We start from the raw sequence: 89582 nt of genomic DNA on the forward strand, positions 1-89582 counted from the left end.
AGAACTTCAGCGGTTGAATCTTGCGGTTGAGCACATATTGCAGCACCAGGATATCCACCCAGCTCTGGTGGTTGCTGGTGATCAGGTACGAGTGCTGATAGTCGAGACCTTGCAGGCCGCTGACGTGCCAGCGGGTGCGTCGAACCAGGTTCATCCAGCCTTTGTTGTTGCTGATCCACGCCTCGTGGGTGTGGCTCATCAGCCAACCGGCAATACGCTGGGTCACGGCAAACGGCAGGGCCTTGACCAGCGCCACGCAGAACAGGAACGAGCACAGCAGAATCGTGTTGAGCGCCAACAGCAGCGAGGCGATCACGCCGCGCACGGGTGCGGGTAGAAAATCCAGCATTTACACATCCATAGGTCGGTTGGCGGCTTGAATCGCGGTGAGCGCGATGGTGTAGACGATGTCATCGACTTGCGCGCCGCGCGGCAGGTCGTTCACCGGTTTGCGCAGGCCTTGCAGCATCGGCCCGAGGCTGACGCAATCGGCGCTGCGTTGTACGGCTTTGTGCGTGGTGTTGCCGGTGTTCAGATCGGGGAACACGAACACTGTGGCGCGCCCGGCGACCTGACTGTTCGGCGCCAGTTGCCGGGCGACGTCAGCGTTGGCGGCGGCGTCGTACTGCAACGGGCCGTCGATCAACAGCGAATTTTGTTGCTCGTGAGCCAGCAGAGTCGCCTCGCGGACTTTCTCGACTTCTTCACCGCGCGCCGATTCGCCGCTGGAGTAGCTGATCATCGCCACCCGTGGGGTGATGCCGAATGCGGCCGCCGAGTCAGCGCTTTGCAGGGCGATCTCTGCCAGTTCGGCAGCGCTCGGGTGCGGGTTCATCACGCAGTCGCCGTAGACCAGCACTTCTTCCGGAAAGAGCATGAAGAACACCGACGATACCAGCGTGCAGCCCGGTGCGGTTTTGATCAGTTGCAGGGCGGGGCGGATGGTATTGGCGGTGGTGTTGATCACACCCGAAACCAAACCGTCGACCTCATCCAGCGCCAGCATCATGGTACCGATCACCACCGTGTCTTCCAGTTGCTGCTCGGCCATCGGTGCGTTGAGGCTTTTGCTCTTGCGCAGAGCCACCATCGGTTCGACGTAGCGTTCGCGGATGTGGTCCGGGTCGAGAATCTCCAGCCCCGGCGGCAACACGATGCCTTGGGCGCGGGCGACCGCTTCGACGTCTTCCGGTTTGGCCAACAGCACGCAGCGGGCGATCCCGCGTTCCTGACAGATCGCCGCCGCTTGCACGGTGAACGGCTCGCTGCCTTCGGGCAGCACGATGCGCTTGTTCGCCGCTTGCGCGCGCTGGATCAATTGATAACGGAATACCGCCGGTGACAGGCGCATCTCCCGTGGCGTGCCGCAGCGCTGGTGCAGCCAGTTGGCGTCGAGGTGGCTGGCGACGAAATCGGTGATGATCTCCGCGCGCTCGCGGTCATCGATGGGGATTTCCTTGTTCAGGCCATTGAGCAGGTTGGCGGTGTCGTACGAGCCGGTGCTCACCGACAACACCGGCAAACCGGCCTGCAACGCGCCTCGGCACAGGTCCATGATGCGCGGGTCGGGCAGCGTGTCGCTGGTCAGCAGCAGGCCGGCCAGCGGCACGCCGTTGATCGCCGCAAGGCTGACGGCGAGGATGATGTCGTCGCGATCACCGGGCGTCACCACCAGCACGCCGGGTTTGAGCAGCTCGACGGTGTTGCGCATGGTCCGCGCGCAAATGATGATTTTGCTCATGCGCCGGGTTTCGTAGTCGCCCGCGTTGAGCACTTGTGCGCCCATCAGGTCGGCGACGTCGCGGGTGCGCGGCGCGTTGAGTTCCGGCTGAAACGGGATGCAGCCGAGCAGGCGGAAATCACCGCTGCGCAGCAACGGCGAATGCTCCTTCAGACGCGTGGCGAAGGCGTCCATGCTCTCGTCGGTCTTGACCTTGTTGAGGATCACCCCGAGGACCTTCGGATCCTTCGGGCCGCCGAACAATTGTGCCTGCAGCTCAACCCGCCCAGAGAGTTCGGCGAGCACTTCGTTTTCCGGCGCCGAGACCAGAATCACCTCGGCATCCAGACTCTTGGCCAAGTGCAGATTGACCCGTGCGGCGTAACTGGCGCTGCGGGTCGGCACCATGCCCTCGACCACCAGCACATCCTTGCCGACGGCCGCTTGCTGATACAGGGCGATGATTTCTTCGAGCAGTTCGTCGAGCTGACCGTCGCCGAGCATGCGTTCGACGTGCGCCAGGCCCAGCGGTTGCGGTGGTTTCAGGCCGTGGGTGCGGGCCACCAGTTCGGTGGAACGCTCAGGGCCAGTGTCGCCCGGATGTGGCTGGGCGATCGGTTTGAAGAAGCCGACTTTCAGCCCGGCGCGTTCAAGCGTGCGCACCAGCCCGAGGCTGATGGAGGTCAGACCCACGCCAAAATCGGTGGGGGCGATAAAAAAAGTTTGCATGGGAATTCTCTATGCAAGGGTGTCAGCCTATGTCTGGCCGACTACCGAAATTCAGTCGCCAAGGTTAGCGCTAACCGAGCCTTGTGCACACCAACCGCAGGCAAAGGGTTGACCTGTTTTTTCAATACGTTGCGCCGGATCCAGAACCCACGCGCGGGTTTGCCACGGCGGCTGATGGCGCAGGTGCTGGGTGTGGCCACAGGAAAGCTCGACCACCCAATGGCCATCTTCGTCCTGATGAAAGCCGGTGATGGTCGAAACCCGTTTGTCCGGGTTGTGGTCGCTTTCACGCGATTGCTTCGCTAAACTTGGCCTTTCTATATTCTTATGCAAAAGGTCTCGCCCCATGCTGATCGCCGCCAATAAGGCTGTCTCCATCGACTATACCCTGACCAACGACGCTGGTGAGGTCATCGACAGCTCCGCCGGCGGCGCTCCGCTGGTTTACCTGCAAGGCGCAGGCAACATCATCCCGGGCCTGGAAAAAGCCCTCGAAGGCAAAGCCGTTGGCGACGAGCTCCAGGTCGCCGTTGAGCCGGAAGACGCTTACGGCGAATACGCCGCCGAGCTGGTCAGCACCCTGAGCCGCAGCATGTTCGAAGGTGTAGACGAGCTGGAAGTCGGCATGCAGTTCCACGCTTCGGCGCCGGACGGCCAGATGCAGATCGTCACCATCCGTGACCTGGACGGCGACGACGTCACCGTTGATGGCAACCACCCATTGGCCGGTCAGCGCCTGAACTTCCAAGTGAAGATCGTTGATATCCGTGACGCCAGCCAGGAAGAAATCGCTCATGGTCACGTCCACGGCGAAGGTGGCCATCACCACTGATTTTCTGCGCTAAGCTTCGAGTACTGGAGAGGCGCCTGTGGGCGCCTTTTTAGTCCGCGGCTGTCCTTGGTGGCCTCGCCAAGTGGCTGTTTCGAGTAGAACACGAGAATCCTGGAGTTCGGCATGAGTGCTTTTCACGACCTTAAGTTGACCGCCCTGGATGGTCAGGAGCTACCGCTGGCGCCGTTCAAGGGCCAAGTCGTGCTGGTGGTCAACGTGGCCTCCAAATGCGGCTTGACCCCCCAGTATGCGGCACTGGAAAACCTCTACCAGCAATACAAGGCCAAAGGCTTCACTGTGCTGGGCCTGCCGTGCAACCAGTTTGCCGGTCAGGAGCCAGGCTCGGAGAAAGAAATCCAGGAGTTCTGCAGCCTCAATTATGGCGTGACGTTTCCGTTGGCGAGCAAGCTCGAAGTCAACGGCCACGAACGGCATCAGTTGTATCGCCTGCTGGCGGGCGAGGGCGCCGAGTTTCCCGGCGACATCACCTGGAATTTCGAGAAGTTTCTGCTCGGCAAGGACGGCCGCGTGCTGGCACGGTTCTCGCCGCGTACGGCGCCGGATGATCCGACCATCGTGCATGCGATTGAAAAAGCGCTGAGCTGAAAAGCAACATCAAAAGATCGCAGCCTTCGGCAGCTCCTACAGGGGGACCACAAATTCCGTGTAGGAGCTGCCGAAGGCTGCGATCTTTTGCTTTTCATTCTTTTAATCCTTAATCACCAAAATCAATAATGCTGTTCAAAGGCTCCGGCTCTCCATATTATCGCCGTCATAAAGCAATCGCCGTGGAGCCTCTCGATGCCTGTTCAAGCCCTGTTCAAACCGTTTCACCTCGGTGCCCTCGAACTGCCGACTCGAGTGGTCATGGCACCAATGACCCGCTCGTTCTCGCCGGGCGGCGTGCCGAATTCCAAAGTCATTGAGTACTATCGCCGTCGGGCGGCCGCTGGCGTTGGTCTGATCATCACCGAAGGCACCACGGTCGACCACATCGCGTCCAATGGCTATCCAAACGTGCCGCAGTTTTTCGGTGAAGCGCCACTCGCCGGCTGGAAAAAAGTTGTCGACGCCGTGCACGCCGAAGGCGGCAAGATCGTCCCGCAACTGTGGCATGTCGGCAGCGTACGTCGCCTCGGCACCGAGCCGGACGCCAGCGTGCCGGGCTACGGTCCGTCGGAAAAACTCAAGGACGGTCAGGTCGTGGTTCACGGCATGACCAAACAGGACATCCAGGACGTGATTGCTGCGTTTTCCCAGGCTGCCAAAGATGCGCAAAGCATCGGCATGGACGGCGTAGAAATCCATGGCGCCCACGGTTATCTGGTCGACCAGTTCTTCTGGGAAGGCAGCAACCAGCGCACTGACGAATATGGTGGCAGCCTGGCCAACCGTTCGCGTTTCGCCATCGAATTGATTCAAGCGGTGCGCGCGGCGGTCGGTGAAGGCTTCCCGATCATTTTCCGCTTCTCGCAATGGAAACAGCAGGATTACACCGCGCGTCTGGTGCAAACCCCCGAAGCGCTGGGCGAATTTCTCAAGCCGCTGTCCGACGCTGGCGTGGACATTTTCCACTGCTCGACGCGCCGTTTCTGGGAGCCGGAGTTCGACGGCTCGGATCTGAACCTTGCTGGCTGGACCCGCAAGCTGACCGGCAAACCGACCATCACCGTTGGCAGCGTCGGCCTGGACGGCGAGTTCCTGCAGTTCATGGTCAACACCGACAAGGTCGCGCAACCGGCCAGCCTGGAAAACTTGCTGGAGCGTCTGAACAAAGAGGAATTCGATCTGGTGGCGGTGGGCCGCGCGCTGCTGGTCGATCCGGACTGGGCGCAGAAAGTCCGTGAAGGGCGTGAGCAGGATATTTTGCCGTTCAGTCGTGAGGCGTTGATGACGCTGGTTTAAGCGGCGCCAGTTCGACCTTTTCGCGAGCAGGCTCGCTCCTACACTTGGAATGCGATACCCATGTGAGAGCGAGCCTGCTCGCGAAAGCTGTTTCTATGTAGACGAAAATCTAAGGTTGTGTCTGCGCCCCAGGCACCACCAGCTCCCCCACACAAGCCCCACGCAAATACCCCTCGAACTGCTCGATAATCGCTGCCCAGCCCTGGCGACTGCCATGCTGCCGCGCATTCAGCCTGACGCAGCGCAACCGTTCTTCCTCCTCCAGCAACCACGCCGCCGCTTCACAAAATGCCTGCTCATCGCCGGGCATGGCCGACACGCCGTTGTAGCCATGGCGAATATGCTGCGCCGCCGCTGCCTGATCATATGCCACCACGCCAAGTCCCGAAGCCAGGGCTTCCAGCACCACATTACCGAAAGTTTCGGTGAGGCTGGGAAAGACAAAAAGATCCCCGGAGGCATAGTGTGCTGCCAGCGTTTCCCCGCGCTGCGCGCCGCAGAAAATCGCCTCCGGCAGTTCTTTTTCCAGCGCCGAACGCTGCGGGCCTTCACCGACCACGATCAGCTTCAGATGGCGCTGTGGATAAGTTTCCCGCAGGGTTTCAAAGCAGCGTTTGAGCAAGCCAAGATTCTTCTCCGGGGCGAGCCTTCCTACGTGGATGACCGCGATATCCGTATCAGAGAGTCCCCATTGCTCACGCAACTGGCTCTGACGTTTGCTTGGATGAAACAACTGGCTGTCCACACCCCGCGACAACAGCGCCAGGCGCTCGAAGTGCCGCCGCTCCAGCTCCAGCCGCTGACTGATACTCGGCACCAAGGTCATTGCCGAACGATTGTGAAACCAGCGCAGGTAATGGGTCAGCATCCGCGTCAGCAGGCCGAGGCCGTACTGGCTGGTGTATTGCTGGAAGTTGGTGTGAAAACCGCTCACCACCGCAATCCCCAGGCGCCGTGCCGCACGTAATGCCGATAACCCGAGCGGGCCTTCCGTGGCGATGTACAGCACATCCGGGCGCTGCCGTTTCCAACGGCGCAGCAGCTTATGCATTGACGATTGGCCCCATTGCAGTCCCGAATAGCCGGGTAATGGCCATCCGCGACACAACAGCAGCGCTTCGTCTTCGCTGCGTAGCGGATCGCCCGCCTGGCGCGGGCGCACCAGCTCCACTTGATGCCCTCGCGCGCGCAAACCCTCGCACAAGCGGCCAAGGGTATTGGCCACGCCGTTGATTTCCGGTGGGAAGGTTTCGCTGATGAGGGTGATGTGTAGAGCTGTCGTCATGACCTCAGTGTCGGCTGAAGCCATGTCGACGTTGTGACATCCGGATGATGGATTTGTGACGCGATCAGTGTTGTATCACCAGATTTTCGGCGCCACGTTCGCGCACCCAAAACAATGTCGCCCCGGCTACCGCCGCCGGCATCATCAGGATGTTGACCACCGGAATCAGCAACACCAGATAGACGATTCCGCCGAAACTCATGCTCTGCCAGCGCTTCTGCCGCAGCCAGGCGAGCATTTCGTTCCAGCCCAGTTTGTGGTTGTCCGCCGGGTAGTCGATGTACTGGATCGCCATCATCCATACGCCAAACAGCAGCCACAGCGGCGCGGCGACGATGTTTACTACCGGGATAAACGAAAGAATAAACAGACCTATCGCACGCGGCAGGAAGTAGCCGAGCTTGCGCATTTCCCGGGAAAGGGTGCGTGGGATCATCGCGATCAGTTCGCCCCAGCTGAACGCCGGGAAATCATCGGTACCGCGCACCACCACTTCGACTTTTTCCGCGAGGAAGCCGTTGAACGGTGCGGCAATGATGTTGGCGAGCATGGTGAAGGTGAAAAACACCATCAGCGCTACCAGCACTACAAACAGTGGCCACAGGATATAGCTGAGGAAACTCAGCCATTCAGGCAACGACGGCATCAGTGTGTTGACCCACAGGCTGAACTGGTGGCCGGCCAGATAGATCAATCCGACGAACAGCACCAGGTTGATTGCCAGCGGCAACAACACGAACAGGCGCAGGCCTGGGCTCAAGACCAGTTTCAGGCCTTCGCGCAGGTATTGCGGGCCAGACAGAACAGGGGCGGGCATAAGGTGCTCCGAAGCAAGGGAAAACGCGCCGACGTTACCGGCTTTGCCACAGTGGCGAAAGCGCGGCAGAGCAATCGACATTCACTGTAACAAAGCGGTCTATGTCGTCAGCGTCTCGGCATAGAGACCACCTATGAGCTGGATTGTTAAACCGTATTTCCTTAATCTTGCCCCCCTCGATACGCTGCACCCAACTTTTTACAGGACTGTCGAGTTCAAGCCTTCCCCAAGGTATCCACGGTCCTTTTTTATTCCGCCGGCCGTCCGGCGTCCGCGCCAGATTTTTCATGGCCGGCCAACAGGAGCAGATTCATGTCTGAAGTCCGTCATTCGCGAGTGATCATTCTCGGTTCCGGCCCCGCCGGCTACAGCGCTGCGGTCTACGCGGCCCGCGCCAACCTCAAGCCTCTGCTGATCACCGGTATGCAGGCTGGCGGTCAACTGACTACCACCACCGAAGTCGACAACTGGCCGGGCGATGTCCACGGCCTGACCGGTCCGGTGCTGATGGAGCGCATGCGTGAGCACGCCGAGCGTTTCGAGACCGAGATCGTCTTCGATCACATCAACGCCGTGGACTTCGCTGCCAAGCCGTACACCCTGACCGGCGACAGCGCCGTTTACACCTGCGATGCGCTGATCATTGCTACCGGCGCCAGTGCGCGTTACCTGGGCCTGCCTTCTGAAGAAGCGTTCATGGGCAAAGGCGTGTCGGCCTGCGCGACCTGCGACGGTTTCTTCTACCGCAACAAGCCGGTCGCCGTGGTTGGCGGCGGCAACACCGCTGTCGAAGAAGCGCTGTACCTGGCCAACATCGCCAGCACCGTGACTTTGATCCACCGTCGCGAAACCTTCCGCGCCGAGAAGATCCTGATCGACAAGCTCAACGCCCGTGTGGCTGAAGGCAAGATCATCCTGAAGTTGAACGCCAACCTGGACGAAGTCCTCGGCGACAACATGGGCGTGACCGGTGCGCGTCTGCGCAACAACGATGGCAGCTTCGACGAAATCAAAGTCGACGGCGTGTTCATCGCCATCGGCCACACTCCGAACACTTCGCTGTTCGAAGGCCAGTTGACCCTGAAAGACGGTTACCTGGTTGTGCAAGGCGGCCGTGAAGGCAACGCGACGGCCACCAGCGTAGAAGGCATCTTCGCTGCCGGTGACGTGGCTGACCACGTTTACCGTCAGGCCATCACCTCGGCCGGCGCCGGTTGCATGGCGGCACTCGACACCGAGCGTTACCTCGACGGCCTGCAGAACGCCACGTTCTAAGACCGTAGGGCATAAAAAAACCGGCCAGATTGGCCGGTTTTTTTGTGCCCGAGATTCGCGGCCGCCACGCATCCAGTGTGGGAGCGAGCCTGATCGCGAAAGCGGTGTATCAATCGACATCAACGTTGAATGTCAGTCCGTCTTCGCGAGCAGGTCCGCTCCCATAGGGGTTATGTGGGGCTGTCGGGATCAGCGGCGGGTCAGGGGTTGTGCGTCGAACTTTACGCCGGCCAGGCCGTGCTTGATCAACGCGCGAATATTGCCGTGATCGCTGCCTTCGGGGGTCGCCAGCACCGAGCGGTAATGCTCGCCGAACGCCAGCAGCGCTTCTTCATCGCTCAAGCCTTCCAGCAGGGCCAGACCCAGCGTCTTGCACGAACCTTCGTTCTGCCCGGCAGCATTTTCCACGCCGCCGTTGTTGAACGCTTGAGGCTCGTAGTCGTAACCGGAGGCGATGAACGCCAGGGTATCGGCGAAAGCGTGTTCGCCGCTTTTGAGGCTGGCGCGCAGGGTGTTCAGATCAGTCATTGGGTTTTCCTTTGGCAAACGCTGCTTGCTGCTCGGCGCTGGCTTCTTGCTGGTATTGGGCTTTCCACTCGGCGTAGGGCATGCCGTACACCACTTCGCGGGCGTCATCGAGGCTGACCTCGATCTGGCGTTGGTCGGCTTCGGCCTTGTACCACTTCGACAGGCAGTTGCGGCAGAACCCGGCGAGGTTCATCAGGTCGATGTTCTGCACGTCCTTGCGGCTGTCGAGGTGAGCAACCAGTCGGCGGAAGGCGGCCGCTTCGAGTTCCAGGCGTTGTTGATCAGTCATGAGGGTCTCTGCGAGACAGCTTCAAGCGGCAAGCTTCAAGCTGCAAGATGGATCGGGGTCGGCTGTTAGCTTACCGTTTGAAGCTTGAAGCTTGAAGCTTGAAGCTTGAAGCTTGAAGCTCAGCGGCTTGCCGCGAGCGTGATCGATACCGACTCGGCGAAGCGCAGCGCGTGGGGCTTGTCGACTTCGACTTCGGCATACAGCACCGATGCATTGGTCATCACCAGATCGAGCAATTCCTGCGTCAGGCGTTCGAGCAGCGCGAAGCGGTTGCCCTCGACATGAGCGATGATCGCTTTGGTGATAGTGCGGTAATTCAGCGCGTGGTCGATATCGTTATCGCGCACCGCTTCTTGAGCCGCGTACAGGATGGTCAGGTTGATCAGGACGTCCTGCTTGTTGAGGATTTCATCCTCGTTGATGCCGATAAAGGTGCGCAGGCGCAGATCCTTGACCCGGATGCGCGCCATTCCCGGTTGAAGTTGTGGCATTGATTTGCTCCGTCCAGTCTATTGCAGGCGTTCTGGTGGATCTTACTCGACTCGCGGCCGAAGCGGGACGACCTATTTGACGTGCCGCCCGCCGTTGACGGTCAGGGTCGTGCCGGTGACATAGGGATTGTCGAGCAGATAGCGCAGGCTCTGGTAGATCACTTCACTGCCGGGTTCGATGCCCAGCGCGGATTTGGCCAGCGCCTTGGTGCGGTAAGCCGCGTCATCGTCGGGGTTGAACAACAGCAGCGCCGGAGCGATGCCGTTGACCTTGATGGCGGGGGCCAAGCGCGCGGCAAACGACTGGGTCAGGCTGTCGAGCCCGGCCTTGCTGGCGCAATAGCCGATGTGCTTGCTGCTGCCTTTGCGGGTGACGTCGTCGCTGATATGGATGATGTCGGCTGGCGCCGAGCGCTGCAGCAACTCGGCGCAGTGCAGGTTGATCAGGTAAGGCGCGAGCATGTGAATGTTGAACATGCGATTGAAGGCTTGTGCTTCGCTGCCCTGGGTTTCCGCCAGCCATTCGGAGGCGTTGTGCACGATGGCGCGCAAACTGTCGGTGTGCGCTTTCAGCGAATCAATGAAGGCCAGTATTCCTGTCTCGCTGGAAAAGTCGGCGAACAGCGCTGTCGCGCCAAGATCGCGAAGGGCCTGCACGCCCGGTCGCTCGGTGCGGTAAGTGAAAATCAGCGGGTGGCCGTCCTCGATCAAGCGCTGCGCGCAGTGCAAACCGACACGCTGGCCGGCGCCGGTGATGAGGATCGGGGCTGCGGAATCTGGCATGGGCGGCTCGCATCGCGGTTGAAGCGAAAACTATAACAGGCTCGCCGCCCGCTGCAGATCAGCGATTGTGCGCCGACGGTGTGGTCGCCAGTGGCCGCGTCGGCGTGCTGTTCAACCAGTTCGCCAGCAGACGCGTCGACAACGGTATAAAGAAATACACCATCAGCGGTGTCAGGCACGCCGTGCCGATCAATATTCGTGGCAACAGGCTCAACTCAGCGAGCAGCGGGCCGAGGACAAAGTTGAAAATCAGCGACACCGGAAAAAACGCCAGCCAGATCGCCACGGCCTGTTTCCAGCGCGGCGGGCGTTGGCCGGCAGCACCGAACCAGCCTTCAATGCCGCTGACCCGGTGTTCTTTCGGATGTTCGAACAGGTCGCTGCCACGGTTCAGCCAGGCGGTACGCGACGCCGAGTACTCCCACGCATGCAGCGTCTGCTCATCGACGAAGCGGAAGATAATCTGGAATTCGTTGTCACCGGGCGGTGGCGCGAGGACGCCGGAGCCGAGGTAGCCGGGAAAATCGGTGGCCAATTGTTCGCCTTCGCGCAGCCAGGCGATCAGATCGTGATAGCGGCCATCGGCGACGCGACGCGCTACCATGAGCGTGACGGGGGAAGTAGACATTTTGTATCTCCGTATTTCGAGTGCGTCGTTCCGGGTAAGAGCTTCGCCTGACGCAGGCCGGGGTAGAGGCCTGCGCTTTACAACAAGCAAGGATTATTCCTGATTTTGATGATTAAACCGACCACTTTCCTCGTAGATCACCACTTGTAGGTTTCCAGTCCATCATGTTTAAAATGGGATCCAATGAACCGACATGGAAGTTGACCGCCAGATGCCTGTAAACACGGACGCTCGCCCGGCTTCAACAGTACTCGGCACGATCGAGCGCGAAGAGCTGTTCCCCATTCGCGAGGTGGCGCGGTTGACCGGTGTCAACCCGGTGACTCTGCGTGCCTGGGAACGCCGCTACGGATTGATCGAGCCGACCCGCACTGAAAGCGGGCATCGTCTGTACTCGATGAACGATATCGAGCGCGTTCGCAGCATTGTCGACTGGATCGATCGCGGCGTGGCTGTAAGTAAAGTCGGCAAGATCCTGGCGAAGACAGAACCTTTGAAGGTGCTGGCCAATTTTATTCCCGATGACCATGTGCAGGCCGATTACAAGCAATGGCAGGAGCAGATTCAGCAGGCAGTGAGTTCGTTCGACGATCAGCAACTGGATCGCGTTTACGGGCAGATTTTCTCGTCGTACACGCTGCCGGTCGTGTTCGAAGCCATCATCATGCCGTTGTGGCGGCAACTGCTCCAGCGTCAGGATGCCTTCGGGCAAACCAGCGAATGGTTGTTTTTCGATGGTTTTCTGAGAGCGCGCGTATTGCAGCGCATTGTCATGCTGCGTGGCGCGCAACCGCGTCGAATAATCGTCAGTGCACTCGCCGGCCAGTGTCGTGAGCTTGAATTACTGGTGGCGGCGCTGTTTCTCAGCGGCAACGATTCCGGTGTACGGGTGCTGACCACCGGCCAACCCTTCGACGAGCTGACGCTGGTCTGCGAAAAAGTCAAACCTGAGGCGCTTGTGCTGTTTTCCAACCATACCCCAGGGCCGGAACTGCCCCGGCGCCTTAATCGCCTGGCAATGAGCCTGGATTGTCAGTTGATGCTGGCCGGGGATGCAGCAGATTTGGCTGAGGACAGCCTGGCCGGCTCATCGGTGGCCTGTCTCGGTAACGAGGGCGCGACCATGCGTCAACGCATGAAGCAATTCATGGCAGGCAAACTGGATACCTGAAACTCAGGCGTGCAGGGCGGGGTGGGTGAGGCGATGCTGCTGCAGGATGAACTGGCGCAGGCGCTCGGTTTCGTCGGCATCGGTCTGGCTCAGTTCGTAAGCGAAGAAACCTTGCTCGGTTTCCCGTTCGAAATGGCCGCGCAGGGAAATCCGCTCATAACCGGAAGGGCTGAACCACAGGGCGAAATGTTTTGGTGGCTTGGTCTTGTTGCGCACTTCCAGCAATACGCCTTTGTGCGACACCTCGTGCACCCACAAGGTGCCGGGCTGGCCTTTGGCATTTTCCAGTGCCACTGGCTCGTCCAGCACCAGACGCCACGGGCGCACCATCGGGCCGTCTTCGTAAATGCTCGGTACACCGAGCCGCAGATGCAGCGCGTGGAACTCGTCTTCCACCAGATGCAGCGGAAAGGTCATCTGCTGATTTTCGAAATTGGCCTGGATCGTCACTTGTTCATGAGCAGCCAGACGTGTCAGCAGATCACGGATCTGCGAACCGCCATTAACCAGCAGACTCGACGTCGCATCCCGCACGTTCAGTTGCGGGTTGTGCTGCATGGTCTGGATGAAATCCAGCTCGTCCTGGGTGAGGAGGGCGTCGCGCTGCATGGCTAACTCGAAGTGAATAGTTACAAAGTCATTGGTGATTGTAGTTAATGACCATCAGTTCGCGGTTTTGTTTGCGCCGTTCGTCGCTTTCAACGCCGCAAGCTCGCTTTGCAGCGCCGCCACTTGCGCTTCCAGCTGTGCAACCCGCTGCTGCGCCTTGACCTGAACCGTCACATCTTTTTGCACACCGATGAAATAAGTCTGCCCGTCATCGGCATTTTTTACCGTCGACAGTGACAATTCGTTCCAGAACGGCGTGCCATCCTTGCGATAGTTGCGCAGGATTTCCCGGCAGGAACCGCCTTCACGCAATGTCTCGCGAATCCGCTGCAGACTTTGCTGATCGCGGTCTCCCGCCTGCAGGAAGCGACAGTCCTGGTAGAGAATTTCCTCACTGCTGTAGCCGGTCAGCCGTTCAAAAGCGGGGTTGGCGTAAATAAGGATGTTGTCCTGCTCACCTTCCTTTTCAGCGACCACGATCCCGTCGTTTGATGCGTTGATCACCATTTGCAGCAGACTGGCGTTGATCATCCGAGAATCCCTTCCATTGTGTCAGTGGCAGGCATTCTAGAAGAAAGCCGCGGACTGTCTACAGGCCAGCAGCTTCCATTGAGAGCCAATCGCAACTTCGTCGCGTGGGCTGTTACTATCGCGGCTCTTTTTTTCCAGTTTCAGGATCAGATTGATGAAAGTCGCCATCCTCTCAGGTTCAGTCTACGGCACCGCCGAAGAAGTCGCCCGCCACGCCCAGAACCTGTTGAAAGCCGCCGGCTTTGAAACCTTCTATAACTCGCGTGCGGCGCTGGCCGATATTCAGGCGTTCGGTCCCGAGGCCCTTCTCGCTGTGACTTCGACCACTGGCATGGGCGAGCTGCCGGACAACCTGCAACCGTTGTATTCCAGCCTGCGCGATCAATTGCCCGCTACCTTGCGCGGCTTGCCGGGAGCTGTGATTGCCCTCGGCGATGCCAGCTACGGCGACACCTTTTGTGGCGGCGGCGAGCAGATGCGGGAATTGTTTGCCGAATTGGGTGTAAAGGAGGTGCAGGAAATGTTGCGCATCGACGCCAGCGAAAGCGTCACGCCGGAAACCGATGCCGAGCCGTGGCTGGCGCAACTGATCGAAGCGCTCAAGGGCTGATCAACCAACGATATCGCTGCACCTGGGCAAGCGCCGTTGCGTTGGGAGCGACTCAGGCTGTTTGCCTGACTGACTCGTTCAGTCATCAAGCTGGCTGCCAATGCAACTACGCGATGCCCTGCGCCTGACTAGACTGCTGACACGAGCAGAACAAGAAGAACGCAGAGGTGCATACAGTGAGCGTAGCCCCCGTCCAATCGTCGCCGAATGTCAAAGACCAGGTCAGCGCTGCCGAGTGGCAGACTCGTGTCGATCTTGCCGCCTGTTATCGCCTGGTCGCGCTGCACGGTTGGGACGATCTGATCTTCACGCATATCTCGGCCAAGGTGCCCGGCACCGAAGATTTCCTGATCAATCCGTTTGGCCTGATGTTCCATGAGATCACCGCCTCAAGCCTGGTGAAGGTCGATCAGGCCGGCAACAAACTCATGGACAGCCCGTACGAAATCAACCCCGCCGGCTACACCATCCACAGCGCCGTTCACGAGGTTCGCCACGATGTGGTTTGCGTGCTGCACACGCATACCGCGTCGGGTGTTGCGGTGTCGGCGCAAAAGCAGGGGGTGTTGCCGATCAGTCAGCAATCACTGTTCGTGTTGTCGAGCCTGGCCTATCACGCCTATGAAGGTGTGGCACTGAACCATGAAGAAAAGGCGCGCCTGCAAGCCGATCTCGGTGACAACAGTTTCCTCATGCTGCACAACCACGGTCTGCTGACCTGTGGTGGCACCATTGCCGATACCTTTCTGATGATGTTCACCTTCCAGCGAGCCTGCGATATCCAGGTCATGGCGCAGACTGGAGGGGCGGAACTGATCGCCATCGAACCGCAAATTCTCGCCGGCGCCAAGGCAATGATTGCCGGCGTCACCAAGAGCGCGCAGGGCATGGGCGGCGCGCTGGCGTGGCCGGCGCTGCTGCGCAAACTCGATCTCCAGGATCCGGGGTATAAATTCTAATGCCACTCGCCGAGATTCCCCTGTGCATCTGGCGCAAGCGCAGCCGGAGCTTTGTTTTTCGTGGCCAGACGATCCATTACTGGGTGGCGGGACAGGGTGAGCCGCTGTTGCTGATTCACGGTTTCCCCACTGCCAGTTGGGATTGGCACTACCTGTGGCAGCCGTTGGCGCAGCGTTATCAGGTGATCGCCTGCGACATGCTTGGCTTCGGCGATTCGGCAAAACCGCGCAACCACACCTACAGCCTGTTGGAACAGGCCGATCTGCAACAGGCGCTGCTCGCCCATCTGCAGATCGAACAAGCGGTGCACATTCTTGCCCACGACTATGGCGACAGCGTCGCTCAGGAACTGCTCGCGCGGCACTACGAACAGCGCATCGAGGTCGACAGTTGCGTGTTCCTCAACGGCGGTCTGTTTCCGGAAACCCACCGGCCGTTATTGATGCAGAAATTGCTGCTCAGCCCGATTGGCTGGCTGCTTGGCCGCGCCTTCAGCCGAGAGGCGTTGGTCAAAGGTTTCCGGGAGATCTTCGGCCCGCAGACCCAGCCGAGCGAAAGCGAACTGGATGATTACTGGAGTCTGGTCGACAGCAACCATGGCCCGCGCATCCTGCACAAACTGATCACCTACATCCCCGAACGCCGGGTGCAGCGCGACCGTTGGGTGGCGGCCATGCAGCGTGGCGACATTCCTCTGCGGGTCATCGACGGCGCGGTCGATCCGATTTCCGGGGTACACATGGTCGAGCGTTATCGCGAACTCATCCCTGATGCGGACACCGTTTTGTTGCCGGGTATTGGCCACTACCCGCAAACCGAAGCGCCGGTGCAGGTGCTCAAGCACTATCTGGCGTTTCGTGATCGTCTGGTATTGCCTCCGCGCAAAGTGGCGTACTCCTGATTTCGCCGGAAACACTCACTCTCGGCGCTTTACAGTCTCGACCATCCCCCTACCTTATCGCACACCATTCAGCCCCAGCCGTGTTCGTTGTGACCCAAAGCGTCGTGCCTGACACTCGGGAGCATTAACCCTTGGCCTGCTGGAGTTGCTGCGATGAATGAACCCGTGCGTTTCGAAGATAAAGTCGTGATTGTCACCGGCGCCGGTGGCGGCCTCGGGCGTGCCCATGCGCTGTTGTTCGCCAGACAGGGCGCGAAGGTGCTGGTCAACGATCTCGGCGGCTCGACGCAGGGCGAGGGCGCCAACGCCTCGGCTGCCGACCGCGTGGTGGCGGAAATTCGCGAGGCCGGCGGTATTGCCCAAGCCAACCATGACTCGGTCACCGATGGCGACAAACTGGTGCAGAACGCTCTCGATGCTTTCGGCCGCGTGGATGTGGTGGTCAACAACGCCGGGATCCTGCGCGACAAATCTTTTCACAAGATGGACGATGCCGACTGGGATCTGGTCTACCGCGTCCACGTTGAAGGCGCCTACAAGGTTACCCGTGCCGCCTGGCCGCATCTGCGCGAGCAAAACTACGGTCGCGTGATTTTCACTGCATCGACATCAGGCATTTATGGCAATTTCGGCCAGTCCAACTACGGCATGGCCAAACTCGGGCTGTACGGGTTGACCCGAACGCTGGCGATCGAGGGCCGCAAGAACAACATTCTGGTCAACGCCATCGCCCCAACTGGCGGCACGCGCATGACCGAAGGTCTGATCCCGCCGCAGGTATTCGAGCAACTGAAGCCGGAACTGGTCAGTCCGTTGGTAGTGTATCTGGGCAGCGAGCAATGCCAGGAAACGTCCGGTCTGTTCGAGGTTGGTGGCGGCTGGATGGGCAAGGTGCGCTGGGAACGCAGCCTCGGTGCCGGCTTCGATCCGCGCGAGGGATTCTCGCCAGAGGATGTGGCGGCGCACTGGCAGCAGATTTGTGATTTCGAAGGGGCGGCGCATCCGAAGGACAATATTGAAGCATTGAAGGAAATGATGGCGAATTTGCAGAAGTATTCGATTTGAAGTTAACGGAGCCACCAGCCCTCGCGGCGGGTGGCTCCAGTTTTCAAATGTATTTTTTTTCTGTCATGAACTTGGGCGGCTTCCAGTTAGGTCCTTTGATAGCAAGGCCCTTTTCTCCCTCCAGCAAAACTCCTGCAGCGAAGAGCCGAGAGTACGATGCTTCCAGGGTCCCATACTCGTCGATCAGGTCTCGATTGTGGCGTCTGATCATCATGTCCAGATGTGGCGTTGCCTGAAGTAACGCGAACACCGTGACTATGTCATCCAGAGGTTCATTTTTAACGATCATCTCAACGGTGCTCACTGCCACATCTCCTTCAGCAATTTCTGGTAATCACGTTCTTCCTGCTCCGTTGCAGCAGCCAGTGCTTCGGGCGTGTAGAGAAGTGCGGGATCGTCTTTCAACTGGAAATCTTCCAACGTTGCCGTATGCACGTTATTCCAGATCGGTGACCCGATCTCTGGCATCTCGGTATCACCAAAGCCTAAAGCTCTGAATCTTTCGAACTCCCTTATCTCGTGAGTGTAGAAACGTTTGTCAGTGTCGGAAGCTTCGAGTTCTCCACGAGCGATTCGCTCCAGGCGATCAAGCATTACGTCATTGGCAGCTGATTGCGGAAACTTTGAAATGTGTAACTTCACGATGTCCGTTCCTTCCGATGAAACAGCGGCTGTTGCCCACTGCAAATCTGATATTTCATCTCCAATCTCGTCAGGGTTGAAACTACGCCCGCTGTGCTTCCCCTCTTCGGTCGCCCCTTCATAAGGACTACTGAACACCACATAAAGCGGCTCAATCTCCGAATCAGCCGGAAACACGATGATGAATCGATCCCAGCCTTCAATCAGAATCGGGTTCAGATCCAGCCGCCCTTCAACCGGAACAACGGAGGCGCCGGAATAGGCGGGCGAACCGGTATCCACTATTGGCAAAGCGGTCGATTGGTCGCCCTGCGAGATTGCCGGCGTCCATGTCAGCAAGTCGGTAGGCGAGTCCGATAGTGCGACCTTGTATACGTCGTTGAGCAAATCGTATGCGGCATTGAGGACCAGCACACTTGAGCGAATATGGAAGTCATCACTCGTAGCGACGAACACTTGCGTGCCAGCCCCGAGTCGCCTGACGCCTAGCCCGACCTGCATCTCCAAACTACCCTGCCGGTCCGCGATTTCACGTAGCGTCTCGGCCGGCTCGGACGACAACTCGGCCAGTGGAACGCTCATGGCGAAGCGTTCGCTGTTGCCCAGAGGTGACGGCATCAATAGCGCTGCGAACCCCATCAGTACTGGACTGCCGAACAGCGCCGTGCCCGTCGCTGTCAGGGTCGCTTTTGCGGTGCGTAGCGCATTGAGTATTCCCGCCGAGATAGCCGGGCTGAGCGGGACGGCTGTCGAAACGAAAGAAACGGCCGGGCCGTTGCTGGCCATTGCTCCAGAGGACGGAAAGACATGCTTCCTGTCCTGCTGTAACCGACGCTGTTCTGCCGCATGGGCCAGCGCCGTTGCTTCAGCTTTGGCTCGTGCCTCGGCCTGGGCGATTTTCAACTTAGCCAGCCGCTCTTTCTCCCGAGCTTCAGCCTCGGCATTAAGGCGCGCGGTCTCAGCCGCCAATCGAGCCTGTTCGGCATCCCGACGCTGTTTCTCTACCAACGCGGCCAGAAGCGCCTGTTCGCGTGCGCGGATTTCTTCCTGCTCCCGGCGCACCGCTTCGGCAATGTCACGCTGGCGCTGTTGCTCCGCGGCAATGCGGGCACGTTCTGCAGCTTGGCGTTGCGCCTCTGCCGCTGCCGCCTGTGCCTGATCCTGATCCTGAGCTTGTACGGTGGCCAGCCAATTGAGTACGCCAGCCTGTTGCTGGTTGAGCAGCGCCAATGTCTGGCCCAGCAGCCGCGCTTCGTGGGCGGCCCGAAAGGACTCGCTCCACAACGCTCTGCTGCGGACCGCTGCGCCCTGCGCGCGCCGATTGGCCGATGCCTGATTCAGGTAATCCTTGAAGGTTTTTCCCAGTGGATCGCTGCCATAAAAGCGGTTGGCGATGGCAGTCTGCCGTTGAAACTCGGCGCTCTTGCGTTGAATCAAGGTGTTCCTGACGCCAACTTCGCGGGCCAGTGCTGCGGCAGGTGGCAGAGGATTGGTCGGTCCTTCCAGCCTGGTCGCCGCCAGTTCGACCTCAATGGTTTGTGGAATAGAGGCGGTTCTTGCGTTGAATTCCTGTTCCACGGCGACTTGCGTTTCATGCATCAATTCACGCGTCTGCGGATTGGCGCCGGCAGGGCCGAACATGCCGCTGTAGGAGTAATTCATGTCGCGTTCTTTGAATGGTTCGAAGCCATCAGGACCGAACTCCCTGATATGTACTGGATCCAGTTCCAACGGTGGAGGCTTTGGCATATTCATGTCCTTTTGAATGTGCGTTTTCACTCGCTCGAAAAGTGCGCACGGGTGGCGATGACATCCGTGTCACCAGCGAATGGTTGAGGTGTTTCAAGTTACCTCAGAGTGGCGGTTATCAAATCCGAGAAGCCCGTCAGTAACAGGGCGTTATATCGAAAGGGTTTTCGCTGGTTTTTATCGATGCAGAGGGAATTCGTCCGAGCGTCGAAGAAATGTCTGACGCGCTGATCGCAAGCGTTGCCGAACCGCTATCCAGCCTTTTTGAACGCCCATAAAAAAGGCCGCTGCAAACGCAGCGGCCAAGGTAAGACGTTGGATCAAGGAGCTACAAATCAACGTCAGTGAACAGCGGTGCGATAAACCGAAAACACCGATTTATCTGAAATCTTTAACCAATCGCCTGCGCATTCAGCGTAGCGGGCTTGGCGCTTTCCGGCGTGTGCCGGGAGAGCGCGCTCAGAATACGGGCTTGCGCCTGTAGGAAAAATACCGATTCCAGACATGCACTGTTACGGGGCGCGCAACAGTGGCGTGCACATGCATGGCGCTGATGATGCGCCATCCAGCCAGTCCATGGGCCGCTCCAGGTCCCGTCGTACAAGGCCATTCATCCTTTCGAGCGACATCGCAAATACCTCCTTGGTGCGCTTATCGCTCGCACCGCCCGGCAGTAGGGTGGGGCCTTCTGTCACTCACCGGGGAAGACGCATGACAAAAACAACAATGCGCGCCATCTTCACACCGCAGGCGCTGGCCGCTGCGGTGGCTATGGGTTGCTGCGCCCAGGCGCACGCGGTCGCCTTCAACATCGGCGAAATCGAAGGCACCTTCGACTCGTCACTTTCGGTCGGCGCGAGCTGGGGGCTGCGCGATGCCGACAGTTCGCTGGTGGGCACGGTCAATGGCGGCAGCGGACAATCGTCCACCGGTGATGACGGGCGCCTGAATTTCAAGAAGGGCGAGACCTTCTCGAAGATCTTCAAGGGCATTCACGACCTTGAACTGAAGTACGGCGATACCGGTGTGTTCGTTCGGGGCAAATACTGGTACGACTTCGAACTCAAGGACGAAGACCGCGAGTTCAAGCAGATCAGCGACAGCGGCCGCAAGGAGGGCGCCAAGTCTTCCGGCGCGCAGATCCTCGATGCCTTCGTCTATCACAACTACGCCATCGCCGATTTGCCCGGCACGGTGCGGGCCGGCAAGCAGGTGGTGAGCTGGGGTGAGAGTACTTTCATCGGCAACTCGATCAACAGCATCAACCCGGTCGACGTCTCGGCATTTCGCCGTCCCGGTGCGGAGATCAAGGAAGGCCTGATTCCGGTGAACATGCTGTTTGGTTCGCAGAGCCTGACTGACAAACTCTCGGTCGAAGGCTTTTACCAACTGGAGTGGGACCAGACCGTCCTCGACAACTGCGGCACCTTCTTTGGCGTCGACGTCGCGGCGGACGGCTGCAACAACGGCTACACCGTCGGCAGTCCGGCGGTGGCGCCATTGGTGCCGCTGACCACCGCGTTCGGCCAAGGCATTCAGGTCACACGCGAAGGCGTGGTGATTCCCCGTGGCGGCGATCGCGATGCGCGCGATTCCGGGCAGTGGGGCACGGCGTTGCGCTGGCTCGGCGAAGACACCGAATACGGCCTCTACTTCATGAACTACCACAGCCGTACGCCGACGGTCGGCACCACGACGGCGGGGCTGTCGACACTGGCGGCGTTGCCAGGCATGGTCGGCATTGCCAACGGCCTCGCGCCTGGCAGCGGCGCAGGTCTGGCGCAAAGCGTGATGCTCGGGCGCGGTCAGTACTACCTCGAATACCCGGAAGACATTCGTCTGTACGGCGCGAGTTTCTCCACCACTCTGCCCACCGGCACCGCGTGGACCGGCGAGATCAGCTATCGGCCGAACGCACCGGTACAGGTCAACACCAACGACCTGACCCTGGCGCTGGTCAATCCGATCGCCGGTGGCACCGCATCGCCACTTGCGACCTCGCCGGGTGCTGATAACAAAGGCTACCGGCGCAAGGAAGTCACGCAGGTCCAGAGCACGCTCACGCACTTCTTTGATCAGGTGCTGGGCGCCGAACGCCTGACCGTGGTCGGCGAAGCGGCGGTGGTGCATGTCGGTGGTCTGGAGTCACGCAGTGAGCTGCGTTACGGCCGTGATTCGGTCTATGGCCAATATGGTTTCGGCGGCGATACCGACGGCTTCGTCACCTCGACTTCGTGGGGCTATCGCGCCCGGGCGATTCTCGATTACGCCAACGTTATCGGCGGGATCAACCTCAAGCCCAACCTGTCGTGGTCGCATGACGTCGCCGGTTACGGCCCCAACGGTCTGTTCAACGAAGGTGCGAAAGCCATCAGCTTCGGCGTCGATGCCGACTACCGCAACACCTACACCGCGAGCCTGAGTTACACCGACTTTTTCGGTGGCGATTACAACGTCCTCGAAGACCGTGACTTCGTGGCCCTGAGCTTCGGCGTGAACTTCTGATCTGCCCGAGAAGGATGACTGCAATGCGCAAAACGATTCTGCAATGTGGCGTGCTGGCCTTGAGTCTGCTGGCGGCCAACGTGATGGCGGCGGTGTCGCCGGATGAAGCGAACAAACTTGGCACCAGTCTGACTCCGCTCGGCGCCGAGAAGGCCGGTAATGCGGACGGTTCGATTCCGGCCTGGACCGGCGGTATCCCGAAAAACGCCGGTGCGGTGGACAGCAAGGGCTTCCTCGCCGACCCGTTTGCCAACGAAAAACCGTTGTTCACCATCACTGCTGCCAACGTCGAGCAGTACAAGAGCAAGCTGTCCGATGGCCAGGTGGCGATGTTCAAACGCTACCCGGAAACCTACAAGATCCCGGTCTACCCGACCCACCGCACTGTGGGCGCGCCGGCGGAAATCTACGAGTCGGCCAAGCGCAGCGCGCTGAACGTCAACGCGATCAACGACGGCAACGGCCTGGCCAATTTCACCGGCAATCGCTACTACGCGTTCCCGATTCCGAAGAACGGCGTCGAGGTGCTGTGGAACCACATCACCCGCTATCACGGTGGCAACCTGCGGCGGATCATCACCCAGGTGACACCGCAGACCAACGGCAGCTACACGCCGATCCGCTTCGAAGAAGAGATCGCCGTGCCGCAACTGATGAAGGACATCGACCCGGAAAAAGCCGCCAACGTGCTGACCTTCTTCAAGCAATCGGTGACCGCTCCGGCGCGCCTGGCCGGTAACGTGCTGCTGGTGCACGAGACCCTCGATCAGGTGAAGGAACCGCGTCTGGCGTGGATCTACAACGCCGGTCAGCGCCGCGTTCGGCGTGCGCCGCAAGTGGCCTATGACGGTCCAGGTACCGCGGCTGACGGGCTGCGTACTTCCGACAACTTCGACATGTTCTCCGGCGCGCCGGATCGCTACGACTGGAAACTGGTCGGCAAGAAGGAAATGTACATTCCCTACAACAGCTACAAGCTCGACTCGCCGAAGCTCAAGTACGACGACATCGTCAAGGCCGGGCACATCAATCAGGACCTGACCCGTTACGAACTGCACCGCGTCTGGGAAGTGATCGGCACGGTGAAGCCGAATGAGCGGCATATCTACGCCAAGCGCCACATGTACATCGACGAGGACAGCTGGCAAGTGGCGCTGGCCGATCACTACGATGGTCGCGGGCAACTGTGGCGCGTCGCTGAAGGTCACGCGCAGTACTACTACGATCATCAGGCTCAGGCTTACACCCTGGAAGCGCTCTACGACATCATCGCCGGCCGTTACATTGCGTTGGGCATGAAGAACGAAGAGAAGCACAGCTTCGAATTCGGCTTTGAAGCCAAGGCCGCCGATTACACACCATCGGCCCTGCGCGCCGAGGGCGTAAGGTAACGGGTCTGCAACACCGCTGGACAAAAGGCGCCCGCACGGTCGCCTTTTTTATGGTCATCAATCAGCGTGCTGAATACTCGTCAACAAGCGCGCGGGAGAGGGCTAGGGTGAGCGCACAACGATAAGAAGGCTCACCCGATGACCGCCATGTCCCCGTGCCTGGATCGACCCGGATTTCTGCCCAGGCTTTCTTCGCATCATCAGTCTCGCAATCGCTTGAGCGAACCGTTGCTGGCATCAAGCGCGCGGGTGAAGCTGTTGTGTGCGCCCGCTGGCAGCGGCAAAACCGCACTGCTGACCGAATGTCTGCTTCAGGTGCGTGCGGAGTGTGAGGCAATCTGGCTGCCGCTGGCGGGAGCAGCGCTCAGCGCCGAAGAGTTTTGCCTGCGTGTGACTCGGGCGCTCGGGCTGGTCGAAGGTCTCGACATAACGCAACTGATGACGGAGCTGGCTCATTGGTCCAGGCCGACTTCGCTGTTTATCGACGACTACTGTCGTCAGCCAAATCCGCCTGTTGATGCTCTGCTGGATCGGTTGCTGGCGGTCAGCAGCCCGGCGCTCACATGGTGGATCAGTACTCGCCGCCGGCCGCAGTGCAACTGGCCGCGGCTGTTGCTCGATGACGAACTTTACGAGTCCGAGCCCGCCAGTCTGGCGCTGACTCACGATGAGGTTGTATCGGTGTTGCGCCATTTGCCGCCAGATCAGGCGGATCGAGTCGCCGCTCGGATCATCCAGCGTACCGGCGGCTGGTGCGCAGGTGCGCGCATGGCGATTTTGCAAAAGTGCGACTGGGCGCAAAACCCGCAGCCGCAGCAGCGTGTCGACACGTTGCTCGACTATCTGCAGCACGAACTCTTCAGCAACCTGACGCCGGAGCAGGACGAGGCGTGGCGTGTCCTGGCTCACCTGCCACGGTTCAACGCGCCGTTATGCGAGCATTTGTTCGGCCCCGGCGAAGGCGCGCAATTGCTGCACGATCTGCAAGTGCAGGGCTGTTTTATTGAGCCATGGCAGGACTCCGCTGACTGGCTACAGGTCTTCCGCCCGCTGTCGCGAATCATCCAGGAGTCGCATTGGCCGTGTGCGCGTTCCTGGCACCGGCGCGCCTGTCAGTGGTTCAGCGCGACACAGGATTGGCGAGCAGCGTTCGAGCAAGCGTTGTTGGCCGAGGAATACGAAACCGCCGTCAGCCTGCTGCAGTATTTGAGTTTCGAGGATTTGTTCGAAGACCAGACCGTCGTCCTGCTGTTGCGCTTGCACGAGCAACAAAGCCAGGAACTGACCCTGATGACACCGCAGCTGATCGGGCTGGTCACCGGGGCTTTGTTATTCGCCGGCCGATTCGAACAGGCCGGGGAATGCCTGGCCCATCTTGCCCGCTTCATACCGCAGCCGACAGCGCATCTGCAACAGCAGTTGCTGGCGCGTTGGCAAGCGCAACAGGGTTGGCTCAGTCATCTGCAAGGGCAGATGGAGCCGGCGCGCGCCTGCTTTCAGGAGGCGCTAGCGGCGCTGGCGGATGATGCCTGGCAGGCGCGTCTGATGTGCCTGTCGGGCCTGACCCAGCAGGCGTTACTGTGCGGTGCACTCGATCAGGCCCATGCCCTCAACCGCGAGGCGCTGTGCCTGGCGCGTGCTCACGGCTCACTGCTTTTCGAAGGGTTGCTTGAGCTTGACCACGCACAATGGCTCGAGCAGCGCGGGGCGCCCCTGCGTGCAGAGACTCTGCTGGTGGACATCGAGCACTTGCTGCGCCAGCGCGCCACGGTGCCCGTGCCGCTGCTCGGCCGGATTGCCCTGCGCCGCGGACGGCTGGCGCTGTGCATGGGTCTTGAAGCGCAGGCTGCGGAGCTGTTCAGCCGCGGCCTTGAAGATTGCTCGCGCAGTGCTGACAAACGGGTCTTGTATGGCTACCTGGGACAGGCGCAACTGGCCGGTAATCGCGGCGATTATGCCTGCGCTTTCGAGCGCCTGCGCGAGGCCGAAAGGGTCATGCAGCAGCGGCAGATTCCCGATACGGTCTATCGCGGTGTCGTGCTGCAGGTCAGCAGTCAGTTCTGGTTACAGCAGGGTCGACCGCAGTTGGTGCAAGAAGCGTTGGGCCGGCTATTACGGCATTATCGTGGGCCCTTTGCGCTGCAGGCGCCGCCCGCGACGTTCGAACTGATTATTCGGATTGAATACCTGCTGGCCTGCGCCCATGCGCAATTGAATCGGCATGAAAACTCTCTGCCAACCATTGAGCGACTGTTGAACAAGACCGAGGCCGGAGGCATGTTGACGGCGCAAACGGAGTTGCTGCTGGCCTTCGCCGAGCTGGCTGAATCGAACGGCGACAAAGCGGCGGCGCAGCGAGCTCTCCAGCGAGCCGGGACGCTTGTGGAACGCTGCCGGTTGCAACAAGCCATGCGGGAGTGGGAGTTACGCCAAGGCAATCTTGGCACGGCAGCTGACCAGCCGCTTCCCGGCTTGCCATGCGAGAACGCTGATCCTGCGCAGGGCCTCAGTCGCCGTGAGCGAGAAGTGCTGATGTTGATCGCTCAAGGTGCTTCAAATCAGCAAGTTGCCGAACAACTTTATATTTCGTTGCATACGGTAAAAACTCATGCGAGAAGAATAAATGGAAAGTTGGGCGTAGAGCGTAGAACTCAGGCTGTGGCGAAAGCAAAGTTGATGGGCATACTGGTTTAATGTTTTGGTTTATTTTTCAGCATAAATACTTTTCGTTGTCGTACGCATGTTTTGTAAATTGTTGGCGCTTCAAGTCGATTGCAAAAGAAACTACCTTGCAACTATCTGCAGTGGCTGCATCCGCGCCTCTGGATAGTCAAGTAAGGAATGGTTGTGAGGAAGTTATATCAAAGTTTGATGCGTGGTTCCTTTGGTGAGCAGCTCACTTGGCCTGAAGAATGGGAAAAGGCGAGTCAGGCGAAATCAGATCTTTTCAAGATAGTCGGTGCCATGCCGAGCGTGCTGGATATTCTTCGTAACATGCTGCAGCGTGAATTAATCCGTTTGGGCAAAACAATCGATATCGACAAGGTCTATGTCAACACGGATCCGGCTTTTTCTGCCAGTGAAAATCGTCCTTCCGGCACTCTGTGGGATGTGACAGTTCATTGTTTGAATAACAATATCAGCCCTGCTTACATAGCGGGCGGTGATGGTGTTTTCTCTCTGCCGGATACGTTCAGTGCACAATTCAGGGTCAATACCCTGAATACTTTCATTGTCGAAGACCTGATCGCTGCAATTACTGCCGGTCTGGAACAAACGTTGCGAACCGAAATCGCAGGATTCTGGTCGGCGCCGGCCAAATCCATGCGCACGCAAAGTGCACCTTTGTCCAATAAGCAGGCTTTTATCCAAGCGTACGCCGCGGTCACCAGTGCAGAGCTGTCCCTGTCGGTCATGGCGAACAATTTCGACGCCCGTCTGGGTGAGCGATTTGCTCATCTGCTCGACGCAGACACCGGTCGCGCAGCGTTCGAAGTCTGTCTGCAACCGTCGCAGGATTACCTGCTCTCGCGCCAGCCTTGTTTCGTTCTGGACAACGCCGAGCGTTCGGATGCAGAAATGAAGCTGGTCAACGAGTCGACCTCCTACCTCATGCACACGCCGGAAAACGGCTTTGAGTACTTCGAAAAAAATACCGATTTGCACAGCAAGTTGCAGCAGCGGCTGTCCCTGCGCAGCCATCAGATCAGCTACATGAAAGCCATGCAAAGTCCTCACGCCTTCTGCGTAGAGGCTCATCTCAAGGGCCAGCTTGAAAATGTGAAGTCGCTGATCAGTGGCCAGCAACAACTTGAAACCCCGCTTATCTCCGCGCTTCAGGAAAATCAGGGCCTGCACGTGCTGCGCTACGGTATCGACACGCGTTTCTATCTCCTGTGGGCTGCCTTGAAACGTACCGATTGGCCGCTGTGGCTGGTGGATGCCGGCAGCCAAGTTCAAGAACGGTATACCGAGCTTGAGGCCTCCAAAGATCAATACCTGGCTGATTACTCTCGTGTGTTCGATACGTGCTTTTCGTTTAAGGATTATGTGTTGCGCACCTTCGCCGGCTGGGCAGCGAGGGTTCTCGGCGAACAACTGGATCCAGAAACAATCAGCGTGCATAGCTCGTATACCCTGGTGGTTGCCGGTCGCACTATTGAGCAGGAAGAAACCCGAACGCTGACAGAATTTATCGTTGTCGGTGTCCATGACTCTGGCTATGACGCGCGCCTTACTGTCATCGGCGCGCCCAGCGGAAGTCGTCTGACAGCCGAGGCGCTTGAACGGTGGCTGGCGCATCGCAACCTTCGATTGGAATTTACAGACGATCTCGCACCGATGCCTTCTGCTGATTACCAAGAGGCTTACCGTAATTATCTGTTCAGCCAAATGGAGTTTGCAGTTTTCTGTGCTCGCCACTCCGGGAAGTTGAATTCCACCGATGCGAATATCGTCGCCCGCGCCATGGCCAACGACCCAGCGGTAAGGATTCAAGGGATAAAGATCGAACACCACGGGCCGGCGTTGAAAGATGTCCTGAACATTTCGGCTGAAGGATATCTGCCGTCGCTGATGTTTATCAAAATGCCGGAAGGCGAGTATGAGCTGCGAAAGTTTGCCGATAAGCACGCGGCGAACCGCTGGTTGGAGTCGGCGCTGTCCGCAGATCGCGAGTACGCGGCACTGTTAATCCATCCGGACTACCTGCACAAGGCCGGTCAGTTGCTCGGCAACGCTCGCACACAGCTCAGTTACCGCTACGCGCTGGATAGTCGCCCTGTGGATCTGGAGCTGAATCCAAAGGTGGCGTTGGCGGACTACGTCAATGTTGCTTACCGAGCTGAAGTGGCCTTGCATAAGGCTATTGCACCGACGGGTTATCGGGCGCTTGGTTTCGAGGGCCGCAAGCGCTTCGCTCGTCTGACCACCGAACTCAAAGCGCTGTCCACGGTTGACGCGCGAGACAACGGCTTCCCGACGTTCGAGCAATTCACTTATGACGCAGTGAAAGCACAAATAGAAGATATCTTGCGTGCGCGTGGCAGTATCGTTTCAGTCAATCCGGACCAGATCATTGTTCAGACCGAAGAGTTTCGCAAGAGCGTTACTGACGTCCTGCTTGAGGGCGCTACTTTTGAAGCAGTGCATCCGGCCTATGAAACGAAATTCAGCCCCAAGTACTATTTGCTGAATGGACATCCCAATGTTGACAAACTGGATATCCGAGACCTTTCTTCGCTGTCGAAAACCTTCCGTCCCGGTGATCGGTATAGCGCGATGTTGAAGGAGCAGTATCTGGACAAGGCTCATTCGGATTACGCATTCAAACGCGCTGTGCATGCCCGGAAAATTCGTTGTGAAATGAGCTGCAATGCGTTTTCCGACTTTGTCAATGGCAGGTTGTCTCCGGAAGCGTTATCAGCGGTGCAGCACATCATTGATAGCCTGAAAGAAAGCGGCGGTCATCAGTCGATCGACAATGACACTTTTGAAGGCGGCGAGGGATTATATAAATTCAACATCCATTCGCTGGGATTGACCGCTGCTGGGGACCGCACTGTTGGGGGTGTTTATATATTCCGCCTGAAACTGCTGTCGGGGTTCCACGATCTGCTCTACACGCCTGACGCACCAGATCTTGTCAGCTTCCGGCCGATGGCGGAGTTCATTCCTTCGATTCGTTTTCGCTATGGCCCGTTTCGAGACTACTACAGCGCGCGGATACTGCTGGTTGATCAAAAAGTGGTTGAAGATTATTTCGATGACCTGGTCGCCACTGTCGATATCAAACCGGTAATCCGCACGCAAAATCGCGCGAGGCTCTCTGATCTGTTCACTTTTCACGATGAGCGTATACACCGTGTGCTCAGCGATATCGATGAACGCACTATCAGTTTGAATGAAATAATTGCCGGTCTGGTTTATGAAAATTTGTTGAAAGCTGCAAGTATCGTGAGCCTGGTGGTTCCTCCCGTGGGTACAGTTGTGGTGGCTGTGCAAATGATGAAAAGCATCTACGACGCATCACAATCGCACCGACGTGGCGACTACCGCGCCGCGCTGGGCCATGTAAAAGATGCGCTGACCGGGCTGCTGACATTGGGCAAAGCCGCAGCGGCGGGGGCACCTGTCAAGGAAATCACCCAGGCGCAACGATCGTTCCTCAGTCTGTTCGACGATGCGCGGACGGTCGCGGAACTGGTCACGCACTACACTGGCCAGAAAGAGTCGAAAGAGATGTTGGTAGAATTCTTCCAGACATTGATGGAAGCCACGGATACCGGAGTAAGTAAAACAACCGTTCATTGATCATCTTCGAGCATCCCGACTCGATCAACGAACAACACTCAGCTTTCGTAGCCCATCCGCCAACTCACGGCCCGCGTCGCAGCCAACAACCGCTGCGCCGCCGGGCCGTTTTCATCGGCGTGGAACAGCGAGGTCGGGCCAACGATGGTCAGCACCGCAGCGATCTGCCCGACTGCGTTGAACACCGGCGCAGAAAGCGCATCCACACCCGGCATCAACAAACCATGCACGTGATGCAGACCCCGTTCGCGGATCTGTTCGCACAGCGCTGCATAGGCTTTTTCGTCCTTGAGCGGATGCTCCGCGACAGCGATTTCCTGCTCGCGTAATTCATCGGTTTCGCGGTGCGGCAGGTAGGCGCTGAACACCAGCCCGGTGGACGAGCTGAGCAGTGGCAGCACCGAACCCAATTGCGTCACCACCGTTACCGCGCGCACCGCCGGTTCGATGTGCACGACGGTTGCGCCCTGATTGCCCCAGACCGCGAGGAAGCAGGTTTCGTTGAGTTCATCGCGCAACTCGGACAGCGGCAGGGCGGCGACTTTCAATACGTCCATGCTGTTGAGTGCAGCCAGCCCTACGCGCAGCGCTTCACGGCCGAGGCCGTAATGGTTGGTGGCGGCGTTCTGTTCGGCAAAGCCCGAGGCAATCAACGCCTGCAAATAGCGATGCACCTTGCTTGCCGGCATCTGCACGTGCTCGGCCAGACGCGACAGTGACGTCGACGGCGACAACTCGGCCAGTGCCTTGAGGATGTCGGTGCCGACCTCGGCGGAGCGGACTTTCTGTTTGCCGTTGCTGTCGCTGGTTTTTTCCATGGGGCTGGCGGTTCCGGTTCGAATGGGCGTCTTTATAGCTTGACGCTGGATAGCGAGCAAATTACGTTATGCGTAATCAGATTACGATAATAACAACCCCGGCGTGCCGAGAACTCTGAGCCAGAGCGATGGGCCACTGCCGACTCCCTGTTCAGGAGGCTCCATGAACTCCGATTCAACCGCTCAGGATTTGACGTATCAGTCCGGGTTCGGCAACGAATTCAGCTCTGAAGCGTTGCCCGGCGCGCTGCCCGCTGGGCAGAACTCCCCGCAAAAAGCCCCGTACGGCCTCTACACCGAATTGTTCTCCGGCACCGCGTTCACCATGCCGCGCAGCGAAGCGCGGCGGACCTGGATGTACCGGATTCAGCCATCGGCCAATCACCCGGCGTTCGTCAAACTGGAGCGGCAACTGGCGGGCGGGCCATTGGGTGAAGTAACCCCTAATCGCCTGCGCTGGAATCCGCTGGATCTGCCGACCGAACCGACGGATTTCATCGATGGCCTGGTCAGCATGGCGGCCAACGCTGGCGCTGAAAAACCGTCCGGCATCAGCATTTACAGCTACACCGCCAACCGCTCAATGGAGCGCGTGTTCTTCAACGCCGATGGAGAAATGCTGCTGGTGCCGCAACTCGGCCGCCTGCGCATTGCCACCGAACTGGGCGTGCTCGAAGTCGCGCCGCTGGAGATTGCGGTGCTGCCGCGTGGCCTGAAGTTTCGCGTCGAACTGCTCGATCCACAGGCACGCGGTTATCTCGCCGAGAACCATGGCGCGCCGCTGCGCCTGCCGGATCTGGGGCCGATCGGCAGCAACGGTCTGGCCAATCCGCGCGATTTCCTCACCCCGGTCGCTGCCTACGAAAACCTGCCGCAACCGACGACCCTGGTGCAGAAATTCCTTGGCCAGTTGTGGGCCACCGAACTCAATCATTCACCGCTGAACGTGGTCGCCTGGCACGGCAACAACGTGCCGTACAAATACGACCTGCGCCGTTTCAACACCATCGGCACGGTGAGTTTCGATCACCCCGATCCGTCGATTTTTACCGTACTGACCTCGCCGACCAGCGTGCACGGTCTGGCCAACCTCGATTTCGTGATCTTCCCGCCGCGCTGGATGGTCGCCGAAAACACCTTCCGGCCACCTTGGTTCCACCGCAACCTGATGAACGAATTCATGGGTCTGATCCAGGGCGAATACGACGCCAAGGCCGAAGGCTTCGTGCCCGGTGGCGCTTCGCTGCACAGCTGCATGAGCGCCCACGGCCCGGACGGCGATACCTGCACCAGGGCGATCAATGCCGAGCTTGCGCCGACAAAAATCGACAACACCATGGCCTTCATGTTCGAGACCAGCCAGGTGCTGCGGCCAAGCCGCTTTGCCCTCGACTGCCCACAATTGCAATCCAGTTACGACGCCTGTTGGGCGACGCTGCCCGCCACGTTCGACCCGACCCGGAGATAACTCATGACACAGAATTCCTTCCCCCGCAGCTGGGTCGCTTCGGCCAACGGTCACAGCGATTTTCCCTTGCAGAATCTGCCGCTGGGCGTGTTCAGCCTGAACGGTTCGATGCCGCGCGCAGGCGTAGCGATCGGTGAGCACATCTTCGATTTGCAAGTGGCGCTTGAGGCCGGTCTGTTCGACGGCGTTGCACGCAGCGCAGTGGAATCCATGCAGGGCGGGCAATTGAACGCGTTCTTCGAACTCGGCCGTGAGGCTCGGGTGGCCCTGCGCGCACGGCTGATCGAACTGTTCAGTGAAGGCAGCACCCTGCGCGGCAACATCGAAGCGCAAGGTGCGACAGTGCTGCCACTGGCTGCCGATTGCCAGATGCACCTGCCGGCGCGAATCAGCGATTACACCGACTTCTACGTCGGCATCGAGCATGCGCAGAATGTCGGCAAGCTGTTCCGTCCGGATAATCCGTTGCTGCCGAATTACAAGCACGTGCCGATCGGTTACCACGGTCGCGCGTCCACGGTGCGAGCCTCCGGTACCGACGTGCGCCGGCCGAAAGGCCAGACGCTGCCAGCCGGCCAGACCGACCCGGTCTTCGGCCCGTGTGCGCGTCTGGATTACGAACTGGAACTGGGCATCTGGATCGGCCCGGGCAACGAGATGGGCGAGCCCATTGCCATCGCTGACGCCGCCGAGCACATCGCCGGTTTCTGCCTGCTCAACGACTGGTCGGCGCGGGATATCCAGGCTTGGGAATACCAGCCGCTCGGGCCATTTCTGTCGAAAAGTTTCATCACCAGCGTCTCGCCCTGGGTAGTGACGGCTGAAGCACTGGAGCCTTTCCGTATTGCACAACCGGCGCGTCCGGAAGGTGATCCGCAGCCGTTACCGTATCTGCTCGACAAACGTGATCAGGACGGTGGTGCCTTCGATATCGAGCTGGAAGTGCTGCTGCGCACCGAAGCCATGCGCGAGCAGAATCTGCCGGCCCATCGTCTGGCCCTGAGCAACACTCGCCACATGTACTGGACCGTCGCGCAAATGGTCGCGCACCACAGCGTCAACGGTTGTCAGTTGCAGGCCGGCGACCTGTTCGGTTCGGGCACTTTGTCCGGCCCGGAAAACGGTCAGTTCGGCAGCCTGCTGGAAATCACTGAGGGCGGCAAGAAACCGATCGAACTGCCCTGCGGCGAAGTGCGCAAATTCCTTGAGGACGGTGACGAAATCATCCTGCGCGCCCGCTGCGCCCGCGAAGGTTTTGCCTCGATCGGCTTCGGCGAATGTCGCGGCACCGTGATCGCTGCACGCTGACAGGAGCGGCTCATGGATCTCTTTACCTATTACCGTTCCACCTCGTCGTACCGGGTGCGCATTGCGCTGGCATTGAAAGGGCTCGATTACCAGGCGCTGCCGGTCAACCTGATCGCACCGTCGGGCGGAGAACATCGGCAAGCGGCGTATCTGGCGCTCAATCCGCAGGGTCGGGTGCCGGCCCTGCGCACCGATGACGGCGCGCTGCTGATTCAGTCGCCGGCAATCATCGAGTACCTGGAGGAGCGTTATCCACAGGTGCCGCTGCTGCCGGATGATCTGGTGGCGCGCGCGCAGGTGCGCGGTGTGGCGGCAGTGATCGGCTGCGATGTGCATCCGCTACACAATGTCAGCGTACTCAATCGCCTGCGCCAGTCGGGGCAGGACGAGGCGCAGGTGGTGGAGTGGATCAGTCACTGGATCAGCCAAGGGTTGGCGACGGTGGAGCAGTTGATCGGTGACAGCGGTTTCTGTTTTGGCGAATGGCCTTGCGTGGCGGATGTGTATTTGATTGCGCAGTTGTATGCCGCAGAGCGGTTCAACGTCAGCCTTGAGGCTTATCCAAAGATTTGCCGTGTGGCTGCCTTGGCGGCTGAACATCCGGCGTTTATCAAGGCGCATCCAGCCAATCAACCGGACACCCCGTAACTGAAAACCAAAAACCTGTGGGAGCGGGCTTGCCCGCGATAGCGATCGTCCAGACCCCCTTGTGTTGAATGTGCCGCCGTCATCGCGGGCAAGCCCGCTCCCACAGGGATCGAGGTGGCAATAGCGAAATAATCATAAAAACAAAAAACAGGTACCTTGCGATGCATAACCAGATTGCCAGCTTCCGCGCGGCGCTCGACGCCCGGCCTGTGTCCCGTTATCAGTGGTTGCTGTTGTTTCTGCTGGCGTTGCTGCTGGTCACCGACGGTTATGACGCCCAGGTGCTCGGTTATGTAGTGCCGGCGCTGGCCCAAGACTGGGGGCTGGAAAAATCCGCGTTCGGCCCGGTTTTCAGCGCCAACCTGCTCGGCCTCACCCTCGGTTCTCTGGCGGTCACGCCACTGGCTGACCGTTTCGGTGTGCGGCGAATTCTGCTTGCCTGCGTATTGATCTACGCCACGCTGACGGTGCTGATGGTTTTCGCCGATTCGCTCAACACGCTGATGATCGCGCGGTTCATCTGCGGCATCGGCATGGGCGGCGCAATGCCCAGCGCCATGGCCTTGATGTCGGAATATTCACCGCCGCGTCTGCGCACGCTGATGGTGACGCTGGCTGCCTGTGGTTTCTCGTTCGGTGGGGCGGCGGGCGGTTTTGTCGCGGCCGGTTTTATCGATCAGTTCGGTTGGCAGGCAGTATTCCTCGCTGGCGGCGTGACGCCATTGCTGCTGTTTCCTTTCCTGTGGTGGATGCTGCCGGAGTCGCTTCCGCGCTTGCTACGTGATGCACCGCCGTATGCACGGCTGCGCAAGGTCACCACGCGGATGTTGCCGGACTGGCAGCCACCGCTGGCCAGTGTCGAGCAGAATGAGCGCGAGCTGGGCAGCAAACTGACCGTGGTCGAGTTGTTTCGCAACGGCTATGCGCGGCCGACCCTGCTGATCTGGGCGACTTTTTTTGTCAGCCTGATTCTGTTGTATTTCATGATCAGTTGGCTGCCAACACTGCTGCTGGAAAGCGGTTTGAAACTCAACGAAGCCAACCTGGTGACGTCGATGTTCCTGTTCGCCGGGACCCTCGGCGCGATTTGCATGGCCTGGTTCGCCGACCGTTTGCAACGCAAGGTGCGCCTGCTGTCCGGAGTGTTGGCAGGAGCTGCGCTGTGCACGATCCTGCTTGGGCTCAACCACGACGATCCGCGTTTTCTGGTGGCCTGTGTGTTTGCCGCCGGGTTCTGCATCATCGGCGGGCAACTGACGCTGAATGCCTTCGCCAGTAATTTCTATCCGGCCCATGTACGCGCCACCGGTACAGGATGGGCACTGGGCGTGGGGCGATTCGGTTCGATCCTTGGGCCGCTGTTCGGCAGCCTGCTGCTGGCGATGCATATACCGGTGGAGCAGATTTTCTTTTTCTGCGCGATCCCGGCAGTGATTGCCGCGCTGCTGATCATTCAGGTGCGCTCGCCGACTGAGACCCGCCGATCCTCTGTGGAAGCGAGCCTGCTCGCGAAGAACGATAACGCGGTTTGACCGGGAGACTGAGGTGCCTGCTTCGCGAGCAGGCTCGCTCCCACAGGTTTGCGCAGGCCTCAAGGATGGGGGCAAGCCAGCAGGGGATGGTTAATGCACGACGGAGTTGGGCGGCAGATGGCCGAGGCGTTCGGTCAGGCGCAGGCGCTGGATCGGATCTTCGCTGAGCAACAGCGCGTGCTCCAGATCGAAACGTTCAGCGTTCGGACAATCCAGCCGTTGATACAGACTGGCGCGAGCCATGTAATCGGCAGCCTTCGCGCCACCCAGTTCGAGCACTCGTTCCGCGTCGATCAGCGCGGCGATAAGGTCATCGTGGGTCAGGTGCAGTTGACGCAGGTTGCGCGACAGGCGCTGCAGCATCTGCACTGGCGTCGCGGTGAGCAAGTGCTCGGCGCTGAGCTGCATGTTCGGCCCGTACTGGCGCTGCAACAATTCGCGACAGTCATTGGGATACAAGCGTCGACCGCCGCAAGGGTCGAGCAAGTGGTCGGCGCCGGGAACCCTCAGCAGGAAGTGACCGGGGAAGTTCACCCCGACCAGAGGAATCTCCAGCCCACGCGCCAGTTCCAGGGCGATCAACGCCAAGGCCAGCGGTTGACCGCGCTGGGTGTGCAATACACGATGCAGCAGCGCCGCCTGCGGGCGTAGCGGCAGGAAATCATCCTGCGCGAAACCGAGATCGACCATGCGCCGCAACAGCGGTTGCGCCAGTTCGCTGACCGGCAGCATCGGCAGGCCATAGCTGACGCGTAGTTGCAGATCCCTGAAGGTTCGCAACCATGCCTCGGGCTCGAGAGTTTTGTCGTGCTCGGCACTTATCCACAGCGCAGCTTCCAGCAGGGCTGGCGGTGAACGATGCAGGCATTCGAAAAAGTGTTGGCGCGCACTCATTTAAATCTCCCTCCAATGCCTCGTTTTAGCCTCGTCCGGGGGGTTCGTCCAGTAGCGGACTCCGTGGACGCGAGTTATATGGCAAGACAGTGTCCGCTCGGCGGCTCATGCCGGTGCGCGCCAGCAATTTTCAGGGGCAAGCCTATACTGGCGTTCTACAAGAAGTGATTCGGGAGCCTGTCGATGTTCGCTCTCATGCAAAGCACTCGCCTGGAATCGCTGCACCTGAGCGTGGATCCGGTCACCGGGTTGAAGGCGGTCATTGCCATTCATGACAGTCGGCTGGGGCCAGCCCTGGGTGGCTGCCGTTACCTTGCCTATCCCAACGACGAATCTGCGGTCGAGGACGCCATTCGCCTGGCGCAAAACATGAGCTACAAAGCGGCGCTGGCCGGCCTTGCGCAGGGTGGCGGGGTGGCGGTGATCGTGCGCCCGGCCCATGTCGAGAATCGCGCCGCATTATTCGAGGCTTTCGGTCGTTGTATCGAGCAACTCGACGGCCGCTACATCACCGCCATCGACAGCGGTACTTCAGTGGCCGACATGGACTGCATTGCCCAACAGACGCGGCATGTCACCAGCACCACTTCGGCAGGCGACCCGGCACCGCACGCGGCCATGGGTGTGTTCACCGGCATTCGCGCCACGGCGATGGCGCGCCTGGGCAGCGACAACCTCGAAGGCCTGCGCATTGCCATTCAGGGGCTTGGCAATGTCGGTTTTGCGCTGGCCGAGCAACTGCACGCGGCAGGCGCCGAGTTGCTCGTCAGTGACATCGACCACGGCAAGGTGCAGCTGGCGATGGAACAGCTCAATGCCCATCCGATCGCCAACGACGCATTGCTCAGCACACCGTGCGACATTCTCGCGCCTTGTGGGTTGGGCGGTGTGCTCAACAGTCACTCGGTGTCACAACTGCGCTGTTCCGCTGTGGCCGGTTCGGCGAACAATCAACTTTCCCATCTGGATGTGGCGGATCAACTGGAACGGCGCGGGATTCTTTACGCGCCGGATTATGTGATAAATGCCGGCGGGCTGATCTACGTCTCGCTGAAGCATCGGGGTGAGGAGTTGCCGACGATTACGGCGCATCTGTCGAAGATCAGTTCGCGGCTCACGGAAGTCTTCGCTCACGCGCAGGCGGAAAAACGTTCGCCGGCGCGGGTGGCGGATGAGTTGGCGGAGAAGGTTTTGTATCGCTGAAAAAGTAAAAGATCGCAGCCTTCGGCAGCTCCTACATTCCGAGTGTAGGAGCTGCCGAAGGCTGCGATCTTTCTGATTACTTCGGCGCTTTCGCTGCTTTGGCGGGCTTCGCCGGCGCCTCATCAGGTTCGGCCGCATCAGCTTTTTCGACAGGCTCGGCCGGCGCGTTGATCAGCTCCGACAGCGCATCGGGCTGGCTCTTGAATGCCCGGGCGAACACATCACGATTCTTCGCCATGTAGATCCCGGCTTCTTCCACTTGCTGTTCGGTCAGGGACGGAACGGCTTTTTGCAGCACATCAGCCAGATATTCGGCCAGTTCGAGCATTTTGTCATGACGATCAGCTTCGGCTTTATCCATGAACAAGCGCTCCAGATCTCGGCTGCTGCGGTATACCACTTCGACGGCCATTCACCACCTCACATGCCTTCACGTTAAGTTGTCTTGACGACTACTGTATCCATATACAGCGAAAAGGATAAGCGAATCCCAGCGCCATGGGTAGTGGCTTTTCAATGTAGACCGGATTTGGCGTTTGTCAGGGGTACGTGCGGCTGCTATTCGCGAGCCGGCTCGCTCCCACAGAAACTCCAGTGGTGCGACCAAACGCCACGGCGCGTGATTTGCGGCGGATCGCCATGATGCGTGGCCCTGAACCTGCATGAAAACCATTGCAACAAGGCGCGCGCGCAAAACCGTCACGTGCGATACGCATCATCCGCCCGAAACGGGCTAAGGAAACTCATCGTGAAAATAAACTGGGCCGAGAAACTGCGGCGTAACGTGCATCAACTGGCCGAGTCCCTGGGCAACCTGTTCGTCGAAACCTTCCATTATCTGGCGCTGTTCGCCATCGGTGCGGTGACGGCGTGGGCGGCGGTGATGGAGTTTCTCGGTATGCTCGAAGTCGGGCACATCAAGATCGATGACATCCTGTTGCTGTTCATCTATCTGGAACTGGGCGCGATGGTCGGGATTTATTTCAAGACCAATCACATGCCCGTGCGCTTCCTGATCTACGTGGCGATCACTGCGCTGACGCGCCTGCTGATCTCCAATGTCTCGCACCACAACCCGCCGGACATGGGCATCATCTACCTGTGCGGCGGCATTCTGCTGCTGGCGTTTGCGATCCTGGTGGTGCGTTACGCCTCGTCGCAGTTCCCCTCAGTGAAGATCGAGAACCCGCAGCGCAAGATCGGCACGGGCTCCAGCGAACATCCTGAAGTGGAAAAGGGCGAGCTTTAAAGGCTCGCCGCCTGGCCCGGCTGACCTTTGCCGCGTGGCGGTGGCGGGGTCAACCCGGCGCCGCTGGTCATGGCTTCGAGAATCGACATGGCGCTGTGGCCCTGTTCGATGGCGATGCCGAACTGAATGCTTTGCACCAGCCTTTTCAAACGCTCGGGATCGTTGCGCTGTTCAGCGCTGATCATGCGTTTGGCCACGATGCGGCCGGCGTTGGACAGGGTCAGCATAATGCTGCCGTCCAGGCCCTGAATGCTCAGATTGATCTGATAGTCCGGCGCGAAGGCATCGGTAATGATCTGAAATGGGTTGTCCATGATGCGTCACCGCCTGATTGAACGTGCAGTTGTTGACCGGCCATGATCCGATTTGGTTCGCAACACCAGACCACTGGCATCTCGTTCTCTGAGGTTTGCAATGTCCGTTTGCCTCAAGGGTGATATAGCAAGGCGCATGCCGGAAAAATTGTCGAACAATAAACACGGCGAAAAAAACGGCGAGCCTCGGGGCTCGCCGTTTTTTGTGGCGCGTTTTCAGGGCAGGAATGAGGCGATGATCGCTGACAGTGCAAACAGGCCGATCAGCATTCGACCCAGTTCACCGCCAAGCCGCCCCGTGAAGTTTCCTTGTACTTGTCATGCATGTCGGCGCCGGTGTCGCGCATGGTGCGGATCACCCGGTCGAGGGAAATAAAGTGATTGCCGTCGCCGCGCAGGGCCATTTGCGTGGCGTTGATCGCCTTCACCGCCGCGATGGCATTGCGCTCGATGCACGGCACTTGCACCAGGCCACCGACCGGATCGCAGGTCAGGCCGAGGTTGTGTTCCAGGCCGATTTCGGCAGCGTTTTCCAGTTGCTCCGGTGTCGCCCCGAGCACGTCGGCGAGGCCGGCGGCAGCCATCGCACAAGCTGAGCCGACTTCGCCCTGACAGCCGACCTCGGCACCGGAGATGGAGGCGTTTTTCTTGCACAAAATGCCGACGGCGGCTGCGCCGAGAAAGAACGCGACGACGTCATCGTCAGACGCATCCGGATTGAATTTCATGTAGTAGTGCAGAACGGCCGGAATGATCCCGGCGGCACCGTTGGTCGGCGCGGTGACCATGCGCCCGCCGGCAGCGTTTTCTTCGTTGACGGCGAGAGCGAACAGGTTGACCCATTCCATCGCCGACAGGGTCGAACTGATCACGTTCGGTTTGCCGATTTCCAACAGGCTGCGGTGCAGTTTCGCCGCGCGGCGCGGTACTTTCAGACCGCCGGGCAGAATGCCTTCGTGGCGCAGGCCTTGTTCGACGCACTCGCGCATCACTGACCAGATGTGCAACAGGCCCTGACGGATTTCGGCATCGCTGCGCCAGGCGCGCTCGTTGGCCATCATCAGTTCGGACACGCGCAGCTTGTGTTGTTTGCACAGGGCGAGCAGTTCGGCGGCGCTGGAAAAATCGTACGGCAACACCACGTCGCTGGTTGGCGCCACGCCTGACTCGGCTTCAGCCGCTTCGACGATGAAACCGCCGCCCACCGAATAATAGGTTTGCGCAAACAGCTCGGCGCTTTCGCCAAATGCGGTCAGCGACATGGCATTGGGGTGGTAGGGCAGACTCTCGTCGAGCAGCAGCAGATCGCTGTGCCAGTCGAAAGCAATCGAACGCTGACCGGCGAGGGACAGTTGCCCGGTTTCGCGCAGTTGTTGAATGCGTGGATCGATGGTCGAAGGATCGATGCTGTCCGGCCACTCGCCCATCAGGCCCATGACCGTTGCGCGGTCAGTGGCGTGGCCAACACCGGTGGCCGACAGCGAACCGTACAGACGGATCTGCACACGTCGCACATCATTGAGCAGATGCTGATCGATCAGAGCCTGGGCAAAGGTCGCCGCTGCACGCATCGGACCGACGGTATGAGAACTGGACGGGCCGATGCCCACTTTAAATAGATCGAAAACACTGATAGCCATGCTAAACCCTTACAAGCAATGGAGTAGGAATCGCTGCCATTTTTTGTCGGACAAGCGCAATGTCGGCGATACTGCCTGCCTCGGTTGGAGGTGACCAACGAAACCTCCTAAGACAGCCTTTAGCAGGACTAAACAATGAGTCGTCAATTGCATGCCCAGACCTATGTCTGGCTGCAGGTGTTTGCCTGCGCCGCGCGGCACCTGTCCTTCACCCGATGTGCCGAAGAGCTGCACATCACCCCGGGCGCGGTCAGCCAGCAGATTCGCCAATTGGAAGAGCGCTTGGGCTTTCGCCTGTTTCATCGGCGCGCGCGGGGCGTTGAGTTGAGTGCGCAGGGGCAGCGGCTGGCGATTACCGTCAACGAAGCCTATGGCAGCATCGATGCGGAACTGCGCCGGCTGGACGCCGGGATGATCAGCGGGACGCTGCGGTTGCGGTCGATCCCGTCGTTTCTCGGCAAGTGGCTGACCCCGCGCCTGCCGCGCTTGCAGCAACGCTTTCCGGATATCCAGTTGCGCCTGGTGGCGGAGGACAGCAGCGTGCCGTTGCACGAGGGCGATTTCGATCTGGCCATCGACCTCAACGACGGCAGTTACCCCGGATTGTTATCCACAGCCTTGCTCGACGAGCAGATTTTCCCGGTGTGTGCGCCGAGCCTGTTGCGCGGGCGACCGCCGTTGCACGGGCCGGCCGATCTGGTGCATTTCCCGCTGCTGCACGACATCACCGCCTGGCGTGGCAGTTATGAATATGCGGAATGGGAGTTCTATCTGAACGCGATCGGCTTCGAAGGCGCCGACGTGCGACGCGGGCATACGTTCAATCGCAACCACCTGACCATCGAAGCGGCGATTGCCGGCATGGGCGTGGCGATTGCCCGGCGCACGTTGCTCAACGATGAGCTGGAGCGCGGCACGTTGATCGTGCCGTTCGGCCTGTCGGTGCCCAACCATAAACGTTATGTGCTGCTGTATGCACCGGGGGCGTTGAGCCATCCGGGCGTGCGCGCTGTGCATGACTGGCTGGTGGAAGAGGCGGGGATTTTTCGCAGCCTGCACCCGCTGAATGACGGGCAATTGTGAGCAGATTTTGCCAAGAGGTGAGGCGACCCAACTCCCGACATTAACAGCGCCTCGCTCGGTTGTCCGGCTTTTTTTGCGAATGAATATTTTTCTTTTTTCAGGGGTTGAAATGTTCGCCGCTCGGGCCGATTGTTGTAACCAGGAGGTCAGGAAATTCACTTCAAGGCCTCCAGCGAGCTAGCTGAAATAAGGGATGAACTATGCAAATCCAAGTCAACAGTGATAACCATATTCAAAGCAGTAAGCGACTGGAGGAGTGGGTACGTACAACTATTGAGAGCACGCTCGACCGTTATGAAGAAGACCTGACCCGTGTCGAAGTCCACCTGAGCGACGAGAACGGCGAGAAACCAGGTCCCCATGACTTGCGCTGCCAACTGGAAGCGCGGCCAAAAGGCCACCAACCGATTTCCGTGACCCACAAAGCCGATTCGCTGGAACAGGCGATCGACGGTGCTGCCGAGAAACTCGAGCACAAGCTGGATCACCTGTTCGGCAAACTGCGAGGTAAACCACGCGCCGCTGTAGTGCCATTTAGCGGCAAAGCCAACGACAAGCTGTTGGCGGAAGAATTCGACGAGAACGAACAGGCAGCGATCAACAGTTGATGCGCTGATTGCACAAGTCACAAGGAGAACGGGCCTGCTGATGCAGGCCCGTTTTTTTTGCGCGGTGTGGGGGGATTTTCAGAACCTGTTCAGAACGCCACCGACGTCTGCACATAAACCGTCCGCGGCTCACTTACATACTTGCCCTTGTTGTTGTCATCGAACGAGCGTGTGAAGTACTGCGTGTTGAAGATGTTCTTCACGCCCACCGCCACGTTCAGATCAGACAACTGCGGCCCGAAGTCATACCCTGCACGGCTGCTGAACAGCATGTAACCTGGGATCTTGCCGGTGCTGCCATCGGCACTTTCCTTCGAGGTATTGGCGTTGTCGGCGAACTGGTCGCTCTGAAAGCTGCTGTCCAGATTCAGCTTCCACGGCCCTTCGGTATAACCGACGCCAATCGTGCCTTTGTGCTTGGAGGAAAACGGCACGCGGTTACCTTTGTTCGGACCATCCTCGCGGATGGTGGCGTCGACGTAGGCATACGTGGCGTAGACATCGAAACCGGCCAGCGCCGGGCTCAAGTCATCCAGTGCGTAATTGACGCTGGTCTCGATGCCCTGATGGCGGGTTTCGCCGCGAGCGATCACCGAATCGTTGGTCTGGTTGCTTTCGTACTGGTTGTCGAAGTTGATCAGGAATGCGCCGATTTCCGCGCGCAGGGCGCCGTTGTCATAACGCGTGCCGAGTTCCCAGGTGCGGGCCTTTTCCGGTTTCACTTCACCGCTGCTCACGCGATTGGGCATCTGGCTGTACTGCACGCTGCCGAACGAGCCTTCGGTGTTGGCGTACAGGTTCCAGCTGTCGGTGAGGTGATAGAGCACGTTCAGCGCCGGCAGCGCGGTGTTGTAGTCGCCCTTGTATTTGACGTTGGTCAGGTTGTTGGTCTGTTGCGACTCGATCATCTCGTAGCGCACGCCCGGGGTGATGGTCCATTTGCCGATGTCGATGCGGTCATCGACGAAGAACGCGTTCGCCTCGGTACCACCGCGAGTGTCACGGTCGTTGCGGCTGCTGGTGGTCGGGTATTGGTTGGCGCTGATCGGCGTGCGATAGCGCAGTTCGTGGCCGGCCTCGTTGATGTAGCGGTAACCGACGCCGACTTCGTGGCTGCTCGGACCCAGGTCGAAGCCTTGGGCGAAACGGGTTTCCAGGCCACGTACCCAATACTCGCGCGGCGACAGTGAAAGGAATGTGCCCTGATCGAGGTAACCGCTGCGCAGGGTTTTGGTGAAGAAGGTGTTGGCGGTGAATTCGCGGCGATCTTCCTGATAGTGATAGCCGAAGTTGAACATCGTCCGGCGGCCCCAGAACTGGTCTTTCGGGCGCGTCGACTGATACGGATCGGCATCATAATCGGCGACGTTGAGACCGCCGGGCATGTCGGCCTTGCCCTCGTAATACTGGGCCATGGCGTTGAAGCTGTTGGCGTCGTCGAGCTGGTACTTGCCCTTGAGGATCAGGTCGTCGATCTCGGTGTCGCTGTGTTCACGCCAGTCACCGCCACGGGTGCCGGAGTACAACAGAGCACCACCGAGGCCGTTGGCGTTGGTGCCGCCGGCCAGCAGATTGGCGCTGGTCTTGAAGCCGTCGTGGCTCGACGATGGGCTGGTTTCAGTCTGGAACCCACCCTTGACCGTCGGCTCGTCGGGAATCGCCCGGGTCACGAAGTTGACCACGCCGCCGACGTTCTGCGGGCCGTAACGCACCGCGCCGCCGCCGCGCACCACGTCCACCGCATCCATGTTGCCCATGCTGATCGGCGCGAACGACAACTGTGGCTGACCATAGGGCGCGAAAGGCACCGGGATGCCGTCCATCAATACTGTCGAGCGTGCGGCCAAGCGCGGATTCAAACCACGAATACCGAAATTCAGCGCCATGTCGTGGCTGCCGGTGCCGTTGTTATCCGGCGCATTCACACCGGGGATGCGGTTGAGCACATCGCGGGCCTGGGTCGCGCCCTGGCGTTCGAATTCTTCGCGGCGGATCACATCACGCGCGCCGGGGTGTTCGAAGACATTGATCTGCGCGGCATCGCCGAGCCAGTCGCCGACCACGGTCGAAGTGCCCAGCTCCAGCGCCGCGTCAGCCAGCGGTTGCAGGCTGAAGGCATTGTCGCCTTCGGCGCGAGCTTGCAGGCCGGTGCCTTCGAGCAGCGCATTCAAACCTTGCTCAGGCGTATAGCTGCCTTCCAGACCACGGCTTTGTACGCCGTTGGTGACTTGTGAACCGAAAGAAATCAGCACGCCCGCTTCACGGCCAAACTGGTTGAGGGCGGATTCCAGCGACGCCGGGGCGATGTGATAAACCTTGGCCTCGGCGCCCAGCGCAGCGGGCAGGGCAGTGAAACTCAGGCTGGCGCCGAGCAGAAGATTGCGCAGACTGCGGACCAGTGGCGTAAGGCGGGTGGGCTGCATGTGGATGATCCTGAGAAGGTGGAATCAAGGGGGCTTTCCTTCTCTGTCACGCCAGATCTGAAAAACGGCTCATTTATTTTTCAAGGATCAAAAGATCGCAGCCTTCGGCAGCTCCTACAGAAAAAATGCATCCCAAATGTAGGAGCCGCCGAAGGCTGCGATCTTTTGATCTTGCTGTTCAAACCCGCGCTTCGACGCTCACCCAATAACGGGTAAAGCGCTTCACTCTGACCGGCAGACTGATCTGCAGCAGGTCGAGAATCCGCTCGCTGTCATCCAGCGGATACGTCCCGGAAATCAGCAGATCGGCAACCCGGCTGTCGCAGCTCAACTGCCCACGACGATAACGGCCAAGCTCTTCGAGGAAATCGCCGAGGCGCATATGGGCGGCGACCAGCATGCCGTCAGTCCATGCACCGCTATTGGCGTCCAGCGGCTTGGCCGCGCTGACGGCGCTGGCAGTAAAACTCAGCTGACGCGCGACCGGCAGCAGCACGGGCGCGCGCTGGTTGGCGGTGAGTTCGACTCGCCCTTCGAACAGCGCGATCTCTGTGCGCTCGGCAAACTGCCGCACATTGAGGCGCGCCCCTTGGGTTTTCAGCACGCCGTGCGTCGTGCGTATTTCGAACGGGTTCGCAGCGCTCAGCAGCATTTCGCCGTCGAGCAGACGAATCGAGCGCTGCGCACCATCCACATCAACCGAGCTGGCGGTATTGAGCTGCAACGAATCGGCATCGCCCAAGGCGATCTTGCGCCGCTGACCAACCGGGCTGCGGTAATCGGCGAGCAGCGACGGCAGCGGATTGTGCTCGCGCATGCCCCAAGTGGCAGCGGAACCAGCGCCAAGAATCAGCAACAATTTCAGCGCCTGACGCCGACTGCCCGACTTCGGCCCGTTCAACGCCGCATGCGCCAGCGGTGAAGACACACCGCGCAACCGCTGATTGACCCGCTGAATGTGTTCCCACGCCCGCCGATGTTCGCTGTGCGCCTCCAGCCATTGCTGCATCGCCGTCTGCTGGCGCGGGCTCAGGGCGCCTTGCTGCATTTCCATCAGCCAGTGCACAGCCTGTTCGGCCACCTGCGAAGAAAAATCCGGAGCGCGATTCATAGGGCGAAGTAGCAGCGCATCGCCGCTTTGTTCAAATGGCGTTTGACCGTGGCCACCGAGATGCCCAGTTCTGCGGCGATCTGTGGATAAGTCAGACCATCGACCTGCGCGAGCAGAAAGGCGCGTTTGACCTGGCGTGGCAAACCATCGAGCAGCTCATCGAGTTCGATCAACGTCTGCAGGATGATCGCTTTGTGCTCTTCCGACGGCGCGACCAGCTCAGGCATCTGCGCCAGCGTCTCGAGGTAGGCACGTTCCACATCCTGGCGCCGGTAATGGTTGAACAGCACGCGCTTGGCCAGCGTGGTGAGAAAGGCGCGCGGTTCGATGATCAACGGTGGCTCGCGGGCGGTGAGCACCTTGATGAAGGTGTCCTGGGCCAGATCCGCCGCGCTCTCGGGGCAGCCGAGCTTGCGCCGCAGCCAGCCGGTGAGCCAGCTGTGATGAGCGTGGTAGAGCGATTCGACGGGATGGGCGGGCGGCAACGAAATGACTCCGGACGCAAAACTTGCGTAGAGAACGTGCATTAGAGAACAAGAACGGTTCGCATTGTAGAGGCTGGCGACAGTGTCCGGCAATCAGATGCTTTTGCGTATGAGAATATTTATCATTAATATTGCTCGCCTGTAGATTCGGCTTGTCGGCCGGACGTTTTTCGTTTCAGGGTCGAAACATGAAAGGCAAACTCGCCACCCTTCCCGTGTCCTATCGCCTGGCCGTCACTTCGCGAGTGCTGGCGGCGGTTTTCGGCGGCTATCTGGTCGCGGCGCTGGCCAGTGTCACCCTGACGTTGTGGCTGCCGCTGAACCGCGCCGAAGCGGTGGTCACTGGCATGACTGTGTCCTTTCTGGTCTATCTGGTCGCGGTGCTCTGGTGTTTCGCCTGCCGCAGCGCATGGTCGGCGTGGGTCGGCCTGTTGGTGCCGAGCGTGATTCTCGCCACCATTTCCGGCGCCGCGCGCGGTCTGGGGCTGGCATGAAGGAAGGGTTCCGGCAGGCAATGGCCTGGCTGCACACCTGGGCCGGGCTGGTGTTCGGCTGGTTGCTGTTCGCGATTTTTCTCACCGGCACGCTCGCTTATTTCAAAGATGAAATCAGCCACTGGATGCAGCCGGAAATTGCTGCACATTCGCTTGATAGCGAAGCGAGCCTGGCACTGGCGCAAGATTATCTGCAGCAACACGCCGCCGGTGCCTCGCGCTGGCTGATCGATTTGCCCGATGCCCGCGAGCCCGGTCTGACGGTGCGCTGGCAGCAGGCGCCGGGCAAACCCGGCGAGCGCGGCCGCTTCGAATCCAGAACCCTAGACGCCCAGAGCGGCGCCGAGGTGAAGGGCCGCGAAAGCATGGGCGGCGAGTTCTTTTATCGCTTTCACTTCCAGTTGCAGATGCCTTATCCGTGGGGCCGCTGGCTGGCGACCATCGCCGCAATGGTGATGTTCGTTGCACTGATCAGCGGCATCATCACCCACAAGAAAATCTTCAAGGACTTCTTCATCTTCCGCCCGCGCAAGGGCCAGCGTTCCTGGCTCGACGGGCATAACGCCGTGGGTGTGCTGGTGCTGCCGTTTCACTTGATGATCACTTACAGCAGCCTGGTGATTTTCATGTCGATGGTCATGCCAGCGAGCATCGTTGCCTCTTACGGCAGCGACGTGCGCAAGTTCTACGACGAAGTCTTTCCCGCCTCCAAAACGCCGGAACGCGCCGATGTCGCCGCACCGCTGACCGCCATGGCGCCGCTACTGGCCAAGGCCAGCGAGCAATGGTCGGGCGGCCACACCGCGCGCCTGTCGGTGAGCAATCCGGGCGATGCCAGCGCCACGGTGGTGCTGTCCCGTGCAAGCGATCGGGTGGTGCATGATTTCGGCCGGGCGGTGACGTTCAACGGCGTCACCGGGCAGCTTCTAAGCAGCACCCCCGATCAACCCATGGCGATGGCGGTGGGTGGCGCGTTTTATGGTCTGCACATGGGGCATTTCGCCGGGCCGCTGTTGCGCTGGCTGTATTTCATTTGCGGATTGGCTGGCACGGCGATGATTGGCACCGGGCTGGTGATCTGGCTCGGCAAGCGGCAGCTCAAGCACGTGAAAAGCGCGGCGCTGCCGTTCGAATTGCGCCTGGTCGAGGTGCTGAATATCGCCAGCATGGCCGGCCTGGTATCGGCGGTGGCGGTGTTCTTTCTGGCCAATCGACTGTTGCCGGTGAGTCTGGCGGGGCGGGCCGATTGGGAAGTAAATGCGTTTTTTATTGCGTGGGGGCTTAGCCTGTTGCACGCGGTATTGCGTCCGGGGCGCAAGGCCTGGGTCGAACAGCTGACGCTCGGCGCCGCGCTGTTTATCGCGGTGCCGCTGATCAATGCGCTGACCACACCGTGGAATCTTGGCGCGACCCTGATGCAGCGCGACTGGGCACTGGCCGGATTTGATCTGACATGCGTCATGACGGGGATTTTCCTCGGCTGGGTTGTGCGCAAGATGCAGCGTACGGGCAACCGCGCCAGCGTTCGCAAAGCAAGTTCTTCGCCTCGCTCGATCACAGTCGAACAGGGGGCCAACTGATGCTGCTGGCCCTGTTGCTCACCTATGCCGGCTTCACCGCGTTGTGCCTGTCGATGCCACGTCATCACGCCGAATTGCTCGGCGCCAAACCGTCGACGCGCCGCCGTCAGGGTCTGGCGTTGGCGGGATGGCTGTTGCTGGTGCTGTCATTGTGGGCAGCGGTCGCGGCCAATGGCTGGAGTTTCGGTCTGGTCGACTGGTTCGCGGTGCTGATGCTCAGCGCTTTGGCATTGGTGCTGTTGCTGCCGTATCGCCCGCGTCTGGCTATGGCACTGGCCGGGTTGAGCCTGCTGGCCAGCCCGGTTGCAGCCTGGGCGCAGTGCTGAAGTGCTGATCGGTCTGCCACCGGAATCACGCGATGACGAAGCGCGTGGCGCGCGTGCGCATTTTCTCCAGGTGTTTCTGTCCCAGCGTGCGCAAATGGAGGCGCTGGTGAACCGGCGCGTCGGTTGTCGGGCGACGGCGGCGGATCTGGTCCAGGATCTGTTTTTGCGCTTCTGGCGTCGGCCGCTGGTCCAGGTCGAAGAACTCAGCACCTATCTGTTGCGCTGCGCCGGCAACATCGCCATCGACCATCTGCGCAGCGAAGGCACGCGCACGCGGGTCAACGAAGGCTGGCAGCCGGACGAACCCGACAGCCATGGCAGCGAACCCCAGGCCGCCCTCGAAGCCGGCAACGATCTGCGCCATGTCGAAGCCGCGTTGCGCGCCTTGCCCGAGCGTACCCGGCAGATTTTTCTGCTCAATCGCATTCATGGGCGCAAGTACGCCGACATCGCCAAGGCCATGGGCCTGTCCCAAAGTGCCGTGGAAAAACATATGATGCGCGCCCTCGAGGCCTGCAAGGCCAGCCTGCGCGAACCCGCGCCACGCTTGCCAGGGAAAGCACCGTGAAGCCATCCAACCCGATCACACCGACACCGGCCCAGGAACAGGCCGCGCTGGCCTGGCTGAGTCTGTTGCACGACCGCCCGAGCACTGGCGATCAACTCACCTTCAGCCAATGGCTGCGCGCCGATCCGGCCCATGCCCAAGCGTATGCGCAGGCGCAGGTGATCTGGGAACTCAGCGAAAGCCCCGCGCGCACGCTGGCCGATGAAGATGCGCTCGCGCTGCAAGGTTATCTGCAGGCGATGGACGTCCCGCGTCGTTCGCCGATGTTGCGTTGGTCGGGCGCGCTGGCGATCGCCGCGTGTCTGCTGCTGATGGTCAGCCTCGGCACGGGGTGGCAGGCGCAGCGCTGGCTCGACGATCTGCGCGCTGATCATGTCTCGGCACCGGGGGAAATCCGCACGGTGACTCTGGCCGATCAGTCGCAAGTGACACTGGATGCCGACAGTGCGATTGCTGTGAATTTCAGTCATGGCCAGCGCCGCGTGAAATTGATCAGAGGTGCTGCTTACTTCAGCGTCACTCACACTGGCGATCCGTTTGTGGTGGCGGCGGAGCAGGGCGAGGCGCGGGTGCTCGGCACCCAGTTCGAAGTGCGCCGGCAACCTCACGGCGCACAAGTGACGGTGTTGTCCGGGCGTGTCGCGGTGACGGCCGATGAGCATGGCCAACAGCAGATTCTCACGGCCGGCCAGCAAGTTGCCTACGCCGAGGGCTCAGCGGAAAAACTGCATGCCGTGGACAGTGAAGCGCAACTGGCCTGGCGTCAGGGTTGGCTGACTTACTACAAGACCACGCTGGCCGATGTCGTCGAGGATCTGCGCCGCTATTACCCGGGGCGGATTGTGCTGCTCAACGATGAGCTGGCGGCGCGCAAGGTCAGCGGCAGTTTCCCGAGCAAGGATCCGCAAGCGGTGCTCAATTCGCTGCAGGGGGTATTGGGATTTGAGCAGCATCGGGTGTTGGGGCAGTTGATCATTCTGCGTTGAGGCAGCAAAAGATCGCAGCCTTCGGCAGCTCCTACATTGGAATGCGTTCCCCTGTAGGAGCTGCCGAAGGCTGCGATCTTTTGATCTTCAAAATTATTTTCGATTTATGGTGAGGTAACCCCGAGCCCCATCCGTGTAGTGACTGAAACTGCGAGCCATTCGCATCCGTTGCGGTTCTACACAGGTCATTGAGCAATGAAGTCCAGGGCAAAATCCGGTTCGGTCAAACAGTGGTTGGGCATGTCGGCGTTGAGTTTTTCCGCGTTGGCATTGCTGCCGATGAGTAAGGCGCTGGCCGTTGAAGCGGTGAGCAGTCAGGCGCAACAGCAATTCAATTTTGCCCTGGCCGCCAAACCGTTGCCCCAGGCCCTGAGTGACTTCAGCCGCGTGACCGGGCAGAGCGTGGTCTACACCGACGAAGCGCCGTACGGCCTCAATGCTCCGGCAGTCAACGGCCAGATGAGCGCCGAACAGGCCCTGCAACGTCTGCTCGGCAACTCCGGCCTGAGCTTTCGCCGCACCGACAACCACACGTTGGCGCTGGAGCCGATGCCGACCGAAGGCGCGCTCAATCTCGGCGCCACCACCATCACGTCTACGCGCGATGAATCGCTGAGTTATCAGCCGCCCGAAACCAGTTCAGTGATGCGCTCATCGGCATCGCTGCAAGAGATTCCGCAAACCGTCAATGTCATCCCGGCGCAGGTCATTCGCGATCAGGCGCCGCGCAATCTCGATGACGCGCTGGCCAATGTCAGCGGCATCACCCAGGGCAACACCTTGGGCAGTACCCAGGATTCAGTGATGACTCGCGGCTTCGGCGACAACCGCAACGGCTCGATCATGCGCGACGGCATGCCGCTGGTGCAGGGCCGTGGCATGAACGCGACTGTGGATCGCGTCGAAGTGCTCAAGGGCCCGGCCTCGTTGCTCTACGGGATTCAGGATCCGGGCGGCGTGGTCAACCTGGTCAGCAAGAAGCCCGAACTGACCCAGTACAACGCCGTAACCGTGCGCGGTTCGACCTACGGTGACGGCAAGAATGGCAGCGGCGGCGCCTTCGACAGCACTGGCGCGCTGGGCGATTCCGGCTTCGCCTATCGCATGGTCGTCGATCATGAAGACGAAGATTACTGGCGCAACTTCGGCACTCATCGCGAGACGCTGATCGCACCTTCGCTGGCCTGGTACGGCGAGCGCACCAAGCTGCTGTTCGCCTACGAGCACCGCGAATTTCTCACGCCGTTCGACCGTGGCACCTTGATCGATCCGCGCACCAACCATCCGCTGGATATCTCGCGCAAGCAGCGTCTCGATGAGCCGTTCAACGACATGGAAGGGCGTTCGGATCTGTACCATTTCGAAGCCGACCATGAACTCAACGACGACTGGAAAGCCCACTTCGGCTACAGCTGGAACCGCGAAACCTACGACGCCAGCCAGGTGCGCGTGACTGCGATCGACACCAACAAAGGCACACTGACCCGCAGCATGGACGGCACCCAGAATGCGATCAGCACCGACCGTTTCACCACCGCCAGCCTCGAAGGCAAAGTGAATGTACTGGGCATGCAGCATGATCTGGTGTTCGGCGTCGACGACGAATATCGCAAGATCTACCGCGAGGATCTGATCCGGCAGAAAAGCCTGACCACGTTCAGCTACCTCAATCCGGTGTATGGTCGCGAAGTGATGGGCACTACGGTGAGTGCGCCCGACAGCGCGCAGACCGACAAACTGCGCAGCGACTCGCTGTTCCTGCAGGATTCGATTCACCTCAACGAGCAGTGGATCCTGGTCGCTGGCGGACGTTTTCAGGAGTACGACCAGTACGCCGGCAAAGGCGTGCCGTTCAAGGCCAACACCGACAGCAACGGGCAGAAGTGGGTGCCGCGCGCAGGGCTCGTGTACCGCTACACCGATGCCTTGTCGTTCTACGGCAGTTACACCGAATCGTTCAAACCCAACTCGACCATTGCCCCGCTGAGCGGCAGCAGCACTGTGCTCGACGGCAGCATTGCGCCAGAAGAAGCCAAGTCGTGGGAGCTGGGTGCGCGGCTGGATATGCCGGGCAGCATCACCGGCAATATTGCGTTGTTCGATATCAAGAAACGCAACGTGCTGGTGGCCAATTCCGAAGGCCCGACGACGATCTACAGCGCGGCGGGTGAAGTGCGTTCACGCGGCCTGGAAGTCGATGTCAGCGGGCAACTCAGCGAGCACTGGAACCTGATCGGCAGCTACGCCTATACCGACGCCGAAGTCACCGAAGACCCGGAATACAAAGGCAAGCGCCTGCAAAACGTAGCGAAGAATTCCGGCTCGCTGTCGGCGGTTTATGACTTCGGCAATGTGTTTGGCGGCGATCAGTTGCGTATCGGGGCAGGCGCGCGCTATGTCGGAGAGCGCGCAGGCAACGCGGTGAATGATTTTGATCTGCCGAGCTATACCGTGGCGGATGCGTTTGCTACTTACGACACCAGAGTCGAAGGGCAGAAAGTCAAGTTTCAGTTGAACGTGAAGAACCTGTTTGATCGCACCTACTACACGTCATCAGCGAGCCGCTTCTTTGTGTCGATGGGGGACTCGCGGCAGGTTTCCTTGTCGAGCACTCTGGAGTTTTGAGTCAACGTCAAAAGATCGCAGCCTTCGGCAGCTCCTACATTTGGAATGCGTTTCCCCTGTAGGAGCTGCCGAAGGCTGCGATCTTTTGACCTTCTACCGCAAAAACGCCTGCCGATACTCGCCCGGCGTCCCACCTAAAACCTGCCTGAACCGGTTGGTGAAATGACTCGCACTGGTAAACCCGCACGCCAGCGCAATCTCCCCCAATGGCAGCGCCGTCCCGCGCAACAATTCCCGTGCCCGGCTCAAGCGCCGCGCCAGCACGTACTGATGCGGCGGCAGGCCAAAGCTCAGGCGAAACATCCGCGCAAAGTGATATTCCGACAGCGCGCACAGCCCGGCCAGTTGCCCGAGGCTGATGGCTTCGCTCAACTGGTTGTCGATGAACTCCACCAGTTGCCGCCGCTGATGCGGCGCCAGTCCGCCCTTCAAGCGCAAGCCCTGGCGCGCACCCACCTGGCTGAGCAGCGTGTGGCTGATCAATTCGTGGGCAAGGCTGCTGGTCAGCAAGCGTTCGGCCGGCTCTTGCCAGTTGAGGCTCAATAGTTGGCGAAAGCGTTGCGCCTGTTGCGGATCTTCGAGAAAGGTCTGTTCGCGCAACTGCATCTCGCGCGGTTCGCGATCGAGCAAAGTCACGCAGCCGAGGGCGAATTGTTCGGCGCTGAAATACAGGTGCGCCAGACGAATATCGCCATTGATCACCCAACCCGATTCATGCTCGGCCGGCAGGATGCATAGCTTGTCCGGCCCGCCCTTGCGGCCCGGTTGGCCACGACGAAACGTGCCGGTGCCGCCGGCGATGTAGCAGGACAGCGTGTGATGACTCGGTGCTTCGTATTCCTGGGCGTCGTGGTGGTTGGTCCACAAAGCCGCAGACAAGCCGTCGCCGAGTTCGGCGCTGTGCACCAGGCGTGCATTCGGCGAGCGGTTGAGGGCTTGAAAGACTTGCAGGGTATCGATGGCGGCCATGTGCGGTTCTCTTCAACGCCTTCGCATCCTACTCCGTAGACGTGGCGCTGCCAGCCTGCTGGCAGACAAAAGCGCAAGATTCTGCAAGCGCCGAAGGATGGCCGAGGCAGACACTCAAGGCCTGTTTAAGGAGTGTCTGCCATGAACCTGTCGTTGTATCTGCTGACCGTGCTGATCTGGGGAACCACTTGGATCGCCTTGAAATGGCAATTGGGCGTGGTCGAAATTCCGGTGTCGATTGTCTATCGCTTCGGCCTGGCTGCATTGGTGTTGTTTGCGTTGCTGCTGCTCAGCCGCCGTCTGCAACCGATGAATCGGCGCGGGCACCTTATCTGCGTCTTGCAGGGCCTGTGCCTGTTCTGCATCAACTTCATGTGCTTTTTGACCGCCAGTCAGTGGATTCCCAGCGGGCTGGTGGCGGTGGTGTTTTCCACGGCAACACTGTGGAACGCGCTGAATGCGCGGGTTTTCTTCGGGCAGCGCATTGCTCGCAATGTATTGATGGGTGGCGCGCTCGGGCTGTTCGGTCTGGGACTGTTGTTCTGGCCGGAGGTGGCCGGGCATCAGGCCACTCCGCAAACCCTTCTCGGCCTCGGGTTGGCGTTGTGCGGAACCTTGTGTTTTTCGGCCGGCAACATGCTCTCGAGTTTGCAACAGAAAGCAGGGTTGAGACCGCTGACCACCAACGCCTGGGGCATGGCCTATGGCGCGGCGATGTTGTCGGTGTGGTGTCTGCTCAAAGGCATCCCGTTCGAAATGGACTGGTCACCACGTTATGTCGGCGCGTTACTGTATCTGGTGATTCCCGGCTCTGTGATCGGCTTTACCGCCTACCTGACGCTGGTCGGGCGCATGGGCCCGGAGCGTGCAGCTTATTGCACGGTGTTGTTCCCGGTGGTGGCGCTGAACGTGTCGGCGTTTGCCGAAGGTTATCAATGGACCGCGCCGGCGCTGGTCGGATTGGTGTTGGTGATGCTGGGCAACGTGCTGGTGTTCCGTAAACCCAAACCACTGTTGTCCGCCGGGCAGGGGAAGTTAGCTTGATAAAACGAGCGCTGCTGTTCAGCGCTCGACTTTCAAGGTGATGTAGATCATTACCGGGAAGATAAAGTCGACAATGTGTCGTGCCCAGTCCTTGGCGTTCCATGATTGCGAAGTGTCCATGTCGAACCATTCAACACCGACAGTTTGCAGGCACACGTAATAAATGAAGATGGCGACCAATATGCCCATGATCGAAAACTTCTTGGCTTCATGAAAAGCTGCAGCGGAAGCATCAATGTAGCGATATAACTGGTAAGTGCCGATCAGACAGAGCACCGTGTAAGTGACTTCCATGGTGATGATGAACCAGTAGATCCGGTGGTGGATCATGGGCGAGTCAATAGCCCGGTAGATGATGTTTTCGCTGGCGTTGGTGGTGTCCATACTCAGGATGTGCGCCACATAGGTGTAATTGGATTCATAGTCGGTGAAGTTGTGAATCATCACCAGCAGGCCGAAGAAGCTTATATAAGCCATCAGGATGACTTTGCTGTAACGAATAAGTTTGTCAGTGGTTAGGGTGTTCACGGGAATGGCTCTCCATGGCAATCAATCAATAAGTTGATAAGTTGCGAGAGCTTATATTGCAGTTACTGAAATGGGCTTGCTTGTTCAGTTGCAAGTTATGTAATCAAAGAGAATAAAAGGCCAGTGCAACAGTGCACTGGCCTTTTTGTTCAGCGACGCCAGACTTGCGGGTTGACCAGATCCTGCGGCCGTTCGCCGAGCAGGGCGCTGCGCAGGTTGGCCAGTGCGCGGTTGGCCATGGCTTCGCGGGTCTCGGTGGTCGCCGAGCCAATGTGGGGCAGGGTCACGGCGTTTTTCAATTGGAACAGCGGCGATTCGGCCAACGGTTCTTTTTCGTAGACGTCGAGCCCGGCGCCTCGGATGCGGTTGTTTTGCAGAGCGTCGATCAGCGCCGGTTCGTCGACCACCGGCCCGCGCGAGATGTTGACCAGTATTGCATTTGGCTTCATCAGCGCCAGTTCGCGATGGCTGATCAGGTGACGGGTCTTGTCGCTCAGTGGTACCACCAGGCAGACGAAATCGGCCTCGGCCAGTAGCTCATCAAGGCTGCGGAACTGCGCACCGAGCTCCTGTTCCATTTCGGTCTTGCGGCTGTTGCCGCTGTAGATGATCGGCATGTTGAAGCCGAAGCGACCGCGTCGGGCAACGGCGGCGCCGATGTTGCCCATGCCGACGATGCCGAGGGTCTTGCCGTGCACATCACTGCCAAACAACGGCGCGCCGACGCTGGCTTGCCATTGGCCTGCCTTGGTCCAGGCGTCGAGTTCGGCGACGCGGCGGGCGCTGCTCATGATCAGGGCAAAGGCGAGGTCGGCGGTACTTTCGGTGAGCACGTCGGGGGTGTTGGTGAGCATGATCCCGCGTTCGTTGAAGTAGTCGAGGTCGTAGTTGTCGTAGCCGACCGAGACGCTTGAGACCACTTCGAGTTTTGTTGCGCTTTCCAATTGTGCGCGGCCGAGTTTGCGGCCGACGCCGATGAGGCCGTGGGCGTGGGGCAGGGCTTCGTTGAACTGGGCGTTGATGTCACCGGTCTTGGGGTTGGGGACGATGACGTCGAACTCTTCTTGCAGGCGTTCGATCATGGGCGGGGTGATGCGGCTGAAGGCCAGGACTGTTTTTTTCATTGGGGTTGGGCTCGTCGGGGCTTGATTGCAAGCACGCTAACATTTTCTCGCTCGGGTTGTCTTGGCGGCCTCTGGGCCGACCAGGTTCTTGGGGTTTTGGGTGAATATCCGTTTCTTCGGGTGTTGCTGATTACGGTTCCGCCCTTACGGCGGGTCACCTTTTTCAAACGCCAAAAAGGTAACCCAAAAGGCTTGCTCCTACGTTCGGCCCTCGCAGGCTCGGGTCCCTTCGCTCCGGGATCGATCCGGGCGCAGCGGCTACGGTTTGCTTCGCTGCACCTCCTTCCGCTGTGTCTGGCTGCGCCAGACGGTCGCTGCGCTCCCACGCCCGGATCAATCCCTCCACTCAGCCTTCCGACGTCGCCGGTGGATCAAGATCAAGAGCGGTACTCGAGCTTGCGCTCATTGTTGAGTGGGGCGGCTTCGCCGCGGGCAGCTGCGCTGCTTTGCTTTGCTTTGCTTTGCTTTGCTTTGCTTTGCTTTTGCTTTTGCTTTTGTGGGAGCGAGCCTGCTCGCGAAGGCGGCCTGACAGCCGACCTGTTTCTCGCTGATGTACTCGATTCAAACTGTGGCAGCTGGCTTGCCAGCAAAGGCGGCCTGACAGCCGACTCGTATCTTGCTGATGTACACGACCCAGAATTGTGGGAGCGAGCCTGCTCGCGAAAGCGTCTTCACTGCCAACCTATCTCTGCCAGATCCACCTTGTCCCTGTGGCAGCTGGCTTGCCAGCGAAGGCGGCCTGACAGCCGACTCATATCTTGGCTGATGTACACGACCCAGAATTGTAGGAGCGAGCCTGCTCGCGAAAGCGTCCTCATAGCCAACCTCGCTCTGCCAGATTCCCCCTGTCCCTGTGGGAGCTGGCTTGCCAGCGAAGGCGGCCTGACAGCCGACACCTATCTTGCTGATGTACACGACCCAAAATTGTGGGAGCGAGCCTGCTCGCGAAGGCGTCTCCTCTGCCAACCCATCTCTGCCAGATTCACCCCGTCCCTGTGGGAGCTGGCTTGCCAGCGAAGGCGGCCTGACAGCCGACTCCTATCTTGCTGATGTACACGACCCAGAATTGTGGGAGCGAGCCTGCTCGCGAAAGCGTCCTCATAGCCAACCCATCTCTGCCAGATTCACCCCGTCCCTGTGGGAGCTGGCTTGCCAGCGAAGGCGGCCTGACAGCCAACTCATATCTTGCCGGTGTACACGACCCAGAATTGTGGGAGCGAGCCTGCTCGCGAAAGCGGTTTATCTGACACCTCGAATATTGAATGTGCCGAAGCCCTCAGGGTCGAGCTCGCTCCCACAGGGTCAGCTACGTGTCGGCGATTGATGGATTTCGTAATTATCCAGCACCCGATTCACTGCCAGTTCCGCGAGCATGATCACCTGCTGGATGGCCAGTATCGTGTGTCGTTGGGGGCTGTCGACGTAGGCGGCGATGTCGCTGCTCATGATGCTCGCCGAGGCGAGGGATTCGCAGGCGTGGGCCAGCAGGCTTTCGTTGTCCTGGTCGGGGGCGACCTGGAACATGGTGCTGGGTCTGTGGCTTTGTTGCGCGGTGGTGGCCGGTTTGAGGTAGTGATCCAGCGCACGCTCGGCGGCGTCGTGGAGTTTCGTTGAGTCGGGGGATTGGTAGGGTGAGGTGCTTTCGGATTCGGGGGGATTGGGTGTGGGCTTGAACATGGCAAAGATCCTTTTGGATTAATGGAGCTGCCATTTTTCGTTTTCCAGGCGAAAGGGGTGGCAGCTGTACGCGGACTGGAAAAACCGGCAAAGGATCAAACCCGGCAGACCCGAAGGTCTCCCACGTACAGCCGCCATAACTGAATACCGGCGCTGAAAGAGCGCGGCATTATGTCATGCGCTGTGATCCTGCGGGTTTTCCAGACCCGGTCGCTGATTCGTCAGCAACCACCAAATCCTAGCCACCGCACTTCCGACGGACAACCTGCAAAACCTGTCGGAAACTTCCCCGTAAACACCACGATGTAGGAGCTGCCGTAGGCTGCGATCTTTTGATTTTTAAACAGCAAGATCAAAAGATCGCAGCCACGTTGCACTCGTCAGCTGCTACAGGAAACCTGCGAGTGTTTAAAACTCAGGTGGCGACGCGGGCGCCAGCCAGGCTCCCGGTCAGTTCATACGCAACCAGTTCCGCCTGATGCGCCGCCAGTATTTCCGGCAACGATCCGCGTAAATACTCCACCCAGGTCTTGATCTTCGCATCCAGGTACTGCCGCGACGGGTAGATCGCGTAGAGATTGAGTTCCTGCGAGCGGTAGTTTGGCATTACGCGCACCAGGGTGCCGTTGCGCAGGCCTTCGATGGCGGCGTAGACCGGCAGCACGCCGACGCCCATGCCGCTGGTGATCGCGGTTTTCATGGCGTCGGCGGAGTTCACCAGGAATGGCGAGCTGTTGATGGTGACCGTTTCCTGGCCGTCCGGGCCGTCGAAGGCCCATTTCTCCAGCGGGATCACCGGGCTGACCAGGCGCAGGCAGGCGTGGTTGAGCAGGTCGCTGGGTTTCTGTGCGGCGCCGTTGGCTTTTACGTAGGCCGGCGAGGCGCAGACGATGCTGTAGGTGATGCCCAGGCGTTGCGAGACGAAGCCGGAATCGGGCAGTTCGCTGGCCAGCACGATGGACACGTCGTAGCCCTCGTCGAGCAGGTCCGGCACGCGGTTGGCCAGGGTCAGGTCGAAGGTCACGTCGGGGTGGGTCTTGCGGTAGCGGGCGATGGCGTCGATGACGAAGTGCTGACCGATGCCGGTCATGGTGTGTACTTTCAACTGCCCCGCCGGGCGCGCGTGGGCGTCGCTGGCTTCCGCCTCGGCTTCTTCGACGTAGGCGAGAATTTGTTCGCAGCGCAGCAGGTAGCGTTTGCCGGCCTCGGTCAGGGCGATGCGCCGGGTTGTGCGATTGAGCAGACGGGTTTGCAGATGGGCTTCTAGGTTGGAGACCGCGCGCGAGACGTTGGCGGTGGTGGTGTCGAGTTGCACGGCGGCGGCGGTGAAGCTGCCCGCTTCGGCAACACAACTGAAGGCGCGCATGTTTTGCAAAGTGTCCATGGGGTGCTCTCAAGGGAGATGGCAAATTGTGACACGAAGTTTCAGGGGCTGAGACCCCCGACCAAGGGATTATCTCGTTAACCGTAACAAAGATTCACAGAAATCCCAGCTTATCGCCGCAGAGGCACCTCCATAGAATTGCGCCGATCCCTGTAGGAGCTGCCGAAGGCTGCGATCTTTGTCTTTAAAAAGATCAAAAGATCGCAGCCTTCGGCAGCTCCTACACAAGTCCCTCGATCTATCCCTCTCTCAGGAATTCGCAGCTGTGCCGCCTCGCATCAACAGAGCGCTTTTGCCGCTCAGTGTTCTGGCTTTAACCCTGGCTCTCGGCGGCTGCATCTCTACCCAAGGCATTGCCCCTCACGGCGAGACGCTTGCGGCTGATTCACTGGCCACCGACGCGGCCATTGCCGAGGCTGCCAAGGACGCCCACTGGCCCAGCGCACAATGGTGGCGAGCATTTGGCGATGCGCAACTCGATCACTGGAGCGACCTCGCCGTGCAAGGCAGCCCGAGCATGGCCATGGCTGCTGCGCGGGTGCGTCAGGCCAAGGCCATGGCCGGTGTTGCCGAAGCGGCCGAGGCGTTGCAGATCAATGGCGAGTCGACCCTCAAGCGCCACAACTGGCCGACCGATCAATTCTACGGCCCCGGCGATCTGGCCAACACCACCACGTGGGACAACAACGCCGCGCTCGGCTTCAGCTACGCCTTGGACCTCTGGGGCCGCGAGCGCAATGCCAGTGAACGCGCGGTGGATCTGGCCCATGTGAGCGTGGCCGAGGCGCGACTGGCGCAGCTGGAACTGCAGAGCAATCTGGTCCGCGCCTACATCGAGTTGTCGCTGCATTACGCCCAGCGCGACATCGTCGCGGCGACGCTCCAGCAGCAACAGCAGATTCTCGATCTGGCACAGAAACGCCTGAGCGGCGGGATCGGCACGCACTTCGAAGTCAGCCAGGCCGAAACACCGCTGCCGGAGACTCATCGCCAGCTCGATGCGCTGGACGAGGAAATCGCCCTGAGTCGCAACCAGATTGCTGCACTCGCTGGCAAAGGCCCTGGCGCTGCTGCACAGCTGCAACGGCCGACGCTGTCCCTCGCGACGCCATTGAAACTGCCCTCGGCATTGCCCGCCGAACTGCTCGGCCAGCGTCCCGACGTGGTCGCCAGTCGCTGGCAAGTGGCGGCGCAGGCGCGCGGCATCGATGTCGCCCACGGTGGTTTCTACCCCAATGTCGACCTGGTCGGCAGCCTCGGCTACATGGCTACCGGCGGCGGGGCGCTGGAGTTTCTGACCGGCAAGAAACTCAACTACAACGTTGGCCCGGCGATCTCGTTGCCGGTCTTCGACGGCGGCCGCCTGCGTGGCGAATTGGGCGAAGCGGCGGCCGGTTATGACATCGCCGTGGCGCACTACAATCAGACGCTGATCAACGCACTGAAGAACATTTCCGATCAGTTGATCCGCCGCGAGTCGATGGACAAGCAGCAGGACTTCGCCGCCGAATCCGTGGCCGCAGCGCAGAAGACCTACGACATCGCGATGATCGCCTATCAACGTGGCCTCACTGATTACCTCAACGTACTCAATGCGCAGACGTTGCTGTTCAAACAGCAGCAAGTGCAGCAGCAAGTGCAGGCGGCGCGGTTGAGTGCGCATGCCGAATTGGTGACGGCGCTCGGCGGCGGCCTCGGAGCGGGTGATGACGTGCCGACAGCCGAGCAGACCCAGGCCCCGAAAACCCCGGCGCTTCTGCGTTGAACACAGCATCCAGTGTGGGAGCGAGCCTGCTCGCGAAGAGGGCGTATCAGTCAATGAACATGTTGCCTGAGACTGCGCTTTCGCGAGCAGGCTTGCTCCCACAGGTTTCGAGTCCGGATTGCATGCCTGAGTATTTTCAATGACCTCCTTGCCCGCCCCTCTACGCTGGCTCCACTCCCTGGAATGGCGTCGCGGTTTTTTCGACTGGGCACGCAGCGATGGCGTGACCTGGGTGTATATCTTCAAGGTGTTGCTCGCCGCGTTTCTCACCCTGTGGCTGGCCATGCGCCTGGAACTGCCGCAACCGCGTACGGCAATGATCACCGTGTTCATCGTCATGCAGCCGCAGAGCGGTCAGGTGTTCGCCAAGAGTTTTTATCGCTTGCTCGGCACGCTGGCGGGGTCGGCGATGATGGTCACGCTGATCGCTTTGTTCGCGCAGAACACCGAGCTGTTTCTCGGCTCGCTGGCGATCTGGGTCGGCATCTGCTCGGCCGGTGCCGCGCGTTGCCGCAACTTTCGCGCGTATGGTTTTGTTCTCGCCGGTTACACCGCAGCGATGGTCGGTCTGCCGGCGCTGGCGCACCCGGACGGCGCCTTTATGGCGGCAGTCTGGCGAGTGCTGGAGATTTCGCTGGGGATTCTCTGTTCGACGCTGATCAGCGCGGCGATTCTGCCGCAAACCGCCAGCGCGGCAATGCGCAACGCCTTGTATCAGCGCTTCGGCGTGTTCGCCTTGTTCGTCACCGACGGCTTGCGCGGGCGCAGCAAAGCCGAGGCGTTCGAGGCCAGCAACGTGCGTTTCATTGCCGAAGCCGTGGGCCTGGAAGGACTGCGCAGCGTGACCGTGTTCGAAGACCCACACATGCGCCGGCGCAACGGTCGGCTGAGTCGTTTGAACAGCGAGTTCATGGGCATCACCACGCGCTTCAACGCCTTGCATCAATTGCTTGAACGCCTGCGCGGCAATAGCGAAGAACATGTTGTTGCGGCGATCAAACCGGGTCTGCAGGATCTCGCCGAAGTGCTCGACGGCTTCAGCGGTCGCGCCCTGACCAGCCCCGATGCGGCACGTTTGGCCACCGCGCTTGCGAGCTACAAGGAAGGCTTGCCCGCGCGGGTACGCACCTTGCGCGGGATCTTTCAGGACACGGGGCCAAGCGAAGCCGAACAACTGGATTTTCACACCGCCTACGAATTGCTCTATCGCTTCGTCGATGACCTGCACAGTTATGCACAGACCCACGCTTCACTCGCTGATCATCGCCACGAACGTGAGCGCTGGGACGAGCCTTTCACTCCGCAAACCAACTGGTGGGCGGCAGCCGCGTCGGGAATTCGTGCCTCGTTCATCCTGATTGTGCTGAGCAGTTACTGGGTGGCCACGGCGTGGCCGAGCGGGGCGACCATGACCCTGATCGCCGCCGCCACCGTCGGCCTGTCCGCTGCCACACCGAACCCCAAGCGCATGGCCTTTCAAATGGCCTGCGGGACTTTTCTCGGTGCACTGATCGGCTTCGTGGAGATGTTTTTCATCTTCCCCAGGATCGATGGATTTCCTTTGCTGTGCGTAATGCTCGCACCGGTCATCGTGCTCGGTTCGTTTCTCGCTTCACGACCGCAATACGCCGGTGTCGGATTGGGCCTGCTGATTTTTTTCAGCACCGGTTCAGTGCCGGACAACCTGACGATCTACAACCCCTACACCTTCATCAACGACTACATCGCCATGGTCATGGGCATGCTCGTGTGTGCGGCGGCGGGGGCGATCATTCTGCCGCCGAACAGTCGCTGGCTGTGGCAGCGCCTGGAGCAGGACTTGCGTGGGCAAGTGGTCTACGCGATCAGCGGCAAACTCAAGGGCCTGGCCTCGCGTTTCGAGAGCCGCACCCGCGATCTGCTGCATCAGGCCTATGGCCTCGCGGCAGGGCAGCCGAAGGTACAAAAGAGTCTGCTGCGCTGGATGTTCGTGGTGCTTGAAGTCGGCCACGCGATCATCGAGTTGCGCAAGGAGCAGGCGATCCTGCCGGTGCACCCGGCGTATGCCGAATCGCAGCCTTGGCGCCAGGCAATCCGCGTGATGGGGCGTGCGCTGGTGCGTCTGTTTCTGCAGCCGAACGCTAGCAATCTTGAGCGCGCACTGGTGGCGGTCGACCACGCGATCAGCCGCGTTGCCGCCACCGATGAGCCGTTCGCGCCGCACTTTGATACCTCGGCGTTGCGCCGGGTGAAGAGCTATCTGCACTTTATCCGCACCTCGCTGCTCGACCCGCAATCACCCCTGGCCGAATTCGCTCCCGCCCGGCCCGAAGGACTCACCCATGCCTCGTGAAATTGCCTTCCACGGCGTGTACATGCCGACCATGACCCTGATGTTTTTTGTCGCTGCGGGACTGGCCTGGGCGCTGGACCGCTTCCTTTCGGGGTTCGACCTGTACCGTTTTTTCTGGCACCCGGCGCTGCTGCGTCTGAGCCTGTTTACCTGTCTGTTCGGCGCCATGGCGCTGACTGTCTACCGTTGAGAACATCTTGATGAAAAAGTTTTTCAGCCTGCTCGCGACCCTGCTGGTGCTGGCCTTGGCGCTGTGGATCGGCCGTACGCTGTGGGAGCACTACATGAACACGCCGTGGACCCGCGATGGCCGCGTGCGCGCCGACATCATCAACGTCGCCGCCGACGTCACCGGCGAAGTGGTTGAAGTGCCGGTGCGTGACAACCAGCTGGTGAAGAAGGGCGATCTGCTGATGCGCATCGACCCCGAGCACTACCGCATCGCGGTCAAGCAGGCGCAGTCACTGGTGGCTTCGCGCAAGTCGACCTGGGAAATGCGCAAGGTCAACGCCCACCGCCGCGCCGACCTCGACAATCTGGTGATCTCCAAAGAGAACCGCGACGACGCCAGCAACATCGCTGACGCCGCGCTGGCCGATTACCAACACGCCCAGGCGCAGCTTGAAGCCGCCGAACTCAACCTCAAACGCACCGAAGTGCGCGCCGCAGTGGACGGCTACGTGACCAACCTGAACGTGCATCGCGGCGACTACGCGCGCATCGGCGAGGCGAAGATGGCCGTGGTCGACATGAATTCATTCTGGGTTTACGGCTTTTTCGAAGAAACCAAACTGCCGCACGTCAAAGTCGGTGACCAAGCCGACATGCAGCTCATGAGCGGTGAAGTGCTCAAGGGCCATGTCGAAAGCATTTCACGTGGCATCTACGACCGCGACAACCCGGAGAGCCGCGAGCTGATCGCTGACGTTAACCCGACGTTCAACTGGGTCCGCCTGGCGCAGCGCGTGCCGGTGCGGATTCACATTGATGAGGTGCCGGAAGGAGTGTTGCTGGCGGCAGGGATTACTTGCACGGTAGTGGTGAAGCAGGACCTGGCAGACAATTGATCGACCGGGTCGCCCTTGAACCGGGCGACGCGGTGATCCTGCCACCTACTGGGCAATGTTGTAGCGATACAGACAGCCCACAGGGTTTTCCGGATTGATGTTCAGGGCAACCACCAGTTTGCTCGGGTCCTGCTGATAATGAAGTGTGGAGAGTGGTAGCGTGGGTACGTCCTCGCGAATGATGCTTCGCCCATCATAAAAATCAGGGCTGTAGTTGCCGTCACTGGATATCAGGCAGCCGACAAAATTGCCCGCTTCGTCTGCGCCGGAGAACACCAGGTTATGGTTGAAAGTTGCATGGTCCGTCCAGTTAACCACTCTGTTGTCGCCGAACTCCGGTAGAAGGGGCCGGGTAATTTCGCCGCCATTGATCTCGTAGTCTTTGCCGCCTTTTTCGTCGAAGGCGATCAACATGCCGAATTGATTAGTCCAGATGTTGGACTTTTTGGTGTAGCCAGATGCCGTAAATTTGCCAGGGGCTCGCTGCTTTACGGTATGCAGTTCGGCACCGCGGGAACTGGGATCTACCACCAGAAAACCGGGTCTTTGCGGTTCGCCGAATGCCTGGTTGAGCGTGCCATCCGCGTTCAACATTACGATGAGACCAGCCGAGTTCAAGTCGTTGTCTCTCTTTTCGTAGCCCGCGAATAACAAGCGTCCGTCATCCAGTACGCATCCGTCGCTGAGGGAGCTGACAGAGCTCGGCTGGATGCCGACGATTTCAACGCAGCCGTTTTTGCCGAATGCGTTCTCGGGTTGGCCCTCAGCGTTGAATTTGTACAGAAACGCCTTGTACAACTTCACATTGAATGGAGCACCGGTGTAATGATCCACCCCAACTACCACGCTGTTATCGGGTAACGCGAGTACGAACCTGGGCCCTTGTATTACGGGCCACGGCGCTTGGGTATGGTTGATGATGACTTGGCCATTGTCGCCAAATTCGGTCACTCGGTTGCCCTTGCGGTCAAGGCATAGAATCGCTGGGAACACCTCGCCCGCCTTCCCGTTGGTGGTGCTGCCCGCCATGAACAATCGTCCGTCGTTGCCTGCGGCAATCGGCCCGCCAGCGGCCTGCTCATTGGGAAAAAACGATCCCGTGACTCGCCCTTCGACCCCGAACGTCAGGTCGACGGCACCCAAGTGGTTCAGCTTCGAAATGAAGAAGACACCCTTGTCGAAGGTACTGGTAACCATCAGCGATTTATCATCCAGCAGAGCCGACCCGGTCAGCGGGCGAGACCTTGTCGGGTCATCGCGGAATATGTCGTCCAGTCGAAGTTTGCCCTGGCCACTTCCCCATGTAGCGTCGATTGTCGCCCTGATGTTCGCGGCTTTGTTTACGGTTGTCATACACGTCCCTGCGCTGGTAGCTGTGAGGTTGTTTGCTCGCCGGGCTATGACAAGGTCTCAACCATGCGCTCACCGGGCCTGGACTCACAGTAGGCCTTCCTTCGAGGGTCGCCTACTGTCAACTCTGACAGGTCTGGATACCGTTGGTCTCACTATGGAGGGTGACGGTGAGTGTCAGAGTTGTGCGCGCAAGCCGAAGCGCTTCATCAAAGTCGATTCCAGCAAAGCTTTCGGCAACAACGCCGCCAACAACGGCAACGCCCGGCTGCCATTGCCGATGCGCACCAGCCTTGGCGGCTTGCTCTGTTGCACAGCCATCAACAGCTGCGCAGCAAATTCAATCGCCGGTGTCGGTTTATCCTGCGATGCCTTGGCCCGTGCGCGAATGCCTTCACGCAGCGGAAACCATGGTGATTGCTCGTTGATCAACTGCTCGGCTTCATGCCCGGCATTCTTTGCGAAACTCGATTCGATCGCGCCGGGCTGGACTTCCATCACGCGGATACCGAACGGCGCCAGCTCCATGCGCAGGGCATCGCTCAGCGCATGCACCGCCGCTTTCGAGGCGCAGTAGGCGCCGGCGAATGGCGTGACCAAGACCCCTGAAACGCTGCCGATATTCACCACCAGACCTTTGGCCTGACGCAGCAGCGGAAACAGCGCGCGGGTGACGCCGATGATCGAGAAGACATTGGTCTTGAACTGGCGCTGCATGGCCGCTACACCGCCGTCGAGCAACGGCCCCATGGCGCCGTAACCGGCGTTGTTGATCAATACGTCGAGGCCGCCGTGTTGCTGGTTGAGGCGCTCGACGAGTTGTTCCAGCGCGGCGCCATCGTTGACGTCCAGCTGGATCGCGGTGAAACCGGCGGCGCTGAGCGCGGCGACGTCTTGCGTCTTGCGCGCACTGGCCCAGACTTCGTATCCGGCCGCTTTGAAGGCATCGGCGAGGGCGCGGCCTATGCCGCTGGAACAACCGGTGATCAACGCAACGGGCATGGCGCATTCCTTATGCAAAAAATCGGAGGAGGGGATCAGTCGGAGAAACTGCCCTGCAAATGCTCGGCGCGAAACTCCAGGGTTTGCGGGCGATAGCCGGGGCGTAGCGGTGGCAGGGGCAGACAGTCCTCCCATTCGCCGCCGGCCTGCAATTCGCCGGGACCGCGATAGCGTGGCGCGGTGTATTGGTTGTCTGCCAGGTTGACCGTATCGCCCGGGGCGTAGGCGGCGATGCGCCAGCGCAGTTCGGTCAGGGGCACATCATTGCCGTTTTTCATTTTCAATTGCAGCGGGCGATCGGCTGGGCATTGTTCCGGGGCATAAGCAATACGCATCTCAAGGCGCGCCAGTTGCTTGATTTCGCGGTTGTCCAGCCAGACGACCCACATGGCCACGAAGCCCAGGCCAATCGCCGCCGCCACCGACACCGGCAGGGCCTTGGCCGGATAGCGCAACAGCAGGATAAGCCAGGTGATGACCAGCAAAATGCCGATGAACATGTCGCACAACCTCGAGAGAGAGAGGGTCATCCTACCTAAGCGTAGGTGAGGTTGGCGATGGGCATCGGGACTTGCGGTGTCTGACCGGGCCTCTTCGCGAGCAGGCTCGCTCCCACACTTGAAACGCATTCCCCTGTGGGAGCGAGCCTGCTCGCGAAGAGGCCAGTTCAGACGACACAGAGTTCGAGCAAAAAAAGCCCCCGCCCAGCCCGCTGCGGATAGGGAACGCAACGGGCTGGACGAGGGCTTCTCGTTTTAGCGATCGATTACTGCGCGATGGTCTTCACCGACACGCCGCGTTCGATCGGGGTGGAGCGGCCGTAGATATCTTCGAAACGCTCGATATCGTCTTCACCCAGGTACGAACCCGACTGCACTTCGATGATTTCCAGCGGGATCTTGCCCGGGTTGCGCAGGCGGTGCACCGAGGCGATCGGGATGTAGGTCGACTGGTTTTCGGTGAGCAGGAACACGTTTTCGTCGCAGGTCACTTCGGCGGTGCCGCTGACCACAATCCAGTGTTCGGCGCGGTGGTGGTGCATCTGCAGCGACAGGCACGCGCCCGGCTTGACCGAGATGTGCTTGACCTGGAAACGCCCGCCCATGTCCACCGAGTCGTACGAGCCCCACGGACGATAGACTTCGCAGTGGTTCTGGGTTTCGCTGCGGCCCTGCTCGTTGAGCGTGTTGACCATCTGCTTGACGCCCTGAACCTTGTCCTTGTGGGCAATCATCATCGCGTCTTTGGTTTCGACCACGACGATGTTTTCCAGACCGATCACCGAGACCAGTTTGCCGTTGCCGTGGATCATGCAGTTCTTGCTGTCCTGAATCACCACGTCGCCTTTGCTGACGTTGCCGTTGGCATCTTTCTCGTTGACTTCCCACAGCGACGACCAGCAGCCGACATCGCTCCAGCCGGCGGTCAGCGGCACTACGCAGGCGCGCTGGGTTTTTTCCATCACCGAGTAGTCGATGGAGTTGTCCGGGCAGCAGGCGAAGGTGGCTTCGTCGAAGGTGATGGTGTCGGCGTCCTGCTGGCTGCGCTCGAGGGTCAGCAGGCAGGTGTCGTAGATGTCCGGATCGTGCTTTTTCAGTTCTTCGAGGAAGCGGCTGGCACGGAACAGGAACATGCCGCTGTTCCAGTAGTAACCGCCGGATTCGACGTACTCGGTGGCGCGCTTGACGTCCGGTTTTTCGACGAAATGCGAGACGCGGCTGACGCCTTCGGGCAGCAGCGAATCAGCAGTGGATTTGATGTAGCCGTAGCCGGTTTCCGGTTTGGTCGCCGGCACGCCGAACAGGACCATTTCACCGTTTTCCGCAGCGACGGTGGCCAGGGCCAGCGCGCGTTGCAGGGCTTTCTGGTCTTCCAGCACGTGGTCGGCCGGCAGCACCAGCATCAGTTCGTCACGACCTTCATTGACCAGCATCATCGCGGTCAGGGCCACGGCCGGCGACGTGTTACGGCCGAACGGTTCCATCAGGATGCGCTGGCATTCCAGATTGCGCGCGGCCAGTTGCTCGTTGACGATGAAACGGTGTTCCTTGTTGCAGACCACGATCGGCGTGTCCATGCCTTCGAACACCAGACGCTCGAGGGTTTGCTGGAACAGCGTGTGTTCGCCGGTCAGGGCGAGGAATTGCTTGGGGAATTGCTTGCGCGAAAGAGGCCACAGACGCGAACCGCTACCACCTGACAAGATCACCGGAATCATAATGTTTACTCCATAAAATGCAGTTGAGAGCTGCAAGCTGCAAGTGGTGAGTTAGAAGCACTTCACTTGCAGCTTGAAGCTAGTAGCTGATAGCTCGAGCGATTAGCGAGTCGAAACCGGGCGTTTCACCCAGACTGGCGACAGGTTGCTGCCGTTGCCGGTGACGTACAGCACGGCTGCCTCACCACGCTCCAGCGCGACCGGTTTCACGTCGCCGACTTTCTTGTCGCCTTCGTACAGCGCCAGGCTGACTTTCACCGGGTTGATTTCACGTTCGCCACGGCCCTTGGCTGCCACGTTCGGCACCACTTCGGTCTTGCCGTCGGCGGTCTTCAGGGTCAGCGGCTTGTCGCTGAGGTTCTGCACACGTACCAGGGATTTCTGCTTGTTCTTGAACGGCGGTTCTTCGATCAGTTGTGGCGCGCCGGAAGCGTTGTTGACCAGGGTGTAGTAGTGGTCACCGGCGAGTTTCACCGGCAGGGTCTGGCTGCCGACTTTGGCGCTGTAGTCGCCGCCCGGCATGAAGCTGAAATCGCTGCTGGCCAATGGCGCGATATCGCTCAGGTTGGTGCTGCCGACGGTCGCGCTGACTTCAGCGTTGCTGGCGTTGTAGACACGCACGAAGGTCGAGCCTTTCGGTGCGGTCGGGCCATACAGCGCGGCGTCGCCACCGGCGAAGGCTGGGACGGAAAGTACGCTGAGGCCAGCAACCAGTGCGAAGCTTTTAGCGAGACGACGAGGAGTAGTAGTGAAAGTCATGGTGTACCTCTCTTTCAGTTTTGCGCCCGATCGGGCGTCTCGGATTTAGTGTTGATGGCTACGTTTTGTTGGCGGGCGCCGGCTTGTTTGAGCTCTGCGACCCACTGCGGGTCGGCGTCGCCGATTTCGTTGTTCACAGGCAGATATCGTTCAGGAAACTCCCAGATCAGCACTTGCGGCGGGCTGTTCTTGAAGTCATCGCTTTTCAGGTAGCTGAGCATCGGCAGAATCGGGCCGTGGCCGTCTTCGGCGTAGTTGACGACGTCACTGTGCAGCGCTTGTTTGAGCGCACCGACGAAGTTCCAGTTGGGGTTGGCGCTGTAGCTGGTGCCGATCAGCGCGACCGGTACTTCGCTGTTGGCGAACAGCGCGTCGTCACCGGCAGGCTGCTCGGCGGCAACGGTGTTGCGTTTGAGCAGCGGCTCAGGCGCCGGCATCATGTTTTCGAACAGCGGATCGAGCGGCAGGAACAGACGCAGATCGCCCTTGTGCGTGACCTTCTCTGCTGGCGTGGTGACGAAGCGCTGTGGCTCGCCGCTCAGCGGGAATTTCTCGGCAATGGTTTTCGCCAGCCTGTTGGCTGCGATCTCGGCGCCTTCCGGCGTCCAGTGGGTGTCGGTGCGCAGGAACACTTGCTGACCGTTCTGCTTGGCCTGTTGCAGCGGGCCGAGCAGGTCAGGGGCGAGGATCTTGTCGGCCGCGACACGGGCGTGGAAATCCTGATAGAGGTTCTGGTGAATGCTCGAAGGCTTCACTTCATCCAGATGCTCCGGATACAGACGCACCTTGGCCGGCACGATCGCCATCACCAGTTTCACGCCTTTCTCTTTCAGGGTCTGACGCACGCCTTCGACCAGCGCGTAGTTGCCTTGCAGGTTCTGCTGTTCGTTGACGATCGGGTTGAATTCCTCATCGCTGTACAACCACTGGTCGCGGCCGAGCACGACGCCCGGACGACCTTCGTTGAACAGTTTGAAATCCAGCGCGGCCCAGAGGTTGGTGCCCAGACGCTTGATCGGGAATTCATCGTCGTAGTGGGTTTCCACCGCCTTGGTCCAGCGGCCATTGAGCACCGTCGCATCGGCATTGGTGCTGAAGCCGAAGAAGCTGCGAATCGACCACAGACCGAGGACCAACAGCGTCACCAGGAACAGGGCGATGTAGAAGATGCGTAATGAGCGGGTCATGTCAGATCCCTCAGAACTGGAAGTAAAGGAACGGCGAGAAGCTTTGCGCCGAGAGTTTGAGAATCGAGGCGATGAACAGCAGCAGGATCAGCCCGCGCATCACGTAGCGCGACCAGTCAGCGGTCCAGTAGGCCGGTTGCACCTGGGCTTCGACGCCGACGGTGTAGCCAGGTTCGTGGATGCTCGCCGGATTTTCCCCAGGCGCTGCCTTGATCATTCCCGGGGTCGCGGTGGCAGGGCCATCGGCCTCGACGTTGACTTCCGGCTTGGTCTTGGCTGGCGGCTGATTGGTGTACAGATCACGCAGGCCGAAGAACGCCAGGGTTACGTAAGCCACCACCAGAGTCGCTACTTGCAGACCGGTGAGGCTGGCCTGATTGAGTTCCGACAGCGACCAGTCGCCGAAGCTGAACATTGCACCGTACATGCGACCGGCGACGTGCAGGTTCTCGGCACGGAAGATCACCCAGCCCATCACCACCAGCAGGAAGGTGAGTGCCCAGCGGATCGGGTTGAGGCTGCGCGGCGAAGTGTTCAGGCCGAGCATTTTTTCGATCGCCAGCCACATACCGTGCCAGGCGCCCCAGATGATGTAAGTGATGTTCGCGCCGTGCCACAGACCACCGAGCAGCATGGTCAGGAACAGGTTGCGATAGGTCATCAGTGTGCCTTTACGGTTACCGCCGAGGGTGATGTACAGGTAGTCACGCAGCCAGGTCGACAGGCTGATGTGCCAGCGGCGCCAGAACTCGGTGATCGACTGGCTGATGTACGGCTGCTTGAAGTTTTCCATGAAGCGGAAACCCATCATCAAGCCCAGGCCGATGGCCATGTCGCTGTAACCGGAGAAGTCGAAATACAGCTGCGCGGTGTACGCCAGCGCACCGAGCCAGGCATCGCCCGTGGTCGGGTTCTGCAAGGCGAAGCAATGGTCGGCGACCACGGCGAGGGTGTCGGCAATGAAGACTTTCTTGATGAAACCCTGCATGAACCGCGTGCAGCCCTCGGAAAACTTGTCGAGGGTGTGCGTGCGGTTGTTGAACTGATCGGCGAGGTCACGGAAACGCAGAACCGGGCCGGCGATCAGGTGCGGGAAGATCGCCACGAAGGCTGCGAAGTCGATCAAGTTGCGCGTGGCCGGAGTGTCGCCACGGTAGACGTCGATGATGTAGCTGATCGATTCGAAGATGTAGAACGAAATACCGATCGGCAACAGCACGTGAGTCAGGATGAACGGTTCGAGACCGAACGAAGTCATGATTTCGTTGATGCTGTCGACACCGAAGTTGGCGTACTTGAAGTAGCCAAGGATGCACAGGTCGACGGCCACACCGAGCAGCAGCCAGCGCTGCGCCGGTTTGGTTCTAACGCCGGCGGCACCGACCTTCAGGCCGATCCAGTAGTTCCACAGCGTGACCGCTGCGAACAGCGCGAGGAAGTCCACTCGCCACCAGGCGTAGAACACGTAGCTGGCGATCAGCAGCAGCAGGTTGCGATAGCGTTGCCCGCTCAGGTAGTACAAGCCGAGAAAGATCGGCAAGAACAGAAACAGGAACACGTTGGATGAAAATACCATCCCGATCTCTCCATGTTTGAACCAACAGTCAAGGGCCAAAGCCCCCCCAAACCCCCCACGAAAAACCGGAGGGTCAACTCACAAATCTCAAACCTGACACCGATTCATGTAGGAGCTGCCGCAGGCTGCGATCTTTTGATCTTGATCTTCAAAAGCCAGATCAAAAGATCGCAGCCTGCGGCAGCTCCTACAGGGCTTTGCGTCTGGCCTTACGAACCCTTGTTGCCCTTTTCGTGCGACGGGTCGTAGACCTTGGTCAGGTCGCCGCCAAGACGGAAAGTCTTGAACGGTTGCATGTCGCGTTTCTTCTCGATCACCTCCGGCGCGCAGGTGTAGAGCGTGCAGAAGGGTTCGAGCCAGGCGAATTTCATGTCCTCTTTCAGGTCGGTCATGTCCTGCTTTTTGCCGTTCTTTTCTTCGAACTCGTCAGGGTCCTTCACGCCGGCCAACACCCGATCACCCAGACGCTTCAGCGCGCCGTTGTTCTCCTGACGCAGATCCACACCATTGACCTGGGCGAAACTGGCGATCATTGCCAGCGGCGGCAGGGCGTAGTTGTGATAGGCGAGGGCGCGTTGCTGGCGCTTGAGTTCGTTGGGCAGGAAGCCGTCGGCGTCGACCTGGTTGACGCCAACCTTGTATTCCTTCACCGCCCAGTCGAACAGGTCGCGGCGGTTGGTGGCGACGGCGGTGGCCATCACCGACCAGGCAGCCCAGTACGAGTGGTTGTTGGTTTTTTCCAGCGGCAGGTTGTCCCAGTCGCTGACCACCTGATCGGCCATTTTGCTGAACCAGGCTTCGATCAGCTGCGCTTCCTGCTGGTGCTGGGCCAGTGGATGCGAGTCGGAGAACTTCAGGCGAATGTATGACGAGGCCATGCTGCCCAGCGCCCATTTGCGCATCGACTTGCCGGTGTGGTTGAAGTCTTTGGACATCAACGCGTCAGCCTTGGCCCACGCGGTCAGCCAGTCGAGCGTGCATTCGAGCTGCTCCGGGCGACCGTCGCGCATGAACTGCATGACGCGCTTGGCGGTGCCGCGCTCCAGCGTAGTGATGTCTTTGGTGGTGTCGCGAAAGGCTTTTTCCGACTGCACGTTCAGCGTTGCGCGGGCCTTGTCCGAACCTTCGTATTTGCTGCGAAATTGCAGCGGACCGGTGTACGGCGCCGGCATCGCGTCGCAGCCATCGCTGTTGTCGCCGGTCTTGAATTTATCCACCGGGGCGAAGTAGCCCTGCGGCGGACGCAATGGCGCGGCGGCCTGAGTCGCCCCGGCGAACATCGCCAGGCTCAGAAGTGTCGGTGCCAACAGGTTTTTCAGTTTCGGATTTCGCATAGCAGACCTCATTGCCCGAGCTGCGCGGTCTGTTGACCGACGCCCGGGAATACGTTGCGTTTGCAGATTTTCGCTTCGACTTTTTGTGGCGTGGCGCCAGGTCCGGCTTCAGGACCCTGGACTTCAACGGCCAGCAGATTTTGCGAGGCCCAGTCTTCGTCCGTGCGCAGCTCAAAGGCGAAACGACCGTCGGTGTCGGAGGTTTCCGGTTTCTCGATCTTGATGTCCTCGTGGCGACCGTTCATGTACCAGAGGGTGGCTTGCAGGGTTTTCACCGAGGTGTCGGCGAAGCGGATATCGACCTGATGGTTGGCGTTTTGCAGGTTCAGGTTCTTGCTGTTGACCAGCAGTTCTTGCTTGCTGCCTGGCTTCAGCGTGGTGCTGGCGGACATCTGCGCGTCTTTGCCTTCGCAACCGTTATCGAGCAGCGCCATCATCTGGCGATAGATGGTTTCCTGGTCGAGGCGATACAGCGGCGAGAATTCCCAGATGAGAATCTTCGGCGGGGTCTTCTGGAATTCTTCGCTGCCCAGGTACTGCAGCATCGAACCTTCGAAACCGCCGCCGGGGAAGGCCACGTTGAGAATGTCGGCGCCGATGGCTTCTTCGAGGAAACCGGCGAAGTTGTAGTTCTTGCCGCTGTGCGACGTACCGACCAGGGTGATCTGCGGATTGCCGGAATCGCCGAACAGATCGCCGTCGCCGGCCTCGCCTTTCGGCTCGGTGGTGAACTGGTCCATGTACTGGATCGCGTAGCTGGTGCCGCACAGTTGCCCGGCCATGTTGTGCAGGGTGCCGGTCTTGCCCATGCGTCCGGAGCGCTTGGTCTCGAATTCACGCTTGGGAATGTCGGCGAAGGCCGGGATCTGCTTGACCTTTTCGGCGACGATTTTTGCCGTGCGCTGGGCACCGTAAGGTGTCCAGTGCTGGTCGCCACGGAAGTAGAAATCGTGGGCGGGCAGGGTGTCCGGCAGCGATTCGTTGGTCAGTGGCGACAGATCCGGCACCACGTAACCCATCTTGGCGAAACGGCCGAGCATGGTCTTGTAGTTGCCCAGCGCTTTCTCGTAATCGAACGCGGCTTTTTCCTGCGGGTTGAGCTTGTTGCGGTTCACCAGGCCACGGGTCGGCTGGTAAACGATCACCAGCTCCACGCCTTTGCTCTTGAACGCATCGTGCAACTGCTGCAGGCGCTTGTAGCCGGCCGGCGTAGTGTTGAACTCGGTGCGCAGGTCTTCCTGAGTACGGAACAGCCAGTCGCCCTGGGCTTGGACCAGCGTGGTGAAGTTCTGCTGATAACGCGTGGTGTAGTTCTTCGCGTCATGGGCAGCCGGGCACAGGTTGCAGCACGGCTCGGCGGTGAACTTCGGTGGCGTGACGCTTGCGCCGTCAGCGTCGGCGCGGGCGTTGCCGGCAGCGAGAATGCCGAGGGTCAGGGCCGAGAGGCTGAGCAGTTTGATCATGTGTGGGTGCATAAAAATTATCCTCAGTCCTGCAATTCGGTCTGGCGTTCGACAGGGTCGATCAGCACGGCTTTCTGCTGGCGCACCAGCAGGTCGAGAATTTCATCCTGGCGCTCGCCGAGGATGCCGTTGAAGCTGATCCCGCTGGACTTGGTCGGCGCCAGCATCGACACGCGATACAGCTCGACACTCAGCGGCGAGTCGATCGACAGCGGGCCGCTGCCATTGGCCGCCAGTTCACCGCCGACGACGATCAGCGAGACCTGCGCGTCGAACGGGTCGAGCTTGATGTCACGGTCGGTGTCGGTCAGGTCCTTGATGTGGCCGTAGATACCGGTCAGGCCGTTGGTCATGGCGACGTTTTCGTAGAGGCGGATGTTCACGCTGTTACGAATACGAATGCCGTGACGGGTATTGCTGATGACCTTGTTGCCCCACAGCAGGTTGTCGGCAGACTCGTAGAGCGTGATGCCGTCGGTGTGGTTCTTGTAGATCTCGTTGTAGGCAATGATGTTGTTGACGCTGTTACGGTCGATCACCAGGCCCGACAACTTGTTGTCGAAACTCTTGTTGTTGAAGATGAAGCTGTCGTTGACCTCACGGGAAATAATGATCCCGTGCTTCTTCTTCGTGCCGTGAACGGTGTTCTCGGCAATGATCAGACGGTGCGAGCGGTCATGCGGGTCGATGCCGTAGACGATGTTGTCTTTGTAGGTGTTGCCCTTGACCACAAAGTCGCTGGTTTCGTAGCAGTAGAAGCCGTACCACATGTCCGAGAACTCGGAGCCGACGATCCAGCCAGTCGGTTCCGGGCGCTTGAGAACCTTGGCCATGTTCGGCGTGTACTGGGAAATACTCACCCCGTACGACTTACTGTTGGCGTAACCGAAACTGGCCATCTTGCTATTGACGATGTAGGTCTCGGTGCCGCCCCAGGCGAGCAGGAACGGACGGAATTCCTTCGGCGAACGGAAGGTTGCCGGGCCGTTTTCCTTCTCGCGCCAGCCGGTGACTTTGGTGTCGCGCACGAACAGCTTGCCGTCGTTGACCAGGAATGAACCGGCCTCCTGGGACAGGCGCAGTTCCTGGGTCTGACCGTCGATTTCGAGGATGCCTTTCTCGCCGACCACGATCGGCAATTTGGCCAGATACACGCCCGGAGCGGTCTCGCTGAAATACTGCTTGGGCAGTTTTTTCGCCAGATCCTTGAGGTTCATGTAGCCGTCGTCGATGAAGATCGCCTGCGGAATGCCGTGCTGACGCACGACCCATTCGGCCATCTTGTTATCGCCGCCGATGAAGTCCTTCAGGGCATTTTCCTGCATCATCCGGCGCACGCTGATCTTGCCCGGCTTGCTGCGCACGATCTTCGCGGCAGCGGCTTCGGCGGTGAAGCCGGACAGGTCAGGCAGTGTCGGCTTGGCCAGTTTCAGCGCGTCGGTCGGCGCGCTGCTGACGGTGTAGGTCTTGGCCTGTTGCAGTTCTTTGGCCACGGTCGCAGGTTTCGCCGGTTCAACATTGGCGAAGGCGCCGGCGCTGGCCAGCAGCATCGCGCCGGCCAGCAGGCTGAGTGAGCCTGTTCTGGTGCTGATCATGTCGGGCACTCCCTTGGCGGTTTGCATCAGAAGCGCCAGATCACGTCAATGAATGCGCGGTGCATGTAGGAATCAACCTGGCTGCCATAGGCATCGCCCGGCTTGAACACACCGCCACGGAAACGCACCAGTGCCGAAGGCTCGTCGATCGACTGGCTCAACGCCGCCGGCAACAGGCCTTGCTTGAAGTACTTGGTGACGACCAGGTCCATTTCCTGACCCAGGTCCTTGTTGCCATCTTCAAGCGGCAGCGAGGTGCTGGAGAGGATCGCGCCGGTGACGTCGTCGGTGTTGTTTTCCACCGCGTTGATGCCGTTGCTGCCGACCGGCTTGTTGCCGTCGACACGCCAGAACTTGTGGTAGATCAGGCTGGCGTCGTACTCGTCGTTGACCATCCACGAACCGAACAGGGTGGCGGTCTGCATGTTGTTCATTTCGCCACGGAACGCTTCGCCGAAACGGTGCACGCGTGAGCGGGTACCGGTGTAGTTGGAGCGGTTGCTCTCCAGACCGTTCTGTTCGTAATCGGCACTGGCGCGGGCGTAGGCACCGCCGACTTGCCACTGCGGATCGAGGCGCAGACGCACGCCGACATCAGCTGCCCAGCCGCTGATGTCATCGCTGCGCTTGGCTTGTGTCGGGCGCGTGCCGTCGGCGTTCAGCGCGTTGACCGTGTCACGGTCGCCGCTCATGCCGGTGATGCTGCCCCAGTAGTTGACGGTGTTGGTGTTGCGCCAGTTGTAGGCGTCGCTGTCGGCGGTCAGGCCGATCCAGCTGATGTCGCCGTTCTCGGTCTTGTCCAGCGAATCGCGCGGGACGCCCGGCTCGGCGTAATCGAGTTTGCCGTCATCGTGAGTGTGATGACCGCGAATGCCGACCCACTGCCCCGGCGTCCACTGGTAAGCGGCGTCGGCGTAGGCGTGCAGGCGATCCTTGTCTTTCGGTGCCAGCTCTTTCAAGTCGGTGCGGTATTCGCTGAAACGCTCGGCAACACCGGCATTGGCCCGCAGCAGGGTGGTATCGAAGGTCCAGTTCAGCGCTTCGATGTTGGTGTCGCGCCATTGGCCGTCGTCATTGCGCAGACGCTGACGACCGAACTTCAGAATTTCGCCAGGGTAGGGCGTGAAGCCGCTGTAGCCGACCCAGAACTCGCGCATCGCCAGGTAGTTTTTCTTGGTTTCGCGATCGCCGCTGTCGGTGGCCTGTTCGCCGTCCGATTGTTGCAGGGTGTCGGTCTCGATGATGTCGGTCGAGGTCACCGCCTGACCCATCGCATAAGCGCTCCACGCGCCGCTTTCGCCGTAGATCCAAGGACGCAGGTCGAGGCCGACGCCGTTGACGTCGCCGCCGCCGGCAGTGCCGAGGTCACGGTCGTCTTCGGACTGGCCGGTGAGTTTCACTTCCAGACCGAAGTTCTTGCTTTCAGTCATCGCAGCCAGTGTCGGGCAAGACCAGAGCAGCGCGAAGGTGAGGCCAATACCGGCCTTCACGAATGGGTTCAGCTTCATAGTTTTTCCTCGCCGTCTTCTTCTTGCAGGGCGTGCAGTTGCAGCGTGTTCGAGTTCAGGGCGCCACGGCTGGCCTGTTCCTGTTGCAACAGGCGGCGGGCTTCGGGCAGGCGCTCGGGCGGCAGTTGCGCCTCGAGGGTCGCTGCCAGTTCATCGGCTTGCGGGGTGTTCTGGGCCTTGGCCAATTGGCTGAACACGTAAGCGTTCAGCGGATCGGGCTTGGTGCCCTTGCCTTGGGAGAACAGCTGGGCGATGGCGAAGTCGGCGCTGTTCTGGCCGTTGCGCGCAGCGGTCAGCAGGTGGTCGAGAGCCTTCTGCGGGTAGACCTTGCCCAGGTAGCCACGGCGGTAGATCTGACCGAGGTAGTAATCGGCGGCGACTTCGCGGCCAACGGCTTTCTGGAAGTGTTCCTCGGCGACTTTCGCGTCGGCCGGGACCATTTTGCCTTCGTAGTAGACCTTGCCCAGCAGCAGTTCGGCGCGCGGCTGGTCGGCGGCACGGCCGTTGTCCAGGTACTTCATCATCTGGTCGACGTCGCCCAGTTCAGGGAAGTCGTAAAGCAGTTGCGCGAGGGTGACCCACGATGCAGGGTAGCCCGGAGCGATCGGCTCGAGCAGCGCCTGCGCGGTTTTTTCGTCAGTCTTGCCCAGGGTCGAATCGGCCAGCACGCGGGCTACGGAGTCGACACGCTGCGCGGTGACGGTGCCACGGCTGTAACCGGCCTGCATCTGCTTGATCAGCTCGGCCTGTTGCTCCGCCTGGCCACGTTTCTGGTAAACGGTAGCCAGTTCGACGTAGCAGATGTCGGTGGTGTTGAGCGCAGCCTTGCAGATCTTTTCCACGTCATCCAGGTGCTGGTCGTAAGTGCCCTGGGTGCGATACAGCAGCACCTGCGCCAGACCCGCTTCCGGGTAGCCCGACTTGCGCCACTGATCGATCTGCTGCTGGGCGTTGATGTTGGGGAAGCTGTGCGGGTATTGCAGATACAGCATCGCCAGCGGGATCAACGTGTTGCCTTCGCCATTGGCGGCGGCTTTTTTCAGCAGGGTTTCGGCTTCGTGGTGCTCGGCTTCGGTGGAGCCCGGCTTGGCCACCAGCAGGCGACCGAGACGTGCCTGGGCACGCGGCGACACGCTGGCCGCTGCGCGGTAAGTCGCTTCGGCCTGTTTCATCTGCGCCGGGTCGCGGCTGTCGACCTGGATATCGGCCAGGCCGACTTGCGCCTCGCTGTAACCCAGATCGGCCAGTTGCTGGTAATTCTGCGCAGCGGTGGCGGTGTCGCCACGCTTGAGCGCTTCGTTGGCCAGACGCTGATCGGGCAGGCCGGCACAACCGGCCAGAGAAACTGCCAGTGCCAGCGAGCACACCATCAATCCCATGTGGGAGCGACGGTGCGGCGATCCGACCTGCTCGCGAAGCAGTCGACTCGGTACTTCAGACAAACCGCGCTGGCCCTTTCGCGAGCAGGCTCGCTCCCACAGGGTCGGCGGTGTGTTCAAGTTATACGTAGTCACAGGCATGTCCTCGACTTAAAGACCGGCAGCCATGGCTTTGTCGATCAGCCAGTTCAGGTTCGGGCCACGGTCGCTGTTCACTTCCACCGGGCGGCCGGCGAGGCTGCTGTCGAGCGGCTCGTCTGGCTGGATCTGTACGCGGATGTCGGAGGACAGGTCGGCGCTCTTCAGGCTGGTGCTGCTGACGATCTTGCCGGTGCGGGTCTTGTCTTCGCCGGCGATCTGGAAGCTCACCGGGGTGCCTGGACGTACGTCGCCGAACTGGCGATAGGAGAAGCGTGCTTCAACGTTGGCCTGGGTGTTGCGCGGCACCAACTGGAAGATCACGTCGCCCTTGCTCGCGTACTGACCGTCAGCCACCAGTTGCTGGGCCACGGTGCAATCGCACGGCGACGTCAGGGTGCCGGTCATTTGCTTGCCGAACAGTTCTTCAACCTTGGCCGGGGCCAGTTGGTCTTCGGCCAGATGGCCCTTGAGTACGTCGAGCATGCTGGTGCTGAAAGTTGCCAGCGGGGCGCCTTTGGCGGCGACGCCGTCGGACTTGACCAGGCTCTGCACGGTGCCGTCACGCGGCATGGTGATGTTCATCCCCGGGACGCTGACCAGACCGGCCTGCGCGTGGCTGACGAAGTACATGCCATACACCGACTTGAAGATGAAACCGGCAGCGACCAGACCAACAGCGAAAATACCGGCGCTGAAGGTCACGGCTTTCAGACGGCCGAACGGGGTCATGCCGGTGTCGTTGGTCTTGTTCTTGCGCGCCTTGGTGAAGTTGTCGCGCTGCAGCGTCGCCAGTACTTCACCGATGCTGACGATGTCGCCGGCCAAGTGCGAAGTGATCAGGTGACGCAGGGTGGAAATGTCCTGCGGCTCGAGGTTCTGGAACTGGCAGCCGGCGCGGCCGGTGGCGCGGTCAAAGGAGCGCACCTGCAGTTCAACGTCCATGGCCAGGCCGAGGTTGTCGATGACAAATTGCAGACGCGCCTTGTACACCTCGCCGATGGTCAGCGGCATCTGTCCGGCGTTGAACGCCAGACCGCCAGCCGACAGATCGAGGACCCGCGCTTCGAGCGGAGTCCGGTCAGGGCCGAAGAAACGCAGCTTGGCCGGGATTTTCACGCGAGCGTGCTGGCGCTGGGCTTCGGATTCATGCACTACGTTGACGTTGACGGCGGTATTCATAGGGGCGATTTCCTTGTTAATTCAATAGGAGCGGGTCAGACCATCATCAGCAGCACGGCGACAAAAATGCTGCCGGCGGAGAAGGTCATGGTCCGAGACGACCAGGTGTTGAACCAACGTTGAAAGCTGGCGAGATCACGGGTCAGGGATGTGGGCTGGCGAGTCCAGGATTGTTGGTCGAGGCGGAAGAACACGTAGATCTTCACCAGGGCGCCAACGATCTGGTTGTAATACAGAATCGCCGGGTAAGCAGGGCCAATGCGGTGACCGGAACACGACAGCAACAGCGTCAGGATCAGGCGGGTGATGCCGATCCACAGCAGGTACACGAGGATGAACGCGGTGCCGTACTTGAAGCTGGCGATCAGTGCGACGGTCAGGCCGAGCAGCGAGGTCCACATCGACACGCGCTGGTCGAACAGCACCACGGAGGTGAACGCGCCGAGGCGGCGGATACCCAGACCCAGTGCACGCGAGTTCTGGCGCAGGTTGTTGCCGTACCAGCGGAACATCAGCTTGCGGCTGGCCTTGATGAAGCTCTTTTCCGGCGGATGTTCAACGGTGTTGATCGCTGCGTCCGGCACGTAGAAGGTGTCGTAACCCAGGCGCATCAGGCTGAACCAGCTCGACTTGTCGTCACCGGTGAGGAACTTGAAACGGCCCAGACGCCAGTGTTGCAGCGAGTCGCTTTCAACGTCGGCGATGAATTCCGGATTGGTTACCACGGAGGCTTTGAATACCGACATCCGACCGGTCATGGTCAGCACGCGCTTGGACAGGGCCATCGAGCACATGTTGATGTGGCGCTGGGCAAAACGCAGCTTGTGCCATTCGCTCATGATGTAGCCGCCACGCACTTCGCAGAACTCGTTGGTGGTCAGGCCGCCGACATTGCCGAACAGCTGGAACCACGGCACGGTCTTGCGCACGACGCCTTCGCCGAGCACGGTGTCGCCGTCGATCACGGCCACCACGGCACGGTCATCCGGCAGGTGACGGGAGATCGCGCGGAAACCGAAGGCCAGACCATCGCGCTTGCCGGTACCGGGAATGCGCACGAAGTCGAGCTTGACCCGCTCCGGCGGATTCATCCGCGCCCACAGCGCCTTGACCAGCAGCTCGTCGGACATTTCCACGATCGAGCAGACAATGGTGGTCGGCAGTTCGCAGTCGATGGCTTCGCGGATCACTGAGCTGTAGACCTGCGCGGTTGTCAGCGCGTCAATACGAAAGCTGGTGACCATCAGAAACACATGCGACGGGTCGGCCGCTTTACCCAGCTTGCGTACTTTGCGACGCAGATGCGGGTAAACGATGTAGAGAAAAATCATGCCGCGCACAAAGTGCGTTGCACCCATCGAGTAGCGCCAGATACCCACGGCGCCAATCAGGAAAATGAAGTCCTTCGACTCGGAGTCGAATGTGGACGTGGGCAGCATCAAGGCCAGGCCCATCAACAAACTTAGGTAAAACAGCCAACCGGCGGCCTGAAGTAGGCCGTGTTTTAGCCTGTGCATAATCTGCATCCGTCTCTATCTCGGGCTGGGCCCGATGGGGTTAAGGCAGGCTCATCAATGGCCCACTGTAGGAGCTGCCGAAGGCTGCGATCTTTTGATCTTCTGGGTGTTCACTCACGACTCAAGTGACCCCGGTAAAGATCGCAGCCTCGTTTCACTCGTCAGCTCCTACCACGGGTTCACACAGTCAGTGCGCGGCGACGCGGTATGCGGCGCCGCGCAATGTCTGCTTACCAGCAGATCCCTTCGGTGCGGCTACCGGCGCTGGTGGCCTTGGACATGAAGCCCACCAGGTCGATGACTTGCTTGCCCTGCGGCGCTTCCTGGGCCAGCGAACGGAATTTCTCGTCGCGGTTGCCGAGGATGATCACGTCGGAGTTATCGATCACCGAGTCGAAGTCGGAGTTGAGCAGGGACGATACGTGCGGAATCTTCGATTCGATGTAGTCCTTGTTCGCACCGTGGACACGGGCGTATTCGATGTTGCTGTCGTAGATGCTCAGGTCGTAACCCTTGCCGATCAGCATTTCGGCCAGTTCGACCAGCGGGCTTTCGCGCAGGTCGTCGGTGCCGGCCTTGAAGCTCAGACCGAGCAGGGCGACTTTGCGTTTTTCATGGCTTTCAACGATGTCGAAAGCGTTCTGCACTTGCGATTCGTTACTGCGCATCAGCGAGTTGAGCAGCGGCGCCTCGACGTCCAGGGAGCCGGCGCGGTAGGTCAGCGCACGCACGTCTTTGGGCAGGCACGAACCGCCGAAGGCGAAGCCCGGGCGCATGTAGTACTGGGACAGGTTCAGAGTCTTGTCCTGGCAAACCACTTCCATCACTTCACGACCATCGACGCCGACCGCTTTGGCGATGTTGCCGATCTCGTTGGCGAAGGTCACTTTGGTCGCGTGCCAGACGTTGCAGGTGTACTTGATCATCTCGGCAACGGCGATGTCCTTGCGGATGATCGGTGCGTCGAGTTCTTCGTACAGCGATTGCAGAACGTCGCCCGAGGCGGTATCGAACTCGCCGATAACGGTCATCGGTGGCTGATCGTAGTCAGCGATGGCGGTGGATTCGCGGAGGAATTCCGGGTTGACCGCAACGCCGAAATCGACGCCGGCTTTCTTGCCCGAGCAGTCTTCCAGAATCGGGATGACCACGTTGGCCACGGTGCCTGGCAGCACGGTGCTGCGCACGACGATGGTGTGGCGGGTGGTTTTTTCACGCAGGACAAAACCGATCTCGCGGCACACGGCCTCGATGTAGTTCAGTTCCAGGTCGCCGTTCTTTTTGCTTGGCGTGCCGACGCAGATCATCGACAGGTCGGTATCACGAATCGCCTCGGCGAAGTTGGTCGTGCCGCGCAGACGACCGGTCTGGATACCCTGCTGCAGCAGTTCGCCCAAGCCTGGTTCTACAATCGGCGATTTGCCGGCGTTAATCATGTCGATCTTGTCTTTGGCAACATCGACGCCAACTACGTCATGGCCCCGTGCAGACAGGCAACCGGCACATACTGCGCCAACGTAACCCAAACCAAATATGCTGATGCGCATCGCAATTACCTCTGTATATATCAGGCCTTAGAAGGCCGGAGTTAATGGTGTTCAGCGGTCACTAGTGCACTCGGAAGTGCGGCTTACAGGCGCCACAATGCCGTGTGCAGGCATACAAAGTTCCGAGTGTCTAATAAGTGCACTCAAGATGTGCGCAACTAGGCCTTGTTGTTATGACTTGCCCTGTTATGCAGCCGATCTTCCGTGCGGGAAGACTCTAGTGCAGTCGTGTAGCCTGCTCGACGTCCGGTAGGGGGCCGGTAAATCAAGCAGTTAGGTGCTCAGGCGAGCACGTTTATAGGGGCGCGGCCTTGGCCTTTGTAGGGGATATTAATGATGCGTATCTCCTGTCCTTCGATTGTTTTGAGACTCGTTAGTCACTCAGGCAAGTTGCTGTGACAACTTGGTTACATGGCTATCAGCTCTGCGTAAGTTATCTCGTACAAACTCGGCGAGAATCGTTACCGGTGGTATGAGCAACGCATTTGGACATAGTTCCAGCCCGCTCATCGTGCCAGCCGAAATTTTTTGAAATATTGATAAAGATGGCACTGGGTGCAAATTGATAGCACTAACGATTTCGGCCTTTAGTTATCGGGGTGAAACCGGGGTCGATAGTTTTGTGCCACTACGGGTGAAAAATTTAAGTGCCACTACTGAAAAAAAACTTCAGTGTCGAGTGAAACTAAAATTAGAAAACGAAGTGTGGTTTTATTGGCGCCATGAAATTGGCGATATGCAGCGGGGGGATTTTGACTTCGGGCGGACTGCACGACTCTCGAAGAAAAGAGTCGTGCAAAGGGCATGCTTTATTCCGGGGCGTGGTCGCGCAAAAACACCAGATTGTCGGGTTTCGATTGCTCGGCACTGTAGCGATAACCCTGCACATCGAATTGCTTGAGCTGAGCCGGGTCGTTGATGCGTTCCTCAATCACAAAACGGCTCATCAGGCCGCGCGCTTTCTTCGCGTAGAAACTGATGATCTTGTACTGGCCGTTCTTCTGATCCTTGAACTCGGTGTTGATGATTCGCGCATTAAGAGCGCTGCGCTTGACCGCAGAAAAGTATTCGTTGGACGCAAGGTTGAGCAGTACGTCATCGCCTTGCTCGGCCAGCGCTTCATTCAGCCACTCGCTGATGCGCGTGCCCCAGAACGCATACAGATCCTTGCCACGGGCGTTGGCCAGTTTGGTGCCCATTTCCAGGCGATAGGGTTGCATCAGATCCAGCGGGCGCAGCAGGCCATAAAGGCCGGAGAGCATGCGCAGGTGCTTTTGCGCGTAATCGAATTGCGCCTCGCTGAAGGACTGCGCATCCAGGCCGGTGTACACATCGCCCTTGAATGCGAGCAGCGCCTGTTTGGCGTTTTCCGGGGTGAAGGCGGGTGTCCAACTGCCGAAACGCGCGGCGTTGAGGCCACCGATCTTGTCGGACACGTGCATCAACTCGCTGATCTGCGCCGGGCTCAGCTCGCGCAGTTGCTGAATCAATTCCTGCGAATGGTCGAGGTACTGCGGCTGGGTAAAGCGCTGGGTCGCCGGCGGTGTTTCGTAGTCGAGGGTCTTGGCGGGGGAAATCACCATCAGCATGAAGTCGTCTCCTTTAATCGTGGGGGCGATTCTAGGGGGTTGTCCGTGTTGACTCCAGCTATGAGCGTGATAGGTGATCGGTGGTGTCATGGAACAAGATCGCAGCCTCGCTGGAACTCGACAGCTCCTACAGACTGCGCTCGACATGAAACCGTAATGAATTCAGTGGGGTCAGGTAGGAGTTGCCGAAGGCTGCGATCTTTTGATCTTTGTTTTGATCCACCCGCGATATAGTGCCGCGCGGGTTTTGTTATGGAGACATCCCTTTGCGCATTGTTCTTTTATTCACCGCGTGGCTGCTGAGCTTCGCGGCCGTCGCGGCGCCCGGTGATGCGGCGACGCTGGATCGCACGACCTGGCCGGAACAGCTCAGCAATCCGACCCTGTTCGACGTCGCGTCACGGGCGGAAATCCTCATGTTCGCTCGCGGCCTGCTCGGCACCGAGTCCATCGACGAGGCGGCACTGGCCCAGCGCCTGGGCCTGCGCACGGTCAATATCGATGCGGTCAATCAGCTGCGCCAGCGCCTCTGGCAACGCTTGCTGAGCAACTACAACCACGCCCAGCAAAGCTGCGATCAGGACGCCTCGTTCTGCTTCCTCGTTGAAGACCTGCCGACCCTGCGCGAGCAGGCGGCCAAGTTCGTGGTCAGCGACGACAGTTATTACACCAAATGGGCCGAGCCGAGCCGGATCTTCCATTTGCAGTACTTGGACGAGTTGATGCGCAAGGCCGCGCTGTCACCGCAAACCAGTAACGAATTCGATCGTTTCGGCGACTACGAGCGCAATGGCGACGACATGCACGACCGGCTGTTTCTGCTGACCTTCGACAGCGCCGCCAACGTGCAACCGGACAACACCGACTGGCTGAGCGAGTACCTGCGAAAATCGAATCTGAGCGGGACATTCTTTGTCCTGGGCAAGGATATTCAGGCGCGACTCACCGGCCGTTCGGTCAGCAGCCTGCAGGCGAGTTTCTCCCGGCAGTGCGTTGGCGTGCAGGGCTGGGAGTTCCGCTCCCACAGCCATTGGCAGGACTGGCAGGATTCGGTACGGCGCAGCGCCGATCTGGTGAAAAACAAATTGCCGGAAAACTACGTGCCGCTGTTCCGTCCGCCGGATGGCCAGCGCCGCAGTGATGCACAAGGTTTCTTCAACAGCCAGGGCCTGCAAGTGGCGCTATGGGACATCGATGCCCAGGACGGCGCCGGCAAGCTCAAGGGGCCGGCGAGCGCGCAGCGGGTGTTGACCCTGATGCTGCTGTGGCGTCACGGGGTGATCAATTTCAACATGAAACAGGATGCGGTGAAGACGTCCTTGCCGTGGCTGATCACCCAGACTGCGCAGAGCGGCATCGGCTGGGAAGACTGTCAGGACGCGTTTCGTTGAGAAACGACAAAAAGCCCGGAAACATTGGGCTTGGGGTGATTTTCAAAAGGAATTCGATGCAGGCGGACTTCCGACTTTAGCGGGGTACGGGGAGTCCGCCAAGGGCTTTTCGTCACTCTGCAAAATAAACTTAAAAAAACCGTCAAAGTGCTTTTTTATGTCATCGGTTTTGGAGTATTACGAAGACAGACCGCCGAAACCTGCAACACAGGTGGCGTCTTCCCAGACTCCTATTGTGTGCAGTTCATCCAGGCCCTCGTGGATGAATTCGGCAGTCACCTCGAGGCGCAGCACTGTCACGGTATTGCGTCGAATGGCTCCCACAAAGGTGACCGAGTATGGATGATCACGGACGCAGCCCTTCCTCCAACCAGCCAATCCTGTATGTACTCGATACCAACGTATTGATTCACGATCCAAATGCCCTGCTGAATTTCGAAGAACACCACGTTGCCATCCCGATGACCGTGCTGGAAGAGCTGGACAAGCTCAAGAGCGGCCATCACAGCGTGGCCGCCGAATGCCGTCAGGCGATCCGCCTGATCGACAAGACCCTGGGCGATGCGTCCCCCGAGGACGTCGAACTGGGCGTGCCGATCCAGCGCGGCAAGGGCGGGCCGAAGGGCTTGCTGTCAATTCTGATGAGCAAGCAGGCCGAGTCGAACCTGATTCTGCCCGAGCATCTGAACGACAACAAAATCATCAACCAACTGATTGATCTGCACACCCGCGATCCGCAGAAACCGGTGGTGCTGGTCACCAAAGACATCAACATGCGCCTGAAGGCGCGCGCCTGTGGCATTGACGCGGAGGACTACAGCACCGACCAACTGGTCGATGACGTGTCCCTGCTGCCCAACGGCTACCACAACATGACCGGCTCCTTCTGGGACCGCGTGAGCAAGGTCGAAACCCGTCAGGATCACGGCCGCACCTGGCATCAGGTGCAACTGATCGACAACCTGCCGGCCGTGCATATCAATGAATTCATCATCGACGAGCAGGGTTTCGTCGGCTGGATCAAGGAAATCCAGGAGGACCGCCTGCTGATCCTCGACCTGCATCAGGAACCGCTGCTGCATCAGGAGGCGTGGGGCCTGAAGCCGCGTGACATCTATCAGAGTCTGGCGCTGTACGCGTTGCTTGATCCGGACATTCATCTGGTCAACCTCTCCGGCGCCGCAGGTTCCGGTAAAACCATTCTGGCGCTGGCCGCTGCGATCGAGCAGACCATGGTCAGCAAGCGTTATCGCCGCATCATCGCTACCCGCAGCGTGCAGGGGCTGGATCAGGAAATCGGCTTCCTGCCCGGCACTGAAGCGGAAAAAATGGAGCCTTGGCTGGGCGCCATCACCGACAACCTCGAAGCCTTGCACATGGATGACGAAAACACCCATGGCAGCGTCGACTACATCCTCAGCAAAGTGCCGCTGCAGTTCAAATCGCTCAACTACATTCGTGGTCGCAGCTTCCAGCAGAGCCTGATCCTGATCGACGAATGTCAGAACCTCACGCCGCACCAGATGAAAACCATCATCACCCGTGCCGGCGCCGGTTCCAAAGTGGTGTGCCTGGGTAACCTGGCGCAGATCGACACCCCTTACCTGTCCGCGACCAGCTCCGGGCTGACCTACCTGACCGAACGCTTCAAGGATTTCCCCAACGGTGTGCACATCACCCTGCAAGGGGTGCCTCGCTCGATCCTGGCCGAATACGCCGAATCGCATCTGTAACCCTTCACCCAAACCGGGCGGCCCTCAAGCCGCCCGGTTTTTTATGGCCTACACCAATCAAAATGTGGGAGCGGGCTTGCTCGCGAAAGCGGTATGTCTGGCAGTATCAAAGGTGACTGACACACCGCTTTCG

At 59.8% G+C, this 89582-nt stretch carries 76 protein-coding genes and 1 pseudogene (1 of these 77 cut by a window edge); 34 read left to right on the plus strand and 43 right to left on the minus strand.

The annotated features are described in order from the left end of the window. The 3 genes in view from yihG to AC4IHP_RS15260 are tightly spaced (at most 51 nt apart) and all read right to left on the minus strand, a layout consistent with a single transcriptional unit that may run on beyond the window. Positions 1-349: the 5' portion of a 1-acylglycerol-3-phosphate O-acyltransferase, YihG family gene (yihG, locus tag AC4IHP_RS15250; protein WP_490832069.1), read on the minus strand. Its footprint begins 557 nt before the window's first position; the window shows 349 of its 906 coding nt (coding positions 1-349); its start codon is at positions 347-349; the stop codon falls past the left edge of the window. Continuing rightward, positions 350-2449, minus strand: a complete 2100-nt coding sequence (gene pta / locus AC4IHP_RS15255; RefSeq protein WP_024011632.1) for a phosphate acetyltransferase — start codon at positions 2447-2449, stop codon at positions 350-352. A 51-nt stretch (positions 2450-2500) separates the two neighbouring features. Next, on the minus strand, positions 2501-2827 hold the full coding sequence (locus tag AC4IHP_RS15260; RefSeq protein WP_073473919.1) for a DUF3565 domain-containing protein: 327 nt from the start codon (positions 2825-2827) through the stop codon (positions 2501-2503). Between AC4IHP_RS15260 and AC4IHP_RS15265 the strand changes: the two genes are divergently transcribed. The 3 genes from AC4IHP_RS15265 (at position 2796) to AC4IHP_RS15275 (ending at position 5186) form a co-directional block, all read left to right on the plus strand. Further along, complete coding sequence (locus tag AC4IHP_RS15265; RefSeq protein ID WP_101159261.1) at positions 2796-3281, plus strand: FKBP-type peptidyl-prolyl cis-trans isomerase; 486 nt, start codon at positions 2796-2798, stop codon at positions 3279-3281. The two genes, AC4IHP_RS15260 and AC4IHP_RS15265, sit on opposite strands and share 32 nt — an antisense overlap. Before the next feature lie 123 nt (positions 3282-3404). Further along, a complete protein-coding gene (locus AC4IHP_RS15270) occupies positions 3405-3887 on the plus strand; it encodes a glutathione peroxidase (protein WP_252868811.1) in 483 nt (160 codons plus the stop codon). Between the two features lie 195 nt (positions 3888-4082). Continuing rightward, positions 4083-5186: an NADH:flavin oxidoreductase gene (locus AC4IHP_RS15275; protein WP_490832070.1), complete on the plus strand. Its 1104-nt coding sequence runs from the start codon at positions 4083-4085 to the stop codon at positions 5184-5186. Between the two features lie 109 nt (positions 5187-5295). On the opposite strand, the gene AC4IHP_RS15280 is transcribed toward AC4IHP_RS15275, so the two are convergent. Both AC4IHP_RS15280 and cysZ read right to left on the minus strand, forming a co-directional pair. Then, a complete protein-coding gene (locus AC4IHP_RS15280; protein ID WP_490832071.1) occupies positions 5296-6495 on the minus strand; it encodes a glycosyltransferase family 4 protein in 1200 nt (399 codons plus the stop codon). Between the two features lie 40 nt (positions 6496-6535). Continuing rightward, positions 6536-7288 carry a sulfate transporter CysZ gene (gene cysZ / locus AC4IHP_RS15285; RefSeq protein ID WP_490832072.1) on the minus strand — a complete coding sequence of 251 codons (753 nt, stop codon included), beginning with the start codon at positions 7286-7288 and terminating at the stop codon, positions 6536-6538. 312 nt (positions 7289-7600) lie between these two features. Between cysZ and trxB the strand changes: the two genes are divergently transcribed. Further along, complete coding sequence (gene trxB, locus AC4IHP_RS15290; protein WP_016771656.1) at positions 7601-8563, plus strand: thioredoxin-disulfide reductase; 963 nt, start codon at positions 7601-7603, stop codon at positions 8561-8563. Positions 8564-8752: 189 nt separating this feature from the next. Here trxB and AC4IHP_RS15295 read toward each other — a convergent pair whose 3' ends face one another. The 5 genes from AC4IHP_RS15295 to AC4IHP_RS15315 form a co-directional block, all read right to left on the minus strand. Further along, a complete protein-coding gene (locus tag AC4IHP_RS15295; protein ID WP_460124059.1) occupies positions 8753-9091 on the minus strand; it encodes a HopJ type III effector protein in 339 nt (112 codons plus the stop codon). Continuing rightward, entirely contained in the window at positions 9084-9380 is a 297-nt protein-coding gene (locus tag AC4IHP_RS15300) for a DUF1244 domain-containing protein (protein ID WP_056782977.1), read from the minus strand. The genes AC4IHP_RS15295 and AC4IHP_RS15300 overlap by 8 nt, the downstream gene beginning before the upstream one ends. A gap of 119 nt (positions 9381-9499) precedes the next feature. Beyond that, on the minus strand, positions 9500-9871 hold the full coding sequence (gene folX / locus AC4IHP_RS15305) for a dihydroneopterin triphosphate 2'-epimerase (RefSeq protein WP_016771653.1): 372 nt from the start codon (positions 9869-9871) through the stop codon (positions 9500-9502). A gap of 72 nt (positions 9872-9943) precedes the next feature. Next, a complete protein-coding gene (folM, locus tag AC4IHP_RS15310) occupies positions 9944-10654 on the minus strand; it encodes a dihydromonapterin reductase (protein ID WP_490832073.1) in 711 nt (236 codons plus the stop codon). Positions 10655-10712: 58 nt separating this feature from the next. Beyond that, on the minus strand, positions 10713-11282 hold the full coding sequence (locus AC4IHP_RS15315) for a putative antibiotic biosynthesis monooxygenase (protein ID WP_460124069.1): 570 nt from the start codon (positions 11280-11282) through the stop codon (positions 10713-10715). A gap of 211 nt (positions 11283-11493) precedes the next feature. On the opposite strand from AC4IHP_RS15315, the gene AC4IHP_RS15320 reads away from it, so the two are divergent. After that, entirely contained in the window at positions 11494-12453 is a 960-nt protein-coding gene (locus AC4IHP_RS15320) for a MerR family transcriptional regulator (protein ID WP_490832105.1), read from the plus strand. Positions 12454-12456: 3 nt separating this feature from the next. On the opposite strand, the gene AC4IHP_RS15325 is transcribed toward AC4IHP_RS15320, so the two are convergent. Together AC4IHP_RS15325 and AC4IHP_RS15330 are read right to left on the minus strand one after the other, a co-directional pair. Continuing rightward, the gene (locus tag AC4IHP_RS15325) at positions 12457-13062 is read right to left on the minus strand and encodes a hypothetical protein (protein ID WP_460124072.1); all 606 of its coding nucleotides are present in this window, start codon (positions 13060-13062) and stop codon (positions 12457-12459) included. A 54-nt stretch (positions 13063-13116) separates the two neighbouring features. After that, entirely contained in the window at positions 13117-13593 is a 477-nt protein-coding gene (locus AC4IHP_RS15330) for a PAS domain-containing protein (RefSeq protein ID WP_490832074.1), read from the minus strand. Positions 13594-13747: 154 nt separating this feature from the next. Between AC4IHP_RS15330 and AC4IHP_RS15335 the strand changes: the two genes are divergently transcribed. The 4 genes from AC4IHP_RS15335 to AC4IHP_RS15350 all read left to right on the plus strand — a co-directional run bounded on the left by AC4IHP_RS15335 (position 13748) and on the right by AC4IHP_RS15350 (position 17129). Beyond that, positions 13748-14203 (plus strand): flavodoxin, encoded by a 456-nt coding sequence (locus tag AC4IHP_RS15335; RefSeq protein ID WP_490832075.1) that lies wholly within the window; start codon positions 13748-13750, stop codon positions 14201-14203. A gap of 176 nt (positions 14204-14379) precedes the next feature. Then, positions 14380-15162, plus strand: coding sequence for a class II aldolase/adducin family protein (locus AC4IHP_RS15340; RefSeq protein WP_186568110.1), 783 nt, complete (start codon positions 14380-14382; stop codon positions 15160-15162). Continuing rightward, positions 15162-16064, plus strand: coding sequence for an alpha/beta fold hydrolase (locus tag AC4IHP_RS15345; protein ID WP_490832076.1), 903 nt, complete (start codon positions 15162-15164; stop codon positions 16062-16064). Before AC4IHP_RS15340 ends, AC4IHP_RS15345 begins: the two co-directional genes overlap by 1 nt. 153 nt (positions 16065-16217) lie before the next feature. Further along, entirely contained in the window at positions 16218-17129 is a 912-nt protein-coding gene (locus AC4IHP_RS15350; protein WP_490832077.1) for an SDR family oxidoreductase, read from the plus strand. A 43-nt stretch (positions 17130-17172) separates the two neighbouring features. Here the strand turns inward: AC4IHP_RS15350 and AC4IHP_RS15355 are convergent, their stop codons facing one another. Then, on the minus strand, positions 17173-17433 hold the full coding sequence (locus AC4IHP_RS15355; protein WP_460124090.1) for a hypothetical protein: 261 nt from the start codon (positions 17431-17433) through the stop codon (positions 17173-17175). Further along, complete coding sequence (locus AC4IHP_RS15360; RefSeq protein WP_490832078.1) at positions 17430-19433, minus strand: S-type pyocin domain-containing protein; 2004 nt, start codon at positions 19431-19433, stop codon at positions 17430-17432. The genes AC4IHP_RS15355 and AC4IHP_RS15360 overlap by 4 nt, the downstream gene beginning before the upstream one ends. A gap of 798 nt (positions 19434-20231) precedes the next feature. Here AC4IHP_RS15360 and AC4IHP_RS15365 point away from each other — a divergent pair. From AC4IHP_RS15365 to AC4IHP_RS15380, 4 genes are all read left to right on the plus strand, one after another. Next, positions 20232-22025: a DUF1302 domain-containing protein gene (locus tag AC4IHP_RS15365; RefSeq protein ID WP_490832079.1), complete on the plus strand. Its 1794-nt coding sequence runs from the start codon at positions 20232-20234 to the stop codon at positions 22023-22025. A 23-nt stretch (positions 22026-22048) separates the two neighbouring features. Beyond that, positions 22049-23416, plus strand: a complete 1368-nt coding sequence (locus tag AC4IHP_RS15370; protein WP_039759308.1) for a DUF1329 domain-containing protein — start codon at positions 22049-22051, stop codon at positions 23414-23416. Between the two features lie 138 nt (positions 23417-23554). Beyond that, complete coding sequence (locus AC4IHP_RS15375; protein ID WP_490832080.1) at positions 23555-26110, plus strand: helix-turn-helix transcriptional regulator; 2556 nt, start codon at positions 23555-23557, stop codon at positions 26108-26110. Between the two features lie 147 nt (positions 26111-26257). After that, a complete protein-coding gene (locus AC4IHP_RS15380; protein ID WP_490832081.1) occupies positions 26258-29728 on the plus strand; it encodes a dermonecrotic toxin domain-containing protein in 3471 nt (1156 codons plus the stop codon). Between the two features lie 38 nt (positions 29729-29766). On the opposite strand, the gene AC4IHP_RS15385 is transcribed toward AC4IHP_RS15380, so the two are convergent. Then, entirely contained in the window at positions 29767-30546 is a 780-nt protein-coding gene (locus tag AC4IHP_RS15385) for an IclR family transcriptional regulator (RefSeq protein ID WP_460124105.1), read from the minus strand. A gap of 163 nt (positions 30547-30709) precedes the next feature. On the opposite strand from AC4IHP_RS15385, the gene hmgA reads away from it, so the two are divergent. The 4 genes from hmgA (at position 30710) to AC4IHP_RS15405 (ending at position 35502) form a co-directional block, all read left to right on the plus strand. After that, entirely contained in the window at positions 30710-32014 is a 1305-nt protein-coding gene (gene hmgA / locus AC4IHP_RS15390; protein ID WP_490832082.1) for a homogentisate 1,2-dioxygenase, read from the plus strand. Between the two features lie 3 nt (positions 32015-32017). Then, positions 32018-33322, plus strand: a complete 1305-nt coding sequence (gene fahA / locus AC4IHP_RS15395) for a fumarylacetoacetase (RefSeq protein WP_490832083.1) — start codon at positions 32018-32020, stop codon at positions 33320-33322. Positions 33323-33334: 12 nt separating this feature from the next. Continuing rightward, positions 33335-33970 (plus strand): maleylacetoacetate isomerase, encoded by a 636-nt coding sequence (gene maiA / locus AC4IHP_RS15400; protein WP_460124113.1) that lies wholly within the window; start codon positions 33335-33337, stop codon positions 33968-33970. Positions 33971-34131: 161 nt separating this feature from the next. Beyond that, positions 34132-35502 (plus strand): MFS transporter, encoded by a 1371-nt coding sequence (locus AC4IHP_RS15405; protein WP_490832084.1) that lies wholly within the window; start codon positions 34132-34134, stop codon positions 35500-35502. A gap of 90 nt (positions 35503-35592) precedes the next feature. Here the strand turns inward: AC4IHP_RS15405 and AC4IHP_RS15410 are convergent, their stop codons facing one another. After that, on the minus strand, positions 35593-36396 hold the full coding sequence (locus AC4IHP_RS15410) for a SirB1 family protein (protein ID WP_460124119.1): 804 nt from the start codon (positions 36394-36396) through the stop codon (positions 35593-35595). 183 nt (positions 36397-36579) lie between these two features. Between AC4IHP_RS15410 and AC4IHP_RS15415 the strand changes: the two genes are divergently transcribed. Continuing rightward, positions 36580-37599, plus strand: a complete 1020-nt coding sequence (locus AC4IHP_RS15415) for a Glu/Leu/Phe/Val dehydrogenase family protein (protein ID WP_460124122.1) — start codon at positions 36580-36582, stop codon at positions 37597-37599. Positions 37600-37756: 157 nt separating this feature from the next. Here AC4IHP_RS15415 and AC4IHP_RS15420 read toward each other — a convergent pair. Then, positions 37757-38011: pseudogene (locus AC4IHP_RS15420) on the minus strand (YebG family protein); the annotation flags it as partial. 336 nt (positions 38012-38347) lie between these two features. On the opposite strand from AC4IHP_RS15420, the gene AC4IHP_RS15425 reads away from it, so the two are divergent. Beyond that, complete coding sequence (locus tag AC4IHP_RS15425) at positions 38348-38848, plus strand: phosphate-starvation-inducible protein PsiE (RefSeq protein WP_016771633.1); 501 nt, start codon at positions 38348-38350, stop codon at positions 38846-38848. On the opposite strand, the gene AC4IHP_RS15430 is transcribed toward AC4IHP_RS15425, so the two are convergent. Next, a complete protein-coding gene (locus tag AC4IHP_RS15430) occupies positions 38845-39162 on the minus strand; it encodes a DUF3509 domain-containing protein (protein ID WP_460124125.1) in 318 nt (105 codons plus the stop codon). The two genes, AC4IHP_RS15425 and AC4IHP_RS15430, sit on opposite strands and share 4 nt — an antisense overlap. 263 nt (positions 39163-39425) lie before the next feature. Next, positions 39426-40802, minus strand: coding sequence for an L-serine ammonia-lyase (locus AC4IHP_RS15435; protein WP_460124128.1), 1377 nt, complete (start codon positions 40800-40802; stop codon positions 39426-39428). Between the two features lie 135 nt (positions 40803-40937). Here AC4IHP_RS15435 and AC4IHP_RS15440 point away from each other — a divergent pair, with 135 nt between their 5' ends. Both AC4IHP_RS15440 and AC4IHP_RS15445 read left to right on the plus strand, forming a co-directional pair. Further along, positions 40938-41885 (plus strand): LysR substrate-binding domain-containing protein, encoded by a 948-nt coding sequence (locus AC4IHP_RS15440; RefSeq protein ID WP_217864317.1) that lies wholly within the window; start codon positions 40938-40940, stop codon positions 41883-41885. A gap of 200 nt (positions 41886-42085) precedes the next feature. Beyond that, positions 42086-42493, plus strand: coding sequence for an HPF/RaiA family ribosome-associated protein (locus AC4IHP_RS15445; RefSeq protein ID WP_039759281.1), 408 nt, complete (start codon positions 42086-42088; stop codon positions 42491-42493). Positions 42494-42582: 89 nt separating this feature from the next. Here the strand turns inward: AC4IHP_RS15445 and fecA are convergent, their stop codons facing one another. From fecA to AC4IHP_RS15460, 3 genes are all read right to left on the minus strand, one after another. Beyond that, entirely contained in the window at positions 42583-44916 is a 2334-nt protein-coding gene (fecA, locus tag AC4IHP_RS15450; protein ID WP_490832085.1) for a TonB-dependent Fe(3+) dicitrate receptor FecA, read from the minus strand. Between the two features lie 178 nt (positions 44917-45094). Then, positions 45095-46027 (minus strand): DUF4880 domain-containing protein, encoded by a 933-nt coding sequence (locus tag AC4IHP_RS15455; RefSeq protein ID WP_490832086.1) that lies wholly within the window; start codon positions 46025-46027, stop codon positions 45095-45097. Further along, the gene (locus AC4IHP_RS15460; RefSeq protein ID WP_490832087.1) at positions 46024-46554 is read right to left on the minus strand and encodes a sigma-70 family RNA polymerase sigma factor; all 531 of its coding nucleotides are present in this window, start codon (positions 46552-46554) and stop codon (positions 46024-46026) included. Before AC4IHP_RS15460 ends, AC4IHP_RS15455 begins: the two co-directional genes overlap by 4 nt. Positions 46555-46700: 146 nt before the next feature. Between AC4IHP_RS15460 and AC4IHP_RS15465 the strand changes: the two genes are divergently transcribed. The 6 genes from AC4IHP_RS15465 (at position 46701) to AC4IHP_RS15490 (ending at position 53091) form a co-directional block, all read left to right on the plus strand. Beyond that, a complete protein-coding gene (locus AC4IHP_RS15465; RefSeq protein WP_490832088.1) occupies positions 46701-47006 on the plus strand; it encodes a DUF3649 domain-containing protein in 306 nt (101 codons plus the stop codon). Next, positions 47003-48586 carry a PepSY-associated TM helix domain-containing protein gene (locus tag AC4IHP_RS15470; protein WP_490832089.1) on the plus strand — a complete coding sequence of 528 codons (1584 nt, stop codon included), beginning with the start codon at positions 47003-47005 and terminating at the stop codon, positions 48584-48586. Before AC4IHP_RS15465 ends, AC4IHP_RS15470 begins: the two co-directional genes overlap by 4 nt. Beyond that, positions 48586-48912: a DUF3325 domain-containing protein gene (locus AC4IHP_RS15475; RefSeq protein ID WP_490832090.1), complete on the plus strand. Its 327-nt coding sequence runs from the start codon at positions 48586-48588 to the stop codon at positions 48910-48912. Before AC4IHP_RS15470 ends, AC4IHP_RS15475 begins: the two co-directional genes overlap by 1 nt. A gap of 1 nt (position 48913) precedes the next feature. Beyond that, a complete protein-coding gene (locus AC4IHP_RS15480; protein ID WP_490832106.1) occupies positions 48914-49480 on the plus strand; it encodes an RNA polymerase sigma factor in 567 nt (188 codons plus the stop codon). Next, the gene (locus tag AC4IHP_RS15485) at positions 49477-50466 is read left to right on the plus strand and encodes a FecR family protein (RefSeq protein WP_490832091.1); all 990 of its coding nucleotides are present in this window, start codon (positions 49477-49479) and stop codon (positions 50464-50466) included. The genes AC4IHP_RS15480 and AC4IHP_RS15485 overlap by 4 nt, the downstream gene beginning before the upstream one ends. 195 nt (positions 50467-50661) lie before the next feature. Beyond that, a complete protein-coding gene (locus AC4IHP_RS15490; protein ID WP_490832092.1) occupies positions 50662-53091 on the plus strand; it encodes a TonB-dependent siderophore receptor in 2430 nt (809 codons plus the stop codon). Between the two features lie 93 nt (positions 53092-53184). On the opposite strand, the gene AC4IHP_RS15495 is transcribed toward AC4IHP_RS15490, so the two are convergent. Next, positions 53185-54060, minus strand: coding sequence for a helix-turn-helix domain-containing protein (locus tag AC4IHP_RS15495; RefSeq protein ID WP_460124151.1), 876 nt, complete (start codon positions 54058-54060; stop codon positions 53185-53187). 141 nt (positions 54061-54201) lie between these two features. Between AC4IHP_RS15495 and AC4IHP_RS15500 the strand changes: the two genes are divergently transcribed. Continuing rightward, the gene (locus AC4IHP_RS15500) at positions 54202-55104 is read left to right on the plus strand and encodes a DMT family transporter (protein WP_490832093.1); all 903 of its coding nucleotides are present in this window, start codon (positions 54202-54204) and stop codon (positions 55102-55104) included. Positions 55105-55122: 18 nt separating this feature from the next. Here AC4IHP_RS15500 and AC4IHP_RS15505 read toward each other — a convergent pair whose 3' ends face one another. From AC4IHP_RS15505 to AC4IHP_RS15520, 4 genes are all read right to left on the minus strand, one after another. Next, entirely contained in the window at positions 55123-55632 is a 510-nt protein-coding gene (locus AC4IHP_RS15505) for a DUF2165 family protein (protein ID WP_460124157.1), read from the minus strand. Positions 55633-55781: 149 nt separating this feature from the next. After that, positions 55782-56756: a 2-hydroxyacid dehydrogenase gene (locus AC4IHP_RS15510; protein ID WP_490832094.1), complete on the minus strand. Its 975-nt coding sequence runs from the start codon at positions 56754-56756 to the stop codon at positions 55782-55784. A 1302-nt stretch (positions 56757-58058) separates the two neighbouring features. Continuing rightward, entirely contained in the window at positions 58059-58433 is a 375-nt protein-coding gene (locus AC4IHP_RS15515) for a DUF6124 family protein (RefSeq protein ID WP_460124163.1), read from the minus strand. 415 nt (positions 58434-58848) lie between these two features. Continuing rightward, positions 58849-59817 (minus strand): LysR family transcriptional regulator, encoded by a 969-nt coding sequence (locus AC4IHP_RS15520; protein ID WP_460124166.1) that lies wholly within the window; start codon positions 59815-59817, stop codon positions 58849-58851. Positions 59818-60082: 265 nt separating this feature from the next. Between AC4IHP_RS15520 and AC4IHP_RS15525 the strand changes: the two genes are divergently transcribed. The 4 genes from AC4IHP_RS15525 (at position 60083) to AC4IHP_RS15540 (ending at position 64981) form a co-directional block, all read left to right on the plus strand. Then, positions 60083-61582, plus strand: a complete 1500-nt coding sequence (locus tag AC4IHP_RS15525; RefSeq protein ID WP_490832095.1) for an efflux transporter outer membrane subunit — start codon at positions 60083-60085, stop codon at positions 61580-61582. Between the two features lie 139 nt (positions 61583-61721). Next, the gene (locus tag AC4IHP_RS15530; protein ID WP_490832096.1) at positions 61722-63914 is read left to right on the plus strand and encodes an FUSC family protein; all 2193 of its coding nucleotides are present in this window, start codon (positions 61722-61724) and stop codon (positions 63912-63914) included. After that, positions 63904-64104 (plus strand): DUF1656 domain-containing protein, encoded by a 201-nt coding sequence (locus AC4IHP_RS15535; protein WP_041479478.1) that lies wholly within the window; start codon positions 63904-63906, stop codon positions 64102-64104. Before AC4IHP_RS15530 ends, AC4IHP_RS15535 begins: the two co-directional genes overlap by 11 nt. A 10-nt stretch (positions 64105-64114) precedes the next feature. Beyond that, on the plus strand, positions 64115-64981 hold the full coding sequence (locus AC4IHP_RS15540) for an efflux RND transporter periplasmic adaptor subunit (protein ID WP_400556018.1): 867 nt from the start codon (positions 64115-64117) through the stop codon (positions 64979-64981). A gap of 45 nt (positions 64982-65026) precedes the next feature. Here AC4IHP_RS15540 and AC4IHP_RS15545 read toward each other — a convergent pair whose 3' ends face one another. From AC4IHP_RS15545 to yaaA, 16 genes are all read right to left on the minus strand, one after another. Continuing rightward, positions 65027-66334 (minus strand): NHL repeat-containing protein, encoded by a 1308-nt coding sequence (locus AC4IHP_RS15545; RefSeq protein ID WP_490832097.1) that lies wholly within the window; start codon positions 66332-66334, stop codon positions 65027-65029. Positions 66335-66508: 174 nt separating this feature from the next. Beyond that, positions 66509-67333, minus strand: a complete 825-nt coding sequence (locus AC4IHP_RS15550; RefSeq protein ID WP_490832098.1) for an SDR family oxidoreductase — start codon at positions 67331-67333, stop codon at positions 66509-66511. 35 nt (positions 67334-67368) lie between these two features. Further along, complete coding sequence (locus AC4IHP_RS15555; RefSeq protein ID WP_460124183.1) at positions 67369-67833, minus strand: multidrug transporter; 465 nt, start codon at positions 67831-67833, stop codon at positions 67369-67371. A gap of 266 nt (positions 67834-68099) precedes the next feature. After that, complete coding sequence (locus tag AC4IHP_RS15560) at positions 68100-69551, minus strand: mannose-1-phosphate guanylyltransferase/mannose-6-phosphate isomerase (protein ID WP_315435692.1); 1452 nt, start codon at positions 69549-69551, stop codon at positions 68100-68102. A 102-nt stretch (positions 69552-69653) separates the two neighbouring features. Beyond that, positions 69654-70310 (minus strand): alginate O-acetyltransferase AlgF, encoded by a 657-nt coding sequence (locus tag AC4IHP_RS15565; RefSeq protein WP_016771605.1) that lies wholly within the window; start codon positions 70308-70310, stop codon positions 69654-69656. A 14-nt stretch (positions 70311-70324) separates the two neighbouring features. Next, complete coding sequence (locus AC4IHP_RS15570) at positions 70325-71497, minus strand: alginate O-acetyltransferase (RefSeq protein ID WP_490832099.1); 1173 nt, start codon at positions 71495-71497, stop codon at positions 70325-70327. Between the two features lie 10 nt (positions 71498-71507). Continuing rightward, positions 71508-73073: an MBOAT family O-acyltransferase gene (locus AC4IHP_RS15575; RefSeq protein ID WP_024011674.1), complete on the minus strand. Its 1566-nt coding sequence runs from the start codon at positions 73071-73073 to the stop codon at positions 71508-71510. A gap of 209 nt (positions 73074-73282) precedes the next feature. Continuing rightward, complete coding sequence (locus AC4IHP_RS15580; protein ID WP_490832100.1) at positions 73283-74407, minus strand: mannuronate-specific alginate lyase; 1125 nt, start codon at positions 74405-74407, stop codon at positions 73283-73285. Between the two features lie 8 nt (positions 74408-74415). Then, on the minus strand, positions 74416-75882 hold the full coding sequence (locus AC4IHP_RS15585) for an alginate O-acetyltransferase (RefSeq protein WP_460124191.1): 1467 nt from the start codon (positions 75880-75882) through the stop codon (positions 74416-74418). A gap of 11 nt (positions 75883-75893) precedes the next feature. After that, positions 75894-77465, minus strand: a complete 1572-nt coding sequence (gene algG, locus AC4IHP_RS15590; RefSeq protein WP_038861124.1) for a mannuronan 5-epimerase AlgG — start codon at positions 77463-77465, stop codon at positions 75894-75896. Between the two features lie 26 nt (positions 77466-77491). Next, entirely contained in the window at positions 77492-78973 is a 1482-nt protein-coding gene (locus AC4IHP_RS15595; RefSeq protein ID WP_024011678.1) for an alginate export family protein, read from the minus strand. Then, on the minus strand, positions 78970-80487 hold the full coding sequence (gene algK / locus AC4IHP_RS15600) for an alginate biosynthesis TPR repeat lipoprotein AlgK (protein WP_490832101.1): 1518 nt from the start codon (positions 80485-80487) through the stop codon (positions 78970-78972). Before algK ends, AC4IHP_RS15595 begins: the two co-directional genes overlap by 4 nt. A 15-nt stretch (positions 80488-80502) precedes the next feature. Beyond that, positions 80503-81672: an alginate biosynthesis protein Alg44 gene (locus AC4IHP_RS15605; RefSeq protein ID WP_024011680.1), complete on the minus strand. Its 1170-nt coding sequence runs from the start codon at positions 81670-81672 to the stop codon at positions 80503-80505. Between the two features lie 35 nt (positions 81673-81707). After that, positions 81708-83189, minus strand: coding sequence for a mannuronan synthase (gene alg8, locus AC4IHP_RS15610; protein ID WP_371924006.1), 1482 nt, complete (start codon positions 83187-83189; stop codon positions 81708-81710). Between the two features lie 230 nt (positions 83190-83419). Further along, positions 83420-84736 carry a nucleotide sugar dehydrogenase gene (locus AC4IHP_RS15615; protein ID WP_490832102.1) on the minus strand — a complete coding sequence of 439 codons (1317 nt, stop codon included), beginning with the start codon at positions 84734-84736 and terminating at the stop codon, positions 83420-83422. Between the two features lie 809 nt (positions 84737-85545). After that, entirely contained in the window at positions 85546-86325 is a 780-nt protein-coding gene (gene yaaA, locus AC4IHP_RS15620; RefSeq protein ID WP_490832103.1) for a peroxide stress protein YaaA, read from the minus strand. A gap of 266 nt (positions 86326-86591) precedes the next feature. Here yaaA and AC4IHP_RS15625 point away from each other — a divergent pair, with 266 nt between their 5' ends. Both AC4IHP_RS15625 and AC4IHP_RS15630 read left to right on the plus strand, forming a co-directional pair. Further along, complete coding sequence (locus tag AC4IHP_RS15625) at positions 86592-87716, plus strand: polysaccharide deacetylase family protein (protein WP_460124203.1); 1125 nt, start codon at positions 86592-86594, stop codon at positions 87714-87716. A 338-nt stretch (positions 87717-88054) separates the two neighbouring features. Then, positions 88055-89449, plus strand: a complete 1395-nt coding sequence (locus AC4IHP_RS15630) for a PhoH family protein (protein WP_024011685.1) — start codon at positions 88055-88057, stop codon at positions 89447-89449. Positions 89450-89582: the final 133 nt, after the last annotated feature.

It is taken from the genome of Pseudomonas sp. UF-293, assembly GCF_058245595.1.

Coding starts and splice junctions, on each gene's coding strand:
- pta (WP_024011632.1), bottom strand. CDS start 2,449: ATGCAAACTTTTTTTATCGCCCCCACCGATTTTGGCGTGGGTCTGACC.
- AC4IHP_RS15265 (WP_101159261.1), top strand. CDS start 2,796: ATGCTGATCGCCGCCAATAAGGCTGTCTCCATCGACTATACCCTGACC.
- AC4IHP_RS15260 (WP_073473919.1), bottom strand. CDS start 2,827: ATGGAGACAGCCTTATTGGCGGCGATCAGCATGGGGCGAGACCTTTTG.
- AC4IHP_RS15270 (WP_252868811.1), top strand. CDS start 3,405: ATGAGTGCTTTTCACGACCTTAAGTTGACCGCCCTGGATGGTCAGGAG.
- AC4IHP_RS15275 (WP_490832070.1), top strand. CDS start 4,083: ATGCCTGTTCAAGCCCTGTTCAAACCGTTTCACCTCGGTGCCCTCGAA.
- AC4IHP_RS15280 (WP_490832071.1), bottom strand. CDS start 6,495: ATGGCTTCAGCCGACACTGAGGTCATGACGACAGCTCTACACATCACC.
- cysZ (WP_490832072.1), bottom strand. CDS start 7,288: ATGCCCGCCCCTGTTCTGTCTGGCCCGCAATACCTGCGCGAAGGCCTG.
- trxB (WP_016771656.1), top strand. CDS start 7,601: ATGTCTGAAGTCCGTCATTCGCGAGTGATCATTCTCGGTTCCGGCCCC.
- AC4IHP_RS15295 (WP_460124059.1), bottom strand. CDS start 9,091: ATGACTGATCTGAACACCCTGCGCGCCAGCCTCAAAAGCGGCGAACAC.
- AC4IHP_RS15300 (WP_056782977.1), bottom strand. CDS start 9,380: ATGACTGATCAACAACGCCTGGAACTCGAAGCGGCCGCCTTCCGCCGA.
- folX (WP_016771653.1), bottom strand. CDS start 9,871: ATGCCACAACTTCAACCGGGAATGGCGCGCATCCGGGTCAAGGATCTG.
- folM (WP_490832073.1), bottom strand. CDS start 10,654: ATGCCAGATTCCGCAGCCCCGATCCTCATCACCGGCGCCGGCCAGCGT.
- AC4IHP_RS15315 (WP_460124069.1), bottom strand. CDS start 11,282: ATGTCTACTTCCCCCGTCACGCTCATGGTAGCGCGTCGCGTCGCCGAT.
- AC4IHP_RS15320 (WP_490832105.1), top strand. CDS start 11,494: ATGCCTGTAAACACGGACGCTCGCCCGGCTTCAACAGTACTCGGCACG.
- AC4IHP_RS15325 (WP_460124072.1), bottom strand. CDS start 13,062: ATGCAGCGCGACGCCCTCCTCACCCAGGACGAGCTGGATTTCATCCAG.
- AC4IHP_RS15330 (WP_490832074.1), bottom strand. CDS start 13,593: ATGATCAACGCCAGTCTGCTGCAAATGGTGATCAACGCATCAAACGAC.
- AC4IHP_RS15335 (WP_490832075.1), top strand. CDS start 13,748: ATGAAAGTCGCCATCCTCTCAGGTTCAGTCTACGGCACCGCCGAAGAA.
- AC4IHP_RS15345 (WP_490832076.1), top strand. CDS start 15,162: ATGCCACTCGCCGAGATTCCCCTGTGCATCTGGCGCAAGCGCAGCCGG.
- AC4IHP_RS15350 (WP_490832077.1), top strand. CDS start 16,218: ATGAATGAACCCGTGCGTTTCGAAGATAAAGTCGTGATTGTCACCGGC.
- AC4IHP_RS15360 (WP_490832078.1), bottom strand. CDS start 19,433: ATGAATTACTCCTACAGCGGCATGTTCGGCCCTGCCGGCGCCAATCCG.
- AC4IHP_RS15365 (WP_490832079.1), top strand. CDS start 20,232: ATGACAAAAACAACAATGCGCGCCATCTTCACACCGCAGGCGCTGGCC.
- AC4IHP_RS15370 (WP_039759308.1), top strand. CDS start 22,049: ATGCGCAAAACGATTCTGCAATGTGGCGTGCTGGCCTTGAGTCTGCTG.
- AC4IHP_RS15375 (WP_490832080.1), top strand. CDS start 23,555: ATGACCGCCATGTCCCCGTGCCTGGATCGACCCGGATTTCTGCCCAGG.
- AC4IHP_RS15380 (WP_490832081.1), top strand. CDS start 26,258: ATGGTTGTGAGGAAGTTATATCAAAGTTTGATGCGTGGTTCCTTTGGT.
- AC4IHP_RS15385 (WP_460124105.1), bottom strand. CDS start 30,546: ATGGAAAAAACCAGCGACAGCAACGGCAAACAGAAAGTCCGCTCCGCC.
- hmgA (WP_490832082.1), top strand. CDS start 30,710: ATGAACTCCGATTCAACCGCTCAGGATTTGACGTATCAGTCCGGGTTC.
- fahA (WP_490832083.1), top strand. CDS start 32,018: ATGACACAGAATTCCTTCCCCCGCAGCTGGGTCGCTTCGGCCAACGGT.
- maiA (WP_460124113.1), top strand. CDS start 33,335: ATGGATCTCTTTACCTATTACCGTTCCACCTCGTCGTACCGGGTGCGC.
- AC4IHP_RS15405 (WP_490832084.1), top strand. CDS start 34,132: ATGCATAACCAGATTGCCAGCTTCCGCGCGGCGCTCGACGCCCGGCCT.
- AC4IHP_RS15410 (WP_460124119.1), bottom strand. CDS start 36,396: ATGAGTGCGCGCCAACACTTTTTCGAATGCCTGCATCGTTCACCGCCA.
- AC4IHP_RS15415 (WP_460124122.1), top strand. CDS start 36,580: ATGTTCGCTCTCATGCAAAGCACTCGCCTGGAATCGCTGCACCTGAGC.
- AC4IHP_RS15430 (WP_460124125.1), bottom strand. CDS start 39,162: ATGGACAACCCATTTCAGATCATTACCGATGCCTTCGCGCCGGACTAT.
- AC4IHP_RS15435 (WP_460124128.1), bottom strand. CDS start 40,802: ATGGCTATCAGTGTTTTCGATCTATTTAAAGTGGGCATCGGCCCGTCC.
- AC4IHP_RS15440 (WP_217864317.1), top strand. CDS start 40,938: ATGAGTCGTCAATTGCATGCCCAGACCTATGTCTGGCTGCAGGTGTTT.
- AC4IHP_RS15445 (WP_039759281.1), top strand. CDS start 42,086: ATGCAAATCCAAGTCAACAGTGATAACCATATTCAAAGCAGTAAGCGA.
- fecA (WP_490832085.1), bottom strand. CDS start 44,916: ATGCAGCCCACCCGCCTTACGCCACTGGTCCGCAGTCTGCGCAATCTT.
- AC4IHP_RS15455 (WP_490832086.1), bottom strand. CDS start 46,027: ATGAATCGCGCTCCGGATTTTTCTTCGCAGGTGGCCGAACAGGCTGTG.
- AC4IHP_RS15460 (WP_490832087.1), bottom strand. CDS start 46,554: ATGCACGTTCTCTACGCAAGTTTTGCGTCCGGAGTCATTTCGTTGCCG.
- AC4IHP_RS15465 (WP_490832088.1), top strand. CDS start 46,701: ATGAAAGGCAAACTCGCCACCCTTCCCGTGTCCTATCGCCTGGCCGTC.
- AC4IHP_RS15470 (WP_490832089.1), top strand. CDS start 47,003: ATGAAGGAAGGGTTCCGGCAGGCAATGGCCTGGCTGCACACCTGGGCC.
- AC4IHP_RS15475 (WP_490832090.1), top strand. CDS start 48,586: ATGCTGCTGGCCCTGTTGCTCACCTATGCCGGCTTCACCGCGTTGTGC.
- AC4IHP_RS15490 (WP_490832092.1), top strand. CDS start 50,662: ATGAAGTCCAGGGCAAAATCCGGTTCGGTCAAACAGTGGTTGGGCATG.
- AC4IHP_RS15495 (WP_460124151.1), bottom strand. CDS start 54,060: ATGGCCGCCATCGATACCCTGCAAGTCTTTCAAGCCCTCAACCGCTCG.
- AC4IHP_RS15500 (WP_490832093.1), top strand. CDS start 54,202: ATGAACCTGTCGTTGTATCTGCTGACCGTGCTGATCTGGGGAACCACT.
- AC4IHP_RS15510 (WP_490832094.1), bottom strand. CDS start 56,756: ATGAAAAAAACAGTCCTGGCCTTCAGCCGCATCACCCCGCCCATGATC.
- AC4IHP_RS15515 (WP_460124163.1), bottom strand. CDS start 58,433: ATGTTCAAGCCCACACCCAATCCCCCCGAATCCGAAAGCACCTCACCC.
- AC4IHP_RS15520 (WP_460124166.1), bottom strand. CDS start 59,817: ATGGACACTTTGCAAAACATGCGCGCCTTCAGTTGTGTTGCCGAAGCG.
- AC4IHP_RS15530 (WP_490832096.1), top strand. CDS start 61,722: ATGACCTCCTTGCCCGCCCCTCTACGCTGGCTCCACTCCCTGGAATGG.
- AC4IHP_RS15535 (WP_041479478.1), top strand. CDS start 63,904: ATGCCTCGTGAAATTGCCTTCCACGGCGTGTACATGCCGACCATGACC.
- AC4IHP_RS15540 (WP_400556018.1), top strand. CDS start 64,115: ATGAAAAAGTTTTTCAGCCTGCTCGCGACCCTGCTGGTGCTGGCCTTG.
- AC4IHP_RS15545 (WP_490832097.1), bottom strand. CDS start 66,334: ATGACAACCGTAAACAAAGCCGCGAACATCAGGGCGACAATCGACGCT.
- AC4IHP_RS15550 (WP_490832098.1), bottom strand. CDS start 67,333: ATGCCCGTTGCGTTGATCACCGGTTGTTCCAGCGGCATAGGCCGCGCC.
- AC4IHP_RS15555 (WP_460124183.1), bottom strand. CDS start 67,833: ATGTTCATCGGCATTTTGCTGGTCATCACCTGGCTTATCCTGCTGTTG.
- AC4IHP_RS15560 (WP_315435692.1), bottom strand. CDS start 69,551: ATGATTCCGGTGATCTTGTCAGGTGGTAGCGGTTCGCGTCTGTGGCCT.
- AC4IHP_RS15565 (WP_016771605.1), bottom strand. CDS start 70,310: ATGACTTTCACTACTACTCCTCGTCGTCTCGCTAAAAGCTTCGCACTG.
- AC4IHP_RS15570 (WP_490832099.1), bottom strand. CDS start 71,497: ATGACCCGCTCATTACGCATCTTCTACATCGCCCTGTTCCTGGTGACG.
- AC4IHP_RS15575 (WP_024011674.1), bottom strand. CDS start 73,073: ATGGTATTTTCATCCAACGTGTTCCTGTTTCTGTTCTTGCCGATCTTT.
- AC4IHP_RS15580 (WP_490832100.1), bottom strand. CDS start 74,407: ATGCGAAATCCGAAACTGAAAAACCTGTTGGCACCGACACTTCTGAGC.
- AC4IHP_RS15585 (WP_460124191.1), bottom strand. CDS start 75,882: ATGCACCCACACATGATCAAACTGCTCAGCCTCTCGGCCCTGACCCTC.
- algG (WP_038861124.1), bottom strand. CDS start 77,465: ATGATCAGCACCAGAACAGGCTCACTCAGCCTGCTGGCCGGCGCGATG.
- AC4IHP_RS15595 (WP_024011678.1), bottom strand. CDS start 78,973: ATGAAGCTGAACCCATTCGTGAAGGCCGGTATTGGCCTCACCTTCGCG.
- AC4IHP_RS15605 (WP_024011680.1), bottom strand. CDS start 81,672: ATGAATACCGCCGTCAACGTCAACGTAGTGCATGAATCCGAAGCCCAG.
- alg8 (WP_371924006.1), bottom strand. CDS start 83,189: ATGCACAGGCTAAAACACGGCCTACTTCAGGCCGCCGGTTGGCTGTTT.
- AC4IHP_RS15615 (WP_490832102.1), bottom strand. CDS start 84,736: ATGCGCATCAGCATATTTGGTTTGGGTTACGTTGGCGCAGTATGTGCC.
- yaaA (WP_490832103.1), bottom strand. CDS start 86,325: ATGCTGATGGTGATTTCCCCCGCCAAGACCCTCGACTACGAAACACCG.
- AC4IHP_RS15630 (WP_024011685.1), top strand. CDS start 88,055: ATGGATGATCACGGACGCAGCCCTTCCTCCAACCAGCCAATCCTGTAT.